This is a genomic window from Trinickia sp. EG282A, from assembly GCF_040965455.1.
Taxonomy (GTDB): Bacteria; Pseudomonadota; Gammaproteobacteria; order Burkholderiales; family Burkholderiaceae; genus Trinickia; species Trinickia symbiotica.
Genome location: NZ_JBFRCC010000002.1, coordinates 1,306,496 through 1,395,877, shown reverse-complemented (window position 1 = coordinate 1,395,877; position 89,382 = coordinate 1,306,496). Strand labels below are relative to the sequence as shown.

The 89,382-nt window shown below is 64.8% G+C and carries 90 protein-coding genes and 1 tRNA gene (1 of these 91 running past the window's edge); 38 read left to right on the top strand and 53 right to left on the bottom strand.

Going from position 1 to position 89,382, the window contains the following annotated elements:
* Positions 1–423 precede the first annotated feature (423 nt).
* The 4 genes from AB4Y31_RS14435 to AB4Y31_RS14420 all read left to right on the top strand — a co-directional run bounded on the left by AB4Y31_RS14435 (position 424) and on the right by AB4Y31_RS14420 (position 4,396).
* Positions 424–1,629 carry a DUF2863 family protein gene (locus AB4Y31_RS14435; RefSeq protein WP_018442888.1) on the top strand — a complete coding sequence of 402 codons (1,206 nt, stop codon included), beginning with the start codon at positions 424–426 and terminating at the stop codon, positions 1,627–1,629.
* Positions 1,630–1,939: 310 nt separating this feature from the next.
* Entirely contained in the window at positions 1,940–2,800 is an 861-nt protein-coding gene (locus AB4Y31_RS14430) for a LuxR C-terminal-related transcriptional regulator (protein ID WP_368674448.1), read from the top strand.
* Between the two features lie 81 nt (positions 2,801–2,881).
* Complete coding sequence (locus AB4Y31_RS14425) at positions 2,882–3,559, top strand: energy-coupling factor ABC transporter permease (RefSeq protein ID WP_018442890.1); 678 nt, start codon at positions 2,882–2,884, stop codon at positions 3,557–3,559.
* 261 nt (positions 3,560–3,820) lie between these two features.
* The gene (locus AB4Y31_RS14420) at positions 3,821–4,396 is read left to right on the top strand and encodes a BspC domain-containing protein (RefSeq protein WP_026230082.1); all 576 of its coding nucleotides are present in this window, start codon (positions 3,821–3,823) and stop codon (positions 4,394–4,396) included.
* A gap of 38 nt (positions 4,397–4,434) precedes the next feature.
* Here AB4Y31_RS14420 and AB4Y31_RS14415 read toward each other — a convergent pair whose 3' ends face one another.
* Together AB4Y31_RS14415 and yaaA are read right to left on the bottom strand one after the other, a co-directional pair.
* Positions 4,435–5,610: a M14-type cytosolic carboxypeptidase gene (locus AB4Y31_RS14415; protein ID WP_368674447.1), complete on the bottom strand. Its 1,176-nt coding sequence runs from the start codon at positions 5,608–5,610 to the stop codon at positions 4,435–4,437.
* 7 nt (positions 5,611–5,617) lie between these two features.
* Positions 5,618–6,400 carry a peroxide stress protein YaaA gene (gene yaaA, locus AB4Y31_RS14410; protein WP_018442895.1) on the bottom strand — a complete coding sequence of 261 codons (783 nt, stop codon included), beginning with the start codon at positions 6,398–6,400 and terminating at the stop codon, positions 5,618–5,620.
* A gap of 57 nt (positions 6,401–6,457) precedes the next feature.
* Between yaaA and AB4Y31_RS14405 the strand changes: the two genes are divergently transcribed.
* The 7 genes from AB4Y31_RS14405 to AB4Y31_RS14375 all read left to right on the top strand — a co-directional run bounded on the left by AB4Y31_RS14405 (position 6,458) and on the right by AB4Y31_RS14375 (position 13,017).
* Positions 6,458–6,961, top strand: coding sequence for a putative toxin-antitoxin system toxin component, PIN family (locus AB4Y31_RS14405; protein WP_018442896.1), 504 nt, complete (start codon positions 6,458–6,460; stop codon positions 6,959–6,961).
* A complete protein-coding gene (locus AB4Y31_RS14400; RefSeq protein WP_368674446.1) occupies positions 6,958–8,148 on the top strand; it encodes a pyridoxal phosphate-dependent aminotransferase in 1,191 nt (396 codons plus the stop codon). Before AB4Y31_RS14405 ends, AB4Y31_RS14400 begins: the two co-directional genes overlap by 4 nt.
* A gap of 5 nt (positions 8,149–8,153) precedes the next feature.
* Positions 8,154–8,948, top strand: coding sequence for an oxepin-CoA hydrolase, alternative type (locus AB4Y31_RS14395; RefSeq protein WP_368674445.1), 795 nt, complete (start codon positions 8,154–8,156; stop codon positions 8,946–8,948).
* A gap of 12 nt (positions 8,949–8,960) precedes the next feature.
* A complete protein-coding gene (locus AB4Y31_RS14390) occupies positions 8,961–9,761 on the top strand; it encodes a histidine phosphatase family protein (protein ID WP_368674444.1) in 801 nt (266 codons plus the stop codon).
* A gap of 31 nt (positions 9,762–9,792) precedes the next feature.
* Entirely contained in the window at positions 9,793–10,911 is a 1,119-nt protein-coding gene (locus tag AB4Y31_RS14385; RefSeq protein ID WP_368674443.1) for a phosphotransferase, read from the top strand.
* Between the two features lie 24 nt (positions 10,912–10,935).
* The gene (locus tag AB4Y31_RS14380; protein WP_368674442.1) at positions 10,936–12,165 is read left to right on the top strand and encodes an acyl-CoA dehydrogenase family protein; all 1,230 of its coding nucleotides are present in this window, start codon (positions 10,936–10,938) and stop codon (positions 12,163–12,165) included.
* Between the two features lie 159 nt (positions 12,166–12,324).
* A complete protein-coding gene (locus AB4Y31_RS14375) occupies positions 12,325–13,017 on the top strand; it encodes a glutathione binding-like protein (protein WP_368674441.1) in 693 nt (230 codons plus the stop codon).
* On the opposite strand, the gene AB4Y31_RS14370 is transcribed toward AB4Y31_RS14375, so the two are convergent.
* The 25 genes from AB4Y31_RS14370 to AB4Y31_RS14250 form a co-directional block, all read right to left on the bottom strand.
* Positions 13,014–13,460: a MaoC family dehydratase gene (locus AB4Y31_RS14370; protein WP_368674440.1), complete on the bottom strand. Its 447-nt coding sequence runs from the start codon at positions 13,458–13,460 to the stop codon at positions 13,014–13,016. The genes AB4Y31_RS14375 and AB4Y31_RS14370 overlap by 4 nt on opposite strands.
* 21 nt (positions 13,461–13,481) lie before the next feature.
* Positions 13,482–13,970: a DUF1178 family protein gene (locus AB4Y31_RS14365; protein ID WP_368674439.1), complete on the bottom strand. Its 489-nt coding sequence runs from the start codon at positions 13,968–13,970 to the stop codon at positions 13,482–13,484.
* A 117-nt stretch (positions 13,971–14,087) separates the two neighbouring features.
* A complete protein-coding gene (locus AB4Y31_RS14360; RefSeq protein WP_368674438.1) occupies positions 14,088–14,699 on the bottom strand; it encodes an NUDIX domain-containing protein in 612 nt (203 codons plus the stop codon).
* A 55-nt stretch (positions 14,700–14,754) separates the two neighbouring features.
* Positions 14,755–15,051: a DUF2818 family protein gene (locus AB4Y31_RS14355; protein WP_368674437.1), complete on the bottom strand. Its 297-nt coding sequence runs from the start codon at positions 15,049–15,051 to the stop codon at positions 14,755–14,757.
* Between the two features lie 63 nt (positions 15,052–15,114).
* Positions 15,115–16,590 carry an NADH-quinone oxidoreductase subunit NuoN gene (gene nuoN, locus AB4Y31_RS14350; protein ID WP_368674436.1) on the bottom strand — a complete coding sequence of 492 codons (1,476 nt, stop codon included), beginning with the start codon at positions 16,588–16,590 and terminating at the stop codon, positions 15,115–15,117.
* 25 nt (positions 16,591–16,615) lie between these two features.
* On the bottom strand, positions 16,616–18,109 hold the full coding sequence (locus AB4Y31_RS14345) for an NADH-quinone oxidoreductase subunit M (protein WP_368674435.1): 1,494 nt from the start codon (positions 18,107–18,109) through the stop codon (positions 16,616–16,618).
* 20 nt (positions 18,110–18,129) lie between these two features.
* A complete protein-coding gene (gene nuoL / locus AB4Y31_RS14340) occupies positions 18,130–20,175 on the bottom strand; it encodes an NADH-quinone oxidoreductase subunit L (protein WP_368674434.1) in 2,046 nt (681 codons plus the stop codon).
* Positions 20,176–20,191: 16 nt separating this feature from the next.
* Positions 20,192–20,497, bottom strand: a complete 306-nt coding sequence (gene nuoK, locus AB4Y31_RS14335; RefSeq protein WP_368674433.1) for an NADH-quinone oxidoreductase subunit NuoK — start codon at positions 20,495–20,497, stop codon at positions 20,192–20,194.
* Between the two features lie 17 nt (positions 20,498–20,514).
* Entirely contained in the window at positions 20,515–21,210 is a 696-nt protein-coding gene (locus AB4Y31_RS14330) for an NADH-quinone oxidoreductase subunit J (RefSeq protein WP_368674432.1), read from the bottom strand.
* Positions 21,211–21,336: 126 nt separating this feature from the next.
* Complete coding sequence (gene nuoI, locus AB4Y31_RS14325; protein ID WP_018442912.1) at positions 21,337–21,825, bottom strand: NADH-quinone oxidoreductase subunit NuoI; 489 nt, start codon at positions 21,823–21,825, stop codon at positions 21,337–21,339.
* 13 nt (positions 21,826–21,838) lie between these two features.
* On the bottom strand, positions 21,839–22,903 hold the full coding sequence (nuoH, locus tag AB4Y31_RS14320; RefSeq protein ID WP_018442913.1) for an NADH-quinone oxidoreductase subunit NuoH: 1,065 nt from the start codon (positions 22,901–22,903) through the stop codon (positions 21,839–21,841).
* Positions 22,904–25,240, bottom strand: coding sequence for an NADH-quinone oxidoreductase subunit NuoG (gene nuoG / locus AB4Y31_RS14315; protein WP_368674431.1), 2,337 nt, complete (start codon positions 25,238–25,240; stop codon positions 22,904–22,906).
* 156 nt (positions 25,241–25,396) lie between these two features.
* Positions 25,397–26,725, bottom strand: a complete 1,329-nt coding sequence (gene nuoF / locus AB4Y31_RS14310; protein ID WP_368674430.1) for an NADH-quinone oxidoreductase subunit NuoF — start codon at positions 26,723–26,725, stop codon at positions 25,397–25,399.
* On the bottom strand, positions 26,722–27,207 hold the full coding sequence (gene nuoE, locus AB4Y31_RS14305; protein WP_368674429.1) for an NADH-quinone oxidoreductase subunit NuoE: 486 nt from the start codon (positions 27,205–27,207) through the stop codon (positions 26,722–26,724). The genes nuoF and nuoE overlap by 4 nt, the downstream gene beginning before the upstream one ends.
* Positions 27,208–27,313: 106 nt before the next feature.
* Positions 27,314–28,567, bottom strand: a complete 1,254-nt coding sequence (locus AB4Y31_RS14300) for an NADH-quinone oxidoreductase subunit D (protein ID WP_368674428.1) — start codon at positions 28,565–28,567, stop codon at positions 27,314–27,316.
* Positions 28,568–28,576: 9 nt separating this feature from the next.
* On the bottom strand, positions 28,577–29,179 hold the full coding sequence (locus AB4Y31_RS14295) for an NADH-quinone oxidoreductase subunit C (RefSeq protein ID WP_018442918.1): 603 nt from the start codon (positions 29,177–29,179) through the stop codon (positions 28,577–28,579).
* Positions 29,180–29,208: 29 nt separating this feature from the next.
* Positions 29,209–29,688, bottom strand: a complete 480-nt coding sequence (locus tag AB4Y31_RS14290) for an NADH-quinone oxidoreductase subunit B family protein (protein WP_006052903.1) — start codon at positions 29,686–29,688, stop codon at positions 29,209–29,211.
* A gap of 68 nt (positions 29,689–29,756) precedes the next feature.
* Positions 29,757–30,116, bottom strand: a complete 360-nt coding sequence (locus AB4Y31_RS14285; protein ID WP_018442919.1) for an NADH-quinone oxidoreductase subunit A — start codon at positions 30,114–30,116, stop codon at positions 29,757–29,759.
* Between the two features lie 190 nt (positions 30,117–30,306).
* Positions 30,307–30,391 (bottom strand) — tRNA-Leu (locus AB4Y31_RS14280).
* A 115-nt stretch (positions 30,392–30,506) separates the two neighbouring features.
* Positions 30,507–30,908: a preprotein translocase subunit SecG gene (gene secG, locus AB4Y31_RS14275; protein WP_368674427.1), complete on the bottom strand. Its 402-nt coding sequence runs from the start codon at positions 30,906–30,908 to the stop codon at positions 30,507–30,509.
* An 86-nt stretch (positions 30,909–30,994) separates the two neighbouring features.
* Complete coding sequence (gene tpiA / locus AB4Y31_RS14270; RefSeq protein WP_368674426.1) at positions 30,995–31,780, bottom strand: triose-phosphate isomerase; 786 nt, start codon at positions 31,778–31,780, stop codon at positions 30,995–30,997.
* A gap of 91 nt (positions 31,781–31,871) precedes the next feature.
* A complete protein-coding gene (locus tag AB4Y31_RS14265) occupies positions 31,872–32,885 on the bottom strand; it encodes an NAD(P)H-quinone oxidoreductase (protein WP_368674425.1) in 1,014 nt (337 codons plus the stop codon).
* A 117-nt stretch (positions 32,886–33,002) separates the two neighbouring features.
* The gene (pnp, locus tag AB4Y31_RS14260) at positions 33,003–35,162 is read right to left on the bottom strand and encodes a polyribonucleotide nucleotidyltransferase (protein ID WP_368674424.1); all 2,160 of its coding nucleotides are present in this window, start codon (positions 35,160–35,162) and stop codon (positions 33,003–33,005) included.
* A gap of 318 nt (positions 35,163–35,480) precedes the next feature.
* Complete coding sequence (gene rpsO / locus AB4Y31_RS14255; RefSeq protein WP_018442924.1) at positions 35,481–35,750, bottom strand: 30S ribosomal protein S15; 270 nt, start codon at positions 35,748–35,750, stop codon at positions 35,481–35,483.
* Between the two features lie 102 nt (positions 35,751–35,852).
* On the bottom strand, positions 35,853–37,184 hold the full coding sequence (locus tag AB4Y31_RS14250; RefSeq protein WP_368674423.1) for a branched-chain amino acid ABC transporter substrate-binding protein: 1,332 nt from the start codon (positions 37,182–37,184) through the stop codon (positions 35,853–35,855).
* A gap of 180 nt (positions 37,185–37,364) precedes the next feature.
* Here AB4Y31_RS14250 and AB4Y31_RS14245 point away from each other — a divergent pair, with 180 nt between their 5' ends.
* Positions 37,365–37,880, top strand: coding sequence for a hypothetical protein (locus tag AB4Y31_RS14245; protein WP_018442926.1), 516 nt, complete (start codon positions 37,365–37,367; stop codon positions 37,878–37,880).
* A gap of 96 nt (positions 37,881–37,976) precedes the next feature.
* Here the strand turns inward: AB4Y31_RS14245 and AB4Y31_RS14240 are convergent, their stop codons facing one another.
* The 6 genes from AB4Y31_RS14240 to AB4Y31_RS14215 all read right to left on the bottom strand — a co-directional run bounded on the left by AB4Y31_RS14240 (position 37,977) and on the right by AB4Y31_RS14215 (position 44,850).
* Complete coding sequence (locus tag AB4Y31_RS14240) at positions 37,977–39,518, bottom strand: 2-isopropylmalate synthase (protein WP_368674422.1); 1,542 nt, start codon at positions 39,516–39,518, stop codon at positions 37,977–37,979.
* A 300-nt stretch (positions 39,519–39,818) separates the two neighbouring features.
* Positions 39,819–40,709, bottom strand: a complete 891-nt coding sequence (gene pssA / locus AB4Y31_RS14235) for a CDP-diacylglycerol--serine O-phosphatidyltransferase (RefSeq protein WP_018442928.1) — start codon at positions 40,707–40,709, stop codon at positions 39,819–39,821.
* Positions 40,710–40,730: 21 nt separating this feature from the next.
* Positions 40,731–41,369, bottom strand: coding sequence for a phosphatidylserine decarboxylase (locus AB4Y31_RS14230; protein WP_368674421.1), 639 nt, complete (start codon positions 41,367–41,369; stop codon positions 40,731–40,733).
* A 102-nt stretch (positions 41,370–41,471) separates the two neighbouring features.
* On the bottom strand, positions 41,472–42,488 hold the full coding sequence (gene ilvC / locus AB4Y31_RS14225; RefSeq protein ID WP_368674420.1) for a ketol-acid reductoisomerase: 1,017 nt from the start codon (positions 42,486–42,488) through the stop codon (positions 41,472–41,474).
* Between the two features lie 93 nt (positions 42,489–42,581).
* Positions 42,582–43,073, bottom strand: a complete 492-nt coding sequence (ilvN, locus tag AB4Y31_RS14220) for an acetolactate synthase small subunit (RefSeq protein ID WP_018442931.1) — start codon at positions 43,071–43,073, stop codon at positions 42,582–42,584.
* 13 nt (positions 43,074–43,086) lie between these two features.
* Positions 43,087–44,850: an acetolactate synthase 3 catalytic subunit gene (locus AB4Y31_RS14215; protein WP_026230088.1), complete on the bottom strand. Its 1,764-nt coding sequence runs from the start codon at positions 44,848–44,850 to the stop codon at positions 43,087–43,089.
* A gap of 404 nt (positions 44,851–45,254) precedes the next feature.
* Here AB4Y31_RS14215 and AB4Y31_RS14210 point away from each other — a divergent pair, with 404 nt between their 5' ends.
* The 10 genes from AB4Y31_RS14210 to AB4Y31_RS14165 all read left to right on the top strand — a co-directional run bounded on the left by AB4Y31_RS14210 (position 45,255) and on the right by AB4Y31_RS14165 (position 52,748).
* On the top strand, positions 45,255–45,818 hold the full coding sequence (locus AB4Y31_RS14210; protein WP_018442933.1) for an RNA polymerase sigma factor: 564 nt from the start codon (positions 45,255–45,257) through the stop codon (positions 45,816–45,818).
* Entirely contained in the window at positions 45,815–46,249 is a 435-nt protein-coding gene (locus tag AB4Y31_RS14205) for a DUF3619 family protein (protein WP_368674419.1), read from the top strand. The genes AB4Y31_RS14210 and AB4Y31_RS14205 overlap by 4 nt, the downstream gene beginning before the upstream one ends.
* A gap of 21 nt (positions 46,250–46,270) precedes the next feature.
* The gene (locus AB4Y31_RS14200; protein ID WP_368674418.1) at positions 46,271–47,047 is read left to right on the top strand and encodes a DUF3106 domain-containing protein; all 777 of its coding nucleotides are present in this window, start codon (positions 46,271–46,273) and stop codon (positions 47,045–47,047) included.
* 11 nt (positions 47,048–47,058) lie between these two features.
* Positions 47,059–47,637, top strand: a complete 579-nt coding sequence (locus AB4Y31_RS14195) for an RDD family protein (protein ID WP_368674417.1) — start codon at positions 47,059–47,061, stop codon at positions 47,635–47,637.
* Positions 47,638–47,769: 132 nt separating this feature from the next.
* Positions 47,770–48,711 carry a UDP-2,3-diacylglucosamine diphosphatase gene (locus tag AB4Y31_RS14190; protein ID WP_368674416.1) on the top strand — a complete coding sequence of 314 codons (942 nt, stop codon included), beginning with the start codon at positions 47,770–47,772 and terminating at the stop codon, positions 48,709–48,711.
* 75 nt (positions 48,712–48,786) lie between these two features.
* Positions 48,787–49,824 carry a glycosyltransferase family 4 protein gene (locus AB4Y31_RS14185; protein ID WP_368674415.1) on the top strand — a complete coding sequence of 346 codons (1,038 nt, stop codon included), beginning with the start codon at positions 48,787–48,789 and terminating at the stop codon, positions 49,822–49,824.
* Entirely contained in the window at positions 49,821–50,402 is a 582-nt protein-coding gene (locus tag AB4Y31_RS14180) for a diacylglycerol kinase (protein WP_368674414.1), read from the top strand. Before AB4Y31_RS14185 ends, AB4Y31_RS14180 begins: the two co-directional genes overlap by 4 nt.
* A gap of 159 nt (positions 50,403–50,561) precedes the next feature.
* On the top strand, positions 50,562–51,290 hold the full coding sequence (locus AB4Y31_RS14175; protein WP_368674413.1) for a TetR/AcrR family transcriptional regulator: 729 nt from the start codon (positions 50,562–50,564) through the stop codon (positions 51,288–51,290).
* Complete coding sequence (locus AB4Y31_RS14170) at positions 51,287–51,871, top strand: TIGR00730 family Rossman fold protein (RefSeq protein WP_368674412.1); 585 nt, start codon at positions 51,287–51,289, stop codon at positions 51,869–51,871. The genes AB4Y31_RS14175 and AB4Y31_RS14170 overlap by 4 nt, the downstream gene beginning before the upstream one ends.
* 121 nt (positions 51,872–51,992) lie before the next feature.
* Positions 51,993–52,748 (top strand): SDR family oxidoreductase, encoded by a 756-nt coding sequence (locus AB4Y31_RS14165; protein WP_368674411.1) that lies wholly within the window; start codon positions 51,993–51,995, stop codon positions 52,746–52,748.
* A gap of 40 nt (positions 52,749–52,788) precedes the next feature.
* Here the strand turns inward: AB4Y31_RS14165 and AB4Y31_RS14160 are convergent, their stop codons facing one another.
* The 9 genes from AB4Y31_RS14160 to AB4Y31_RS14120 form a co-directional block, all read right to left on the bottom strand.
* Positions 52,789–53,403 carry a DUF924 family protein gene (locus AB4Y31_RS14160; protein ID WP_368674410.1) on the bottom strand — a complete coding sequence of 205 codons (615 nt, stop codon included), beginning with the start codon at positions 53,401–53,403 and terminating at the stop codon, positions 52,789–52,791.
* Entirely contained in the window at positions 53,400–54,134 is a 735-nt protein-coding gene (locus tag AB4Y31_RS14155; protein ID WP_368674409.1) for an alanyl-tRNA editing protein, read from the bottom strand. Before AB4Y31_RS14155 ends, AB4Y31_RS14160 begins: the two co-directional genes overlap by 4 nt.
* Before the next feature lie 99 nt (positions 54,135–54,233).
* The gene (locus tag AB4Y31_RS14150) at positions 54,234–54,647 is read right to left on the bottom strand and encodes a group II truncated hemoglobin (protein ID WP_368674408.1); all 414 of its coding nucleotides are present in this window, start codon (positions 54,645–54,647) and stop codon (positions 54,234–54,236) included.
* 18 nt (positions 54,648–54,665) lie between these two features.
* Positions 54,666–57,224: an ABC transporter permease gene (locus AB4Y31_RS14145; protein WP_368674407.1), complete on the bottom strand. Its 2,559-nt coding sequence runs from the start codon at positions 57,222–57,224 to the stop codon at positions 54,666–54,668.
* Between the two features lie 68 nt (positions 57,225–57,292).
* Complete coding sequence (locus AB4Y31_RS14140; RefSeq protein WP_018442947.1) at positions 57,293–57,925, bottom strand: DUF4126 domain-containing protein; 633 nt, start codon at positions 57,923–57,925, stop codon at positions 57,293–57,295.
* A 240-nt stretch (positions 57,926–58,165) separates the two neighbouring features.
* Positions 58,166–58,864 (bottom strand): two-component system response regulator KdpE, encoded by a 699-nt coding sequence (kdpE, locus tag AB4Y31_RS14135; RefSeq protein WP_368674406.1) that lies wholly within the window; start codon positions 58,862–58,864, stop codon positions 58,166–58,168.
* Between the two features lie 14 nt (positions 58,865–58,878).
* Positions 58,879–59,853, bottom strand: a complete 975-nt coding sequence (locus AB4Y31_RS14130) for a quinone oxidoreductase (RefSeq protein ID WP_368674405.1) — start codon at positions 59,851–59,853, stop codon at positions 58,879–58,881.
* Between the two features lie 59 nt (positions 59,854–59,912).
* On the bottom strand, positions 59,913–60,302 hold the full coding sequence (locus AB4Y31_RS14125) for a methylglyoxal synthase (protein ID WP_368674404.1): 390 nt from the start codon (positions 60,300–60,302) through the stop codon (positions 59,913–59,915).
* Between the two features lie 21 nt (positions 60,303–60,323).
* Positions 60,324–61,103 (bottom strand): SDR family oxidoreductase, encoded by a 780-nt coding sequence (locus AB4Y31_RS14120; protein WP_018442951.1) that lies wholly within the window; start codon positions 61,101–61,103, stop codon positions 60,324–60,326.
* Between the two features lie 154 nt (positions 61,104–61,257).
* Between AB4Y31_RS14120 and upp the strand changes: the two genes are divergently transcribed.
* From upp to rng, 9 genes are all read left to right on the top strand, one after another.
* Positions 61,258–61,908 (top strand): uracil phosphoribosyltransferase, encoded by a 651-nt coding sequence (upp, locus tag AB4Y31_RS14115; protein ID WP_368674403.1) that lies wholly within the window; start codon positions 61,258–61,260, stop codon positions 61,906–61,908.
* Between the two features lie 332 nt (positions 61,909–62,240).
* Complete coding sequence (locus AB4Y31_RS14110; RefSeq protein WP_026230091.1) at positions 62,241–62,969, top strand: YebC/PmpR family DNA-binding transcriptional regulator; 729 nt, start codon at positions 62,241–62,243, stop codon at positions 62,967–62,969.
* A 179-nt stretch (positions 62,970–63,148) separates the two neighbouring features.
* Entirely contained in the window at positions 63,149–64,423 is a 1,275-nt protein-coding gene (gene purD, locus AB4Y31_RS14105) for a phosphoribosylamine--glycine ligase (protein ID WP_368674402.1), read from the top strand.
* 36 nt (positions 64,424–64,459) lie between these two features.
* Positions 64,460–65,386 carry an oxygen-dependent coproporphyrinogen oxidase gene (hemF, locus tag AB4Y31_RS14100; RefSeq protein WP_368674401.1) on the top strand — a complete coding sequence of 309 codons (927 nt, stop codon included), beginning with the start codon at positions 64,460–64,462 and terminating at the stop codon, positions 65,384–65,386.
* 122 nt (positions 65,387–65,508) lie between these two features.
* Entirely contained in the window at positions 65,509–66,192 is a 684-nt protein-coding gene (locus AB4Y31_RS14095) for a nicotinate-nucleotide adenylyltransferase (protein ID WP_368674400.1), read from the top strand.
* A 2-nt stretch (positions 66,193–66,194) separates the two neighbouring features.
* Positions 66,195–66,689 (top strand): ribosome silencing factor, encoded by a 495-nt coding sequence (gene rsfS / locus AB4Y31_RS14090; protein WP_368674399.1) that lies wholly within the window; start codon positions 66,195–66,197, stop codon positions 66,687–66,689.
* A gap of 36 nt (positions 66,690–66,725) precedes the next feature.
* The gene (rlmH, locus tag AB4Y31_RS14085) at positions 66,726–67,196 is read left to right on the top strand and encodes a 23S rRNA (pseudouridine(1915)-N(3))-methyltransferase RlmH (RefSeq protein ID WP_368674398.1); all 471 of its coding nucleotides are present in this window, start codon (positions 66,726–66,728) and stop codon (positions 67,194–67,196) included.
* 54 nt (positions 67,197–67,250) lie between these two features.
* The gene (locus tag AB4Y31_RS14080) at positions 67,251–67,886 is read left to right on the top strand and encodes a nucleoside triphosphate pyrophosphatase (RefSeq protein ID WP_368674397.1); all 636 of its coding nucleotides are present in this window, start codon (positions 67,251–67,253) and stop codon (positions 67,884–67,886) included.
* A gap of 44 nt (positions 67,887–67,930) precedes the next feature.
* Positions 67,931–69,394: a ribonuclease G gene (gene rng / locus AB4Y31_RS14075; protein WP_018442961.1), complete on the top strand. Its 1,464-nt coding sequence runs from the start codon at positions 67,931–67,933 to the stop codon at positions 69,392–69,394.
* Positions 69,395–69,503: 109 nt separating this feature from the next.
* Here the strand turns inward: rng and AB4Y31_RS14070 are convergent, their stop codons facing one another.
* Together AB4Y31_RS14070 and AB4Y31_RS14065 are read right to left on the bottom strand one after the other, a co-directional pair.
* Positions 69,504–70,028 (bottom strand): DUF2335 domain-containing protein, encoded by a 525-nt coding sequence (locus tag AB4Y31_RS14070; protein ID WP_368674396.1) that lies wholly within the window; start codon positions 70,026–70,028, stop codon positions 69,504–69,506.
* 247 nt (positions 70,029–70,275) lie between these two features.
* Positions 70,276–70,578, bottom strand: coding sequence for a hypothetical protein (locus tag AB4Y31_RS14065; protein WP_368674395.1), 303 nt, complete (start codon positions 70,576–70,578; stop codon positions 70,276–70,278).
* A gap of 191 nt (positions 70,579–70,769) precedes the next feature.
* On the opposite strand from AB4Y31_RS14065, the gene AB4Y31_RS14060 reads away from it, so the two are divergent.
* The gene (locus tag AB4Y31_RS14060) at positions 70,770–70,928 is read left to right on the top strand and encodes a hypothetical protein (RefSeq protein ID WP_018442965.1); all 159 of its coding nucleotides are present in this window, start codon (positions 70,770–70,772) and stop codon (positions 70,926–70,928) included.
* A gap of 32 nt (positions 70,929–70,960) precedes the next feature.
* Positions 70,961–71,299, top strand: coding sequence for a hypothetical protein (locus AB4Y31_RS14055; protein WP_368674394.1), 339 nt, complete (start codon positions 70,961–70,963; stop codon positions 71,297–71,299).
* Positions 71,300–71,339: 40 nt separating this feature from the next.
* Here the strand turns inward: AB4Y31_RS14055 and msbA are convergent, their stop codons facing one another.
* Positions 71,340–73,121: a lipid A export permease/ATP-binding protein MsbA gene (gene msbA, locus AB4Y31_RS14050; RefSeq protein ID WP_368674393.1), complete on the bottom strand. Its 1,782-nt coding sequence runs from the start codon at positions 73,119–73,121 to the stop codon at positions 71,340–71,342.
* A gap of 307 nt (positions 73,122–73,428) precedes the next feature.
* On the opposite strand from msbA, the gene AB4Y31_RS14045 reads away from it, so the two are divergent.
* Together AB4Y31_RS14045 and AB4Y31_RS14040 are read left to right on the top strand one after the other, a co-directional pair.
* A complete protein-coding gene (locus AB4Y31_RS14045) occupies positions 73,429–74,238 on the top strand; it encodes a glycosyltransferase family 2 protein (protein WP_368674392.1) in 810 nt (269 codons plus the stop codon).
* A complete protein-coding gene (locus AB4Y31_RS14040) occupies positions 74,228–75,061 on the top strand; it encodes a glycosyltransferase family 2 protein (protein WP_368674391.1) in 834 nt (277 codons plus the stop codon). The genes AB4Y31_RS14045 and AB4Y31_RS14040 overlap by 11 nt, the downstream gene beginning before the upstream one ends.
* Positions 75,062–75,138: 77 nt before the next feature.
* Here the strand turns inward: AB4Y31_RS14040 and AB4Y31_RS14035 are convergent, their stop codons facing one another.
* From AB4Y31_RS14035 to dnaE, 5 genes are all read right to left on the bottom strand, one after another.
* Positions 75,139–76,362 (bottom strand): glycosyltransferase family 9 protein, encoded by a 1,224-nt coding sequence (locus tag AB4Y31_RS14035; RefSeq protein WP_368674390.1) that lies wholly within the window; start codon positions 76,360–76,362, stop codon positions 75,139–75,141.
* Between the two features lie 2 nt (positions 76,363–76,364).
* Positions 76,365–77,288: a glycosyltransferase family 2 protein gene (locus AB4Y31_RS14030; RefSeq protein WP_368674389.1), complete on the bottom strand. Its 924-nt coding sequence runs from the start codon at positions 77,286–77,288 to the stop codon at positions 76,365–76,367.
* Positions 77,273–78,586, bottom strand: a complete 1,314-nt coding sequence (locus AB4Y31_RS14025) for an O-antigen ligase family protein (protein WP_368674388.1) — start codon at positions 78,584–78,586, stop codon at positions 77,273–77,275. The genes AB4Y31_RS14030 and AB4Y31_RS14025 overlap by 16 nt, the downstream gene beginning before the upstream one ends.
* A gap of 205 nt (positions 78,587–78,791) precedes the next feature.
* A complete protein-coding gene (locus AB4Y31_RS14020; RefSeq protein WP_368674387.1) occupies positions 78,792–79,925 on the bottom strand; it encodes a glycosyltransferase family 9 protein in 1,134 nt (377 codons plus the stop codon).
* 32 nt (positions 79,926–79,957) lie between these two features.
* Positions 79,958–83,506, bottom strand: a complete 3,549-nt coding sequence (gene dnaE / locus AB4Y31_RS14015) for a DNA polymerase III subunit alpha (RefSeq protein ID WP_368674386.1) — start codon at positions 83,504–83,506, stop codon at positions 79,958–79,960.
* Between the two features lie 89 nt (positions 83,507–83,595).
* Between dnaE and AB4Y31_RS14010 the strand changes: the two genes are divergently transcribed.
* Both AB4Y31_RS14010 and gluQRS read left to right on the top strand, forming a co-directional pair.
* A complete protein-coding gene (locus AB4Y31_RS14010; RefSeq protein WP_368674385.1) occupies positions 83,596–84,459 on the top strand; it encodes a sulfurtransferase in 864 nt (287 codons plus the stop codon).
* Positions 84,460–84,559: 100 nt separating this feature from the next.
* Positions 84,560–85,456 carry a tRNA glutamyl-Q(34) synthetase GluQRS gene (gluQRS, locus tag AB4Y31_RS14005; protein ID WP_368674384.1) on the top strand — a complete coding sequence of 299 codons (897 nt, stop codon included), beginning with the start codon at positions 84,560–84,562 and terminating at the stop codon, positions 85,454–85,456.
* Here gluQRS and AB4Y31_RS14000 read toward each other — a convergent pair.
* Positions 85,437–86,453, bottom strand: a complete 1,017-nt coding sequence (locus AB4Y31_RS14000; protein WP_368674383.1) for a 1-aminocyclopropane-1-carboxylate deaminase — start codon at positions 86,451–86,453, stop codon at positions 85,437–85,439. The genes gluQRS and AB4Y31_RS14000 overlap by 20 nt on opposite strands.
* A gap of 190 nt (positions 86,454–86,643) precedes the next feature.
* Here AB4Y31_RS14000 and AB4Y31_RS13995 point away from each other — a divergent pair, with 190 nt between their 5' ends.
* Complete coding sequence (locus tag AB4Y31_RS13995; protein ID WP_368674519.1) at positions 86,644–87,174, top strand: Lrp/AsnC family transcriptional regulator; 531 nt, start codon at positions 86,644–86,646, stop codon at positions 87,172–87,174.
* 24 nt (positions 87,175–87,198) lie between these two features.
* On the opposite strand, the gene AB4Y31_RS13990 is transcribed toward AB4Y31_RS13995, so the two are convergent.
* Positions 87,199–88,815, bottom strand: coding sequence for a DEAD/DEAH box helicase (locus AB4Y31_RS13990; protein ID WP_368674382.1), 1,617 nt, complete (start codon positions 88,813–88,815; stop codon positions 87,199–87,201).
* Between the two features lie 149 nt (positions 88,816–88,964).
* Positions 88,965–89,382 carry the end of a formate-dependent phosphoribosylglycinamide formyltransferase gene (gene purT, locus AB4Y31_RS13985; protein WP_368674381.1) on the bottom strand. It continues 818 nt past the right edge of the window, so 418 of the gene's 1,236 nt are visible here — the last part of the coding sequence; its start codon lies off the right edge, out of view; its stop codon occupies positions 88,965–88,967.

Here is an 89,382-nt window from a genome sequence, read left to right as displayed (position 1 = left end):
ACTTATCGGCTGTGAATTGTTAAAGATCGTTCGCTCAACCGCCTCGGCGCCGCTACCACCACTACCCTTCGGCACCGCCGTCTTGCGTTGCTGCATCAGCAGCAGAGAAGCGAGATTATGCAGCGTCACCAGCCAGTCGTCAACGAGTTTTTTGATTGCGTCGCACGCTGCTCAGCGCCACATCACTGACCCGCCAACCGCTGGCCGCGCGCCTCGTATTTACAGCACGATGCGCGCCGCTCGCCGTTCCACTTCCCTCTCTCGCGCCGCCGTCGCCGACCGCGCGAAAGGGCGTGATTCTAGGCCGCTTCGCGAAGCGTGGCAAGTGAAGAATAGCCTCCTCGTGTTTGCGCAGTCGGGGCTCACGGTGCCGGAAACGACTAGAATGGAAGGTTCATCGAATGAACATCCTATTCACTCACTATGCGCTCGCGAATCGCCAAACGCCTTCCCCCCGATGCCGACAAGCTCGTCGGCTTGTCGCTCGCGCTTTTCGCCTCCGGCAGCCGTATCGAGGACCGCTTCTGGGAAGCGAAGCTCGACACGTTGCTTGCGAAGATCGTCCGCAATGGCAATCAGACCACGCTCGACGCCGCGCTCGATCACCTTCAGCAGAATCACCCGGACGCCTACGGCGCGCTCGCGGACATGGCGGAAACGCACAGTGAATCGTTCGTCATCGAGCACGAAGGCGCTTCCTACGAAGCATTGTTGATCGCGGCGCCCATATTGGCGTGGACGCGCTACATCATCCCTTCGGGTTCGCTCAAGACCGAATCGGTCGATGCCCTGCGGGCCCATCTTCAAGCGCACGTACTGGCCGACGGTACACGCGTCGCGCTCGCGCCTTTCCTCTACAGCATCGACCAGCTGCCCCGCCACCATGTGGAGACGTACCGCGTGGCGCAGCAACTGATTCAAGCCGCCGTGAACGGCACGCCTGCCAAGATGAACTTCGGTGAGCTGCCGGAGACTTCGCCTATCCTCGCCGATCCGCGCTTTTTGCTCGCCGTGGTGGCGGCGCCCGTCGGTGCGCCACTCTTTCGCTGGCAAGAGGAAGAAAACGGCGCGCGCATCGAGCGCGGGCAATGCCTGGAGCAGTGGACGTCGCAAGGCGGCGCCAACCTCGCGGTCGTCCTGCCCGGCTGCGAATTCGAATGCCTGCTGCCCGACGCCTACTACTCCGCCTGCCGCGACGCGGACGAGCGCGTGCGCCCGCACACGGTGCGCACCGCCATCCGCTACCTCTATGACACGATCGGCGCGACGGCGCAGGATTTGCGCGCGGTCGTCGCCGGCTTCGGCGAGCGGCGCATCGACGAGTACCGGATCGGCTTCACGCGCCGCGGCAGCAACGACGTGATCTATGGCGTCGTCTGGCCGCTCTACGGCCGCGAGAACGGCGAGCTCTCGATCGACGAGGAGACCGAGGAAGTGGAAGGCCCGCTCGAGGAAATCATCGCGCTGCTCAAGGAGGCGGGTCTCACCGACATCCGCCGGCACGCTGGCCGTTTCGAGCCCGAATATTGTGACGATTGCGGCGTTCCGCTCTACGCGGATCCGCTCGGTGAAATTGTCCACGCCGAGATGCCCGAAGACGCCGAGCCCGCTCAGCCGCATTTCCACTGAGTCGTCCACTCGCTCCCGCCCCGTTAGCGTGCCCCCCCAGGTTTCTTCAAAGGGGACTTTGCCGGGGCACCGTCCCGCCGATCCCGCCGCAAGGGAGCCCGTCGCTCCCTTGGCGAGCCATACTTCGCCAACCGCCAACCGCCAACCGCCAGCTGCACGCCGAGCGTGCCGGCGCGCGTCCTATGCCGTCCGGCTAGCCGTCCGCTCGTAAGGAATTTGTCATCATTGCGTCGGCGGCACGAGAGGAGCGCGGCCGGCCCGCTGTCGGGCCGCCGCGGCGGCGCCGCATTGGACTACCAGGAGGCAAAGTATGCGGTTCGCAGTTCTCGGTTCTGAAGCAGAGCGGCGCGACGGTCTCAAGGCACTGTTGCGGCAGATCAATCGGCACGCACGATTTTGCGAAGCAAGGGATTGGACGCAGGCGTGCCGGGCGTTGCGGCGAGCACCGGTCGATTTGCTCGTCGTCGACTGGCACGACGCGATGCGCGTCTCGGAAGTGCGCGCGCTGATCGCCGAGCAGCCCGGCCTGCGCGTGGCGGTGTTCGTCGACGATGCGTCCGCGTCCCGCGTCCGGCTGCTGATGGACGAGGGCGTGCAAGGCGTCATCCCGCGCGGCACGAATCCCAAACTGATTTTGCGCCTCGTCGAGCTGGTGCTGGCAGGTGGGCACTACGCGCCGCACGGCGCTTTCATGCACGAGGAAGGCACTGCGCCCGACGTCTCGGCGCCGCCGCCCGCGCTCGTCTGCGAGCTGACGCCGCCGTCCGCGCGGCGCGCCCGCTTTGCGCCGGCCCTTTCCCCGCGGCAGGAGCAGATCATGCGCTGTGTTCATATGGGCAGCACCAACAAGATGATCGCCCGTACGCTCGGTATCAGCGAGGGCACGGTCAAGATTCACCTCGCGAGCATCTTCCAGCAACTCGGCGCGCCGAATCGCGCCGCGGCCGTCGCCATCTACAACGGATGGCTCACGCCGCAGCTCGAAGTGTTGCGCGGCGAGCACGAACACGCGCCGAAACCCGCGATAGGCCAGCCAGGCCCGGTACCGTTGCGCCGCCGCACCACATTCAAGTATCCATTGCCGCGGCAAGAGGAAACGAATAGCCTGCCAATGGCTGCCGAACCTGCAACGCCGTTCCGCAAGACGGTAACGAATACCGGCTCGCGATAAGCACGGAAAGCACTGCTCGGCGCACCGGCGTCGGGCCAGCAACGGCTCCCGGTTTCGGATTCCAACGAGTAATATGGCGACATGGGGTTCTTTTATACGCCGCTTCCGCTGTGGGTTTCCATCGGTGCCTGGGTCGCCGCGGCAGGGCTTCTCGCGCTCGCGGTGCTGCGCAGGCCGTTCAAGCGCTTGCAGGACGCGACGCTGCAGCACGTGTGGCTCGCCATCATCGTCGCTATCTCGGTGTTATGGGCAAGCAATGCATGGCTCGAAGACGGCCCAGTCATGCACTTGCTCGGCGCCACCCTTTTCGTGACCTTGTTCGACTGGGCGCTCGCGCTCGTCGCGATGGCTGCCGTGTCGGGGATCGCGGCCGTCGTCTTCGACGCGGCCTGGCAAGGCATCGCGCTCACGTTCCTCGTCTACGGCGCAATGCCGGTGGGCATCTCGTCGCTGTTGCAGCGCGCCTCACTCGCCTGGCTGCCCCGCAATCTCTTCGTATTCATCGCCATCCAAGGCTTCGTCTCGCCCGCCGTGGCCGTCGCCCTCGCTTCGGCCGTCGCGATCGGGTTTCATGTCGGGCTGGCGGGTGGCTCGCCGAAGATCATCATCCCCGCCGGCTATGCATTGAGCGTGCTCCTGCTCGCGCTCGGGGAAGCATGGTTCACGGGCATGTCGACGGCGCTCATCGCCGTCTACAAGCCGACATGGGTCACCACCAACGACGTTCGCCGCTATCGCCTCGGGGGGCCGCGCACGTAATCGTCAGTCGTTGCATCGACGTTCACCCCCAATTGCGACTCACGCGGCCCGTGTCGCCCGAGCTTCGCCTTTCGCGCCGCGCTCGAGCCGGGCATTGCCGCGGCACAAATGTTCACGGATCGGTTGAACTCTATCGGCGACTGCGGCATCTTAGCGAAGTGCGCCCGCCACACTGACGTCCCGCCATTTCCGCCGTTAGGCTGCCCAAGGGCAGTGTCGGAGGGGCGTCTGGCCAAGTGACATCTCGATAATATCAACTGGATGGATAGCTCCAACACATCACGCCGCCTGCGTCGGCTTGTCCGATCGCTGACGGTTGCGCTCGCCGCATTGCCTCTCGCCTTCGTCACCCCCGCCCGCGCCGATCTGATCGATCAGCGCAACGAATTGATCGCCAAGTTTGTCGGCGACATGCACGCCGATCCGCTCGTCGCCGATTGCGCCGCGCACGGCAGCTTCGTCGCCAGCACGTCGAACGTCATCGATCATGTCGAATTCGCGCCCGAATCGTTCGACAGCCAGCATGCCACGATTACGCCGTGGAACGATTCGTTCGACGAAGGCAAGCAGCGGATCAAGGTCGACAATGTCGTCACCGTCGAAGGGCAAGGCATCGCGCGCGACAAAGATCACGCTCCCTACGATCTGAAGTTTCGCTGCGGCTATGTCGGCCAGCAAATGCTGGCATTCAGCTGGAATGACCCGGTGCCGCCGGCCAAGCCGCGCGCTGAGCGCTCGACGAAGAAGGGCAAAGGCAAGCACGGGTCGAAGCACACGACGAAAAGAACGACGCAGCGAGCCCAGGCTCAGAGGAAAAAGCGCGGCGGCGGCACCTAGTGTCGGGCACTAGCCGCGGGAAGCCGCGGGGCGGCGCTTTACGCGAACGTTTCGAGATGGCGCAGCACGGCGCCGAGCATGGCGGCGCCGAGCGCCGCGCTACGCTCGCCGTTCCATCCGACTCGCTCATCGGGCAGATTCGCATTGTCCTTGAACGGCATCTCGAGCGTCAGCGACAGGCAGCCGAATGTATGGCCGATGTACTTCGAAGCGAGCTTCAGTGCGTCTTCCTGGTATTTGCCCGACTCGTAGCCGTGCTTGTCCTGAAAATCAGGGCTCGCTTGCTTGAACGCTTCGATGAAGGCCGCTTGCTCGGCCGCCTGGTGCGCCGTGAAGCCGGGTAGCATCTCGCAGCCGGCGACGAACACATAAGGCAACGTCTCGTCGCCGTGAATATCGAAGAACAGATCGCATCCGATCGAGTGAATCGCATCGCGTACCGCGAGCACCTCGGGGCTGCGTTCCGGATCCGGATCCATCCATTCGCGGTTGAGATTCGCGCCTGCCGCATTCGTGCGCAGATTGCCGTGTACGCTGCCGTCGGGGTTCATGTTCGGCACGATGTAGAACACGGCGCGCTCGAAAAGCTTGCGCGCGACCGGATCGCCCGACCAGTCGCCCCACCCCGCCAGTCGCTTCGCGAGCCCTTCGACGAACCATTCGGCCATCGTTTCCCCGGGGTGCTGGCGGGCGACGATCCAGACTTTCTTCTTTGCCGCGGCGCCCTCGTGCCTCGCTGCGTCGGCGGCTTCGTGCGCGCCGAGCGCCAGCAGCGAGACAGGACGCCCCTCGACCGTTTGGCCGAGCTCGACGAGTGTCGCATGGGGCATCTGCTGCAGCGCGCCGAGAAACTCCGCGTGCCGCTCCTCGCTGTAGGGCTCAAAGTAAGCGTAGTAAATGCGATCGAATTCGGGCGTGTGGTCGATCGTCAGCACCCGGCCGTCATACGACGTGGGAACGCGAAACCAGTTGACCCGGTCGTAGCTCGCCATTGCGCGGTAGCCGTGCCATCCTTGCGCGAACGCGCAATCGGCCGCGTTCTCGAACGTCATCACGCAGCGCTCGCCGCGTGCGCCCGAGAGCCGAAAGTAGAACCACTGCGCGAACTCGGCATGGCTGTCGGGGCGAATGCGCAAGCGGATATCGCCGGCCGTCTCGCAAGACAGAACCTGGACCGCGCCGCCATCGAAATTGCTGGTGATCGAAAGTGTCATGGGAGTCTCAATCGCCGACGCGGCGGCGAAAAACATAGGTGGCATCGTTCGACGCCGCTTCGTCGAACGAATAACCCTCGGCCGCGAAGGCTTTCAATTCTTCGGGCGCGCCGAGGCGGTGTTCGACAGCGAAGCGTGCCATCAGTCCTCGCGCGCGCTTGGCGTGAAAGCTGATGACCTTGTAGCGGCCACCCTTCCAGTCCTCGAATACCGGCGTAACCACGGGCGCTTCGAGCCGCTTGGGCTTGACCGATTTGAAATACTCCTCCGAGGCGCAATTGACCAGTACGCGAGCGCCGCGCTTTTTCTGGCGCAGCTGCGCGTTGAGCGCATCCGTAATGCGCTCGCCCCAGAACGCGTAGAGGTCCTTGCCGCGCGCGTTCGAAAAACGCGTTCCCATCTCGAGACGGTACGGCTGCAGCAAATCGAGCGGACGGAGCAGACCGTAAAGACCCGAGAGCACGCGCACGTGCTGCTGCGCGTAATCGAGATCGGCCGCCGACAGCGATTTCGCGTCGAATCCCTCATAGACGTCGCCGTTGAACGCGAGCACAGCCTGTTTCGCGTTGTGCAAGCCGAACTCGGGCGACCAGTCGGCATAGCGCTGGAAATTGAGCTGCGCGAGTGAGTCGGAAACGCCCATCAGCGTCGCGATCTGTTGCGGCGACAAACGCCTCAAGCCCTCCACGAGCTGCGCGGCGTCCTCGACGAAGTCGGGAATCGTGTGACGTCGAACGTGCGGCGGGGTCTCGTAGTCGAGCGACTTCGCCGGAGACAAAACAATTATCATGGAGGCTGGCCGGCACGATGTGCCGGGTGGAGAACGCGAAAAGCCCGATTGTAGCGAATGCCTAGTCTTTCTGGTCCCGATGCCTCGCGCGCCGCGCCTAGGGTCGTCCTCGATTCGAATGTCTGGATCGACATCCTCGTGTTCGACGACGCGGCCACGCGCCCGATCCATGCCGCCTTGCGCAGCGGTGCGCTCGACGCCGTCATCGATGCGCGCTGCCTCGCCGAGCTCTCGCGCGTGCTCGACTATCCGCAGTTCACGCGCCGCGCCGTCGACAAGCAGGAGGCGCTCGCGTCGGTCGCGCGGCTCTCGGTCATGACACTGCCGGCCGAGCCGCCCGCCGGCGCGGCCACGCTGCCGCGCTGCAAGGATCGCGACGATCAGAAATTTCTCGAGCTCGCCCATTCGGCCGGTGCGGACTGGCTCGTCTCGAAGGACCGCGCGTTGCTCAAGCTCGCGCGGCGCACCGCGCGCGATTTCGGCTTTCGCATCGCCCAGCCGGCGCCGTTCGCGGCCGCCTGCATGCTGCATGAACCTATCGTCACTTCGAGCGCCCCATGAACGCACCGCACGAGCCAACGCAACGCGCGCACGACGTAGCGCCTCCCGAGTTTCCCTCGCGTCTGCCGAATGTCGGCACGACGATCTTCACCGTCATGAGCGCGCTCGCGACGGAGCATGAAGCCGTCAACCTCGGCCAGGGATTTCCCGATTTCGGCTGCGACGCCCGCATCGTCGACGCGGTCGCGAAGGCCATGCGCGATGGTCACAACCAGTACCCGCCGATGGCCGGCATCGCTGCGCTGCGCGATGCGATCGCGAGCAAGATCGAGGCGATTCACGGACGGCGATATGATCCGCTGACCGAAGTCACGGTCACGGCGGGAGCAACGCAGGCGCTCTTGACCGCGATCCTTGCGACGGTGCATCGGGGCGACGAGGTCGTCGTGCTCGAGCCCACCTACGACAGCTATCTGCCGTCGATCGAGCTCGCCGGCGGCACGCCCGTCTTCGTGACGCTCGAAGCGCCCGACTATCGGGTGCCGTTCGACAAGCTGGCGGCCGCCATCACGCCGCGCACGAGGCTCATTCTCATCAACACGCCGCACAACCCGACGGGTACTGTCTGGCACGCCGAGGACATGCGCAAGCTCGAAGACATCGTGCGCGGCACGAACGTGCTCATCGTCTCGGACGAGGTCTACGAGCACATGGTCTACGACGGCGCGCCACATCAGAGCGTCGCGCGCTATCCCGAGCTCGCGGCGCGCAGCTTCGTCGTCTCGAGTTTCGGCAAGACCTTTCACGTGACGGGCTGGAAGGTCGGTTACGTGGCGGCGCCGGCGCCGCTTACGGCCGAGTTCCGCAAGGTGCATCAGTTCAATGTGTTCACGGTGAACACGCCGATGCAGGTCGGCATCGCCGACTATCTGGGCGATCCCGCGCCCTATCTCGAACTGCCCGCCTTCTATCAGCGCAAGCGCGACTTTTTCCGCGACGGCCTGGGCGGTACGCGTTTCAAGCTGCTGCCTTGCGAGGGCACCTACTTCCAGTGCGTCGATTACTCGGCGATCAGCGATATGTCCGAAGAGGATTTCTCGAAGTGGCTCACGCGCGAGATCGGCGTGGCCGCCATTCCGGTGTCGGCGTTCTATCATGAGCGGCACGAGTCGGGCGTCGTGCGCTTTTGCTTCGCGAAGCGCGAGGAAACCCTCGCGACGGCGCTCGAGCGGCTTTCGCGCCTTTGACGATCATGAGCGCGGAACTTCTGGCGGCGCGGCCACCCGAGAGCGAATCGACGCTCGTCCTGACGCTCTCGAACCCCGGCGCGCGCAACGCGCTGCATCCGGACATGTACGCGGCCGGCATCGTCGCGCTCGAGACGGCCGAGCGTGACGCCTCGATTCGCGCCGTCGTGCTGACGGGCGCGGACGATTTCTTCTGCGCCGGCGGCAATTTGAACCGGCTGCTCGAGAACCGCGCGAAAGACCCCTCCGTCCAGGCGCAAAGCATCGACCTGCTCGGTCAATGGATTCTGGCGCTGCGCACGTCGACGAAACCCGTCATCGCCGCGGTGGCCGGCGCGGCGGCCGGGGCCGGGTTTTCGCTTGCCCTCGCCTGCGATCTGATCGTCGCGGCAGAAGATGCGAAGTTCGTCATGTCGTATGCGCGCGTCGGGCTGACACCTGACGGCGGCGGCTCGTGGTTCCTCGGGCAGTCGCTGCCGCGCCAGCTCGCGACGGAAGTGCTGCTCGACGCCAAACCGATCTCCGCGGCGCGTCTTCATGCGCTCGGCCTCGTCAACCGCCTCGTGAAGCCCGGGCCGGGGCACGTCCGCGATGCGGCGATCGCGTGGGCCGACGAGCTCGGCCGCGGCTCGCCCAATGCGACGAGCCGCATCAAGACGCTCGTGGCCGCCGCCGGCGAGCAGTCGTTGCCCGATCAGCTGAACTTGGAGCGCGACCACTTCGTCGCCTCGCTGCATCACCGCGAGGGGCTGGAAGGCATCACTGCCTTTCTGGAAAAGCGGCCTGCGCGCTATCGATAACGGACCACCGCGATGCCCGAGTTCAAGATCCCGAAGCGGCGGCGCATCTTCCTGATGCGGCATGGCGACGTGACCTACTTCGACGACTCGGGCCGGGCGATCGATCCCGATACGGTGCCGCTCAACGAACGAGGCCAAGCGCAAGCGCGAGCGGCAGGCCAGGCATTTGCCTCGGCCAATGTGCAATTCGATCGCGTCATCGCAAGCGGCCTGCCGCGCACGATCGAAACCGCGCAGTGCGTGATTGCTCAGATGCGTCAGGCCATGGGCGCGAGCCAGGGCGATGAGCGCGGCAACCCAAACAGTAATGCGAAACGGCGCGACGATGACGATCCGCTCGGCAAGCAAGTCGAGATCGAAAGCTGGCCCGAGTGGCGCGAGATTCGATCGGGACGATTGCCCGATTTGCCGCCGGCCGAAATCGAGCGTGCGTTCCTGACGATCTTCGACGGCATCGTGCCCGAGGAAACGCGCTTTCTCGGCGGCGAAACGATCGGCGAATTGCTTGACCGGGTCCTTCCCGCGCTCGCCCGGCTGCGCGCCGATCCATCGTGGGATACCGTATTGCTCGTGCTGCATGGTGGCGTCAACCGCGCGCTGCTCTCGCATGCGATCACGGCGGGCGGCAGAGCATTCTTCGGCCATCTTGCCCAAGCGGCGGGGTGTATCAATGCACTCGACGCCGGTAGCCAGCCACGCGATTGGGTGGTGCGGATGCTCAATTACGCGCCGCCCGGCCCGCTCTTTCGCGATGTGCGGCACACGACGATGGAGATGCTTTACGCCCAATATCTGCGATATCGAGGGGACTAGGACCACGACTAGGACATCGGAGGAGCCGGACATGACGGCGCACAGCCCACAGGCAGGCGACGCGGATCAGCGGCAGGACTATTCCGCGTTCACCGGCACGCGCTCGGTATCGGCGCAACAGCGTTTCGACGAAGCAGCGCTTTCGGCCTGGCTGCGCGAGCATGTCGACGGATTCGCGGGCCCGCTCGCCGTCGAGCAGTTCGCGGGTGGCCAGTCGAACCCGACATTCAAGCTCGTCACTCCCACGCGAAGTTACGTGATGCGCGCGAAGCCCGGGCCTGCCGCGAAGCTTCTTCCGTCCGCGCACGCGATTGAGCGCGAGTACCGCGTGATGGATGCGCTGGCCGGCAGCGATGTGCCCGTCGCCCGCATGCTCGCGCTTTGCGACGACGAATCGGTGATGGGTCGCGCGTTTTATGTAATGGAGCACGTCGACGGACGCGTGCTCTGGGACCCGACACTGCCCGGCATGTCGCGCGACGAGCGCACGGCGATCTACGACGAAATGAACCGCGTGATCGCGGCGCTCCATACGGTCGATGCCGAGCGCGTCGGCCTCGCGGACTACGGCAAGCCAGGCAACTATCTGGCGCGCCAGATCGCACGCTGGAGCAAGCAGTACGAAGCCTCGGAGACCGAGCCGATCGAAGCGATGCATCGACTCATCGAGTGGCTGCCCGCCCATGTTCCCGTCGAATCGTCCGACGGCGAAACGCGTGTCGCAATCGTACATGGCGACTATCGGCTCGACAATCTGATCTTCCATCCGAGCGAGCCGCGCATCTTGGCGGTGCTCGATTGGGAGCTGTCGACGCTCGGCGATCCGATCGTCGATTTCGCCTATCACGTGATGACATGGCACGTCGATCCGCGGCAATTCCGCGGGATCGGCGGCCTCGATTGGGCGACGCTCGGCATCCCCGACGAAGCCAGCTACGTCGCCCGCTACTGCGAGCGTACGGGGCTCGCGATCACGGGCGACTGGAATTTCTACCTCGCCTTCAACATGTTTCGCATCGCCGCGATCCTGCAGGGCATCATGAAGCGCGTGACCGTCGGTACCGCCGCGAGCGCGCAAGCGGCCGACGCTGGCCGGCGCGCGAGGCCGATGGCGGAGCTCGCGTGGTCGTACGCACAGAAGGTGCGCTGACTCGAGATTGAAAGGGAGCTGACGATGAATTTCGACTACACCCCCAAAGTCGAGGCGCTGCGTTCGCGGCTCCTCGCTTTCTTCGACGAGCACATCTACCCGAACGAGCGCGCGTTCATCGAAGAAGTCGGGCGCAATCGCCAAAACGGCAACGCGTGGGTGCCGACACAGCTGATCGAGACGCTCAAAGCTCGCGCACGCGAGGCTGGCCTCTGGAATCTCTTTCTGCCCGACTCGTCGTGCGGTGCCGGCCTCACGAATCTCGAATATGCGCCGCTCGCGGAGATCATGGGACGCGTACCTTGGGCGCCCGAAGTCTTCAATTGCAATGCACCCGATACGGGGAACATGGAGACCATCGAGCGCTATGGTACGGACGAACAAAAACGCCGTTGGCTCGAACCGCTGCTCGCAGGCGTTATCCGCTCGGCGTTCCTGATGACGGAGCCCGACGTCGCCTCGTCCGACGCGACGAATATCCGCACGCGCATTGAACGCGACGGTGACAGCTATGTGATCAACGGCCGCAAGTGGTGGTCCTCGGGGGCTGGCGATCCGCGCTGCAAAGTCTACATCGTCATGGGCAAGACCGACCCCGCCGCGCCGAAGCATGCGCAGCAATCGATGATTCTCGTGCCGGCCGATACGCCGGGCATCACCGTGCATCGCCCGCTCAACGTTTTCGGCTACGACGACGCACCGCACGGCCATATGGAAATTTCGCTCGACGACGTGCGCGTGCCCGCCGCGAACGTGCTGCTCGGCGAGGGTCGCGGCTTCGAGATCGCGCAAGGTCGCCTCGGCCCTGGCCGCATCCATCACTGCATGCGGCTGGTGGGGCTCGCCGAGCGAGCCCTCGAACTGATGTGTCGACGGACGTCCGAGCGTGTCGCATTCGGCAAGCCGATCGCCGCGCAAACGGTCACGCAGGAGCGCATCGCCGAAGCGCGATGCGCGATCGAGCAGGCACGCCTCCTGACGCTGAAGGCGGCCTATATGATGGATACGGTCGGCAACAAGGCCGCGCGCGCCGAGATCGCGATGATCAAGGTGGTCGCGCCGAATATGGCGTGCCAGGTGATCGACTGGGCGATCCAAGCGCACGGCGGCGGTGGCGTCAGCGACGATTTTCCGCTCGCTTACGCGTACGCGCTAGCACGCACGCTGCGCTTTGCAGACGGTCCCGACGAAGTGCACCGAAACGCCATTGCGAAGCTGGAACTGGCGCGCTATACCCCGCGAAGCGCGACCTGACGAGAGTCTAACGCGCGGGGGGCGACGGCGCGCACGCGTACCGAAACCGCACCGCTAAAAGGGGTTTGCGGCGCTGTCTGCGGCTCTCATCGTTCTATGCTAATTTGCGGCTCGATCGGCGTTGCTTGTCGCGACGCCACCGTCCTCCAAGGAGCCGCGATGATCGATGTCTATAGCTGGGCGACGCCGAATGGGCACAAGGTCCATATCATGCTCGAGGAAACGGGCCTCGAATATCGCGTCCATGCGATCGATATCGGTGCCGGCGATCAATTCAAGGCCGAGTTTCTCGCCATCAGCCCGAACAACAAGATCCCGGCGATCGTCGATGCCGACGGTCCCGGCGGCAAGCCGATCTCGCTCTTCGAATCAGGAGCGATCCTCCTCTATCTCGCCGAGAAGACGGGCAAATTCCTGCCGGCTGACCCGGTGGCGCGCTACTCGACACTGCAATGGCTCATGTTCCAGATGGGCGGCATCGGGCCGATGCTCGGGCAGACGCATCACTTCCGCGTCTATGCCCCGGAAAAGATCGAATACGCGATTAACCGCTACACGAACGAGGCCAAGCGCCTCTATGGTGTCATGGACACGCAGCTGAGCAAAACTCGGTACCTTGCCGGCGACGACTACACGATTGCGGATATCGCAGCCTTTCCGTGGACGCGCTCATGGCAAAACCAGGGTATCGAGCTCAGCGAGTTCCCGAACGTGAAGCGCTGGCATGAAGCCATTGCGGCGCGGCCGGCCGTCGTGCGTGGCGTCGATGTGCTTGCTTCTGCCCGCAGGCCCCTGGTGGACGACAAGGCAAGGGAAATGTTGTTCGGCGCCACGCAGTACGCGAAGCATTAAGCGCCGCGCAAACCGAAGATCACCTTCGATCGCACGGTCACCGCGGTCTCGCCCGCCTGATTGATACCCTCCCAAAGCAATGAGACGATGCCACGATCAGGCCGGCTCCCCGAAATTCGCTTCTCGAGGACCGAAATGAAAAGGTGAATGGTATCGCCGGGACGCACGGGCTTGATCCAGCGAATCTCGTCGATACCGGGCGAGCCCATCGAGGTCGAGCCGCTCAGCATGTTGCGCCCGCAAAGGCCCATGAGCACCGAGCACGTATGCCAGCCGCTCGCGATCAACCCGCCGAACGGGGACGCTTTTGCGGCCGACTCATCGAGATGAAACGGTTGCGGATCGAAGCGCTCGGCGAACTCGAGGATCTCATCGACGCTGAATGTATGTGCGCCCGCGTCCCGCCGGGAGCCGACTTCGAGGTCCTCGAAGCTCAAACCCATCGCGCTGTCTCCTTGTTGGGCTTACTGCAGCGACTCTTTCGACGCCCAGGCGCCAGGCACCGCCATGACGTCGATCCCTTCTTCGGCGAGCGAGCGCGCGTCATCGGGCGTGGCTACGCCGCGGATATTGCGGGCAGGCGCCTCGTTGTAGTGGATGCGGCGCGCCTCTTCGGCAAACCGGTCGCCGACGTTTTCCGTGTTCTGGACCAGCTCACGCAAAGCACGCATGGCGCGCGCCTCGATTTCGCGCATGCGCTCCCTCTGCGCGGCGGGCGCACCCGCTTGCACCTCGTCGCCGGTGGACGCACGCCTTCCCACCCCGCTCTCGCCGGGGCTCGTGGCGCCCGACAAATTCAGGCGCGGTGCGGACGGGACACGGCTCACCGCGGTCGCGGCGCAAACGGGACATTCGACCAATTTGCGCGACAACTGCGATTCAAACTCATCGACGGAGGCGAACCAGCCTTCGAACCGATGGCCGTGCGGACATTGCAAATCAAGGACCTTCATGCTCGATCGGACAAAAACTGCGGCTAAGTGTAGCGCGAAAACGATTCCGGTGAACGACCGTTCACCGAACGAAACGGCTCATTCTAGCGCGCTTGCGCGAACCGCGCGGACCACGCCCTATTTGCCGGACACTCGTGCCGCCGCGGCGTCGCCTGGCGTCCAGACGCCGGCGAGCACCTTCTCGAGCCAAAGGGTGCCGATGATCGTCTTCACATCGGTGATCGCACCGGTGCGGATCCATTCGGTGACCTGCGGCAGCTCGGTCACGAAGGTCTCGAGAAATTCGCCGTCGTCGAGCTTGCGCTCGCCCGAGGTCAGTCCGCGCGCGAGAAAGATGTCGATGAACTCGGTCGAATACGAAATGATCGGATGGATGCGCGTAAGGAAGTGCCATTCACGCGCCGTATAGCCCGTTTCCTCTTGCAGCTCGCGTTGCGCGCAGGCGAGCTCGTCTTCGTCGTCGTCGAGCTTGCCGGCCGGATACTCGACCATCACACGGCCGATGGGATAGCGATATTGACGCTCGAGCAACACGCGCCCGTCGTCGAACAGCGGGATCACCATTACGGCGCCAGGGTGCTGGACATATTCGCGCGTAGCCTGCTTACCGTCGGGCAGCCTCACGACATCGCGCTTGACGTGCAAAAACGAGCCCTTGTGGACGGTCTCGCCGGAAAGGCGCGTCTCGGTCAGCGACGCATCGTGGTCATTGTCGGGCAAGTCGGCCATGCGCTTTTCTCCGATAGGGAAGGAACGTCTCCTCCACTCCCCATTTGACGCTCCGTCAGCGGCGCCTGACGAGATATTGAAAGGTAAACCCCGGAAACGCGAAAACGAGGAAGAGGCAGAACGTGATCGCGTAAAACTGCCAGCCCTGCTCGAAGCGGTTGCCGGCGCGCGCTTCGAGCATAAAGCCGAGCGCACCGACCGCGAAATACAACGCAATCAGCTCGGCGATCCTGATCCAGGCGCTCTTTTTCACCGCGCCGAGCGGCAGGACCGCGAAAAGCCGCTGATTGGCGAATGGCACGTTGGCGGCGAGCACCGCCAACAGGACGACGAACCAGCCTGCGGCCGACATCTCAGCGCCCCGTCGCCAAGGGGATTACCTGCGGGGCAGCGAACGATAGTGAGCGCGGGGGCATCACAGTGCTACGGGCAGCGTGTGGGCGATGGCGTTCAGGCAGAGCGTCATCAACGGACCCGGCACGATGCCCAGCACGAGCACGGCAACGCCGTTGATCGTCAGCACCCAACGATTGGCGATCGGGCTTGCGAGCGGCGCGTTGTCCTGCGGAGCGTCAAAATACATCAGCTTGACGATGCGCAGGTAATAGAAGGCGCCAAAGAGCGAGGTAATGACGGCGAGAACGACGAGCCAGACGAGCCCGGCGTTGAGGGCCGCCTGCAACACGGCCAGCTTCGCGTAAAAACCGACGGTCGGCGGGATGCCGGCGAGTGAAAACATCATCGCCATCATCACGAACGCATAAACCGGGCTGCGCTTGTTGAGGCCCTTGAAGTCGTCGAGCGTCTCCGCTTCGAAATCGCGGCGCGCCAGCAGCATGACGATGCCGAACGAACCGAGCGTCGTCAGGAAGTAAATGATGCTGTAGAACATCGCCGAGCTGTAGGCGCTCGCCATGCCGTCGGCCTTACCGTCGACGACGCCCGCCAGCAGGCCCAGCAGCACAAAGCCCATGTTCGAAATCGCCGAGTAGGCGAGCATTCGCTTGACATTGCGCTGCGCGATACCGGTGATGTTGCCGACGATGAGCGAGAGCGCGGCCAGGATGATCAGCATGTCCTGCCAATCGGCGGCGAGCGGCAGAAGACCCATCACGAGGAAGCGTAGGCCCCATGCAAACGCGGCTACCTTCGGGCCGCCGCCGACGAGCAGCGTCATCGCCGTCGGCGCGCCGTGGTAGACATCCGGCACCCACATATGGAACGGCACGGCGCCCATCTTGAATGCGACGCCGGCCACGATGAAGATGACGCCGAAGAGCAGCACCGCGTCGTTGATCCGGCCCGATGCGATTGCCTTCAGCACCTCGCTGAGATCGAGCGAGCCCGTCGCGCCGTAGATCATCGAGATGCCGTAGAGCAGGAAACCCGAGGCAAGCGCGCCGAGCACGTAGTACTTCATCGCCGCTTCGTTCGACTGCGACGCGTCGCGGCGCATCGCGATGGCCGCGTAGAGCGACAGCGACATCAGCTCGAGGCCGAGATAGAGCGTGAGGAAGTTGCTGCCCGAGATCATCACCAGCTGGCCGAGCAGCGCGAACATGCCGAGCAGCACGTAGTCGCCGCGGAAGAGGTCGCGGTCTTCCAGGTACTTGCGCGAGTAGATCATCGTGATCGCGTAGCCGATCGACACGACCGCCTTCATCGCACTCGCAAAGCCGTCGACGACGTACATGTGCGAGAAGAAGTACTGCTGCGGGGTGACGATCAGCGTCGCGAACCAGATGCCGGCGACGAGCGACGACAGCACGCCGATCAGATAGGTGACGCGGCGGCCGGAATCGCCGACGAACGTTTCGTTGAGCCAGGCCACGACGGCGGCCACCATGATGAGCGCGTCGGGCAACAGGACAGTCATAGAGGCGTTTTGCATGATCTTTTCGTTCCTCCGCTCGGCGTTACTGGGGCAGCGGCGGCAGTTTCGACTGCGCGACGTGGGAGAGGAGGTCCTGCACGGACACGTGCATTACATCGGTAAAGGGCTTCGGATAGAGGCCCATGAACAGCGTCAGCGCCGCCAGCACGCCGAGCACGAGGAACTCGCGGCCGTTGATATCGGCAAGCGACTTCACGTGATCGTTCGTGACGGCGCCGAAGTAGACGCGCTTATACATCCAGAGCGTATAGGCCGCGCCGAGAATCAGCGTGAACGCCGCGCCGAAAGCGATCCAGAAATTGTGCTGAACGGCTGCGAGGATGACCATGAACTCGCCGACGAACCCGGAGGTGCCCGGCAAGCCGCAGTTGGCCATCGAGAACAGCATGACGAGCGCCGCGAACTTCGGCATCACATTGACGACGCCGCCGTAATCGGCGATCTGGCGCGAATGCATACGGTCGTAGAGCACCCCGATGCAAAGGAACATCGCGCCGGAGACGAAGCCGTGCGAGATCATCTGCACGATCGCCCCTTCCGTGCCGAGCTGGTTGAAGATGAAGAAGCCGAGAGTGACGAACCCCATGTGCGCGATCGACGAATAGGCGACGAGCTTCTTCATGTCGGCCTGCACCATCGCGACGAAGCCGATGTAGATGACGGCGATGAGCGACAGCGTGATGACGGCGGGCGCGAGCGCGTGACTCGCATCGGGCGCGATCGGCAGCGAGAAACGCAGGAAGCCGTACGCGCCGAGCTTCAGCATGATCGCGGCCAGGACGACGGAGCCCCCCGTCGGCGCTTCGACGTGCGCATCAGGCAGCCAGGTATGGACGGGCCACATCGGCACCTTCACCGCGAACGCGAGGAAGAACGCGATAAAGAGCAGCACCTGCGGCGTCATCGCGAGCGGCGCCTTCTGCCAGGCGGCGAGATCGAAGGTACCCGTTTGCACGTACAGGTAAATCAGCGCGACCAGCATCAGCAGCGAGCCGGCGAGCGTATAGAGGAAGAACTTGAACGCGGCATAAATCCGGTTCGGGCCGCCCCAGATACCGATGATCAGGTACATCGGGATCAGCGTCGCCTCGAAGAACACGTAGAAGAGCAGTCCGTCGACGGCCGAGAACACGCCGACCATGATCCCGGAGAGGATCAGGAACGCCGCCATGTATTGCGCGACGTTCTCGGTGATCACCTCCCAGCCCGCGATGACGACGATGACCGTGATCAGCGCCGTCAGCACGACGAACCACATCGAGATGCCGTCGACGCCGAGGTGATACGTGATATGGAAGCGATCGATCCAGTCCGACTGCTCGACGAACTGCAACGCGGCGCTCGACGAATCGAAGCCGCTGATCAACGGCAGCGTGACGATGAGCCCGAGGACCGAGCCGACGAGTGCAATCCAGCGCGCGGGCGCAGGGTTTTTGTCGGACCCGACGGCAAGGACGATCAGCCCGAAAACGATCGGCAGCCAGATCGCGACACTGAGAATCGGAAACGAGTGCATTGAGTTTTCTCTCCCCGCCTTTATTTCCCGCCGAGCGTGACAAACAGGGTAAGGAGCCCCAGCATGCCGATGATCATGGCGAACGCGTAGTGATAGATGTAGCCGGATTGCAGGAAGCGGATCACGCTCGCGAACCAGCCGATGAAGCGCGCGCTTCCGTTGACGATACCGTCGATGCAAACGACGTCGCCTTCCTTCCAGAGGCCGCGGCCGATGACCACCGCGCCCCGTGCGAAGACGACTTCGTTGATCTTGTCCATGTAGTACTTGTTGTCGAGCAGCGTGTAGATCGGCCCAAACGCGCGGCGGATCGTCGCCGGCAGGTCAGGTCGCTTGAGGTACAGGAACCACGCCGTCACCACGCCCGCGAGTGCGAGCCACACGGGCAGGCCCGACACCGAATGCAGGCCCATCGCGAGCCAGCCGTGAAATTCTTCGGCCATCTCGTGCAGCGCCGGGTGGTTATCGGCAATGTAGATGACCTTGTCGAACGCGACGCCGTGCTGATAGAAGTCCCCGTAGAGCATCGGACCGACGGCGATCGCACCGATGACGATCGACGGGATCGCGAGCAGCACGAGCGGCACCCACACGACCCACGGCGTTTCATGAGGCTCGTGCGAGTGATGCGCGTGCTCATCGTGGCCATGCTCGCCGTGCGCCGACGATTCGGCGCCGTGAGCGTTGCCGAAATCCTGCGGATGACGGAAGCGCTCCTCGCCGTGGAACACCATGAAGTACATCCGGAACGAGTAGAGCGCCGTCACGAAAACGCTCGCCACGACGGCGAAGTAGGCGAAGCTCGACCCCGGCAGATTCGAATGGGCCACGGCGTCGATGATCGAATCCTTCGAGTAGAAGCCCGAGAAGAACGGCGTGCCGATCAGCGCGAGCGAGCCGACCAGCGACGTGATCCACGTGATCGGCATGTACTTGTAGAGGCCGCCCATGTTGCGCATGTCCTGGTCGTGGTGCATGCCGATGATGACGGAGCCCGCGCCGAGGAACAGCAGCGCCTTGAAGAAGGCGTGCGTCATGAGGTGGAAGACAGCGACCGAGTAGGCCGAGGCGCCGAGCGCGACGGTCATGTAGCCGAGCTGGGACAGCGTCGAATAGGCGACGACGCGTTTGATGTCGTTCTGCACGACCCCGAGAAAGCCCATGAAGAGCGCCGTGATTGCGCCGATCACCATGATGAACGAGAGCGCGGTGTCGGAGAGCTCGAACAGCGGCGACATGCGCGTGACCATGAAGATGCCGGCCGTCACCATCGTCGCCGCGTGAATCAGCGCGGAGATCGGCGTCGGGCCTTCCATCGAATCGGGCAGCCAGACGTGCAGCGGGAACTGCGCGGACTTACCCATCGCGCCGATGAAGAGGCAGATGCAAGCTACCGTGATGAGCCCCCAGTCCGTGCCGGGGAACGTCATCGCGGCGAGCTCGTTGCGCTTCGCGAACACTTCGCCGTAATTCATCGAGCCGGCATAGGCGAGGATCAGGCCGATGCCGAGCAAAAAGCCGAAGTCGCCGACACGGTTCACGAGGAACGCCTTCAGGTTCGCGTAGATCGCGCTTTCACGCGTGAAGTAGAACCCGATCAGCAGGTACGACACGAGACCGACCGCTTCCCAGCCGAAGAAGAGCTGCAGGAAGTTGTTGCTCATCACGAGCATCAGCATCGAGAACGTGAAGAGCGAAATATACGAGAAAAAGCGCTCGTAGCCGTCGTCGTCGGCCATGTAGCCGATCGTGTAGATGTGCACCATCAGCGAGACGAAGGTCACGACGCACATCATCATCGCGGTCAGGGAATCGACGAGGAAACCGACCTCGAGCTTGAGCGATCCGACGCGCATCCATTCATAGATGGTCGCGTTGAAGCTCGCGCCGTTCATCACGTCGGCGTAGACGATCGCCGAGAGCACGAACGAGATGAACACGCCGAGGATCGTGATCCGGTGGCTCCCTTTGCGTCCCACCACCTTGCCCGCTAGCCCCGCGATCAGCGAGCCGGCGAGTGGTGCGAGCGGGATGCCCAGCAGCAGATTTTCATTGAGTGTCGTCATGGCCGCAGTGCCTGAATTAGCCTTTGAGCTGATCGAGATCCTCGACGTTGATCGTGTCGAGGGTCCGGAAGAGAGTCACCAGAATCGCGAGGCCGATCGCCGCCTCGGCCGCCGCCACGGTCAGCACGAAGAACACGAAGATCTGCCCGTGCACGTCGCCGAGGTAATGCGAGAACGCGATGAAGTTCGTGTTCACCGCGAGCAGCATCAGTTCGATCGCCATCAGGATGATGATGACGTTGCGACGGTTCAGGAAAATGCCGACGATGCTGATCGCAAAGAGGATCGCACCGAGCACGAGGTAGTGAGCCAGGGTTAACATGTTTATCTCCTCGATGCTCAACCGTTGTTGCCGACGGCGCCCGCGCCGACGTTCGCGCCCGTCTCGCCCGGCGCGTCCGGGCCCTTGCCCGTCTCGAGCACCGCCGTTTCCGCCGGCATCTTCACGATCCGCACGCGATCTTTCGCGCGCACCTTGACCTGCTCCGAGACGCGCTGGCGCTTGCTGTCCTTGCCCTTGCGCGCCGTCAACGCGATTGCCGCGATGATCGCCACGAGCAACACGAGGCCCGCGACTTCGAACGCGAAGACGTAGTCGGTGTAGATCGCCTTGCCGATCAGGAACGTGTTCGGGAGCGCGGCGGCCGCCCCACCGCCCGTCGTCGCGTCGTGCACGGGCGTCGTCGTCGCGCCGTAGCCGTGCCAGAGAATCAGCGCCGTCTCGACGACGATGATCGCGCCGACGATGCTCGCCATCGGCACGAAGCGCCTGAAGTCGCGCCGCAGCACGTCGAGATTGATGTCGAGCATCATCACGACGAACAGGAACAGCACCATCACCGCGCCGACATAGAGCAGCACGAGCAGGATCGCGAGAAACTCGGCCTCGAGCAGCATCCAGATGGCGGCCGCGTTGAAGAACGCGAGCACGAGAAAGAGCGCGGACCCGACAGGGTTGCGCGACGTGATCACCTTCAGCCCCGACACCGTCAGGAGCAGCGCGAAGATGTAGAACAGTACGGTCGTGAATTCCATGGTCACCGTTTCATCGTTAGCCCATCTTGAGGCTCAAGCGGTCGCCGGCACACAAGCCAGCCCTGCCGCGACGGCCTTACGCCGCCGCGCCAACCGCTCACTACTGACTACGTTGGTCAATCCTTGTCACCGATACGGGGCGTCGGCGGCTTTCGACGCGGCGATCTCGGCTTCATAGCGATCGCCGACCGCGAGCAGCATGTCCTTCGTGAAGTAAAGGTCGCCGCGCTTCTCGCCGTGGTACTCGAGGATGTGCGTCTCGACGATCGAATCGACGGGGCAGCTCTCCTCGCAGAAACCGCAGAAGATGCACTTGGTCAGATCGATGTCGTAACGCGTCGTGCGGCGCGTGTTGTCGGCGCGCGTTTCCGACTCGATCGTGATCGCGAGCGCCGGACAGATCGCTTCGCAGAGCTTGCAGGCGATGCACCGCTCTTCGCCGTTTTCGTAGCGGCGCAGCGCATGCAACCCGCGAAAGCGCGGCGAGATCGGCGTCTTTTCCTCGGGGAACTGCACCGTGAACTTGCGCTTGAATGCGTAACGGCCCGTCAGCGCCAGCCCCTTGATGAGCTCGGTCAGGAAAAACGTCTTGAAGAAGTTTTGAATTGCGGTCATTTCGTTCCGCCCTTTATTTCCAGATGTTCAGCGGCGACATGATCCAGAACCCGATCACCACGACCCAGAGGATCGTCACGGGCAGGAACACCTTCCAGCCGAGACGCATGATCTGGTCATAGCGATAGCGCGGGAACGTCGCACGCGCCCAGATGAACACCGACAGCAGCGCGAACACCTTCAGGACGAGCCAGAAGATGCCCGGGATGAACGAGAGGAAGCCGAACGGCGCGCTCCAGCCCCCGAGGAACAACGTTGCCGCGAGCGCCGAGATCACGATCATGTTGATGTACTCGGCAAGGAAGAAGAGCGCGAACGCCATCCCCGAGTAATCGATCATGTGACCGGCGACGATCTCCGACTCCCCTTCCACAACGTCGAACGGGTGGCGGTTCGTTTCGGCGATGCCCGAAATGAAATAGACGACGAAAACGGGCAGAAGCGGCAGCCAGTTCCACGAAAGGAACGTGATACCGTGGCTCGCAAAAAAGCCGTGCTCCTGCGAGCCGACGATGTCGGACAGGTTGAGGCTCCCCGAGGTCATCAGCACGACGACGAGCGCGAAACCCATCGAGACTTCGTACGAGACCATCTGCGCGGCGGCGCGCATCGCGCCGAGGAACGCGTACTTCGAGTTCGACGCCCAGCCCGCGAGGATCACGCCGTAGACGCCGACCGACGAAATCGCGATGACATAGAGCAGACCCGCGTTGATGTTGCCGAGCACCGCGCCGGCCTGGAACGGAATGACCGCCCAGACGGCGAACGCCGGCACGACGACCATGATCGGCGCGATCAGATAGAGCCAGCGCGCCGCCGCCGTCGGCTGAATGACTTCCTTTAAGAGCAGCTTCAGCACGTCGGCGATCGGCTGCAGCAGACCCGCGGGGCCGACACGGTTCGGCCCGAGACGCACGTGCATCCAGCCGATCAGCTTGCGCTCCCAGAGAATCAGGTAGGCCACGCAAAGCAGGATGACGACGGATACCACGACGATGCGAACGAGCGCCCAGATCGTGGGCCACGCCGCGCCGAGCGCCTGGCTGCCGCCCGCATTGATCGTATCGAACAAGCTCATTTAAGCCTTCTCCACCAGCAGTTCACCGAACAGGCCGCCGAGCGCCGCCGCCGCGGGCGTGGCCGCGGGCACCCGCACGACCGTCTCAGCCAGATCCGCATCGCGGACCGCGCTCGCCACGACCGCACGGTCGCCCTGGCGCACGCGCACCGGGTCGCCCTCTTTCAAGCCGAGCTTGTCGAACAGTCCCGCCGGCAAGCCGATCGTATGCGCCGCGCGCGCCGCGGCCGTCAGATGCAGCGACGGGGCCCGACGCACGAGCGGATCGGCGTGATAGATCGGCACATCGGCGACGCGCTCGAAGCCGGCCGGCTTCGCGAGCGTGCCGTTCGCCGCCGGCGCGGCGGCTGCGCGGTTCGACAGCTTGGCGCGGATCGCGCCGTCGCCGTCGGCGATAGCCGCACGGCGGACTTCCTCGACGGTGTCGTACTCGAAGCCGGCAAGGCCGAGCACATTGCCGAGCACACGCAGCACCTTCCAAGCAGGGCGCGTTTCGCCGAGCGGCCGCACGACGCCGCTGAATCCCTGCAACGTGCCCTCCGCATTGACGAACGAGCCGGCCGTTTCGGAGAACGGCGCGATCGGCAGCAGCACGTCGGCATATTCGGTGCCGGTCTTGAAGGCCGTCAGCATGACGACCGACTCGGCCTGACCGAGCGCCGCGAGCGCCTGCGCCGGGTTGGCCGTGTCGAACTCGGGCTCGACGTTGAGGAGCACGTAGCCCTTGCGCGGCTTTTCGAACGCCTCGCGTGCATTGAGGCCGCCGGCGTCGGGCAATGCGCCGACGACATGCGCGCCGACCGTATTGGCCGCTTCGGTCAGGAAGCCGAGCGTGGCGCCCGTGTTGTCGGCGATCCATTGCGCAAGCGCATGGATACGCGAGAAATCGGGATGCTGGACAACGCTGTTGCCGAGCAGGACGACGCGGCGCTCGCCCGTCGTCAGCGCGGCCGCCACGTCTTGCGCCGCGGCCGACGCCTCGACGCCGCCGAACCCTTCGGGCAGCGCCACGCCGCGCGCCTGCGAGACGGCGCCGGCCACCCCGGCGAGCGCGGCCAGCCACTGCGACGGCGCGGCGACGATCGTCTTCGCGCTCGGAATCAGCGAGTGGTCGCCGGTCGCATGCAGCAAATGCAGCTTGGCGCCCGTCTTCGCTGCCTGCCGCAGACGGGCGGCCGGCAGCGGATGATCGCGGCGCAGGAAGGAGCCGACGACGAACGCGGCGTCGAGCGTCGAAAGCTCGGCGAGCGGCACGCCGAGCCAGGGTGCGCCCGTGGGCACGGCGGAGAAATCGGATTGGCGCAGGCGGAAGTCGACGTTCGGCGTGCCGATCGCCTTGGCGAGCGCCTTCAGGAGGAACAGTTCTTCGACGCTGCTGTGCGGGCTGCCCAGCATCGCGAGCGCATTCGCGCCGTGCTCGTCCTTGATACCCTTGAGCGACTTCGCCGCGTACTCGAGCGCCGTCTGCCAGTTGGTTTCGAGCCACTGGCCGCCTTGCTTGATCATCGGCTGCGTCAGGCGCTCTTCGCTATTGAGCCCCTCGTACGAGAACCGGTCCTTGTCCGAGATCCAGCATTCGTTGATGGCCTCGTTCTCGAGCGGCAGCACGCGCATGACGCGGTTGTTCTTGACCTGGACGACGAGGTTGGCGCCGACGGAATCGTGCGGGCTCACCGACTTGCGCCGCGACAGCTCCCACGTGCGTGCGCTGTAGCGGAAAGGCTTGCTCGTCAGCGCGCCGACGGGGCACAGATCGATCATGTTGCCGGACAGCTCCGAGTCGACGGTCTTGCCGACGAACGTCGTGATTTCGGAGTTCTCGCCACGGCCCAGCATGCCGAGCTCCATGACGCCTGCGACTTCCTGTCCGAAGCGCACGCAGCGCGTGCAGTGGATGCAGCGTGTCATCTCTTCCATCGAGATGAGCGGGCCGACGTTCTTGTGAAAAACGACGCGCTTCTCCTCGCTGTAGCGCGAGGCGGACTTGCCGTAGCCGACGGCGAGGTCCTGCAGCTGGCATTCGCCGCCCTGGTCGCAGATCGGGCAATCGAGCGGGTGATTGATGAGCAGGAATTCCATCACCGACTGCTGCGCCTTGACCGCCTTCTCGGACGTCGTGCGCACGACCATGCCGGCCGAGACGGGCGTCGCGCAGGCCGGCACGGCCTTCGGCATCTTCTCGACTTCGACGAGACACATCCGGCAGTTGGCCGCGATCGAAAGCTTCTTGTGGTAGCAGAAGTGAGGGATGTACGTGTCGACCTTATGGGCAGCCTGGATCACCATGCTCCCTTCGGGCACCTCGACCTTCTTCCCGTCTATTTCAAGTTCAACCATGATGGTGGATGGTCCTTAACCTATTTACCGCTCGTTCGCTCGTTCGCTCGCGTCGCGCGCGCCGCGCGAAGTCGGCGAGCGCGAGCCGATGCGATGAATTGCTTGCCGCCGGCACCGCGCAGCCCGGGGCTTTCGCCTTTTGCCCCGAGGTCGCCGTTACGCGACCACCGCCTCGACCGTCTGCGGCGTCCCCGCATGCCCGCCGACGAGGCAACGCTTGTGCTCGACGTGATAGGCGAACTCGTCCCAGTAGTGCTTGAGCATGCCGCGCACGGGCATCGCCGCCGCATCGCCGAGCGCGCAAATCGTGCGACCCATGATGTTGTCGGCCACCGAGTTCAGCAGGTCGAGGTCTTCCTTGCGGCCCTGACCGTGCTCGATCCGATTGACGACACGCCAGAGCCAGCCCGTGCCTTCGCGGCAAGGCGTGCACTGGCCGCACGACTCTTCGAAATAAAAGTACGACAGGCGCAGGAGCGAGCGCACCATGCAGCGCGTCTCGTCCATGACGATGACGGCACCCGAACCGAGCATCGACCCGACCTTGGCGATCGAATCGTAGTCCATGTCGGTTTGCATCATGATGTCACCGGGCACGACCGGCGCCGACGAGCCGCCCGGAATGACGGCCTTCAGCTTCTTTCCGCCCCGCACGCCGCCCGCCAGCTCCATCAGCGTCGAGAACGGGGTGCCGAGCGGCACTTCATAGTTGCCCGGCCGCTCGACGTCGCCCGAGACCGAGAAGATCTTCGTGCCGCCGTTGTTCGGCTTGCCGAGCTCGAGATACTTCTGGGGTCCGATGTCGAGAAGGAACGGCACCGCGGCGAACGTCTCGGTATTGTTGATCGTCGTCGGCTTGCCGTAGACGCCGAAGCTCGCCGGAAACGGCGGCTTGAAGCGCGGCTGTCCCTTCTTGCCTTCGAGCGATTCGAGCAGCGCCGTCTCCTCGCCGCAGATATAGGCGCCGTAGCCGTGATGGGCATGGAGCTGGAACGAAAAGCCCGAACCGAGGATGTTCTCGCCGAGGAACCCGGCGCGGCGCGCCTCTTCGAGCGCCTCCTCGAAGCGCTTGTAGACTTCCCAGATCTCGCCGTGAATGTAGTTGTAACCGACCGTGATCCCCATCGCATAGGCGCCGATCGCCATGCCCTCGATCAGCGAGTGCGGGTTCCAGCGCAGGATGTCGCGATCCTTGAACGTGCCCGGCTCGCCTTCGTCCGAATTGCAGACGAGATACTTCTGCCCCGGAAACTGGCGCGGCATGAAGCTCCACTTGAGACCGGTCGGGAAGCCCGCGCCGCCTCGTCCGCGCAAGCCCGACGCCTTGACGTCGGCAATCACCTGCTCGGGGGGAATCTTCTCTTCGAGAATGCGGCGCAGTTGCTTGTAGCCGCCGCGCGCGACGTAATCCTCGAGATGCCAGTTCTCGCCGGTGAGGCCCGCGAGAATCAGCGGTTTGATGTGACGATCGTGCAAAGACGTCATTTCGAAAGCTCCTCGAGCAGCTGGTCGATCTTGTCTCGACTCATGAAGCTGCACATGCGCGTGTTGTTCACGAGCAGCACCGGCGCGTCGCCGCACGAGCCGAAGCATTCGCCTTCCTTCAGCGTGAACTTGCCGTCGGGCGTCGTCTCGCCGAAGTCGATGCCGAGCCTCTGCTTCAGATATTCGGCCGCGCTTTCGGCGCCGCCATGGGGGCCGAGCTGGCACGGAAGATTCGTGCAGAGCGTGATCTTGAACTTGCCGACGGGCTCCGTCTCGTACATCGTGTAGAACGTCGCAACCTCTTGCACGGCGACAGCCGGCATGCCGAGGTAGTCGGCGACGTACTGCATGAGCTCGGGCGAGAGCCAGCCGTGCTCTTCCTGAGCGACGGCCAACGCCGACATGACGGCGGACTGCTTCTGATCCGCGGGGTACTTCGCGACCGCGCGATCGATTTCTTTCAGGCCTTCAGCTGAGATCATTTTCTGAACACGACTCTTTCAAAACCTACCGAACGAAAACCTGCCGCCGATTGCGCGGCAGACCCAGCGCTCTTGCATTCCTCGCCCTTCGCGCGGCGCCTGCGTTTCAACGATCGATCTCGCCGAACACGATGTCCTGCGTGCCGATGATCGTCACCGCGTCCGCAATCATGTGGCCGCGCGCCATTTCGTCGAGCGCCGCCAGGTGTGCGTAGCCGGGCGCACGAATCTTGAGGCGATAGGGCTTGTTCGCGCCGTCCGAGATCAGGTAGATGCCGAACTCGCCCTTCGGATGCTCGACCGCCGCGTACGCTTCGCCTTCCGGCACGTGGAAGCCTTCGGTAAAGAGCTTGAAGTGGTGAATCAGCTCTTCCATGTTCGACTTCATGGACACGCGCGAAGGCGGTGCAACTTTGTGATTGTCCGTCATCACGGGACCGGGATTCTTCCGCAGCCACTCAATGCATTGTTTCGCGATCCGCGTCGATTGACGCATTTCCTCGACGCGCACGAGATAACGATCGTAGCAATCCCCGTTCACGCCGACCGGAATGTCGAAATCGAGCTGGTCGTAGACTTCGTAGGGCTGCTTCTTGCGCAGATCCCATTCGATGCCCGAGCCGCGCAGCATCGCTCCCGTCAAGCCGAGCTGCAGCGCGCGCTCGGGGCTCACGACGCCGATGCCGACCAGGCGCTGCTTCCAGATCCGGTTGTCGGTCAGGAGCGTTTCGTACTCGTCGACGCAGCCCGGGAAGCGTGTGAAGAAATCGTCGATGAAATCGAGGAGCGACCCTTGGCGCGCCTCGTTCAGTCTCTCGAGCGCCTTGGCATTGCGGATTTTCGACGGCTTGTATTGTGGCATCGCGTCGGGCAGATCGCGATAGACGCCGCCGGGGCGATAGTAGGCCGCATGCATGCGCGCGCCCGATACCGCCTCATAGACGTCCATCAGGTCTTCCCGCTCGCGGAACGCGTAAAGGAACACGGCCATCGCGCCGACGTCGAGCGCGTGCGCGCCGATCCACATCAGATGGTTGAGGACGCGCGTGATCTCGTCGAAGAGCACACGGATGTACTTCGCGCGGATCGGCACGTCGATCCCGAGCAGCTTCTCGATCGCGAGCACGTAGCCGTGCTCGTTCGCCATCATCGACACGTAATCGAGCCGGTCCATGTACGGCACCGACTGGATGAACGTCTTGTTCTCGGCGAGCTTTTCGGTCGCGCGATGCAAAAGGCCGATATGCGGATCGGCGCGCTGGATCACTTCCCCGTCGAGCTCGAGCACGAGGCGCAGCACGCCGTGCGCGGCCGGGTGTTGCGGACCGAAGTTGAGCGTGTAGTTCTTGATCTCTGCCATGGCGCCCTCTTAGTGTTTCAGACCGCCGTAGCGATCCTCGCGGATCACGCGAGGCGTGATTTCGCGCGGCTCGATCGTCACCGGCTGGTAGACGACGCGCTTCTCTTCCGGGTCGTAACGCATTTCCACATAGCCCGAGATCGGGAAATCCTTGCGGAACGGGTGGCCGATGAAGCCGTAGTCGGTCAGGATGCGGCGCAGGTCCGGATGCCCCTCGAAGACGATGCCGTAGAGATCGAACGCCTCTCGCTCGTACCAGTTCGCCGAGTTCCAGATTTCGACGACCGACGGGACGATCGGCAGATCGTCGTCGGGTGCGAACACGCGCACGCGCAACCGCCAGTTGTTCGAAATCGAGAGCAGATGGAGGACCGCGGCGAAGCGAGGACCGTCATAAGCGCCGTCGCCGTACGTTTGATAGTCGACGCCGCACAAGTCGATCAACTGCTCGAAGCCGAGCGAGCGATCGTCGCGCAGGCGCTTCGCCACGTCGAGGAAATCGCCCGCCTTCACGACGATCGTGAGCTCCCCGACCGATTCGGTGATGCTCGAGAGACGGCCGCCGAAGGCCGCCTCGAGGTTCGCTTTGAGAGTCTCGAGTTTGCTTGCCATGTTGTGGGGAAGCTGGATCTGTTCTGGGGCTATTGCCGGGCGATCGTGTTCGTGCGGCGGATCTTCGCTTGCAGCTGGATCACGCCGTAGACGAGCGCCTCCGCGGTGGGCGGACAACCGGGCACGTAGACATCGACGGGCACGATCCGGTCGCAACCGCGCACGACCGAGTACGAGTAGTGGTAGTAGCCGCCACCGTTCGCGCACGAACCCATCGAAATAACCCAGCGCGGCTCGGCCATCTGGTCGTAGACCTTGCGCAACGCCGGCGCCATTTTGTTGCAAAGCGTGCCGGCGACGATCATCACATCCGACTGACGCGGACTCGGGCGGAACACCACGCCGAATCGGTCGAGATCGTAGCGGGCCGCGCCCGCATGCATCATCTCGACCGCACAGCAGGCAAGCCCGAACGTCATGGGCCAAAGCGACCCTGTGCGCGTCCAGTTGATCAGCTTGTCAGCCGTCGTGGTGACAAACCCTTCCTTCAAGACCCCTTCGATACTCATTTGCTTTGCACTCCAAACGGAGCGGCGCGCGCTTAGCCGCCCGCGAGAAATCGGCAATTAACGATCCATCATTCCCACTCGAGCCCGCCCTTGCGCCAGATATAGGCGAATCCGAGCAGCAGTTCGACGAGGAAGATCATCATCGACAGGAAGCCGAACCAGCCGATGTCGCGCAGGGCAACGCCCCACGGGAACAGGAACGCGGTCTCGATATCGAAGATGATGAAAAGGATGGCGACGAGGTAATAGCGTACGTCGAACTTCATACGCGCGTCTTCGAACGCCTCGAAGCCGCATTCATAGGGGGCGTTTTTGTCGCTATCTGGCTTGCTGGGACCGAGGATCTTGCCGATGCTGACAAGCGCAATGCCCAAACCCAGGCCCACGAGGAGGAAGAGAAAAACGGGGAAGTAGGCTGCGAGGTTCAAGACTATCCTCTAACGGTTGGTTCTAAGTGCCACGGAGACCGACTGCTATGCCATCCCCGATCGAAAAATCACTTCACACTGCCCACACATCCCGCGCAACGTGCCCCTGCACCGCAAGGATGCCGCAAGCTTAACCCCAGAAGTGGAAATGCCAGCCGAAGCGAAGCAAGCGGCTGGCATTGGATAACGTTGGTGCCGACGGCGAGACTCGAACTCGCACAGCTTTCGCCACTACCCCCTCAAGATAGCGTGTCTACCAATTTCACCACGTCGGCACTGACTGCAACCCGGGACACAACTCTTCGAGACCCGCGAATCGCTTCAAGACTTAAATTCTAACCTGTCCGCTGGATTTGTTCAACGCACAAATACGACGTTCAGCGAAAAAGATCATTTCGGAACGGCCGGCGCCGGCGCGCTCTGCCCCGATGCGGGAGCCGGCGCAAGCGCGGCCGACGCGGCCGACGCGGCGGGCGCGGAAGCGGGACCGGCGGCCGAAGCAGTGACGGGCGCCGTCGGGACCACACCGAGCACACCGGCCGAAGGCTTCGATTTATACGAGCCGATGTAGGTCAGCGCGAGCGTTGCGGCAAAGAACACCGCTGCCAGGATTGCCGTGGTGCGCGAAAGGAAGTTCGCTGACCCCGTCGCGCCGAAGAGACTCCCCGATGCGCCGCTGCCAAACGCCGCGCCCATGTCCGCGCCCTTGCCGTGCTGAAGCAGCACGAGGCCGATGATACCGAGCGCCGACAGCAGCTGTACGACGATGACCAACGTTTTGAAAAACAGCATCACATTCACCTGAATTGAGGTTTAGGCGCAAAGCGCCTTTCGCTTGCGCACCCGGAAGCAAAGCCGGCACGGTTCGCCGCGCGCCTTCAGCGCGCCGCGCCCGCCGCCTGCGCCGCCGCGCAGATTGCAAGAAAATCCTGACTCTTCAACGACGCGCCGCCGATGAGGCCGCCGTCGATGTCCGCCTGCGAGAAAAGCGCCGCGGCGTTCTCCGGCTTGACGCTGCCGCCGTAAAGCAGCGGTACGCTTGCGAGCACCGCATGCTTGCCGAGGAGACGCGCACGCAAGAACGCGTGCACCTCCTGCGCCTGGTCGGTCGTCGCCGTCCTGCCGGTGCCGATCGCCCAGACCGGCTCATAGGCGATGACGACGCGCGCCGTTTCCTCCACGGACAGCTTCCCGAGCAGTGCGTCGATCTGGGCGCCGACGACCGCCTGCGTTGCACCGCTTTCGCGCTCTTCGAGCGTCTCGCCGACGCAGACGATCGGCGTCAGACCGGCCTGCAACGCACGCTGGGATTTCGCGGCCACGAGCTCCGAATGCTCGCCATGATAGGCGCGCCGCTCGGAGTGACCGACGATGGCAAGCGTTGCACCGAACTCGAGCGCCATCTCGGCGGCCACTTCGCCCGTATAAGCGCCATGTGTATGGGCCGAAACGTCCTGCACGCCCCAGGCGAACGGAGTACCGCTCAGCGCCGCCTCCACCTGCGCGAGATAAGGGGTCGGCACGCAAACGCCCGCCCGGATATCCGAGCAGGCGCCCGCACCGCTCGCCAGAGCCCGCAAAAGCGCCTCGTTATCGGCAAGCCGCCCGTGCATCTTCCAGTTGCCGACCACCCATTTCGCTCGTTGCTCAGGTTGTCTCGCCATCGTCCCCGAACTCCCCTCTGTCCCTCTGCCGCGATCGACTACATAACACGCACGCAAAACGCGCAATTTTACTGTGCGCGAGCACGGCGGGTCAAACTTGCGTCCAATCGAGCACGATCTTGCCGACGTGCTCGCCGCTTTCCATGAGCGCGTGCGCATCCGCCGCCTGCGGCGCAGGCAGCACGCGATAGACGATCGGCTTCACGCGTCCGTCCTCGACGAGCGGCCAGACATGCTCCTTCAGCTGCCTCGCGACCGCCGCCTTGAAGTCGACGGAGCGTGCGCGCAGCGTCGAGCCTGTGACGGTCAGTCTCCTGCGCAGAATCTCGTTGAGATTCACCTCGGCCTTCGCGCCGCCGAGCAGCGCGATGATCACGAGCCGCCCGCCGTCGGCAAGCGCCGACAGCTCGCGCGGCACGTAACCGCCCGCCACCATGTCGAGAATCACATCGACACCGCGATCGTTCGTCAGCGACTTCACCACCTCGACGAAATCTTCCGACTTGTAGTTGACCGCGCGCTCGGCGCCGAGCGCTTCGCAAGCCTGGCATTTGTCGGCCGTGCCCGCCGTCGCGAAGACTCGGAAGCCCCGCGCGTGCGCGATTTGGATCGCCGCCACGCCGATGCCGCTCGTACCGCCCTGCACGAGCAGCGTTTCGTTGGCCCCTCCCTCACCGGCGCCCAGCTGTCCGCGCTCGAACACATTGCTCCAGACGGTGAAGAACGTCTCGGGCAGTGACGCGGCCTCGACATCGGAGAGGCCGGCCGGCACCGGCAAGCATTGCGCGAGCGGCACGGCCGCGTATTCGGCGTAGCCGCCGCCCGCCAGCAACGCGCAAACGCGATCGCCGATCCTGAGGCCGAACGGATTGTGCTTGTCGTCGAGCGCGCCGCCGACGATCTCGCCGGCGATTTCGAGGCCCGGCAGGTCGGAGGCGCCCGGAGGGGGGGCATAAGCCCCTTTGCGCTGGAACACATCGGGGCGGTTGACGCCCGATGCGGCGACCTTCACCAGCACCTCGCCGGGCGCGGGCTCGGGCTTTGGCCGCTCGGCCAGCGCGAGCACCTCGGGGCCGCCGAATTCGGTAATTTCGATTGCTCTCATCTACCTCACCTCTCTCGCTGACGGGTTCGCGCAGCAACTTCACGCGGCACTATTCTGATAAAAAAACGGCCGGCTCGCTCGCAAGCGCACCGGCCGCTCATCATCGTCGTCGCAGCGTTACTGCTGCGGCGCCGACTCACTCTCCACGGCACCCGACCCACCCGAGGCGGCCTCGTTGAGCAGCGCCTTGGCCGACAGGCGAACGCGACCCTTCTCGTCCGTCTGGATGACCTTGACTTTGACCTGCTGGCCTTCGCTCAGGTAGTCCTTGATGTCCTTGATGCGCTCGTTGGCGATCTCGGAGATGTGCAGCAGGCCGTCCTTGCCCGGCAGGATGTTCACGATCGCGCCGAATTCGAGCAGCTTGAGGACGGTGCCTTCGTACACCTGGCCGACTTCGACCTCCGCCGTGATCTGTTCGATGCGGCGCTTCGCTTCGGCCATGCCTTCGCTGCTCGTGCTCGCGATCGTGACGACGCCGTCGTCGGAGATGTCGATCGTCGTGCCCGTTTCCTCGGTCAGCGCGCGGATGACGGAGCCGCCCTTGCCGATCACGTCGCGGATCTTCTCCGGATTGATCTTGATCGTGATCATGCGCGGCGCGAATTCGGAGAGCTCGGTGCTCGCCCCGGCCACGGCGTCCGTCATCTTGCCGAGGATGTGCATGCGCCCTTCCTTCGCCTGCGCGAGCGCGACCTGCATGATCTCCTTCGTGATCCCCTGGATCTTGATGTCCATCTGCAGCGCCGTGACGCCTTCGGCCGTGCCGGCCACCTTGAAGTCCATGTCGCCGAGGTGATCCTCGTCGCCGAGGATGTCGGAGAGCACCGCGAACTTGTTGCCTTCGAGGATGAGGCCCATCGCGATGCCGGCCACGTGAGCCTTCATCGGAACGCCCGCATCCATCAATGCCAGACAGCCGCCGCACACCGAGGCCATCGACGACGATCCGTTCGACTCGGTGATCTCCGAGACGACGCGAATCGAATAGCCGAACTCGTCGGGGCCGGGCAGGCACGGCGAGAGAGCGCGCTTCGCGAGCCGGCCATGACCGATCTCGCGCCGCTTCGGCGAACCGACACGGCCCGTCTCGCCCGTCGCGAACGGCGGCATGTTGTAGTGGAGCATGAAGCGCTCGCGGTACTCGCCTTCGAGCGCATCGATGATCTGCTCGTCGCCCTTGGTGCCGAGCGTCGCCACGACGAGCGCCTGCGTCTCGCCACGCGTGAAGAGCGCCGAGCCGTGCGTGCGCGGCAGCACGCCGGTGCGAATCTCGATGGGGCGCACGGTACGCGTGTCGCGGCCGTCAATCCGCGGCTCGCCCGAGAGAATCTGGCTGCGGACGATCTTCGCCTCGAGATCGAACAGGATGTTGCCGACCGTCGCCTTGTCGACAGGCAGCTTGCCCGCCGCGAGCGCCTCTTCGTCGAGCTTCACGCCCGTTGCCGCGTAGGTTTCCTTGAGCTTGTTCGAGCGCTCCTGCTTGTTGCGGATCTGATAGGCGCCGTCGAGCTGTGCCTGCGCGAGCTCGGTCACGCGCGCAATCAATGCCTCGTCCTTCGCTGCCGGCTGCCAATCCCATTCGGGCTTGCCGCCTTCACGGACGAGCTCGTGGATCGCATCGATGGCGGTCTGCATCTGCTCGTGGCCGAACACGACGGCGCCGAGCATCACGTCTTCGGGCAGTTGATCCGCTTCCGATTCCACCATCAGCACGGCACGCTCAGTGCCGGCGACGACGAGGTCGAGGCGCGAATCCTTCATCTGCGTGCGTGTCGGGTTCAGCACGTACTCGTTGTTGACGTAGGCCACGCGCGCGGCGCCGACCGGGCCGTTGAACGGAATGCCCGACACGGCGAGCGCGGCCGATGCGCCGATCAACGCGGGAATATCGGCCGGCACTTCCGGGTTCACCGACAGCACGTGCACGACAACCTGCACTTCGTTGTAGAAGCCTTCAGGAAAGAGCGGGCGCAACGGCCTGTCGATGAGACGCGACGTCAGCGTCTCGTGTTCCGACGGACGCCCTTCACGGCGGAAGAAGCCGCCCGGGATCTTGCCGGCCGAGTACGTCTTTTCGAGGTAATCGACGGTCAGAGGGAAGAAATCCTGGCCGGGCTTGGCCGCCTTCGCGCCGACGACGGTCGCGAGCACGACGGTGTCTTCGATATCGACAATGACGGCACCGGTGGCCTGGCGAGCAACCTCGCCCGTCTCGAGGCGAACGTTGTGCTGCCCCCATTTGAATTCTTTGACGACTTTATTGAACATTGACATGGTCACTCCTTGCTTTCTCTCACTTTCTCTTTGCTCGTCTTCGTTGTCGATTGTCGCCGCGCGGCATGACGAGACATGCCGGCAACGACGCCGCGGGCCCTCGCGACACGGGAAGAGGAGTGTTATGCCATTCCAGCGCGCCGCTCGCCGGCGCTCCGGCTCTTATTGCGTGCACCGCACTGGAATGACACAAAGCTCTGCCCGTCTCTCAGCGACCCTCTGCGGCCTCATGCGGCCTTGCGCGGTCGAAAAAAACAAAATGCCTGCATCAGCATGCTGACACAGGCATCTTGCATGAAGCGACGACCGCCGCGCCGATTACTTGCGCAGACCCAGCTTTTCGATCAGCGAACGGTAACGGTCGGCATCTTTGCCCTTCAGGTAGTCGAGCAGCTTGCGGCGACGGCTCACCATGCGCAGCAGGCCGCGGCGGCTGTGGTGATCCTTCACGTGCGACTTGAAGTGGGCGGTCAATTCGTTGATGCGGGAGGTCAGCAGCGCAACCTGAACCTCGGGCGAACCCGTATCGTTCGCGGCGCGCGCGTATTGCGCGACGATGTCGGACTTCTTGATATCAGCTACAGACATGTGATTTCCTTTGAATCTGACAGGCGGTCACGGAAGAACGGCCGTGCCGTGGGTTACGACGAAGCGAGCATTGTAGCACAGGCGCGCCGGCCGGCCACCCATTCATGGCCGCTTCATCCGGCAGGCGAACGGCTCGGCCGGCGCTTCCGGCGACAGCGCGAGGACCGTGCGAAAGCCGTAGCCGGAGCCCTCGTTGTCGAACCGGACAGCCGGGGCTCCGGCCCGCTCCATCTCGATCACGTAAAGGGGCTGGATCAGCTGGTGATCGTCGGCCCGCATCTCGACCCGCTCGAATCCGTTGTCGTAGCGCATCCCTTCGAGCGCTTTGGCGACGGCCGCCGCTTCCGTCGTATGGGCGCGGGTGATCGCGTCGGCGAGCATTTCCACCAGAATCTCCATGCGCAGCACCGGATAGTCGTCGCGCGCGGCCGGAAAGCGCGCGCGAAACGCGGCGTAATAGGCGTTCGAGGCAGCGGCCGCCGCCTCCGCATCGGGCTGCCGGGCGCCGCCGGCCTCCCCCGGCATCGGCGCGACGCCCGCGTTCGGGTGCCAGTCCGCCACGGCAAGCACGCGGCCGACGCCCGCGTCGCCGAGCGCGGCAGGCGCACCGAGACTGTTGCCATAGAACGTATAGAACTTGCCGTTGAAGCCCTGCTCGCGCGCCGCCTTGACGAGCAAGGTCAAGTCGTTTCCCCAGTTGCCGGTCACGACCGCATCGGCGCCGCTCGCCCGGATTTTGGCGATATAGGGCGCGAAGTCCTTCACGCGCCCGATCGGGTGGAACTCGTCCCCGACGATGGCGATGTCGGGGCGGCGGGCCGCAAGCGCCTCGCGCGCAAGCGCGCTCACGTCGCGTCCGAAGCTATAGTCCTGATTGAGCAGATAGACTTTCTTCACCGACCGATCGCGCTCGATCACGGCCGCGAGCGCGCTCATTCGCATGCCGGCATGCGCGTCGAAGCGGAAATGCCAGAAGCTGCACCCCGAGCCCGTCAATGCCGGGTCGTCGGCCGAGTAGTTGAGGAAGAGCTGGCGATCGCCGGGCTCGCGCGCATTGTGCTTGTCGATGGCCGCCATCAGGGCCGCGGCGACGGCCGAGCTGTTCCCTTGCAGAACGAACGGAATACGGCGGTCGGCTGCCGCGCGCTGCTGCACGAGCGCCTCGTCGACGCTGCCATGACTGTCGAGAACGACGAGCTCGAGCGGATGACGTCCATCGGCAAGCTCAACTCCGCCGCGCGCGTTGACCCGCTCGACGCCGAAGCGCAGGTTGCGCTCGACGGCCGCGCCGGCATCCGCGAACGGTCCCGACATGCCTTCGATCAATGCCAGGCGCACCGGCTCGGCCCGTTGGTCCGCCGCGGCCGCCCGCGCCAGGCAGAACGCCGTCGAGACGGCGGCGACGGCGATCCAAGCCCATCTTCCGGCAATCATGTTGATGTCCTTCCTCACCCGCGATGCAATCGATCGAAAGCGCGGATCATAGGCCGTCGAAGCGGTCTGCCGCAAGCGGCGGGTGGCTCGCGGGGGACGCCCTCGATCTTTTGAGGGCGTTGCCTGTCAAAATAATGGGGCTCGTGATAAAACGCCGGGGACGAACGGAGGAGTTTTCTTATGTCGATGGGCAAGCGTCTTTCAGCAGTGGCGGCAGCGGCAGCCGTGCTCGTGACGGCCGGCTGCGCGCAGCCTTGGCAGCAATTTACGCCGGGAGAAGCGGAATCGACGCTCGTCGCGCGCCTCGGCCCGCCGCGTGAAGTCTATGACCTGCCGACGGGCGGCAAGCGTCTCATGTGGCCGACGCAACCGATGGGCGAAGTGACGACGGCCGCGGACATCGATGCTTCAGGCAAAGTCCTGACGGTGCGTCAGGTGCTGTCGGCCAACGAGTTCTATAAAGCGCAGATCGGCACGTGGACGAAGAAGGACGTGCTCATCAACTTCGGCCGCCCCGTCGAAACGTCGTATTTTCCGCTGATGAAGCGCGAGGTCTGGTCCTACCGGTACCAGGAAGACAACGTCTGGTACCTGCTCTACAACTTTTATTTCGACCAGCAGGGCGTGCTGCGGCTCACGCAAAAGACGCCCGATCCGTTGCACGAGCCCGAGCGCGACCACTTCGGAATGATGTAGGGTGCGCCACGGCTGCCTCGCCCCCCGCGCTACGCGCGTGCTGCGCGGGGAGGCAGGCGCCGGCCGGCCGGGGACCGGGCGCCGTTGCGTTCAACGTCAGATCTGCGGATTCAGCTTCTCGCCACCGGCGTAAAGCTTGTTGAGGGCGGCGATATAGGCCTTCGCCGATGCCGCGACGATGTCGAGATCCGTGCCGACGCCGTTGACGATGCGCCCGTTCTTCGAGAGACGCACCGTCACTTCCCCTTGCGCCTGCGTGCCCGTCGTGATGGCGTTGACCGAGTAGAGGAGCATCTCGGAGCCGCTCTTCGCGTGCGCCTCGATGGCATTGAGCGTCGCATCGACAGGTCCGTTGCCATCGGACTCGGTCGTGACCTCCTGCCCCTCGGACGACATCACGATGCGCGCGTGCGGCCGCTCGCCCGTCTCGGAACGCTGCGAAAGCGAAACAAACTTGAAATGCTCGCGCTCGGCCGCCTCGGCCGATTCTTCGCCGACGATCGCCATGATGTCCTCGTCGTAGATCTCGGCCTTGCGATCGGCGAGTTCCTTGAAGCGCGCGAATGCCGTGTTGAGCTCTGCTTCGCTCTCGAGCCTGACGTTGAGCTCCTGCAAGCGCTGCTTGAAGGCGTTGCGCCCCGAGAGCTTGCCGAGCACGATCTTGTTCGCCGACCAGCCCACGTCTTCGGCGCGCATGATCTCGTACGTATCGCGCGCCTTCAGCACGCCGTCCTGATGGATGCCCGAAGCGTGAGCGAACGCGTTGGCACCGACGACCGCCTTGTTCGGCTGCACGACGAAACCGGTGATCTGCGAGACGAGCTTGGACGCCGGCACGATCTGCGTCGTATCGATGCCGAGCTCGAGACCGAAATAGTCCTTGCGCGTCTTCACGGCCATGACGATTTCCTCGAGCGCCGTATTGCCCGCGCGCTCGCCGAGGCCGTTGATCGTGCACTCGACCTGACGCGCACCGCCGAGCTGGACGCCCGCGAGCGAGTTCGCGACGGCCATCCCGAGATCGTTATGGCAATGCACGGAGAAGACGGCCTTGTCCGCATTCGGAATCCGCTCGCGCAATGTCTTCACGAGGTTGCCGTAAAGCTCGGGCACGCCGTAGCCGACCGTATCGGCGATGTTGATCGTCGTCGCGCCTTCGTCGATCACGGCCTCGAGCACTCGGCAGAGGAAGTCCATGTCCGAGCGGCTGCCGTCCTCGGGCGAGAACTCGACGTCGTCCGTGAACTTGCGCGCGAAGCGCACGGCGAGCCGCGCCTGCTCGTAGACCTGATCGGGCGTCATGCGCAGCTTCTTTTCCATATGCAGCGGCGACGTCGCGATAAAGGTATGGATGCGGAAGCGCTCGGCCGGCTTCAGCGCGTCGGCGGCCCGCTGGATGTCCTTGTCGTTCGCGCGCGCGAGCGAGCAGACGGTGCTCTCTTTAACGAGCGACGCGATGGCGTTGATGGCGTCGAAATCGCCGTTCGAGCTCGCCGCGAAGCCTGCCTCGATGACGTCGACCTTCATCCGCTCGAGCTGCCGCGCGATGCGGATCTTCTCTTCTTTCGTCATCGAAGCACCCGGCGACTGCTCGCCGTCACGCAACGTCGTGTCGAAAATTATCAGCTTGTCTGCCATCTGGGTCTCCTGGACGATTTGCAATCGGAAGTCGGAAAGTCACAACGGAATTCGGGTGTTCGCGCCACCGCTGGCGACGCCGAACAACGAACGAAGGCAGACGGGGGGCGAGAACGGTCAGCGCGCGAGACGCGCCGACGCTAGTGCTAGACCGCGTAGTAGCGGCGCACCGGCGAGAAGGGATAGGAGGGGGAACGCAAATTTCGACATGTCGCCGACTATAGCGGCATTCGCGAAAACGTGCAATCGATCGGCTGGGTGCCCCTGGTCGGGGGCGCCTGGCTCGGCGCCCCCCTCAAATCAGCGGTCGTGCGGCACCGAGCGAGCCGGGTTGTCGCGCCGGCGCAGCGCCAGATACCCCCAGAACGCATAGCCCGACAGGCCGTAAAGCACGAAGAGGCCGAACAGCATCAACGGCGGATCGGAGGACACGAGCACGAACGCGACGACGACGAGCAATATCGCCGCGAACGGCACGCGATGCCTGACGTCGAGCGCCTTGCCGCTGTAAAACGGCGCGTTCGATACCATCGTGACGCCCGCGTAGACGGTCAGGGCGAACGCCACCCAGGGCAGCCAGACGAGCTTGAGCGGCACGCGGTTGTCGGTGGCGAGCCAGACGAAGCCCGCGATCAGCGCGGCCGCGGCCGGGCTCGGCAGCCCCTGGAAGAAGCGCTTGTCGACGACGCCGATGTTGGTGTTGAAGCGGGCGAGCCGCAGCGCCGCCCCCGAACAGTAGACGAAGGCCGCGAGCCAGCCCCAGCGCCCGAGGTCCTTCAGCACCCATTCGTACATGACGAGCGCCGGCGCGACGCCGAACGAGACCATGTCGGAAAGGCTGTCGAACTGTTCGCCGAACGCGCTTTGCGTATGCGTCATGCGCGCGACGCGGCCGTCCATGCCGTCGAGCACCATTGCCACGAAGATCGCGATGGCCGCGATCTCGAAGCGCACGTTCATCGCCTGCACGACGGCGAAGAAGCCGCAAAAGAGCGCAGCCGTGGTGAATGCGTTCGGCAGCAGGTAAATGCCGCGCCTGCGCAGGAACTGCTGACGCGCGAAGCGCCGGTTTTCGGCCGGCGCGCTCACTGACGACTGCGACGCCGCGTCGGCGAATATCTTGTTGCGCCTGAACGCTCGCGGCAGCGGCGATTTGCCGATACGCGGGCGGCGCGGTTTCAATGCGGCCATCGAACTCCTCCTCGCGCCGCGTCAGAGCTCGGCGAGAATCGTCGACGAGGCGAACACCTTCTCGCCGATCGAGACCTTGGCGCGACTGCCGACAGGCAAATAGACGTCGACGCGCGAACCGAAGCGAATGAAGCCGTAGCGCTGACCGCGCGTGAGCGGCTCCCCTTCCCTCACGTAGCAGAGAATGCGCCGCGCGATGAGCCCGGCGATTTGCACCGATGTCACCGTATGTCCGCTCCCCGTCTGGATGACGATCGCGTTGCGCTCGTTTTCGAGCGACGCCTTGTCGATCGACGCATTGAGGTACGCGCCCGGAAAATACTCGATTTTGGTCACGGCGCCGTCGACGGGCGAACGCTGCGAATGGACGTTGAAGACATTCATGAACACGCTGATTTTGAGCGCCTCGCGGCCGACGTAAGGATCGAGCGTCGTCTCCACCGCAACGATACGGCCGTCGGCGGGGCACAGCACCGCGCCCGGCTCAGTCGGAATCGGACGCGCCGGATCGCGGAAAAATTGCACGACGAAAATGAGCAGCAGCCAGAAAATCCAGGCTACGCCGAACCCCGCGACCGCATGGATCAACAGCGCGACGACGGCGGCAATCGCAATGAAGGGCCACCCTTCGCGCGCGATGATCGGATGAGGGTAATTCATAAAACAGTTTGGGTCTTTTTGTAAAACCGTAGGATAGCAAAAGCCGTCCGGCGCTCGACGCGCGGGACGGCTTTCTCGAACATGCCGATGAATCGGGCGCGCTTAGTTCTTCGACTGGTCGACGAGCTTGTTCTTCGCGATCCACGGCATCATCGCGCGCAGCTTCGCGCCGACCGTTTCGATCGGGTGCTCGGCCGTGATGCGGCGGCGCGATTGCAGCACCGGCGCGCCGGCGCGGTTCTCGATGATGAAGCTCTTCGCGTATTCGCCGGTCTGGATGTCCTTCAGGACTTCCTTCATGACCTTCTTCGTCTCTTCATTGACGATGCGCGGCCCCGTCACGTACTCGCCGTACTCGGCGTTGTTCGAGATCGAGTAGTTCATGTTCGCGATGCCGCCTTCGTAGATGAGGTCGACGATGAGCTTGAGCTCGTGCAGGCATTCGAAATACGCCATCTCGGGAGCATAGCCGGCTTCGACGAGCGTCTCGAAGCCAGCCTTGATGAGCTCGACCGTGCCGCCGCAAAGGACCGCCTGCTCGCCGAAGAGGTCCGTCTCGGTCTCTTCGCGGAAGTTCGTCTCGATCACGCCGGCGCGGCCGCCGCCGTTCGCCGCCGCGTACGAGAGCGCGATGTCGCGCGCCGCGCCCGACTTGTCCTGCGCAACGGCGATGAGGTGCGGCACGCCGCCGCCGTTCTGGTACGTGTTGCGCACGGTGTGACCCGGCGCCTTCGGCGCGATCATGATCACGTCGAGATCGGCGCGAGGAATGACCTGGCCGTAGTGGACGTTGAAGCCGTGCGCGAACGCGAGCGCCGCGCCTTCCTTGATGTTCGCGTGCACTTCGCTCTTGTAGACCTCGGCGATCTGCTCGTCGGGCAGCAGCATCATGACGACATCGGCGCCCTTCACGGCTTCCGCGACTTCCTTGACCGCGAGCCCGGCCTGCTCGGCCTTCTTCCACGATGCCCCGCCACGGCGCAGACCGACCGTCACGCGCACGCCGCTCTCCTTGAGGTTCAGCGCGTGGGCATGGCCTTGCGAGCCGTAGCCGATGATCGTGACGTCCTTGCCCTTGATGAGGGAGAGGTCCGCGTCTTTATCGTAGAAAACTTTCATGTTGATTCCTTCGCTTGATCGATTCAGTGAAATTCGGATAACGCGCCACACCCGTACCCGACGAGCGAGGCGCCAAAAAGCATTGACGCGGCGTCAGACCTTCAGGATGCGCTCGCCACGGCCGATGCCCGAACTGCCCGTGCGGACCGTCTCGAGAATCACCGTGCTGTCGAGCCCTTCGATGAAGGCGTCGAGCTTGTCGCTCGCCCCCGTCAGCTCGATCGTGTAGGTCTTCTCGGTTACGTCGATGATGCGGCCGCGGAAGATGTCCGCCATCCGCTTCATCTCTTCGCGTTCCTTGCCGACCGCTCTTACCTTGATCAACATCAGCTCGCGCTCGATGTGGGCGCCTTCGGTCAAGTCGACCACTTTGACCACCTCGATCAGGCGGTTCAAGTGCTTCGTGATCTGTTCGATCACGTCGTCCGAGCCAATGGAGACGATGGTCAGGCGCGAAAGCGATTGGTCTTCGGTCGGCGCCACCGTCAACGTTTCGATGTTGTAGCCGCGTGCAGAAAAAAGGCCGACCACGCGCGAAAGCGCACCCGGTTCGTTTTCCAGCAGGACGGAGATGATATGTCGCATGTAGTGTTCCCCGTCAGAGATCTTCCGCACCGAGCAGCATCTCGGTGATGCCCTTGCCGGCTTGAACCATCGGCCAGACGTTTTCGGTCGGATCGGTCTGGAAATCGAGAAACACGGTGCGATCCTTGAGTCGCAGCGCCTCCTTCAACGCGGGCTCGACATCCGCCGTCTTTTCGACACGGATGCCGATATGGCCGTACGCCTCGGCCAGCTTCACGAAATCCGGCAGCGCATCCATATACGAATGCGAATAGCGCTTGCTGTACTCGATCTGCTGCCACTGGCGAACCATGCCGAGATAGCGGTTGTTGAGCGAGATGATCTTGATCGGCGTGTCGTACTGCTTGCACGTCGACAGCTCCTGGATGCACATCTGGATCGAGCCTTCGCCCGTGATGCAGGCCACGTCGGACTCGGGATGCGCCATCTTCACGCCCATCGCCGCGGGCAGCCCGAAGCCCATCGTGCCGAGCCCGCCCGAGTTGATCCAGCGGCGCGGCTTGTCGAAGCGGTAGAACTGCGCCGCCCACATCTGGTGCTGACCGACGTCGGAGCAGACGTAGGCGCTGCCGTCCGTGAGCTCCCAGAGCTTCTCGACGACATACTGCGGCTTGATGATCGGGCTCGTCCGGTCGTACTTGAGGCAGTCCTTCGCGCGCCAGCTCTCGATCTCTTTCCACCATTCGGCGAGCGCCGCGGCGTCGGGCCCGTGCTCGGCGTGCTGCAGCTGCTCGATGAGCTCCTTGAGCACCTCTTTCACGTCGCCGACGATCGGAATGTCGACCTTCACTCGCTTGCTGATCGACGACGGATCGATATCGATATGGATGATCTTGCGCGGACGCGACGAGAAATGCTGCGGATCGCCGATCACGCGGTCGTCGAAGCGGGCGCCGATCGCGATCAGCACATCGCAGTGCTGCATCGCCATGTTGGCTTCATACGTGCCGTGCATGCCGAGCATGCCGAGGAACTTCTTGTCGCTCGCGCGGTAGCCGCCCAGGCCCATCAGCGTGTTCGTGACGGGATAGCCGAGCAGATCGGCGAACTGATTGAGCTCGCGCGCGGCGTCGGCGAGAACGATGCCGCCGCCCGTGTAGATGTAGGGGCGCTTCGCGCCGAGCAGCAGCGAGACGGCCTTGCGGATCTGGCCCGAGTGCCCTTTCGTCACCGGGTTATACGAGCGCAGCGACACGCTCTTCACGGGCTCGTACTCGCACGGCGTCTTCGACACGTCCTTCGGAATGTCGATGAGCACCGGTCCCGGGCGGCCCGTACGCGCGATGTAGAAGGCCTTCTTGACGGTCGCCGCGAGGTCGCGCACGTCCTTCACGAGGAAGTTGTGCTTGACGCACGGGCGCGTGATCCCGACCGTATCGCACTCCTGGAACGCATCCTGGCCGATCGCGGCCGTCGGCACCTGGCCGCTGATGATGACGAGCGGAATCGAATCCATGTAGGCAGTGGCAATACCCGTCACCGCGTTCGTCACGCCGGGGCCCGACGTGACGAGGCACACGCCCACCTTGCCCGTCGAGCGCGCGTAGCCGTCGGCCGCGTGCACCGCCGCCTGCTCGTGGCGCACGAGCACGTGCTGCACTTTGTCCTGCTTGTAGAGTTCGTCGTAGATGTAGAGCACTGCGCCGCCGGGATAGCCCCAGAGCACCTCGACGCCTTCGTCGGCCAGCGCGCGCATGAGCACGGTCGCGCCGATCGAGGGAGCTTCATGAGGGGGGGTGGTATCCGACGTGGAGAATTCCGCGCTGGGCATATTCATCATTCACCTTTCGAATTTTCGGCAAAAAATTGATCGGGTGCTCTCTGCCGGGCTTGTGGCTCGGGTTCAAGCGGCGCGTCCAGTTTGACAGGCGGGCCTCTTGGGCACGCCTCAAAGAAGACAATCACTTATGTTGCGAACCGGAAACGTTAACGGGTACGGCCCTGCCGGTCAAGCAAAATTTGCTGCAGCGCCGGAAGAGCGTGCGCCGCCGATAGCCGACACCGCGCAGGCGTGCCGGTGGCGTTTGCACCACAAGGATTCGAAAAAACGCCGCCCGAAGCCGCCGCGGCCCCCTGTTCGCACCCCGTCATCTCGAAAAGTTTGCTAGCATCCGCCAGTTTTACGGATATTTTTCAATCGATTACGGCGCGCGCCCCAAAAAGAGGCGCGGCCTCCCTCGGATGGCATCAGACAAGGAACTCGCCGATTTCCTGACGAGCGTCGAAAGGCGTGCGTTCAAGCAGACCGTCTACGCCGTGCGCGACGACGATGCCGCCCTCGACATCGTGCAGGACGCGATGATCCGGCTCGCCGAACGGTATGGCGACCGGCCGCTCGCCGAGCTTCCGCTCCTCTTTCAGCGTATTCTCCAGAATGCGACGCACGACTTTTTTCGTCGGCAGAAGGTGCGCAACACCTGGGTGAGCCTCTTTTCGTCGTTCGGCAGCGGCGAAGACGAGGAATTCGACCTGCTCGAAACGATCGAAGGACAGGAAGCCTCGGGCGGATCGGAAAGCTCCGAGCAAACGCTCGAGCGCCATCAAGTGCTTGCACTCATCGACGAAGAGATCCAAAAATTACCGGCGCGTCAACGGGAGGCGTTTCTCATGCGTTACTGGGAAGATATGGATGTCGCCGAGACTGCCGCCGCGATGGGCTGCTCCGAAGGCAGTGTCAAGACGCACTGCTCGAGAGCCACGCATACGCTGGCGGTTGCGCTCAAGGCCAAAGGAATCACGCTATGAGCCCCGCTCCCGAAATCAAAGAACGCGAGTTCGCGCACAACGTCTGTCGCGCGCTCGACGAAAACGCGGCCAGCTTGCCCGCCTCGACGGTCGAGAAACTCGCGGCCGCGCGGCGCGTCGCGCTCGCGCGCAAGAAGCCCGAAGCGCTCGCCGCGCGTGCGTTCGTGCCAGTGCTCGCGCATGCCGGGGGGGAGCCGAGCATGAGTCCGCGGTCCGCGCCGCGCGAACGGCGCGTGTCGCCGTTCGTCCGCATGCTGCGCGCGTGGCCCGTCATTGCGCTCGTCGTCGGTGTCGCCGCGATCGCCTACTGGGAAAACCTGCAACGCTCGGCAGAGCTTGCCGACATCGACGCAGCCATGCTCAACGACGAGCTCCCGCTCAACGCGTATCTCGATCACGGGTTCAACGCGTATCTCTCGCGTGCGCGCTGAACGCATGCGGAGGAGTCCTGCGTGAGCTACAAGCGCGGCCTGGCCGTCGTGTTCGCGTGCGCGATCGCCTCGGCGGTCGCATTCGCCGCCACCTACCACCGGTTTTTCGCCCCGCCGCCGGCCGCCGCCCATGCGGCCGCGGGCGCCAGCGCGCCCGCCGTCGCGTCGGCGTCGACGTCGACGTCCGGCGCCCCGCTCGCGCTCGACTTTCCGCCGCTCGTCACGGACCACAATCCGCTTTCGTGGGCCCGTCTGACGCCCGCGCAACACGCGGCGCTCGCGCCTTTCGCGGCGGTATGGGACAAGTTCAGCGACGAACGCAAGCGAAAATGGATCAAGATCGCGTCCGGTTTCGCGAAGATGTCGCCCGAACGGCAAAAAAGGCTGCATGAACAGATGGCGGAGTGGGTGCGCATGACGCCCGAGCAGCGGCGCGTCGCGCGCGAAAACTACCAGCTCTCGAAAGCGCTGCCGCCGCAGGCGCGCCAAAAGGCGTGGACGGCCTATCAGCAACTCTCGCCCGAGCAAAAGGCGCGCTTGGCCGCAAGCGAGCGCAAACGGCGGCCGACCGTCGTCAGCGCGCCCCCGTCGGGCGCGAAAAGCGAGATTCGCGGGCTCAATCGGCTCGTCGAGCCTCGGCCGGGCGCGGGCAGTAACGTCGCGTCCGCGACGAGCGCGTCGGCGCCCGTCGCCGCGCCGCCGCCGTCGGTCCCGACGGCCCCGGCCAGCCCGGCGCCGGCCAACAGTGCGCCGCTCTCGCCGTCCGAGGACCAATCGGGCATTTTCAAAGGCGCCTGAGGGCTCGCGCGATGTCGGCATTGGACGAATCGGACACGAGCGCGCTCGGCAACGCCGGCGCGGCAAAGAGTGCGCCGCCGTTGCCGCCCCCGAGCGTGCGCCGGCGTCTCGCCGCGCTCGTCTACGAGGCGGTGATTCTCTTCGGCATTGTTTTTTTCGCCGGCTATCTCTTCGGCACGCTCACCCAGCAGCGCAACGGGCTCGTCCATCGCGACCTGCTCGCGGCATGGATCGCGCTCGTCGTCGGTGCCTACTTCGTCTGGTGCTGGACGCACGGCGGCCAGACGCTGCCGATGAAAACCTGGCGCTTGCGCCTCGTCGGCCGCCACGGCTCCCCGGTGCGGCCTGCCCGCGCCGTCGTTCGCTATCTGCTGGCCTGGCTCTGGTTTCTGCCGCCGCTTGCGCTGCACCCGCTCCTCGACCTTTCTCTGCCTTACACCCTCGGCGCCGCAGCCGTCTGGTTCGTGCTCTGGGCCGCCTCCGCGCGGCTCGACGGCGCACGACAGTTTCCCCACGATCGCCTCGCCGGCACGCGCATCGTGATGGCCGAAGCGCGTCGGCAGGCCACGGCCGGCACGTCGCCATCCTGACGCGCGCGCCGCGACCCGCTCGCGGGCCGCCCGCCGAATCCCCGCTGCGTAATAAGAACTTCTCGTGACTGTCATGTGGCAGTCACGGGCGCGTGGCGCAATGCACACATGTACAACTCGACGCGAGAAGCCATGGACCGTGCGACGTCCGCGACTTCCCTCCTACGGCAGATCGGCGCTTCGGTTGACGCCGTTCCGTTCCACCCCGCCACGCCCGGCGGCGCGTCGACGATCGAGGATGCAGGGGGTCGGCAGCCGGCTTCGAGCAGCAGCCACCACGACGACAGCGTGCCCGATCCACACCGTTACCGCACGATCTGGCTCTCCGACATCCACCTCGGTTCGAGCGGCTGCCAGGCCAATTACCTGCTCGATTTCCTGCGCCACAACGAGTCCGAGTATCTCTATCTCGTCGGCGATATCATCGACGGCTGGCAGCTCAAAAAGGGCTGGTACTGGCCGCAGGCGCACAACGACGTCGTGCAGAAAATCCTGCGCAAGGCGCGCAAAGGCACGCAGGTCGTCTACATTCCCGGCAATCACGACGAAGCGGCACGGCAGTTCTGCGATCTTGCGTTCGGCGACATTCATGTGCGCGGCGAAGCGTTCCATACGACGTTGGCGGGCAAGCGCCTCTGGATCGTTCACGGCGATCTCTTCGACGGCGTAATTCAGCACGCCAAGTGGCTCGCCTATCTCGGCGACACCGCCTACACGGCGATCCTTGTGCTCAACCGCTGGTTCAACCGTATTCGCAGCCGCTTCGGCTTTCAGTACTGGTCGCTCTCGCAATATCTGAAACACCAGGTCAAGAACGCGGTGAACTTCATCTCGTCGTTCGAGCAGGTCATGATCGACGAGGCGCGCCGCCGCGGCTGCGACGGCGTCGTCTGCGGCCACATCCACAAGGCCGAGATCCGCGAGGTCGACGGCCTTACCTATTGCAACGACGGCGATTGGGTCGAAAGCCTCTCCGCGCTCGTCGAAACGCTCGAGGGCGAGCTGCAGGTGGTCTATTGGACCGTGATGCGCTCGCCGGAAGTCAATTCGCGCAAGGCCAAGGCAACCGCCTAAAATGACAGGGCGCTCACGGTCGCGACGTCCGCCGCCCCGCTCCTCACGCTCCCCCTTCACCGCATAGGGCTTCGCATGAAGATCATGATCGTCACCGACGCGTGGGAACCTCAAGTCAACGGCGTCGTCCGCACGCTCAAGAACACCACGCGTGAACTCACGGCGCTCGGGCATCGCGTCGAGCTGCTCACCCCGCTCGAGTTTCGCACCGTGCCGTGTCCGACCTACCCCGAGATCCGCCTGTCGCTCTTTCCGCGCATGCGGCTGAACCGGCGGATCGACGAGTTCGCGCCCGACGCGCTCCATATCGCGACGGAGGGGCCGCTCGGGCTCGCCGCACGCCGCTACGCGATCCGGCACGGATTGCCGTTCACGACGGCCTATCACACGCGCTTTCCCGAGTACATCGAGGCCCGCTTCGCGCTGCCCGCCGCGGTCTCCTATCGGTTCCTGCGCTGGTTCCACCGGCCGTCGCTCGCCGTCATGGCGCCGACGCCCGTCGTGAAAGCCGATCTCGAGCAGTACGGCTTCACGAATGTCGTGCTCTGGTCGCGCGGAGTCGACCTCGATATCTTCCATCCGATGGAATCGAAGGTGCTCAACACGGCGCGGCCGATCTTCCTTTATGTCGGCCGTGTCGCGATCGAGAAGAACGTCGAGGCTTTCCTCAAGCTCGATCTGCCCGGTTCCAAATGGGTGGCCGGCGAAGGCCCGGCGCTCGCGGAGCTCAAGTCCCGCTACCCCGAGGCCAACTACCTCGGCGTGCTGACGCAGGCCGAGCTCGCGAAAGTCTATGCGGCCGCCGACGTGTTCGTCTTTCCGAGCCGCACCGACACCTTCGGGCTCGTGCTGCTAGAGGCGCTCGCCTGCGGCACGCCCGTCGCGGCCTACCCCGTGACGGGCCCGATCGACGTGCTCGGCGACGGTGGAGCCGGCGCGATGAACGAGGACTTGCGCGAAGCTTGCCTCGACGCGCTCAAAATCGAGCGCGCACACGCGCGTGCCTGGGCCGAGCGGTTCTCCTGGCGCGCCGCGTCCGAGCAGTTCGCCGCGCATTTGAAACCCCTTTCGCGCGCCCCGTGGCGCGAAGAGAACGAGAACGCCGCGGCATGAGGCGCGATGAATCGCTCGCCCGCGACGAACGGGTCGAGTCGCCCCCGCCCCCTGAACCGCCCGCGGCTCGCGAGCGCCACGTCGATCTCGCGCCCGACGAGCCGCAGGGGAGCGATGACCACGTGGAGCGGCCGGAGCCGCTCTCCCCCGACGATCCGCTCGCCCCGCCGCCCTTCAACCCTTACAAAGGCAATCGCGGGTTCACGCGCGCCTGGCATGCGCTCAAAAACTCGGTCAATGGCTTCCGAGTGGCCATCCGCGAGGAGAGCGCGTTTCGCCAGGAACTCACGCTCGCCGCGATACTCGTGCCGGGCGGCGCGCTCGTCCCGGTCGACGCCGTCTCGCACGTGCTCCTGATCGGCTCCGTGCTGCTCGTGCTGATCGTCGAGCTGCTCAATTCGAGCGTCGAAGCGGCCATCGACCGCATTTCGCTCGAGCGCCACGAGCTTTCCCGGCGCGCGAAGGATCTCGGCAGCGCGGCCGTGACGGTCGCGCTCGGCGCATGCCTGCTCACGTGGGTGCTCATCGCCGGCCCGCTCCTCGTTGCATGGATCGGGCGGCTTGTCGCTTCTCCATGAAAACCCTAGGCCGGTCGAAGAAGAGAACGACCGGTTTATAATCGGCCCACAACTCCGAGACAGACCAACCACGCCGGGCTGACACGACGCAGCGTCGCGAAAGTGCCGCGCGTTCCGTCGTATTTGGCCCAGCGCGAACACACTTCAGGGCCGGACGACATGGAAGCAAAAACTCCCCGCCGCACCCGTGAACGGATCCTCGAACTGTCGTTGAAGCTCTTCAACGAGATCGGCGAGCCGAACGTCACGACCACGACCATCGCCGAGGAAATGGAGATCAGCCCCGGCAATCTTTATTACCATTTCCGTAATAAAGACGACATCATCAACAGCATATTTGCTCAGTTCGAGCAGGCGATCGAAAAGCGGCTGCGGTTCCCGGAAGATCATCGTCCGACCATCGACGAAACCTGGTCATATCTGCAGTACATGGCCGATTTCATGTGGCAGTACCGCTTTCTCTATCGCGACCTCAACGATCTGCTCGCGCGCAACCGCACCCTCGAGACGCATTTCAAGCAGATCATCAGTCACAAGGTGCGCTTTGCGCGCGAAATGTGCGAATTGCTCGTCGCCGACGACGAGATGGTCGCGACACCCGACGAGATTCAGGTCATCTCGACGAACATGGGCGTCATCGCCACCTACTGGCTCTCGTATCAGTTCGTCATGCATCCGCGCAAGTACAACGAGCAGGAGGCGATCCGCGCCGAGCTGCATCAGGTGAGCGTCCACGTCATCTCGGTCATGGCGCCCTATCTGCGCGGCCGCTCGCGGCAGCTCTTCGACGATCTCGTCTCCGGCCGGCGCCCCTTGCGGGAATTCCACGACTATCTGCCGCCACGCGACTCCGCCGTGAAGACGGTCGTCAAGGGCGCGCAGCCATGAAGTCGATCTGCGTCTACTGTGGTTCTTCGCTCGGCGCCAAACCCGCCTATGCGGAAGCGGCGCGCGGCTTCGGCCGTGCGCTCGTCGAGGCGGGCTGCACGCTCGTCTACGGCGGCGGGCGCGTCGGATTGATGGGCGTCGTCGCCGACGAAGTGCTCGCGGCGGGGGGCCGTGCGATCGGCGTCATTCCGAAGCTCCTCGTCGACAAGGAGGTGGGGCATCGCGGGCTCACCGAATTGCACGTCGTGCCCGACATGCACCAGCGCAAGAAAATGATGGCCGACCTCGCCGACGCGTTCGTTGCCCTGCCGGGCGGCGCCGGCACGTTGGAAGAGCTGTTCGAGGTCTACACGTGGGCCCAGCTCGGGTATCACGCGAAACCGATCGGCCTCTTCGATGCCGACGGCTACTACGCGCCGCTCGTCGGGCTGCTGCGGCATACGGTCCGAGAAGGCTTCATGCAGCCGCGCTACGTGGACATCCTGCAAATCGATTCGCAACCCGCGGCGCTCGTCGACAAGCTGCGCCGCTATCGCCCGCCCGGTCCCGATAAATGGGCCACCGAGCGCGAGGCTGTTTAAGCGAGCCGCCTAATGAACGCCCCCCACGCTCACTTCGTTCGCTGCCCCCCGCGGGGGCGGTCAGTGCGCTTGGGGCGGCCCCGGCGCCCGGAGGAAGTCCCCTTGGGGGACGCGCACTGACATGAACACGGACATGCGTGTCGTACTCATCACCGGCGCAAGCCGCGGCATCGGGCGCGCGACCGCGCGGTCGCTGGGTGCGCAGGGCTGGGCCGTCGGCGTCAACTATGCGCGAGATCGGCAAGCGGCCGAGCAAACTGCACGCGAAGTCGAGCAGGCGGGCGGCAAGGCCCTCGTCGTGCAGGGCGACGTCGCCGACGAACCGGCCGTCAGCGCGATGTTCGATGCCGTCGCGCAAGCGTTCGACCGGCTCGATGCGCTTGTCAACAACGCGGGCATCGTCGCGCCCTCGATGCCGCTCGCGGACATGGATCTCGCGCGTCTTAAGCGAATGTTCGACGTCAACGTCTTGGGCGCCTATCTGTGCGCCCGCGAAGCAGCGCGGCGCATGTCGACGGACCGTGGCGGAGCGGGCGGCGCGATCGTCAATGTTTCATCCGCGGCGTCGCGGCTCGGGTCGCCGAACGAGTACGTCGATTATGCGGGCTCTAAGGGCGCCGTCGACACGATGACGATCGGACTCGCAAAGGAGCTCGGCCCGCGCGGCGTACGCGTCAATGCCGTGCGCCCCGGCCTCATCGATACCGAGATTCACGCGAGCGGCGGCAAGCCCGATCGCGCCGCGCAGCTCGGCGCGCAAACGCCCGCCGGACGGCCCGGCCGCGCCGACGAAGTGGCGGCGGCGATCGTCTGGCTGCTCTCCGATGCGGCGTCGTATGTGAACGGCGCTCTCCTCGACGTTGCGGGCGGGCGCTGAGGCCACCCGGCTTCGATGTTCGCTAGGGCAACTGATCCGCTTAACGGAACGAGGAGCCCGGCTCCGACAGGAAATCACGCTCGGCAGCCGTCGAGCGCCGGCCAAGCATGGCATTGCGGTGCGGAAAGCGCCCGAAGCGCTCGATGATTTCCGCGTGACGCCGCGCGTAGCGGAGGTACCCGCTCAATCCCGTTTCTCGCTCGAGCGCCTCGAAAAGGCGCACGGCAAGCTCCTGGCTCTCGCGGGACTCATCATGTTCGAACGGCATGTAGACGAACGCGCGATGCTGCGCCGATGGAAGGCGGCGGTCGCCGCCGGAATCGACCATGCGGCGCGCCGCCGCGAGCGCCCTCGCGTCGCCGGCGAAAGCCTCGGCGCTGCCCCGATGAATGTTCCTCGAGAATTGGTCGAGCACGACGATGAGCGCGAGCGTACCTAACGGCGAGCGTTCCCAATCGTCGAAGTCCCCGCGCCGCGCGGCTTCCAGCGTCTCGCCGAAGCGCGCGCCCAGCGCCGCATCGAAGCCTTCGTCGCCGTCGAACCACCGATCCCATTCTTTGCCAAAGCGCGCCGAGCCCGGCTCGCCGAACCAGAAGTCGAGCACGTCGCGCGCGGCCGGCGCGAGCGTGGCGTAGTCGCCAGCCCCCACGATCACGACGCGAGTTCCAGCACGAGGCGCCGCGTGCGCGCGCTTTTCTTCTCGAGCTTGGCCACGCGCAACGCGCCGATCTCCGCCGTATTGCGCACATGCGTGCCGCCGCACGGCTGCAGATCGACACCCTCGATGCGCAACAGCCGCACGCGCCCGAGCCCCATCGGCGGCTTCACGCTCATCGTGCGCACGAGCTCGGGTCTCGCCGCCATCTCATCGTCGGTGATCCATTCCGTGCCGACGCGGTGTCCGCCATCGACGAGCGACGCAAGCCGCGTCTCGACGAATTCGCGCTCGATCGGCTCGACGGTCGCGAAGTCGAGGCGCGCATAGTCGACCGTGATGCTGCAGCCATCGACGGGATACGGCAGCACCGCACACATGAGGTGACTCGCCGTGTGCAGGCGCATGTGCCGGTACCGGCGCGCCCAGTCGATCTCCGCCAGCACGGATTCGCCCGCGGCAAGCCTCGCCAGCACCGCCTCCTGGCCCGGCGCGGGCACGTGCAGCGCGTCGTCGGGCGTCGCACCCTCGAACTTCGCCTTGCGCGTGTCCGCAATGTCGATGCGCGTGCCGTCGGAAAGGACGAGCGCGCCGGCGTCGCCCGCCTGGCCGCCGCCGAGCGGATAGAAAACGGTTCGGTCGAGCAGGATCCCCTCATCGCCGATCGCCGCGATCGTCGCCTCGCATCGCGTCAGATAGGCGTCTTCTCGAAAAAGGGCTTGTGTCATCATGGGCCGATTCCTTGTCGATCTCGTTGTCGATTATCGCGTTCGTCGCGACGCGTCGACAGCACGCTTCGAGAGCCGCCCCGTCGCGACTGTACCGGGCGTTCAGCCGGGCCGGTTGCGCATCCAGTCCGCCGTATCGAAAAACGCGCGCAACAGACGCTCGCGCAGCCATTCCGGCAGGCCCGCGTCCTCCATCGCCCACGCCATACAGCGCAGCCACTGATCGCGCTCGGACGAGGCGATCGTGAACGGCAGGTGGCGCGCACGCAGCATCGGATGGCCGAAACGATCGGTGTAGTGACTGGGGCCGCCGAGCCAGCCGCAAAGGAACCAGAACAATTTGTCGCGCGAGCCCTCGAGCGTCGGCGGATGAAGCGCCCGAATGCCGGCGAACTCCGGCTCGAGGTCCATCAGGTCATAAAAACGGTCGACGAGCTCGCGCACGCGCGCCTCGCCTCCAATGAGCTCGAATGCGCTCGGTTGCGATGGCGCATCGTCGTCGATGGAATCGGTCATAAGCGAAAGGGTCAAAGATCAAGCGTCGCGCAACGACTGTCCGGCGGGCCGCTCGAGCACATGCCGCAAGCTGAGCCACCCGCCAACGCCGGCACATGCAATACCCGCGGCGATGCCGGCCGGCAGCAGCCATGGATCGAAGTCGAGATAGAAGAGAAACACATGCGTGGCAAGTACCGAGCCGAGCACCTGTGCGCCGATGGCCGCCATGAGCCCCGCCAGCGCGCCCACGACGGCGAACTCGGCCGCCTGCACCGAGCGCACCTGCCGGTGCGACGCCCCGAGCGCCCGCAAGAGCGCCGATTCTTTCATGCGCTCGTCGCGTGTGCCGGCCAGCGCCGCATAAAGCACCAGGACGCCGGCTCCGAGCGTGAACGCAAACAGGAACTGCACCGCGCCGATCACCTGCTCGAGCACGTGCTGGATCTGCGCGAGAATCGGCCCGACGTCGATCGCCGTCACGTTCGGATGGGCCGCGATCAGACTGTCAAGGACGGCACGCCGCTCGGGCGGCAGACGAAAGCTTGTGATGTAGGTCGCCGGAAAGCCCTTCAGCGACGAAGGCGGCATGAGCACGAAGAAGTTCACCTTGAACGTGCCCCAGTCGAGCTTGCGCACGCTCGTGACCGGCGCGTCGATCGTCAGGCCCGTCACGTCGAAGCGCAGCACGTCGCCGAGCTTGATCCCGACGAGCTTGGCGAGTCCTTCTTCGATGGAAATCTCGGGCCGCGTCGTGTCGCCGTACCATCGGCCCGCGACGATCCGGTTATCGTCGGGCAGGCTCGAGCGATACGAGAGATTGAACTCGCGATCGACCAGACGGCGTGCCTGTTCGTCCTTGTACGACGCGGGATCGACAGGCTTGCCGTCGATCGCGAGGAGCCGCCCGCGGACCATCGGCTCGAGCACGACGGCCGGGAAGCCGTGCGCGGCCAGATAATCCGTCACGACCTGCCGCTCGTCGGGCTGAATGTCGATGAGGAACTCGTTGGGCGCATCGGGCGGCGTCGACTTGCGCCAACCGGCGATGAGGTCGTTACGCGTGATCGCGATCATGAGCAGGCACATGAGCCCGATCGCGAGCGCCGTGATCTGCAGTGCGCTCGAGGCGCCGCGCCGCTCGAGCGAAGCGAGGGCGTAACGCCAGCCGACGCCGGCCGCGATGCGCTGAACACCGCGCTCGCTGCGCGCGACCTTCGAGGTGATCCAAAGCGCCGCCCGCGCGATCCCGCCGAATACGACGAGCCCCGCCGCGAATCCCCCCGCGACGATGCCGCCGAGCTTCACCTCGCCCGCCGCGAGCACCAGCAGCGCGCCGAAGAGCGCGATCCCGATCGCATAGGCGTACCAGGCGATGCGCGCCTCGCCGCCCCACTCGCGCCGCAGCACGCGCACGGGCGGCACGCGCGTCAACGGCAAGAGCGGCGGCAGCGCGAAGCCGAACAGCAACACGAGCCCCGCCGCGATCCCCTCGAGCGCCGGCACGGCGCTCGGCTGGGGGAGCTCGACGCCGATCAGCTCGCCAAGCCACGCGAGCAGCGCGAAATGCCCTGCATAGCCGAGCGCGACACCCGCCACTCCGGCGACGAGGCCGACGATAAAAAACTCGAGCGTGACCAGCGTGCGCAACGCGCCTTGCGCGAGCCCGAGGCACCGCATGACGGCGCAACTGTCGAGATGGCGCCGCGTATAGCGATGAGCGGCCATCGCAATGGCAACGGCGGCCAGCAGCGCTGTCAGCAACGACACGAGCCGCAGGAAATGGCCCGCGCGATCGAGCGTCTCGCGCACCTGCGGCTGACCGTCTTCGAGCGATTCGAGAGCGACGCCGCGCAGTCGGCCGCCGTCGACGCGCTCATGCGCGAAACCCGCGAAACGAGCGACCGTCGCATCGGGGCCGGCCACCAGCAGCCGATACGTGACGCGGCTGCCGTAGCCGAGCAGCCCCGTCGATGCGACGTCGGCGACATTGAGCATCACGCGGGGCGAGAAGTTGACGAAGGAGAAGCCGCGATCGAGCTCGCGCGTGATGACAGCGGCGATCGTAAAGGTGCGCTGGCCCAGCACGACGCGATCGCCGACGTGCGCATGAAGCGCACCGAGCAGTTGCGCATCGACCCAGACGGTGCCGGGCGCCGGAATGCCGTTCGCGGGACGATCGGGCGCGTCGGGCGCCGCTGCGATCCGCAGTGCGCCGCGCAGCGGGTACCCGGGCGAAACCGCCTTGACAGCCGCGAGCCTCACCGCGGGCGGCGGCGGGTCGGACTCGTTGGCGTGTGCGTCGACGCCGGCCGTCGCTTGCGCGCCATGGGCCGGCGCCAGGCCGACCATACTCGGAAAGATCGTCGTGGTCGCGGTCTTGAGCCCGAGCGAGTGCGCTTCATCGACGAACGGCCGATCGACGGGATGATCGGCGCGCACGACGAAATCGGCCGCGATCATGCGGCGCGCGTCGCGCTCGAGGCCCTGCTGCAGGCGATCGGCGAGAAAGGCGACGCTCGAGAGCGCCGCCACGGCGAGGACCAGCGCGATCGCAAGCATCGAAAGCTCGCCGGCGCGCCAGTCACGCGCGGTCATGCGCGCCGCCTGCCGCATGAGATCCGACACCGCCGGGCGGCGGCCCGGCGCGCTTGCAGTCCGTCCCCTCAATCGCGCTTGCTCCCGAACGAAGTCAAGCGCGAGCCGCCGAATCGGGCACCCATATGCGCCGCCATGGCGCGAAAGCCGCCTTGCACGCCGCGCCAGAGCCGCGGGAGCGCCCAGCCCGCGAAGACGACGAATGCGATCATCAGCGCGAGGAAGACGAGCGGCGCGAAGACCGCGAGCGCGAGCCCGATGCAGACGAGCAGATCTTCGGTGGACGACGCGATCCAGTTCGACAACGGCTCGGGAGACAAATTGATCAGCGCGCGCGTGCCGGCCTTGGTCAGGTGCGCCGAGCCCGCGAGCGTGCCGCCCGCGAGCGCGGCGATCGTCATCAGCGTCGGGTCGGCATGGCCGAGCGCCCCGGCCGCGAGCAACGCGCCGGCCGGTATGCGGATGAACGTGTGAATGGCATCCCAGAGCGAATCGAATGCGGGAATCCGGTCAGCAAAGAACTCGACGACGGCGAGGATGGCCGCGGCGCCGATGACCCAGGGCGAGGCGAGCGCCGAGAGCGAACCCGGCAAGTGGATGATGTCGAGGCGCGCGAAGACGCCGACGAGCAGCACCGTCAGATAAAGCCGCAGACCGCTCGCCCACGAGAGGCCGGCGCCAAGCGAAAGTGCGTCGAGCATCGCCCCTCCGTGTCAGCCCTTGCCGCGCATGCCGCGACACCCCCTGGTTCGCGCCGCGCGGCTTTGTCTTGATTATAGACGCGCTGCCGCAAACGCCGCTCGGGGCGTTGCCGGCGAGCCGTCGACGTCGCTGCGCGGCAGCGCGACTGGCTCGATTCGAAAGCGTCGCCCGCAGTCGGCCTATCGCGCGTGGCCTGGTGCGCGCCGCCCTATCGGCCGATACGGGCTCAGTCGGCTAAGTCAATCGGCGCCGACCAGTCGGTAGCCGACGCCCGTCTCCGTGAGGATATGCTCCGGCTGCGCCGGATCGCGCTCGAGCTTTTGCCGCAGATGCGCCATGTAGATGCGCAGGTAGTGGCTGCTTTCAACATGCGACGGCCCCCAAACGTCGACGAGCAGTTGCCGGTGCGTGAGGACGCGTCCCGCATGGCGCACGAGCGTGGCGAGCAGCCGGTATTCGATCGGCGTGAGATGAACGGGTACGCCGCCGCGCGCGACGCGCCGCCCGGCGAGATCGACCTCGACCTCGCCGAAGCGCACGAGCGGCGATTCGCCCGCGCCGCCGTGATTGCGCCGCCTCAGATGCGCGCGAATGCGCGCAAGCAGCTCCGACACGCCGAAAGGCTTGGTCAGATAGTCGTCGGCGCCCGCATCGAGCGCGGCCACCTTCTCGTCCTCACGCGTGCGCGCCGATAGCACGATGACCGGCAATTCGGTCCATCCGCGCAGCTCGCGGATGACGTCGAGCCCATCCGTATCGGGCAATCCCAGATCGACGATGACGAGATCGGGCTTGCGCGTCGCCGCCTCGACGAGCCCCTGCTTGCCCGTGTCGGCGTCGTGCACGACCATTCCCGCGCCTTCGAGCGACGTGCGGACGAACCGGCGAATTTGCTTTTCGTCTTCGATCAGGACGACGGTCACGGTCGGCTCGGTCATCGGGCACCGATCGGTCAGGGCACGAGAATCGTCGAGCCCGTCGTCTTGCGCGATTCGAGATCGCGATGGGCGTCCGCCACGTCTTTCAACGCGTAGCGCTGGTTGATACTCGTCTTCACCTTGCCCGAGGCAATGACGTCGAAAAGCTCGGCCGCCATCGCGTCGAGCCATTCGCGCTTCGACGTATAGGTGAAGAGCGTCGGCCGCGTGAAGAACAGCGATCCGCGGTTCGCGAACTCCGACGCATCGATCGGCGGCAGCGCTCCCGAGGCGCTGCCGAAGCTGACGAGGTAGCCAAGCGGCGCCAGGCAGTCCAGGGAGCCCTTGTAGGTATCCTTGCCGATCGAATCGTAGACAACCGGCACGCCCGCACCGCCCGTGATCTCCTTCACCCGCTCGGTGAAATTCTCGCGCGTATAGACGATCGGATGATCGCAGCCGTGCGCTTTCGCGAGCTCCGCCTTCTCGTCGGAGCCCACGGTGCCGATCACCGTCGCGCCAAGTGCTTTTGCCCATTGGCAGACGATGAGCCCCACTCCGCCGGCCGCCGCATGAATCAGGATCGTCTGCCCCGGCTCGACGCGAAACGTTCGGCGCAACAAGTACTGAGCCGTCAATCCTTTCAGCATCGCCGAGGCGGCATCGTCGAACGAAACCGCATCGGGCAGCTTCACGAGCGGATCGGCCGGCAGCACGCGCTCTTCGGCATAGGCGCCCGGAGGACGCGCGACATACGCGACACGGTCGCCCACCTTGAGCCCGGACACGCCCGGGCCCGCGGCCGTGACGACACCGGCCGCCTCCATGCCGAGCCCCGCGGGCAGCTGCAAGGGATAGTGGCCCGTCCGGAAATAGACGTCGATGAAGTTCAGGCCGATCGCATGATGCTTCACGCGGACCTGCCCCGGGCCGGGCTCGCCGACTTCGACATCGACCCACTGCAGCACCTCGGGGCCGCCGACCCGCTCGAATCGAATTGCCTTGACCATCGTGCTCTCCTTGATGTGTTGCCTCACGCCCGGCATCCGCTGGAACCGCCCAATCTCGCTCAGGCTCCGCCGCGCATGTGCCGGGCGAGCGCGTCGAGAATCATCCGCGCCGTCGCGATGTTCGTCGCGCACGGCACGTTATGAACGTCGCAGGCGCGCACGAGCGCGTTGATGTCGGGCTCGTGCGGCTGCGGCGTCATCGGATCACGCAAGAATACGACGACATCGATCGCCCCTTCAGCGAGCCGCGCGCCGATCTGCAGGTCTCCCCCGTTCGGCCCCGAGAGCATGCGCTCGACGGTGAGACCGTGGGCACCCGCGATGCGTCCTCCGGTGGTACCTGTCGCGACGAGCTGGCAGCCGCGCAGCAACTCGACGTACTCGCCCGCGAGGGCGACGATGTCGTCCTTCTTGTGATCGTGCGCAATCAGTGCGACGCGTGGGGTCATGAATCAACTCCGATTGTTGTCTTAGAAAGTGCCCGGATAGGCGCCGCCGTCGATCAGCAGGTTCTGCCCGGTGATGTAGCCCGCATGTGTGCTGCAAAGGAACGCGCAGGCCTTGCCGAATTCGGCCGGTTGACCGAAGCGGCCGGCGGGGATCGTCTTCATGCGCTCGCGGCGCGCTTCGTCGATGCTGATCCCTTTCGCTTTTGCCTGCGCGCTGAAGGTCGCGCCGATCCGGTCGGTATCGAAGAGGCCCGGCAGCAGATTGTTGATCGTGACGTTGTGCGTGGCGACCTTGCGCGCGACGCCGGCGACGAAACCCGTCAATCCGGAGCGCGCGCCGTTCGAGAGGCCCAGCACGTCGATGGGCGCCTTCACGGCGGAGCTCGTGATGTTGACGATGCGGCCGAAGCCGCGCGCGATCATCCCGTCGATCGTCGCCTGAATCAGTGCGATCGGCGTCAGCATATTCGCCTCGAGCGCGCGGATCCAGTCGTCGTGCGTGAACTGACGGAAGTCGCCCGGCGGCGGGCCGCCCGCATTGTTGACGAGGATGTCGGGGTCGGGACATGCGGCGAGCGCTGCCTCACGCCCTTCGGGCGTCGTGATGTCGCATGCCACGGTGCGCACCTTCGCGCCCGTCTTCGCGCGTATGTCGGCCGCCGTGGCCTCGAGGGTTTCAGCCGTGCGGGCGAGAATGACGAGCTCGACGCCTTCGGCGGCAAGCGCCTCGGCGCAGCCGCGCCCGAGCCCCTTGCTCGCGGCGCATACGAGCGCGGTCTTGCCTGCGATGCCCATGTCCATGTTGCACTCCTCGCTTTGCCAAGCAATCGAAATGGGGAATGCTCGCGATTGTAGAGGTAAACTGTCGTCCATCGCCTCGGCCGTTTCGCCCCGAGTTCCGAGCCGTTCACCTCGTCGAGCCCCTTGAGCCGCCGCTACGCGCGGCGCCCCGCCCATGAAACAAGACAGCCGTTTTCCGAACCTTTTCATCCTCGATCACCCGCTGATCCAGCACAAGCTCACGCATATGCGCGACAAGGACACGTCGACGCGGACCTTTCGCGAGCTGCTGCGCGAGCTGACGCTATTGATGGGCTACGAAATCACGCGCGATCTGCCGATCACGACCAAGCGCGTCGCGACGCCGCTCGTCGAGATCGACGCGCCCGTCATCGCCGGCAAAAAGCTCGCGATCGTGCCCGTGCTGCGGGCCGGCGTCGGCATGTCGGACGGGCTGCTCGAATTGATTCCGTCCGCGCGCGTCGGGCACATCGGAGTCTATCGCGACGAGGCGCACCGGCCGGTCGAATACCTGGTGCGGCTGCCCGACCTCGAGGACCGTACCTTCATCCTCTGCGATCCGATGGTCGCGACGGGCAACTCCGCCGTCCATGCCATCGATGTTCTCAAGCGCCGCAACGTGCCCGGCGAGCGGATCCTTTTCCTCGCGCTCGTCGCCGCCCCCGAGGGGGTGGAAGTGTTCCAGCGCGCGCACCCGGACGTGAAGTTCTTCGTCGCCTCGCTCGATTCGCACCTGAACGAGCACGCCTATATCGTGCCGGGGCTCGGCGATGCCGGCGATCGGCTCTTCGGGACAAAGAACTAGCGAGCCGCAGCCGCAGCCGCGGCCGGCGCAGGGCATCAGCAAGCGACTGCCCGCGAGCGTGCGAGCGCGATTTCGCGCCGGAACGCATCCGCCCGCCAACCGGCCGCGCCCGATAGCCGCGGGAGCCGGGCGCGCCCGGGCCGCGTGCTAAAATTCTCTTCTGCTTCCGAGCGGCGTCTTCCGCATTTTCTGCGCCATTGGCGCACCCCGCGCTGCTCGACCACTCGATATCGCGGCCGATCGATTCACGGATTCGCCGATTCGATCCGCAGATCCGCACTAAAGAACGCATCATGCGAGCGCGCAAGACGCGCGCGCAACGGAGAAAGGGTATGGCTGGTCACTCGAAATGGGCCAACATCAAGCATAAGAAGGCAGCAGCAGACGCGAAGCGCGGCAAGGTCTGGACGCGTCTCATCAAGGAAATCCAGGTCGCGGCGCGCCTCGGCGGCGGCGACATCGACTCGAATCCGCGCCTGCGGCTCGCCGTCGACAAGGCGACCGACGCCAACATGCCGAAAGACAACATCAACCGTGCGATCCAGCGCGGCGTGGGCGGCGTGGACGGCGCAAACTACGAGGAAATCCGTTACGAAGGCTATGGCATCAACGGCGCGGCGATCATCGTCGATACGATGACGGACAACCGCACGCGCACCGTAGCCGAAGTCCGTCATGCGTTCTCTAAATTCGGCGGCAACATGGGGACGGACGGCTCCGTGTCGTTCCTCTTCGATCACGTCGGGCAGTTCCTGTTCGCGCCCGATACGCCCGAGGACAAGCTGATGGAAGCGGCGCTCGAAGCGGGCGCGAACGACGTCGTCACGAACGACGACGGCAGCGTCGAAGTGCTTTGCTCGCCACCCGATTTTCCGAAGGTCAAGGCGGCGCTCGAGGCGGCCGGCTTCAAGGCCGAGCTCGCCGAAGTGACGATGAAGCCGCAAACGGAAGTGGAGTTCACCGGCGAAGAAGCGGTAAAGATGCAAAAGCTGCTCGACGCGCTCGAAAACCTCGACGACGTGCAAGAGGTCTACACGAACGCGACGATCATCGAGGAATGACACGCGTGCGCCGGCTCGCGCGCGCATGGTGCGAAACTACATGCGAGGCGCAGGGCGGCCCCTTCGAATTAGTCGGCAAGAGTTGGCGTCGTGGCGCTCGCTCTAGCCCATGCAAGGCTGAGAGACCGCGGCCGGCGTCATGCGCCGGCCGCCCTGTTTAAGCCATCAGGATTTTTGCTATGAAATTACTCGTCGTCGGTTCAGGCGGTCGCGAACATGCGCTCGCATGGAAGCTCGCCCAGTCGCCGCGCGTCCAGGTCGTCTACGTCGCGCCCGGCAACGGCGGAACGGCGCAGGACGAGCGACTGCGCAACGTCGCCATCACCGATCTCGAGGCGCTTGCCGATTTCGCCGAGAAGGAGCAGATCGCGTTGACCGTCGTCGGCCCCGAAGCGCCGCTCGCGGCCGGCATCGTGAATCTGTTCCGCCAGCGTGGCCTCAAAATCTTCGGCCCGACGAAGGAAGCCGCGCAACTCGAGAGCTCGAAGGATTTCGCGAAAGCGTTCATGAAGCGCCACGGAATCCCGACAGCCGAATACGAAACCTTCTCCGACGCCGCTTCGGCGCACGCCTATCTTGAAGCGAAAGGCGCACCGATCGTGATCAAGGCCGATGGGCTCGCCGCGGGCAAGGGCGTCGTCGTGGCCGCGACGCTCGAAGACGCGCACGCCGCCGTCGACATGATGCTCGCGGACAACAAGCTCGGCGATGCGGGCGCGCGCGTCGTGATCGAGGAATTTCTCGAGGGCGAGGAAGCGAGCTTCATCGTGATGGTCGACGGCAAGCATGTGCTCGCGCTCGCGTCGAGCCAGGACCACAAGCGGCTCCTGGACGGCGACGCCGGTCCGAACACGGGCGGCATGGGCGCTTATTCGCCGGCGCCGATCGTGACGCCCCAGCTGCATGCGCGCGTGATGCGCGAGATCATTTTGCCGACCGTGCGTGGCATGGAAAAGGAAGGCATTCGCTACACGGGCTTTCTCTATGCCGGGCTCATGATCGACGCCGAAGGCAATCCGAAGACCCTCGAGTTCAATTGCCGCATGGGCGACCCCGAAACGCAGCCGATCATGGCGCGCCTGAAAGGCGATTTCTCGAAGGTGCTCGAGCAGGCGATCGCCGGCATGCTGGATACGGTCGAGCTCACGTGGGATCGTCGCACCGCGCTCGGCGTCGTGCTCGCCGCGCACGGCTATCCCGATGCCCCTCGCAAGGGCGACCGCATCAACGACATCCCGGCCGAAACCGAGCATGCGGTGACGTTCCATGCGGGGACTGCGCTCGTCGATGGCAAGCTCATCACCTCGGGCGGGCGCGTGCTCTGCGTCGTCGGACTGCACGACTCCGTGCGCGGCGCGCAGTCGGCCGCGTACGAAGCCATCAACCAGATCTCGTTCGACGGCATGCAGTATCGCCGCGACATCGGCTATCGCGCGCTCAATCGGAAGCATTGAGCTCCTCAAGGGAAAGCGCTCAGCGCCCATCGAACGATGACTGAATCCACCTTCGACGCCACGCCTGTCCGCGCCTATCTGCAGGGCCTGCAAACGCGCATCGCCGAAGCCATCGGCGCGCTCGACGGCAAGCCTTTCGTGGCCGACGCCTGGCAGCGCCCGGGCGGCGAACGGTTGCGCGGCGGCGGGGTCACGGCGATTCTCGAAGACGGCGAGCTGATCGAGCGCGGCGGTATCGGCTTCTCCGATGTGGCGGGCGATGCGCTGCCGCCTACGGCCAGCGCGGTGCGCCCGCAGCTTGCCGGACGCGGCTTCGAGGCGATGGGCGTCTCGCTCGTCATGCACCCGCGCAACCCGCATTGCCCGACGGTGCACATGAACGTGCGTTTCCTCACCGCGACGAAGTCATGCGAAGCCCCCGTCTTCTGGTTCGGCGGCGGCATGGACCTCACGCCCACCTATGGCTATGAGGAAGACGCGCGTCACTTTCATCGGGTTTGCCGCGACGCGCTCAGCCCCTTCGGCGCCGATCTCTACCCACGCTTCAAGCGCTGGTGCGACGAGTATTTCTTCCTCAAGCACCGCGGCGAAACGCGCGGCATCGGCGGCATTTTCTTCGACGATTTCGAAGAGCTCGGCTTCGCGCGCTCGTTCGAGATGATGAAAAGCGTCGGCGATGCATTCCTGCACGCCTATCTGCCGATCCTCGAAAAACGGCGGGGAACGCCGTACGGCGAGCGCGAACGCGCATTCCAGGGCTATCGGCGCGGGCGCTATGTCGAATTCAACCTCGTCTATGATCGCGGCACGCTGTTCGGACTTCAAAGCGGCGGACGAACCGAGTCGATCCTGCTCTCGATGCCGCCTGTCGCCAACTGGCGCTACAACTGGCAACCCGAGCAGGACACGCCCGAAGCGCAACTCGCCAGCGATTTCTTGAAACCACGCGAGTGGCTCGAATAAAGGATGCTGCCCTGAATTCGCCGACCCGCTCCCAACCCCACGCGCCAGCCAGTCGGTCAAACCAAGCGGGCGCACCCGCCGGCGCCTCCCCCTCCCGCGCGCAGGACGAGGCGCCGCCCGCCTTGCCGCGCCGCGTGGGGCTGCTCGGCGGCACCTTCGATCCGATCCACAAGGGACATCTGGCGCTTGCGCGGCGCTTCGCCGAACTGCTGCAACTGACGGAGGTCGTTCTGCTGCCGGCGGGGCAGCCATGGCAAAAAGCCGACGTCAGTGATGCCCGCCACCGACTCGCGATGACGCGGGCCGCAGCCGCTTCGTTTGCCCTGCCCGGGACGACCGTCACCGTCGCCACGGACGAAATCGAGCATGCGGGCCCCACCTACACAGTGGACACGCTCGAGCGCTGGCGCGCGCGCGAGGGCACGGACGCGTCCCTATCGCTCTTGATAGGCGCGGATCAACTTCTGCGGCTCGATACTTGGCATGACTGGCGGCGCCTTTTCGACTTCGCGCATATCTGCGCCGCCACTCGGCCCGGCTTCGACTTGAACTCGGCGCCGCCCACGCTCGTCCGCGAGCTGTCCGCGCGGGAGGCGAGCGCCGAAGTGCTGCGCGCGACGCCGAGCGGCCACCTGCTGATCGATGCGACGCTCGCGCTCGACGTCTCGGCCACCGATATCCGTGCCGAGTTGCGCGAGCGGCTCGCTGGGGGTGCGCACGCGGGCGCCGACGCCCCGCCGGCCCACGAGGCCATCCCTGAGGCCGTCTGGCGCTATATTCTTCAACATCACGTTTACCACCGGTAACCATGGACATTCGCAAACTGCAACGCGCGATCGTCGACGGCCTTGAAGACGTCAAGGCGACGGACATCAGAGTCTTCAACACGAGCCATCTGACGGAGCTCTTCGATCGCGTGATCGTCGCCAGCGGCAACTCCAACCGGCAAACGAAGGCGCTCGCTTCGAGCGTGCGCGAGAAAGTGAAGGAAGCGGGCGGCGAGATCGTCAGCACCGAGGGCGAAGATATCGGCGAATGGGTGCTCGTCGATTGCGGCGACGCCGTCGTCCATATCCTCCAGCCGGCCCTCAGGCAGTACTACAACCTCGAAGAAATCTGGGGTGACAAGCCCGTCAGGGTCAAGCTGACGAGTACGAGCCCGTTCGGGGGCGCGCGCCCGAGCGAGCCGCTCGCCGATGATGGCGAGGACGAGGACGACGGCGGCCACGACGATGGCCCGGTAACGAGCGGATCAAAGCCGGCTCGCAAAACGCCTGCCAAGCGGCGCGGCAAGAACAGCTAAACCTGAAAAGACCCCCGTGGCCACGCCACTCTCCACATGAAGCTGCATATCCTCGCCGTCGGTCACAAGATGCCTGATTGGATCGCGGCCGGCTTCGACGAATACGCGAAGCGGATGCCGCCCGAATTGCGTATCGAGTTGCGCGAGATCAAGCCGGAGCCGCGAACGGGCGGACGGACCGCGTCAAGCGTCATGGCCGCGGAACGGCAGCGGATCGAGGCAGCGCTGCCAAAGGGAGCACGGCTTATCGCGCTCGACGAGCGCGGCCGCGATTGGACCACGATGCAGCTCGCCGAGGCGCTCCCCGCCTGGCAGCAGGACGCGCGCGACGTGGCGTTCATCATCGGCGGAGCGGATGGGCTCGATGCGGAACTGAAAGCCCGTGCCGAACTGCTGCTTCGCGTCTCGAGCCTCACGCTGCCGCACGGCATGGTGCGCGTGCTGCTGGCTGAACAGCTTTACCGCGCGTGGAGCATCACGCAGAATCACCCTTATCATCGCGTCTGATGCGCCGTCGAATCCCGTCGGCCGCATTGGCCGCCGGACCACAACGACAGACCGATGCCTCTATCGACGCCCTCTTCCTCGCCTCACCCGTTCGTCTACCTTGCCTCGCAAAGCCCGCGCCGTCAGGAACTGCTCGGTCAGCTCGGCGTGCGCTTCGAGCTCTTGCTGCCGCGTCCCGACGAGGACGCCGAAGCACTCGAAGCCGAGCGACCCGGCGAGTCGGCCGATGCGTACGTCCGGCGAGTCACCGTCGCCAAGGCCGAAGCAGCGCGTGCCCGGCTCCTCGCGGGCGACCACGCGCCCGCGCCGATTCTCGTTGCCGATACCACGGTCACGATCGACGGCGCGATTCTCGGCAAGCCGGACGACATAGACCATGCGCTCTCCATGCTCGAACGGCTCGCCGGCCGCGAGCATGACGTGTTGACCGCGCTTGCCGTGGTAGATGGCGAAGGCCGTCTGCTGCCGCCGGCGCTCTCGCGCTCGACCGTCCGCTTCGCGGCAGCCTCGCGCGAAGCGCTCAGGCGCTATGCGATGACCGGGGAGCCGCTCGGAAAGGCGGGTGCTTATGGGATCCAGGGCCGGGCCGCCGAGTTGATCGAGCGTATCGAGGGGTCCTATTCGGGTATCATGGGTCTGCCCCTTTTTGAGACGGCCGCGTTGTTGCGTGCAGCGCGGGTCGAGTTCTAGGCCTTTCGCTCTGCTCCGTTCGAAGGCGTTCGAAAAATACAGCGATGAACGAAGAAATCCTCATCAATGTGACCCCGCAGGAAACGCGCGTTGCGCTGATCCAGCAAGGCGCCGTGCAGGAACTCCATATCGAGCGGACTGCGTCGCGCGGCCGCGTTGGCAACGTGTACCTCGGCAAGGTAGTGCGCGTGTTGCCGGGCATGCAATCGGCCTTCATCGACATCGGCCTCGAGCGTGCCGCGTTTTTGCATGTGGCCGACATCTGGCATCCGCGCATCGCGGGCGAGCATGCGCCGCCGCCGCAGCCGATCGAGAAGACGGTGTTCGAAGGGCAGACGCTGACCGTGCAGGTCATCAAGGATCCGATCGGCACGAAGGGCGCGCGGCTCTCGACGCAAGTCAGCATCGCCGGGCGCACGCTCGTCTATCTGCCGCAAGAACCGCATATCGGCATCTCGCAGAAGATCGAGGATGAAGCCGAGCGCGAGGCGATTCGCGCTCGGCTCACGGCGGTACTGCCGTCCGATGAAAAAGGCGGCTACATCGTGCGCACGATTGCTGAGGATGCGACGAGCGAAGAGCTTGCTGCTGACGTGGCTTACTTGCGCAAGACCTGGGCAACCGTCGTCGGGCAGGCGCAGCGCCTGCCGCCTACCAGCCTGCTTTATCAGGACCTCAACCTCGCACAACGCGTGCTGCGCGATTTCGTGACCGACGAGACGACACGGATTCAGGTCGATTCGCGGGAGACGTACCAGATGCTCGTCGAGTTCGCGGCGGAATTCACGCCGGCTGTCAGCTCGAAACTGCATCACTACACGGGCGAGCGGCCGCTCTTCGATCTCTACAACATCGAGCAGGAGATTCAGCGCGCCCTGTCGCGCCGTGTCGATCTGAAGTCGGGCGGTTACTTGATGATCGACCAGACCGAGGCGATGACGACGATCGACGTCAATACGGGCGGGTACGTCGGCGCGCGCAATTTCGACGATACGATCTTCAAGACGAATCTCGAAGCGGCGCATACGATTGCGCGCCAGTTGCGGCTGCGCAACCTCGGCGGGATCATCATCATCGACTTCATCGACATGGAGAACGCCGAGCATCGCGATGCCGTGCTCTCGGAGCTGAAAAAGGCGCTTGCACGGGACCGGACGCGCTCGACGGTTAATGGGTTCTCGCAGCTGGGTCTGGTCGAGATGACGCGCAAGCGCACGCGCGAATCGCTCGCGCATGTGCTTTGCGAGCCCTGCCCGGTCTGTCAGGGCAAGGGACAGGTGAAGACGGCGCGCACCGTGTGCTACGACGTGCTTCGCGAAATCCTGCGCGAGTCGCGGCAGTTCAATCCGCGCGAGTTTCGCGTGGTGGCTTCGCAGGAAGTCATCGATCTCTTTCTCGATGAAGAGTCGCAGCATCTCGCGATGCTGATCGATTTCATCGGTAAGCCTGTCTCGTTGCAGGTCGAGTCGAACTTGAGCCAGGAACAGTACGACATCGTGCTGATGTGACGTGGCAGCGCATTGACAACAACATCGCGGCCCGACGGATGCGCAACCGCCGATCAGTTCGCGGAGCCTTTCTTCGTGAGCCGGGTATTTCACGCTCGATGAGTCACACTCAATGAGTCACGCCATCGTCCGTCTTATCGTCCTTGGGCTTGCTACGATGCGCGGACCCGGTCAGAAACCCCGTTATCACCGTGCCCAGCGGGCCCGCGGCTACAGCGATGGCCACGCTGTCATGGCCCGTCATCGAAAGCTCATAAACGAGCCCGAATCCAACCAGGACCAGCCCACCGGCAATCCACTGCGCACGCGTGTCAATGGACGTGGTGCTTCTCAAACCAGCCATTTCCACTTCACGCGAGTGGCGGCCGTTGGCCTGGAATTCCTCGACAATAATGCGCGCGGCGCCCGGCAGAATTTCCTCGTATTGGCGGAGGTGCTCCGGCTTCGGCACCGGTCCTCGATACGATTCCGACTGCAGCGCCAACAGAACGGAATGTTCGACAAGTTCCTGCAGTTCCGGCTTCTCGACCTTCAGACCGACCAGGTCAGCTTCGGCTGGCTCAACGACTCCAATCTCGCTGCCCGCCGGGTCATCGCGCTCGCTCACGCCAACCAAAGCCGGTGATTGCGCCATCGAGGTCGCGCGCAGTCCGCTCCCACGCCTCGCTCATCCGCTCGCTAGCCGATTTGCGAGGGTAGTACTTTCGGTAGTCCGTTCGCGGAAAGATTTTGAAACTCGAAACTAGCGCGTCCGCCACGCGCCGCACCTCGCGACGTAGTCTCATGCAGTTCTCCAGGGCTTTTCCCTCGTGTCGAAACAGGGCCCAGCATACCTATCTCAAAACGAAGATGGCAATCGTCGCCCTTAATGGGTACGACAGTCACCTGTGCCCCCATCCGTGACCGCCGCCCCAGCCGCCGCCGTGCCCGCCATGCCATCCGTGATCGCCGTGCCAGCCGCGATCGTGATCCCAGTGGTGATGGCCGCCGCCCCCGCCCCAGTAACCGAATCCAAGGGCGACCGACGGTCCGCCGTAATCGTAATACCCCGGCGCATAGCCATAGCCATAGGGGTAGTCGTAGTCGTTTCCGTACCCGTAACCGTAATACGGCGACGCCGCGGGATCGACCACGCAGCCCGCGAGCACGCCGATAAGGGCCAGAGCAATCAATGATCTGAACATCGCTTCATCTCCCCTTGATCCTCAAGAATTAGAGAAGCAAGCGCGGGCCCGCGTTCGAAACTAAGTTGTCACCGCCAGTAACAGCGGTAAACATCGGCGCGCCGCTCGGCGCAAGCACCCGGCCGCCGTGCGGCACCGTCGCGCAAATCTCCTAGAATTGGCGTTATGCAGGTGTTCCGTAAGGAGGTCTCATGGCCGAATCGATGGAAAGCATCGTGACGGGCGTGATCGTGCTGGCCGTCGCGGCGATCCTCGTGACATCGCACTACCGGCGTCAACACCGCCGCGACAAGTGGCTGGGCCGGCTCGAGAGCCATCGCGTCTGGGACCGGCTGCGGCATCGGCATTGATCGGAACGAATGGAAGCGTTTGGGAGGCGACCATGCCGGAAGTCTTGTCTCACGAAGACGCCCGTTGGCGAACGACCGCGTATGAAGGATTCGAAATCCATGTCGTGGCGCTCGTGAAGGGCCACGAGGACGAACGGGGACAGCACCGGGAGCTCGCGCCGAGCGACCGCTTCACCTATGTCGGGTATGTCTGCCATCCCGGAGCGGATCCGAAACTGCCCGGGCATACGGTCCCGTTTCACGCCGACGGCGAAGAGACGTTTCCGAGCGCGGAAGCAGCCTGGGACGAAGGACTCCATGTCGGACGCACGATCGTCGACGGCACGCATCCCGACTTGACCGTCTTATCGCTCGTGACGAGCGGTTTCTGACGTCAGGCCGGCGGCGCCTCTCGAGCGTGCGCGAGCGCGCTCACGCAGCCTGCTGCTGATACTGAATCCGGTGCAGATGGGCATAGAGCCCGCCTTGCCGCAGCAGTTCGTCGTGGTTGCCCTGCTCGACGATGTGCCCGCTCTCCATGACGAGAATGCGGTCGGCGCGCTCGATGGTCGAGAGGCGGTGCGCGATGACGAGCGTCGTGCGCCCTTGCATGAGCGTCTCGAGCGCCGCCTGCACATGGCGCTCCGATTCCGAATCGAGCGCCGACGTCGCTTCGTCGAGAATCAGAATCGGCGCGTTTTTGTAGATGGCGCGCGCAATCGCGAGACGCTGGCGCTGCCCGCCCGAGAGCCGCATCCCGTTGCCGCCGATCGGCGTGTCGATGCCTTCCGGCAACGTCGCGATCATGTCCGAAAGGTTTGCCGCGTGCAATGCCGCCTCGACGCGCGCACGGTCCGCCGCCTCTCCATACGCGACGTTGGCGGCGATGGTGTCATTGAAGAGCACGACGTCTTGGCTAACCATCGCGATCTGACCGCGCAGCTCGTGAATGTCGTACTCGTCGATCGGCACGCCATCGACCAAAATCGTCCCGCCTTTCGGATCGAAAAAGCGCGGCAGCAAGTTCACGAGCGTCGTCTTGCCGCTGCCCGAGGGGCCGGCTAGCGCGATCATTTCGCCCGGCGCCGCCTTGAAGGAGACCCGGTCGAGTATCGGACGCTCGCTCGCCGCATAGGCAAAGGACACATTGCGAAACTCGATGTCGCCGCGCGCGGCAGGCAGCTTGCGCGTGCCGCCGGTGGGCTCCAAGGGCTCGTCGATGAGCCCGAAGATCAGCTCGGCCGCCGTCATTCCGCGCTGCAGCGGCTGGTTGACGTCCATCAGATGCTTGAGCGGCGAGATCACGAGCAGCATCGATGTCACGAATGCGACGAAGCCGCCGACGGTCGTCTGGTCATGGGCAGACTGCACGACGGCAATCGTGATGACGATCGCAAGCGCGATCGATGCGAGAAACTGCGTGATCGGCTGAGCGAGCCCGCCGGACACGGTCATCCGCATCGCGTATCCTCTCAGGCGCTTGCTCATCGCCGTAAAGCGGTTCATCTCGTAGGACTCGCCGTTGTGCACCTTGACGACCTTATAGCCGCCGACGGTTTCCTCGACGATGTACGAGAGCTCGTTCGTGAGCGTCTGTTGCTCGCGGCCGAGGCGACGCAGCCGGCGGTTGATCTTGCTCACGATCCAGCCGATGCCGGGGAGGATCACGGCGACGATGAGCGTCAGCCGCCAGTTCAGATAGAACAGATAGCCGAGCAGGAACAGCACGGTCAGCGAATCGCGCACGAGCGTGATCATGACGCTCGTCAGCACGGAAAGTATCTGATTGACCTCGAACACGATCGCGTTGATGACGGTGCTTGCCGTTTCACGCTGAAAGAACGAGGCGCTCGTATGGATCATCCGCTCGAACATCCGGAGCCGCAGATCCAGCAGGATCCGATTAGAGACGTACGAGAGCAGATAGCCCGACGCGTACTGCGCGACGCCACGCACCAGGGCAAGGCCGATCACCGCAAGCGGCACGAGCCACTGCGCGCTCACGTTGGCCTTCGCGCCAAAGCCGTGATCGAGCAGCGGCTTCAGGAGCGCGGGGATGCCGGCGTCGGTCGCCGCGCTCGCGCCCATCGAAACGATGGCCAGCACGATGACCCACAAATTGGGTTTCACGTACGGCCAAAGCCGCTTCATCACGGACGCGGCCGACGTGCCCGTCGCGCCGATCGTCTTGCGCAAGGTATTTCTGGTGTCCAACGGATTCCCTTTGCAGCGGCTCGAGGCGGCGAAGCGAGGCGTTCGCGTTCGCCTGAATTGACCGCGCCTCGCTGCGCTTGCCAGGGCGCGCCATAGCGCGCCCGAAACGGAGGGGCTGGTTTCGCCCTCACCCGGAAAAATCGATGCATTATAGCCGGCCGCCATTCGAAGCGCGGCTCGCCCGGGCCGATGCCGTCCAAAGGCGGAAAACTCCCGACAGACGCACGCCCCGCTCGGCGTATTCGACCGCGCGCCGGCCCGACCGGTATACTCCGACTCCGCTCACCCGTCACCGCAGAACCGAACCGTGACCGTCCCGTCGTCCAACCGCCCGCGCCCTACTCTCGGCGTCGCCATCATCGCGCTCAACAGCGAGGCGCGGCTGGCGCAATGCCTCGAAGCCGTCTCGTTCGCGGACGAGATCGTCGTCGTCGACGGCGGCAGCAGCGACGCCACGGTACGGATTGCCGAGGCGCATGGGGCTCGCGTCGTCGTCGAGCGCGAATGGCCCGGCTTCGGTCCGCAGAAGAACCGCGCCGTAGCCGCGCTCGCCACCGACTGGATCCTCTCGATCGACACGGACGAGGTCGTGACACCCGAGCTTGCCGCTTCCATCCGCGAGGCCATCGCCGTCGCGCAGGCCGAAGTCTTCGAGCTCGACCGTCTCTCCAACTTCTGCGGCCATTGGATGCGGCACAGCGGCTGGTCTCCTGACTGGGTGCCGCGGCTCTTTCGGCGCGGCGCGGCCCGCTTCTCGGACGATCTCGTCCACGAGCGGCTCGTTTTCGAAGGTCCGCCCGGCCGACTGAGCGGGAAGCTGCTTCATTACTCCTTCGACGACTTCGAAACCGTGCTGCGCAAGATCGATGCTTACTCGAGCGCCGGCGCGCGGCAGCGATTGGCTGTCAACGGCAAACGCGGCGGAGTGCGCCAGGCGATCACGCATGGCTTGTGGGCGTTCGTCAAAACCTACCTCATAAAGGGCGGATTCCTCGACGGAAGGATGGGGTTTATACTCGCCGTCTCCAATGCAGAGGGCGCTTACTACCGATACCTCAAGCTGATGCTGGCGCTCGAACGGCAGCACGCGTCGGACGACGACCGCCATGTCTCATGACAAACTGATCACTGTAATCGTCACCACCTACAATCGCCCGGACGCGCTCGAGCTCGTCATCGGCGCCTGCCTCGATCAGACCGATCGCCAATTCGAGATCGTGATCGCCGACGACGGCTCGGGAGCCGCGACGCGAACGCTCATCGAGAACATCGCACGCACGTCGCCCATTTCGATCAACCATGTCTGGCAGCCCGACGAGGGCTTTCGCGCAGCGGCGAGCCGCAACAAGGCACTGCGGAGCGCGCGCGGCGACTACGTGATTTTCCTCGACGGCGATTGCGTGCCGCAGCGCGACTTCGTGGCACGCCACCGCGCATTGGCGCACGAGCGCACCGTCGTCACGGGCAGTCGCATCTTGTTGGCGCCTCGCCTCACCAACGAAGTGCTCGCGCAACGCCTGCCGCTGCAGCGGGAAGCGCTGACTTTCTGGCTGCGCCAGCGTGCCGCCGCCCAAGTCAACAAGGTTCTGCCGATCGCCATCCGTCTGCCGGATCTCCCATTGCGGCGCGTCGACGGTTTCGTCTGGCGCGGCATCAAAACCTGCAACCTCGCCGCGTGGCTCAGCGACCTCGAAGCGGTCAACGGGTTCGACGAAACCTTCGTCGGATGGGGCCACGAAGACGCCGATCTCGTCGCCAGGCTGCACAACGCGGGCGTCGTTCGAAAAAATGGCTTCTGGTCGACGGAAGTGCTGCACCTGTGGCACGCGGAAGCGCCTCGCGACCGCGAGGGGCCGAACTACGCGCGCGTCCTCGCGCGGCTCGCCGATCGCACCACTCGTGCCGAACGCGGCCTCCAGGAGTCCGCGCATTGGAATTGACGCGTTGACGGCACGAATTCGCCAACGCCTCCCCGCCCCTCGCGTTGCGTTCGCCGCACAACGGCAAGCCAAGCCCGCTACGTCGCGAGCCCGAGCATCCGCGCCGCGGCCGCGATGACGCGACTCGCTGGAAGGCCCGTGAGACAAGCGCTCGCGCTGCCGATGTGGCGATCACACCCTTCCTCTCGACAGGGTACGCACGCACCTTCCCCCTGCAGCAGGTAGACGTTGCCCTTGCGGTCGGAGCCGCGCAGCGGCCACGGATCGCGGTCGGCAGGCCAACCCCGGGGCCAAGGGCCCCAGCGCACGGGGTCGGAAGGCCCGAAGATGGCCAGCGTCGGCGTGCCCGTCGCCGCCGCAACGTGCGTCGCGCCGGTGTCCGGCCCGATATAGAGCCGCGCGCGGCGGTAAAGCTCGGCGCTTTCACCAAAGGACAGCCGACCGACCAGGTTCAGAACGGGCTCGCCTGTCGCAGCCGCGACGCGTTCGGCGTAATCCCGCTCGGCCTGCGCCGGACCGCCCGAAAGCACGATGGCGAATCCGCGCGCACGCAGCCAGCGAATGACGTCGATCCAGCCTTCGAAAGACCAGCGCTTGTACTCGAACATCGGCAGCAGATGAAGCACGACGAACGGCTCGCCGGGCACGATGGCCGGCGGTTCATCGAAGCGTGCGTCGAAGCGCGCGCGGCTTGCCGGATCGTCGCCGATGCCGGGCGGTACGACTTCGGCATGAAGCGGAATACCGATCGCCGCCGCCAGCGCCAGGCTGCTCCTCACGGTGTGAACCGATCGATGCTCGTTGAGCGCGATCCTATGGAGCATGAAACGGTTGAGCAGCGTCAACCGATCGGGATCGACGAGACCGATGCGCTTCTTGCCGGCAAAAAACGCATAGAAACGCGGACGGTCGGAGCTAATCGCCGCACAGGCGAGATCGTAACGGCGCCACATCCGCACGGCATCGGCAAGCCGCTCGCGAAAGCGCGCGCGCTGCGCGACGGTGATGACCCGGCGTATGTCGGGGTTGTGCTCGACGACGCCCTCCGTGCCGCGGAAGACGAGCATGTCGATCGGCGTGTCGGGCCATTGGGCCTTCAGCGACCGTACGAATGGTGTCGTCAGCAGAACGTCGCCGATCCGGCGTGTACACACGACGAGGATGCTGCGCGGCGGCTTCGGAAGAAAGCCGCGCGCATTCTCGCCGGATCGCGTTCCGGCAGCCCGCGTTTCGCCAGCGGCCAGCTCGACGTTCGTCTCCATGCGCCTCCCCGTGCCGGCGCTGTCGTCACGCATGGCCATGGCTATTCGGTACCGACAGGTTGATCGGCCGCGCTGTCCATGACGATCTGCCGCGGCAAATCAGGCTCCCAAGCCTCGAGATCGCCCGTGGGGTAGCGACCGAACGCATAGACCGCCCGCTTCAGCCGCCGCTTGAGGCCCGGCCGCGGAACGTTCGGCAGCGACGCGGCATCGACGGACGCCGTCCTTCTAACATAGTCGCGCATGAAGTCCTGTTGCGAGATGCCCCACTTGAGGATGAACGTGCGCCCGCCTTTATTGCGGCGGACCCGGCGCGTGGTCGCGCAAGCGAAATGATAGACATGGCTCGACCCGACGATGCGAAAAACGCGGCAGCCGGCGAGCCAGATCTTCATGAGGAAATCGTCGTCGCTGCTCATGCCGGGGCCGAACTCGATACTGTAGCCGCCCACCATATGCCAGAGGCGCCGCTGAGTCAGCATCGGCTGCGACGCCACGCCGTTGCGATCCGCGAAACCGAGGCCCTTGGCGTAGCTCAACAATCCCGCCTCGTCGAAATTGTCGGGGCCCGTCCCAAAGTTGGCGACGCCGACGAGCTCATTGCCCGTATCGACGGGCTCGACGAGTCGCGCGGCGAGATAGACGGGGGTGTCGCCGAACGGACGTGCCGCCGCCTCCAGAGCAAGATCCCATCCGGGCAGACAATACATGTCGTCGTTCATGAACAGGATCCAATCGCGCGTGGCGAGCCGCGCGGCGTCGTTCATCGCGATGCAGACGCCGACGTTGCCGCGGCTCCATGTATGCCGCAGCCCTTGTGCGCGAACCCACTCGAGCGTTCCGTCCGTCCCCTCGTTGACGTGCACGATGATTTCGTGATCGAAGGCGGAGTGTCGTCTGATGCTCTCGATGCAGAGCTTCAGGTACGGCAGATTGTTCCACGTAGGGATCAGGATGCTGAACATGAGGATTGCGTGCCGCTGATGGACGGATTGGCGCCGCGCTCCGCTGCTGGCGCGAGCGCCGGCGAGGTCGCGATGCCCCCGAGGATGCCGATGACGGCAGCATAAAACGACGCCACCATCTTCAAATCGAAGGTCTCGACGCTGAGCCCGAATATCCAGAACGAGACGACGAACGTGAGACCCATGAGCGCTGCGCCGCGCACTTGACTGGTAGACGCTCTCAAGTACTTCCCGAACATCAGGCACGGAACGAGATGGAGCGCGATACCGGCGAGTCCGCCGATAAGACCGTAGTTGGCCGCGTAGAAGAGCATCTGGTTGTGCGTCTCGCCGCGGCCGAAAGCGGCCGCGAGCGGTGTCAGCCTGCCTGCGCTCGCGAGCGCATGCATACTGTCGGCAAAACCATTCGGACCGACGCCAAATACGAGATGCTCTCGCATCAGCATCAACGCGGCCTCGTAGAGTTGGAGCCGGACACCCGTCGACGTATCCTTGTAACCATGGGTGTATTGAACGAGGTCCGACCAGACGAGCAAGACGCGATCGCGCACGGCGGCGGAACTCGCGCCAACCACGACGATCGCCGCGAAGACGGCGAGCGGAATCAGCACGCGCCTTCCGGCGGACTTCTTCTTGCGCAGATAAACGATCAGCGCGATGGCCGGTATGGCAAGCCAGCCGCCTCGCGTTCCGGTGAGCGCGGACGCATAGAGCCCGGCGAGCAACCCGACGATCTTGACCAACCGCACGGGAACGGCGTCCTTTCTCCACCAATTCAGCGACAAAGCCGAGAGCGCGCCCAACACTAGCGCGATGTCACCGAAATGGATGGCGTCGAGAAACGGGCCGGCCAGCCGATCGTCTTCCGCGCGCTGCGTAATGAGCAGCACCAGGCATCCTGCGATAGCACCTATCGCGAACGAAAGATCGCTCCAACGTAGTATCTTGGCCGGCACGCGCCGCATGGCAAGCAGGATCGGCACGGCGGCCACGAAGCGCGAAGGCGCGTCGAGCAGGCTGAAAACGAGATTGCCGTACCAGAGCTCGCTGATCAACGTCGCGGCCAGCGGACTCGCCAGCGCCACGCATGTGGCAATCGTTATCCGATCGACACCCGGCGTTTGCGAGTCGTCCGGTAGCGCGAGCGCAATGAGCGAGACGAAAGTCGCCGCGAGCTGAAGCGCGCTCGCGCCGCCATGAACAACGAGCGTCACCGTCGGATAAGAAAGCAGAAACAAGGCTGCGGCAGCGTTGCTCGGGCGCGCAATCCATGCAGGGCTGATGGTCGAACGGTTCATGTCGAAGGACTTCGGCGCGCGCCGCGCGGACGCACGCAAAATCTGATTGGGAGATGCACCAGGCAGCAAAGCTCGCGCGAAGCGACGCGCGACAGCGAACTGGAGCAGACCGTGCGCATCGCGTCAGGTCCGTGCCCTGCCTGTCAGTGAAGACCCGCTAGTATACATGGCGGCTACTGTGCGGTGATCTCTCTGGTCAGACGGATCACCGCGCCTGCACTGCATCGGCGGATAGGCTCGCCGTCACTCCCAACTGCCGCAGGACGGCATCCCCGATGGCATCCGGCGGCACTTCGCTCGCACCCCCCGGGCTTTGAAGGCCGACTGAGTGGCAGCGCCGGGTAAGGAAGAAACGCATCGGCTCACGATGCGAAAAGATCGTGACGCTTGGCGTCTCGGTGGAATGCGCGACATGCATCAGACCGCCGTCGCAGCCGACGAACAAGCGGCAGCCTGCGATGATCTCGCGTGCCTCGAGCAACGAAAGGCGTGCGACGTGCGATACCACCTCGAGGCGACGAAACGTCTTCCGCATGATTTCGTCGGCCATCTGCAGGCCGTTGTCCGATCCCAGCAGCACGATCTGCCGCGGAACGCGATCGTCGTCCATCGCGTCGAGCATGGCAAGCAAGGATGGCCAGTGGCGATAGGACCGATTCTGATCGATCCCGCCGACGGAAAGCGCCATGGCCGTACGTTCGGGCCGCTTGCCGCTGACGGCACGCCGCGTCGCGTCGTTGCATTGAAGATAAGGCTTGGCGATCTGGATGAGCGCCTCGTCGCGGAGCCCGATACCGAATACATCGTTGACGGCCGCGAAACTGAACAATGTCTGGTTGCGCGACGGCCCATGGAAGTACTGAAACAGGCACGCAAACGGCGTCTTCCTGAAGTGCCGCTTTTTGAGTTCGATCGACGGATAGTTGAACTCGTTCAATACGACGGCGTCGTATCGCCGGCCTTCCAGCGCATCGACGTGCGAGTAAACGTTCTCGAAGATGTCGTCCTCGCAAAACAACGGATGCAGCTTCGGAAGCGTGAGAAGGTCGACGCTGAAATCCGCGCCCGGCAGCAATGCGCGGCCGGACATTTCCATGATCGCGTCGCCGAAGTTGGCCTTACCCGTGTAGAGCCAAAGCACGCGCATTCCTTTCGCGATTTGCCGGATTTCGCGCTTCGACTGGCCACCCAGTCGCAGCGCCAGGTCGCGATGGAGGTACTTCTTCATGAGCTTCAACCGAGACTGTGTCCTCAGGAAGCTCTCGGGGTCGTGCGGAACAAGCGGGTACGGGATTTTCGTCAGTTTTTCGACGCAGTTGTCGATATAGCCGGTCATCATTTCTTGTGGTCTTGTAGGGACTGGACGGTCCTTCAATAAACGATTTCAGCGGCGCTGCCCGCGAAGGTGTTGCGCAGCTCGGCGAGCAGTTCGTCGCTCGGCCGCACACGCCATGCGTCCCCGAGGCGCAACTCGCCTTGCGCCCGCTCGTTGCTGTAGACGATCTGTACCGTGAGTCCGTTCCGAACCGGCGCGTGCGCACGCTGACGCCCATTCTCGGCACCGCGCCCATTGGTGCGCGCCGCTCCGTTCACGGACGCAGCGCTCGCCGCCTCCGGCTCCTGCGCGGGCGCGCAGTAGAGCTCGAGGACACGCCTGAGCGCCGCGGCATCGGCATTGCCGTTCATGCTGATCTTGACGCCTTGCGCATAGCGGTTACGCGCGCGCTCGAGATCCATCACCGAATCGGCCGTGAAGCGAATGCCGCCCGTGAATGCGTCGTTGCGCGCCTGTCCTTGCACGACGATGAGCTCGTCTTCCCTGAAGAGCGTTCGATTGGCTTCGTACTGCTCGTTGAATACGGTGACCTCGCATTGGCTCGTCGCGTCGTCGATGAGCGCGATCAGCATCTTTCCACGCTGCGTCATCTGCGTGCGCAACGAAACGATGATGCCGGCCACGAGCTTGTCGCGCCCCTCTTTCAGGTCGGCAAGCTTGAGGCGGACGAAGCGTCGCACCTCGTCCTTGTAAGCGTCGAAAAGATGGCCCGAAAGATAGAAGCCGAGCGCGGTCTTTTCCTCTTGCAGCTTGCGCTTTTCGGGCCACGCCGGCTCGTCGACGAGTTCGTGCACGTCCTCGGCCGCGTCTCCCATGTCGAAGAGACCCGCCTGCATCGCGTTGGCGCTCGCCTGATCCGCCGCCTCCATCGCGAGCGGCACCGAGGCGATCAGCTGCGCGCGATTCGGATGGAGCTCGTCGAAGGCGCCCGCGCGAATGAGCGCCTCGACGGTGCGGCGATTGACGACGCGCCGGTCGATGCGTGCGCAAAAATCGAAGAGGTTCGTGAACGGGCCCGCCTCGCGCGCGCGCAGGATTTCTTCGATCGCGTTCTGCCCGCTGCCCTTCACGGCGCCGAGGCCGTAGCGGATCGTGCGCGAACGCTTGCCGTCCGCCTCGGCCACAGGCTCGAAGCGATACGCGGACCGGTTGATGTCGGGCGGCAGCACGGCCATGCCGTTGGTCTTGCAGTCCTCGTAAAGGATCTTGACCTTATCCGTGTCGTCCATCGCCAAGCTCATGTTGGCAGCCATGAACTCGGCCGGGTGGTGCGCTTTCAGCCACGCCGTGTAGTAAGCAAGCAGCGCGTACGCCGCCGCGTGCGACTTGTTGAAGCCGTAGCCCGCGAACTTCTCCATCAAGTCGAAGATTTCGTCGGCCTTCTCGGCCGTGAGGCCGTTCTTCGCCGCGCCTTCGCGGAAGAGCTCGCGGTGCTTGGCCATCTCCTCGGGCTTCTTCTTGCCCATCGCCCGGCGCAAGAGATCCGCGCCGCCGAGCGAGTAGCCGCCGATGATCTGAGCCATCTGCATCACCTGCTCCTGATAGACCATGATGCCGTAGGTCTCTTTCAGGACAGGCTCGACGCGCGGATCCGGGTACTCGACGCTCTCGCGCCCGTGCTTACGCGCGCAGAAGCTCGGGATCAGGTCCATCGGTCCCGGGCGGTAAAGCGCGACGAGCGCGATGATGTCCTCGAAGCGGTCGGGCTGCGCGTCCTTCAACATTCCCTGCATGCCGCGGCTTTCCAGCTGGAAGACGGCGACCGTGTTGGCCTTCTTCAGGATCGAGAACGCGGCGGGATCGTCGAGCGGCACCTGCGCGAGCGACCAGTCGGCCTTCGAAGCATCGAGGCCGCGAATGTAGCGCTCGGCCCAATCGAGAATCGTGAGCGTCGTCAGCCCGAGAAAGTCGAACTTCACGAGGCCGACCGCTTCGACGTCGTCCTTGTCGTACTGGCTCACGACGCCGCCATCGTCGCCTTGCGTGTAGAGCGGGCAGAAGTCGGTCAGCTTGCCGGGCGCGATCAGCACGCCGCCCGCGTGCATGCCGACGTTGCGCGTCAAGCCCTCGACTCGCTGCGCGAGATCGAGCAACTGCCGCACTTCGTCTTCGTTCTCGTAGCGCTCCTTGAGAAGCGGCTCCTCCTCCATCGCGTCGGCGATCGTCACGTGCTTGCCGGGCTTGAACGGGATCAGCTTCGCGACACCGTCGGTAAAGTTGTAGCCGAGATCGAGCACACGCCCGATATCGCGCACAGCCGCCTTGGCCGCCATCGTGCCGAACGTCGCGATCTGCGAGACAGCGTCCGCGCCGTACTTGCCCTTCACGTACTGGATCACGCGATCGCGACCTTCCTGGCAGAAGTCGATGTCGAAGTCGGGCATCGACACGCGCTCCGGGTTCAGGAAGCGCTCGAACAGCAGGTTGTAGCGCAACGGATCGAGATCCGTGATGCCGAGCGCGTACGCGACCAGGGAGCCGGCGCCCGAGCCGCGGCCCGGCCCCACGGGCACGCCGTTGTTCTTCGCCCAGTTGATGAAGTCGGCCACGATCAGGAAGTAGCCGGGAAAGCCCATCTTGATGATCGTGCCGCACTCGAATTCGAGACGCTTGTAGTACTTTTCGCGCTCGGCATCGCGCTCGGCCTCGTCCGGATAGAGCTCGACGAGACGCCGCTCGAGACCTTCCTTCGAAAGATGCACGAGGTAGTCGTCGAGCGACAGGCCGTCGGGCGTCGGAAAAAGCGGCAGCTTCGGCTTGCCGAGCTCGAGCGTCAGGTTGCAGCGTTTCGCGATTTCGACCGTGTTCGCGACGGCGGACGGTATGTCGGCAAAAAGCGCAGCCATCTCGTCTTGCGTGGCGAAACGCTGCTCGGTCGAAAAGCGCTTCTGCCGACGCGGATTCGCGAGGATGTCCCCCTCGGAGATGCAGACGCGCGCCTCGTGCGCGGTGAAGTCGTCGGCCGTCATGAACTGGACCGGATGCGTCGCGACGACGGGCAACTCGAGCGCCGCCGCGAGCGCGACGGCCTCCTGCACGTACGCTTCGCCACCCGGCTGCCCGCAGCGTTGCAGCTCGATGTAAAACGCGTTCGGAAAACGCTCGGCCCAGCGTATCGCGTGACGCTTGGCGCTTTCCTTGTTACCCGCAGCGAGCGCGAGGCCGATGTCGCCTTGCTGGGCCCCCGAGAGCGCGATGAGCCCCTCCGCGAGCGGCCCGTCGAGCCATTGCGCGTCGATCTCGGCGCGGCCGCGATATTGATTCGTGAGCCAGGCCTTCGTCAGCAGCTCACAGAGATTGAGGTAGCCGCGACGGTCCTTGACGAGCAGCAAAAGACGCGACGGCTTGTCGCGATCGTCGGGGTTCGCCAGCCAGACGTCGCATCCGGCAATCGGCTTCACGCCTTTGCCGCGGGCCTCTTTGTAAAAGCGCACGAGGCCGAACGCATTCGCGAGGTCGGTCAACGCGAGCGCGCCCTGGCCGTCCTCGGCCGCGGCCTTGACGACGTCGTCGAGGCGCACCATGCCGTCGGCGATCGAGAATTCGGAGTGGATGCGGAGATGGACGAAGCGGGGATCTGACATGGGCGGTATTGTACATCCCGGGTCAGCAGCATCTGCCGGGCTGCCCGGGCCATTTGCGGGATAATACGGGTTTCGTCCGCACCATCGACATGAGCATCGTCAATCTCGCCGCCTACCGGTTCGTCACGCTTGACGCGATCCGCGCATGGCGCCCCCTCGTCGCCGAGCGCTGCGCCGCGCTCGCGTTGCGCGGCACGATCCTGCTCGCGCCCGAAGGCATCAACCTCTTCGTCGCCGGCAGCCGCGAGGCCGCCGACGCATTCATCGACTACCTCCGCCACGATCCGCTCTTCGAAGGCAAATTCGCGGCGCTGCAGTTCAAGGAAAGCCTGTCGCCGACGCAGCCGTTTCGGCGAATGCTCGTCAAGCTGAAGCGCGAAATCATCACGATGAAAAAGCCGGCGATCCGGCCTGAGCTCGGCCGCGCGCCGTCCGTCGACGCCCCCACGCTGAAGCGCTGGCTCGACAGCGGCCGCGACGATGCGGGGCGCCCCGTCGTCATGCTCGATACGCGCAATGCGTTCGAAGTCGATGTCGGCACGTTCCAGAACGCCGTCGACTATCGGATTACGAAATTCAGCGAGTTTCCGCAGGCGATCGAGGCGCACCGCGCCGAGCTCGCCGGTAAGACCATCGTGTCGTTCTGCACGGGCGGGATCCGCTGCGAAAAGGCCGCGATCCACATGAAAGAGGTCGGCCTCGACCATGTCTATCAGCTCGAGGGCGGCATCCTGAAGTACTTCGAAGAAGTCGGCGGCGCCCACTATCAGGGCGAATGCTTCGTCTTCGACTACCGCACGGCGCTCAACCCGCGACTCGAGCCGACCGAGACGCTGCAGTGCTTCGGCTGCCGCGCCGTGGTCACGCCCGACGCGCAGCGCTCGCCGCTCTATATGCCAGGCAAGACATGTCCCGCGTGTCACCCGGACCGGGAGCGCGCGCAGGCCGCGTAAGCATGGCCGCGACACACGCCAACGCTCGCAAAGCAGCGCTTCCATGCGCTGACAAGAGGCCGTTAGTGCACGCATTTGCCGCCCCCGCGGAACCCGGTCCATGAGCGCCCCCTACCGCGGCCGCTTCGCCCCTTCGCCGACGGGCCCTTTGCACTTTGGCTCGCTCGTCGGCGCGTTGGCAAGCTACCTGGATGCGCGCGCACATGGCGGTACTTGGCTCGTTCGGATCGAAGATATCGACGGACCGCGCACGGTGCCCGGCGCCGACGAACGGATCCTCACCACGCTCGAGCGCTTCGGCATGCACCCCGACGAGCCCCCCGTCTGGCAAAGCGGGCGCACCGCGCTATACCAAGACGCGTTCGAGCGCCTCGAGGCGGCCGGTGTCGTCTATCCGTGCGGCTGCACGCGCAAGGAAATCGCCGACTCGCTCGCCAATGCGCACGCGCGCCATACGACGCTCGCCTACCCCGGCACGTGCCGCCAAGGCCTCAGCGGCAAGCCCGCGCGTGCGTGGCGCCTGCGCGTGCCCGACGGCGCCGATGCGATCGTCACGTTCAGCGACAGATGGCAGGGCCCGCGCACGCAAAACCTTGCCACCGAGGTCGGCGACTTCGTCCTGAAGCGCGCCGACGGCCAATGGGCCTATCAGCTCGCGGTGGTCGTCGACGATGCCGACCAAGGCATCACGGATGTCGTACGCGGCGCCGATCTCATCGATTCGACAGCGCGTCAAATCTACCTGCAGCGCTGTCTCGGCCTGCCGACGCCCGCTTATTTGCACGTGCCCGTCGTCGTGGACGCGCACGGCGACAAGCTCAGCAAGCAGACGGGCGCGGCCGAGCTCGACCCGAGCCGGCCGCTGCCAGCGCTGCAAGCGGCCGCGCGCCATCTCGGGCTCGCGACGACGGCCGTGGCATCGAGCGTGACACTCGAGACCTTCTACGCCGAAGCCACCGCCGCCTGGGCGGCGCGTTTCAGCCGTTGCGGAAGATGAAGCTGTAAGCGGAAAGCGCCGGCGCGCCGCCGAGATGAGCGTAGAGCACGTTCGAGCCGGCCGGGAATTCGCCGAGACGGACCTTGTCAATCATGCCGTGCATCGACTTCCCTTCGTAGACGGGATCGGTCAGCATGCCCTCGAGCCGCGCGGTGAGCCGGATCGCCTCGAGCGTCCCGTCGTTCGGCAGCCCATATTCGGGGCCGCCATAGCGCGTGTCGAGCACGACGTCGTCATCGACGATCGGGCGCCCCAGATCGACGAGCTCGGCCGTATGCGTCGCGATGCGCAGAATCTGCGCGCGCGTGGCGTCGGGCTTTGCCGATGCGTCGATACCGATGACCCGGTCCGCGCGTCCGTCCGCCGCAAAGCCGACGATCATCCCCGCCTGCGTGCTGCCCGTCACCGAGCAGACGACGATGTAATCGAACTTGACGCCAAGCTCGGCCTCCTGCTGTCGCACTTCCTCGGCGAAGCCGACGAAGCCGAGACCGCCGAGCCGGTGCTCGGAGCAGCCGGCCGGAATCGCATAGGGTTTGCCGCCGGCCTCACGCACGCTCGCGAGTGCGTCCTCCCAGCTTTTGCGAATGCCGATATCGAACCCGTCCGGCACGAGACGCACGTCGGCGCCCATGATGCGCGAGAGCTCGATATTGCCGACACGGTCATAGACGGCATCGGAATAGTTGACCCAATTTTCCTGGACGAGCACGCACTTCATGCCCAGATGCGCGGCGACTGCCGCCACCTGACGCGTCTGATTCGACTGGATGCCGCCGATCGAGACGAGCGTGTCGCAACCTTGCTCGAGCGCATCGGGCACGAGGTATTCGAGCTTGCGCGTCTTGTTGCCGCCGAACGCGAGGCCGCTGTTGCAGTCCTCGCGCTTGGCCCAGAGATTGACCTTGCCGCCGAGGTGCGCCGAGAGGCGCTTGAGCGGCTGAATCGGCGTCGGGCCGAACGTCAGGGGATAGCGGGAAAACCGTTGCAGATTCATGGCGAGGCTCCAATCGTCGATGTGAGAAAGCGGCGCGACGGCGGCCGCTCGATCGAAGCGGATCCCGTGTCGTGCGACGAGAAAATGATAGGGAACCTTTGAAGAAATGAGGTTGCGAAATAAACGACCGTGGCGTACGTTTGCTGACTACGCGAGCCTCGTCGCATAACGAAGTTTTCCCTTGTCGTCCATGTGCGCAACAAAATTACGTCATCGTCCCGCCACGGCCCAACAGTCGGCGCCGCTGTCGCCGATGCCGCCCGTTCAACTGGATCGCATCGATCGCGCGATCCTCAAGCATTTGCAGCACGACGCCTCGATCTCCAACGTCGCCCTGGCCGCGAAGGTGAAGTTGAGCCCCCCCGCGTGCCTGCGGCGCGTTGAGCGATTGAAGGAGTCAGGTCTGATACGCGGAGTCGTCGCGCTGCTGGAGCCGAAAGCGATCGGCGCGGGCATGCTCGTCGTGATCGGCATTGTGCTCGATCGGTCGACACCGGAAACTTTCGCGGAATTCGAGAAGGCCGCCCGCAACATCTCCGGCTGCATGGAGTGCCATGTGGTGACGGGCGAGTTCGACTACTTCATGCTCGTGCGCACGCGCGACAGCGACAGCTTCAATCGGCTGCACGCCGAGCAGTTGCTCTATCTGCCCGGCGTGCGGCAGATACGGAGCTTCATGGTGCTGAAAGAGATCTTGTCGACGACGGAATTTCCGCTCTGACGCGGCCGAGGAGTGCCGCTCGGCTCAAGACGACGTATTGCGGCGGGACATGCCGAAGCCGCCGAGCAGTGCGGCGAGCGGCTGTTTCTGTGCCGACTTGGCCACCGGCTCGGGCTTCTCCGGCTCCTCGCCCTTGCTCGCCGACGGCGACGGCTCGTAGGGCTTGTAGAAGAAGTCGTCGACAGGCGCGTGCCGGTGCACCGTGCGCTCATAGGCGGGCGCACCGCGGCGGCGCCCGGAACGCTCGTCGCGTTCGCGGCGGCCATGCTCGTCGCGGTGATGCCGGACGGGCGAGTCTACCTGCAGCGGCCGGATCTCGAGCGGGCGCTTGATCAGCTTTTCGATATCGGCCAGTTGTTTGCGCTCGTTCGGGCTGCAAAGCGAAAGCGCGTCGCCCGATGCGCCGGCACGGCCCGTGCGGCCGATCCGGTGCACATAGTCTTCGGCGTTGAACGGCAAGTCGAAGTTGATGACGGCCGGCAACTCGACGATGTCGAGGCCGCGTGCGGCGACGTCGGTGGCGACGAGCGCCTCGATTTCGCCGCGCTTGAACGCGTCGAGCGCCTGCATCCGCTCGAGTTGCGACTTATCGCCATGAATCGCCGACGCCACGACTCCGTCACGCTCGAGTTGGCGCGCAAGGCGCCCTGCGCCAATCTTGCTGTTGCAAAAGACGATGACCTGCTTCAGGCCGCGCTCGCGAATCAACTGGACGACGGCGCCCTGCTTGTCGCCCTCGGCAACCTCAAAGACGATTTGCGTGACGTTGGCCGCCGTCGAGTTGCTGCGCGCCACCTCGATCGTCTGCGGGTTGCGCAGATAAGTCGCGGCGAGCTTCTTGATCTCGGGCGAGAAAGTCGCCGAAAAGAGCAGCGTTTGGCGCTCCTTCGGCAGCAGGTTGAGGATGCGCTGCAAGTCCGGAAGGAAGCCCATGTCGAGCATGCGATCCGCCTCGTCGAGCACGAGCATCTGAACCTGACCGAGATTCGTCGTCTTCTGCTGGACATGATCGAGCAGGCGTCCAGGCGTCGCGATCAGAATTTCGACGCCACGCCGCAGCTCCGCTTCTTGCGGTCCCATGTCGACGCCGCCGAAAACCACGGCGCTGCGCAGCGCCGTGTGCTTCGCGTACGCCTCGACGTTCGCGGCCACCTGGTCGGCCAGCTCGCGCGTCGGCGTGAGGATCAGCGCGCGCACGGGATGGCGCGCGGGCGAAGCGCTCGTGCTCGCGAGCGGCAAGAGCCGCTGAATGATCGGCAGCGAAAAGCTGGCCGTCTTGCCGGTGCCGGTCTGCGCGGCGCCCATGACGTCGCGGCCCGAAAGCACGACCGGGATCGCCTGCGCCTGGATTGGCGTCGGCGTCGTATAGCCTTGCTCGGCAATGGCCTTCAGGATGTCAGGGCCGAGGCCGAATTGGTCGAAATTGGCGATGATCGTAGGGGCTGACTGGGGCTTCGCAGCGGGATCGGACATAGTGGCGTTCGCTAAAAATGCGCCGTCGACGGCGCCGCGTCGTTCGCGCGCGGCCTTAAGCCGACGGAGGCGGCCAGCCTTGCGCGGCAGGGCAAGCTCGCGGTTGTCGCCAGCGAGGACCGCCCCTGACGCCGTGCGCTTGCGCACGCGCGCATCGCCGCACCGCAAAGCGTCATGTGACGCCGAGTGCGAGCGGCCGGCTCGGGCCAGTGGCGGAAGTCGACGAAACGCGCCACCGGAAAGGCCGGTATTGTAGCACCGCGCTGTTGCACGGACTGTGACAGTTCCTGGCTCCCCGATCCTGGCGCGACGACGCGCTATCGAGACACGTCGGCGCTTCGGGCAGCCGACACCGGCCGCACCACCGCCGCGGCCGCCTTCGCTCGCCGCCTTGCTTCGTCGATGTCGGCCCCCGTTGCGACCGCCACGCCCATGCGGCGCTTCTTGAAACTCTCGGGCTTGCCGAAGAGCCGCACGTCGGCGCCGGGCACGGCGAGCGCCTCGCGCACGCCCTCGAACGCGATGCCGGACTCCTCCAACCCGCCGTAGATCACGGCGGAAGCACCGGGCGCGGCGAGCGACGGATCGACGGGCAAGCCGAGAATGGCACGCGCGTGCAGCTCGAACTCCGAGAGGCGCTGCGAGCGGAGCGTCACGAGCCCCGTGTCGTGCGGACGCGGGCTCACTTCCGAGAACCAGACCTCGTCGCCGCGCACGAACAGCTCGACGCCGAAC

Excerpts from the sequence above, each read along its gene's own strand:
- AB4Y31_RS14120 (WP_018442951.1), bottom strand. The coding sequence starts at position 61,103 with ATGGACATGGGCATCGCAGGCAAGACCGCGCTCGTATGCGCCGCGAGC.
- AB4Y31_RS14380 (WP_368674442.1), top strand. The coding sequence starts at position 10,936 with ATGAATTTCGACTACACCCCCAAAGTCGAGGCGCTGCGTTCGCGGCTC.
- AB4Y31_RS14155 (WP_368674409.1), bottom strand. The coding sequence starts at position 54,134 with ATGATGACACAAGCCCTTTTTCGAGAAGACGCCTATCTGACGCGATGC.
- AB4Y31_RS14420 (WP_026230082.1), top strand. The coding sequence starts at position 3,821 with ATGGATAGCTCCAACACATCACGCCGCCTGCGTCGGCTTGTCCGATCG.
- AB4Y31_RS14065 (WP_368674395.1), bottom strand. The coding sequence starts at position 70,578 with ATGTTCAGATCATTGATTGCTCTGGCCCTTATCGGCGTGCTCGCGGGC.
- AB4Y31_RS14020 (WP_368674387.1), bottom strand. The coding sequence starts at position 79,925 with ATGATGACCGGCTATATCGACAACTGCGTCGAAAAACTGACGAAAATC.
- AB4Y31_RS14165 (WP_368674411.1), top strand. The coding sequence starts at position 51,993 with ATGAACACGGACATGCGTGTCGTACTCATCACCGGCGCAAGCCGCGGC.
- nuoK (WP_368674433.1), bottom strand. The coding sequence starts at position 20,497 with ATGTTAACCCTGGCTCACTACCTCGTGCTCGGTGCGATCCTCTTTGCG.
- AB4Y31_RS14245 (WP_018442926.1), top strand. The coding sequence starts at position 37,365 with ATGTCGATGGGCAAGCGTCTTTCAGCAGTGGCGGCAGCGGCAGCCGTG.
- AB4Y31_RS14215 (WP_026230088.1), bottom strand. The coding sequence starts at position 44,850 with ATGAATATGCCCAGCGCGGAATTCTCCACGTCGGATACCACCCCCCCT.
- AB4Y31_RS14110 (WP_026230091.1), top strand. The coding sequence starts at position 62,241 with ATGGCTGGTCACTCGAAATGGGCCAACATCAAGCATAAGAAGGCAGCA.
- gluQRS (WP_368674384.1), top strand. The coding sequence starts at position 84,560 with ATGAGCGCCCCCTACCGCGGCCGCTTCGCCCCTTCGCCGACGGGCCCT.
- AB4Y31_RS14000 (WP_368674383.1), bottom strand. The coding sequence starts at position 86,453 with ATGAATCTGCAACGGTTTTCCCGCTATCCCCTGACGTTCGGCCCGACG.
- ilvC (WP_368674420.1), bottom strand. The coding sequence starts at position 42,488 with ATGAAAGTTTTCTACGATAAAGACGCGGACCTCTCCCTCATCAAGGGC.
- purD (WP_368674402.1), top strand. The coding sequence starts at position 63,149 with ATGAAATTACTCGTCGTCGGTTCAGGCGGTCGCGAACATGCGCTCGCA.
- rng (WP_018442961.1), top strand. The coding sequence starts at position 67,931 with ATGAACGAAGAAATCCTCATCAATGTGACCCCGCAGGAAACGCGCGTT.
- rsfS (WP_368674399.1), top strand. The coding sequence starts at position 66,195 with ATGGACATTCGCAAACTGCAACGCGCGATCGTCGACGGCCTTGAAGAC.
- AB4Y31_RS14035 (WP_368674390.1), bottom strand. The coding sequence starts at position 76,362 with ATGGCCATGCGTGACGACAGCGCCGGCACGGGGAGGCGCATGGAGACG.
- nuoE (WP_368674429.1), bottom strand. The coding sequence starts at position 27,207 with ATGATCTCAGCTGAAGGCCTGAAAGAAATCGATCGCGCGGTCGCGAAG.
- nuoF (WP_368674430.1), bottom strand. The coding sequence starts at position 26,725 with ATGACGTCTTTGCACGATCGTCACATCAAACCGCTGATTCTCGCGGGC.
- AB4Y31_RS14330 (WP_368674432.1), bottom strand. The coding sequence starts at position 21,210 with ATGGAATTCACGACCGTACTGTTCTACATCTTCGCGCTGCTCCTGACG.
- AB4Y31_RS14365 (WP_368674439.1), bottom strand. The coding sequence starts at position 13,970 with ATGAAGGTCCTTGATTTGCAATGTCCGCACGGCCATCGGTTCGAAGGC.
- nuoN (WP_368674436.1), bottom strand. The coding sequence starts at position 16,590 with ATGCAAAACGCCTCTATGACTGTCCTGTTGCCCGACGCGCTCATCATG.
- AB4Y31_RS14060 (WP_018442965.1), top strand. The coding sequence starts at position 70,770 with ATGGCCGAATCGATGGAAAGCATCGTGACGGGCGTGATCGTGCTGGCC.
- AB4Y31_RS14210 (WP_018442933.1), top strand. The coding sequence starts at position 45,255 with ATGGCATCAGACAAGGAACTCGCCGATTTCCTGACGAGCGTCGAAAGG.
- AB4Y31_RS14025 (WP_368674388.1), bottom strand. The coding sequence starts at position 78,586 with ATGAACCGTTCGACCATCAGCCCTGCATGGATTGCGCGCCCGAGCAAC.
- AB4Y31_RS14385 (WP_368674443.1), top strand. The coding sequence starts at position 9,793 with ATGACGGCGCACAGCCCACAGGCAGGCGACGCGGATCAGCGGCAGGAC.
- AB4Y31_RS14400 (WP_368674446.1), top strand. The coding sequence starts at position 6,958 with ATGAACGCACCGCACGAGCCAACGCAACGCGCGCACGACGTAGCGCCT.
- yaaA (WP_018442895.1), bottom strand. The coding sequence starts at position 6,400 with ATGATAATTGTTTTGTCTCCGGCGAAGTCGCTCGACTACGAGACCCCG.
- AB4Y31_RS14030 (WP_368674389.1), bottom strand. The coding sequence starts at position 77,288 with ATGTTCAGCATCCTGATCCCTACGTGGAACAATCTGCCGTACCTGAAG.
- AB4Y31_RS14070 (WP_368674396.1), bottom strand. The coding sequence starts at position 70,028 with ATGGCGCAATCACCGGCTTTGGTTGGCGTGAGCGAGCGCGATGACCCG.
- AB4Y31_RS14240 (WP_368674422.1), bottom strand. The coding sequence starts at position 39,518 with ATGGCAGACAAGCTGATAATTTTCGACACGACGTTGCGTGACGGCGAG.
- rpsO (WP_018442924.1), bottom strand. The coding sequence starts at position 35,750 with ATGTCTGTAGCTGATATCAAGAAGTCCGACATCGTCGCGCAATACGCG.
- upp (WP_368674403.1), top strand. The coding sequence starts at position 61,258 with ATGAAACAAGACAGCCGTTTTCCGAACCTTTTCATCCTCGATCACCCG.
- AB4Y31_RS14055 (WP_368674394.1), top strand. The coding sequence starts at position 70,961 with ATGCCGGAAGTCTTGTCTCACGAAGACGCCCGTTGGCGAACGACCGCG.
- AB4Y31_RS14250 (WP_368674423.1), bottom strand. The coding sequence starts at position 37,184 with ATGATTGCCGGAAGATGGGCTTGGATCGCCGTCGCCGCCGTCTCGACG.
- AB4Y31_RS14395 (WP_368674445.1), top strand. The coding sequence starts at position 8,154 with ATGAGCGCGGAACTTCTGGCGGCGCGGCCACCCGAGAGCGAATCGACG.
- AB4Y31_RS14405 (WP_018442896.1), top strand. The coding sequence starts at position 6,458 with ATGCCTAGTCTTTCTGGTCCCGATGCCTCGCGCGCCGCGCCTAGGGTC.
- nuoI (WP_018442912.1), bottom strand. The coding sequence starts at position 21,825 with ATGACCGCAATTCAAAACTTCTTCAAGACGTTTTTCCTGACCGAGCTC.
- AB4Y31_RS14300 (WP_368674428.1), bottom strand. The coding sequence starts at position 28,567 with ATGGCAGAGATCAAGAACTACACGCTCAACTTCGGTCCGCAACACCCG.
- AB4Y31_RS14150 (WP_368674408.1), bottom strand. The coding sequence starts at position 54,647 with ATGACCGATTCCATCGACGACGATGCGCCATCGCAACCGAGCGCATTC.
- AB4Y31_RS14125 (WP_368674404.1), bottom strand. The coding sequence starts at position 60,302 with ATGACCCCACGCGTCGCACTGATTGCGCACGATCACAAGAAGGACGAC.
- AB4Y31_RS14145 (WP_368674407.1), bottom strand. The coding sequence starts at position 57,224 with ATGACCGCGCGTGACTGGCGCGCCGGCGAGCTTTCGATGCTTGCGATC.
- AB4Y31_RS14040 (WP_368674391.1), top strand. The coding sequence starts at position 74,228 with ATGTCTCATGACAAACTGATCACTGTAATCGTCACCACCTACAATCGC.
- AB4Y31_RS14170 (WP_368674412.1), top strand. The coding sequence starts at position 51,287 with ATGAAGTCGATCTGCGTCTACTGTGGTTCTTCGCTCGGCGCCAAACCC.
- hemF (WP_368674401.1), top strand. The coding sequence starts at position 64,460 with ATGACTGAATCCACCTTCGACGCCACGCCTGTCCGCGCCTATCTGCAG.
- AB4Y31_RS14205 (WP_368674419.1), top strand. The coding sequence starts at position 45,815 with ATGAGCCCCGCTCCCGAAATCAAAGAACGCGAGTTCGCGCACAACGTC.
- AB4Y31_RS14355 (WP_368674437.1), bottom strand. The coding sequence starts at position 15,051 with ATGTCGGCCGCAGGCTGGTTCGTCGTCCTGTTGGCGGTGCTCGCCGCC.
- AB4Y31_RS14375 (WP_368674441.1), top strand. The coding sequence starts at position 12,325 with ATGATCGATGTCTATAGCTGGGCGACGCCGAATGGGCACAAGGTCCAT.
- AB4Y31_RS14265 (WP_368674425.1), bottom strand. The coding sequence starts at position 32,885 with ATGAGAGCAATCGAAATTACCGAATTCGGCGGCCCCGAGGTGCTCGCG.
- AB4Y31_RS14345 (WP_368674435.1), bottom strand. The coding sequence starts at position 18,109 with ATGCACTCGTTTCCGATTCTCAGTGTCGCGATCTGGCTGCCGATCGTT.
- AB4Y31_RS14195 (WP_368674417.1), top strand. The coding sequence starts at position 47,059 with ATGTCGGCATTGGACGAATCGGACACGAGCGCGCTCGGCAACGCCGGC.
- AB4Y31_RS14360 (WP_368674438.1), bottom strand. The coding sequence starts at position 14,699 with ATGGCCGACTTGCCCGACAATGACCACGATGCGTCGCTGACCGAGACG.
- AB4Y31_RS14230 (WP_368674421.1), bottom strand. The coding sequence starts at position 41,369 with ATGAATTACCCTCATCCGATCATCGCGCGCGAAGGGTGGCCCTTCATT.
- pssA (WP_018442928.1), bottom strand. The coding sequence starts at position 40,709 with ATGGCCGCATTGAAACCGCGCCGCCCGCGTATCGGCAAATCGCCGCTG.
- nuoG (WP_368674431.1), bottom strand. The coding sequence starts at position 25,240 with ATGGTTGAACTTGAAATAGACGGGAAGAAGGTCGAGGTGCCCGAAGGG.
- AB4Y31_RS13995 (WP_368674519.1), top strand. The coding sequence starts at position 86,644 with ATGTGCGCAACAAAATTACGTCATCGTCCCGCCACGGCCCAACAGTCG.
- AB4Y31_RS14390 (WP_368674444.1), top strand. The coding sequence starts at position 8,961 with ATGCCCGAGTTCAAGATCCCGAAGCGGCGGCGCATCTTCCTGATGCGG.
- AB4Y31_RS14175 (WP_368674413.1), top strand. The coding sequence starts at position 50,562 with ATGGAAGCAAAAACTCCCCGCCGCACCCGTGAACGGATCCTCGAACTG.
- pnp (WP_368674424.1), bottom strand. The coding sequence starts at position 35,162 with ATGTCAATGTTCAATAAAGTCGTCAAAGAATTCAAATGGGGGCAGCAC.
- nuoH (WP_018442913.1), bottom strand. The coding sequence starts at position 22,903 with ATGAGCTTGTTCGATACGATCAATGCGGGCGGCAGCCAGGCGCTCGGC.
- AB4Y31_RS14425 (WP_018442890.1), top strand. The coding sequence starts at position 2,882 with ATGGGGTTCTTTTATACGCCGCTTCCGCTGTGGGTTTCCATCGGTGCC.
- AB4Y31_RS14435 (WP_018442888.1), top strand. The coding sequence starts at position 424 with ATGCGCTCGCGAATCGCCAAACGCCTTCCCCCCGATGCCGACAAGCTC.
- AB4Y31_RS14190 (WP_368674416.1), top strand. The coding sequence starts at position 47,770 with ATGGACCGTGCGACGTCCGCGACTTCCCTCCTACGGCAGATCGGCGCT.
- AB4Y31_RS14130 (WP_368674405.1), bottom strand. The coding sequence starts at position 59,853 with ATGGTCAAGGCAATTCGATTCGAGCGGGTCGGCGGCCCCGAGGTGCTG.
- AB4Y31_RS14140 (WP_018442947.1), bottom strand. The coding sequence starts at position 57,925 with ATGCTCGACGCACTTTCGCTTGGCGCCGGCCTCTCGTGGGCGAGCGGT.
- rlmH (WP_368674398.1), top strand. The coding sequence starts at position 66,726 with ATGAAGCTGCATATCCTCGCCGTCGGTCACAAGATGCCTGATTGGATC.
- nuoL (WP_368674434.1), bottom strand. The coding sequence starts at position 20,175 with ATGACGACACTCAATGAAAATCTGCTGCTGGGCATCCCGCTCGCACCA.
- AB4Y31_RS14295 (WP_018442918.1), bottom strand. The coding sequence starts at position 29,179 with ATGGCAAGCAAACTCGAGACTCTCAAAGCGAACCTCGAGGCGGCCTTC.
- AB4Y31_RS14010 (WP_368674385.1), top strand. The coding sequence starts at position 83,596 with ATGAGCATCGTCAATCTCGCCGCCTACCGGTTCGTCACGCTTGACGCG.
- AB4Y31_RS14180 (WP_368674414.1), top strand. The coding sequence starts at position 49,821 with ATGAGGCGCGATGAATCGCTCGCCCGCGACGAACGGGTCGAGTCGCCC.
- AB4Y31_RS14080 (WP_368674397.1), top strand. The coding sequence starts at position 67,251 with ATGCCTCTATCGACGCCCTCTTCCTCGCCTCACCCGTTCGTCTACCTT.
- kdpE (WP_368674406.1), bottom strand. The coding sequence starts at position 58,864 with ATGACCGAGCCGACCGTGACCGTCGTCCTGATCGAAGACGAAAAGCAA.
- ilvN (WP_018442931.1), bottom strand. The coding sequence starts at position 43,073 with ATGCGACATATCATCTCCGTCCTGCTGGAAAACGAACCGGGTGCGCTT.
- secG (WP_368674427.1), bottom strand. The coding sequence starts at position 30,908 with ATGCTGTTTTTCAAAACGTTGGTCATCGTCGTACAGCTGCTGTCGGCG.
- tpiA (WP_368674426.1), bottom strand. The coding sequence starts at position 31,780 with ATGGCGAGACAACCTGAGCAACGAGCGAAATGGGTGGTCGGCAACTGG.
- AB4Y31_RS14415 (WP_368674447.1), bottom strand. The coding sequence starts at position 5,610 with ATGACACTTTCGATCACCAGCAATTTCGATGGCGGCGCGGTCCAGGTT.
- AB4Y31_RS14290 (WP_006052903.1), bottom strand. The coding sequence starts at position 29,688 with ATGAGTATCGAAGGGGTCTTGAAGGAAGGGTTTGTCACCACGACGGCT.
- AB4Y31_RS14430 (WP_368674448.1), top strand. The coding sequence starts at position 1,940 with ATGCGGTTCGCAGTTCTCGGTTCTGAAGCAGAGCGGCGCGACGGTCTC.
- AB4Y31_RS14185 (WP_368674415.1), top strand. The coding sequence starts at position 48,787 with ATGAAGATCATGATCGTCACCGACGCGTGGGAACCTCAAGTCAACGGC.
- AB4Y31_RS14370 (WP_368674440.1), bottom strand. The coding sequence starts at position 13,460 with ATGGGTTTGAGCTTCGAGGACCTCGAAGTCGGCTCCCGGCGGGACGCG.
- dnaE (WP_368674386.1), bottom strand. The coding sequence starts at position 83,506 with ATGTCAGATCCCCGCTTCGTCCATCTCCGCATCCACTCCGAATTCTCG.